This is a genomic window from Pseudogulbenkiania ferrooxidans 2002, from assembly GCF_000174355.1.
GTDB classification, from domain to species: Bacteria; Pseudomonadota; Gammaproteobacteria; order Burkholderiales; family Chromobacteriaceae; genus Pseudogulbenkiania; species Pseudogulbenkiania ferrooxidans.
The window spans coordinates 1-113,411 of the sequence record NZ_ACIS01000002.1; the positions used below are offsets into that span (position 1 = coordinate 1).

Below are 113,411 nucleotides of genomic sequence, written 5' to 3' on the forward strand. Positions count from 1 at the left end.
GAATTACCCGAACATGTAAACGGCCGTGCGGCCTGGCCTTGCCCGGAGCGCTTCGCCTTCCGGCAAGCGCCGGCCTGCGCCTGATAACAAGCACACCTTCACACAAGAGAGAGAACAGAGATGACAGACAATAATTTGACCATCGGCGTGGTTGGAGCAGGGCAAATGGGGCGCGGCATCGCCCAGGTCTGCGCCATGGCCGGCATGACGGTGCTGCTCAACGACGTTTCCGAGCAGGCCGTCGCCCGTGGCATCGACACCATCGCCGGACAGCTCGACCGGCTGGTGACCAAGGACAAGCTGAGCGCCGGCGCTCGCGACGAGGCACTGCGCCACCTGAAACCGGCCCATGAGCTGGCCGCACTCGCCGGGTGCGATTGCGTGATCGAGGCCGCCACCGAGAACGAAGCGCTCAAGCTCGACATCTTCCGCCGCCTCGACGCCATCGTGCAGCCCAACGCCGTGCTCGCCAGCAACACCTCGTCGATTTCGATCACCCGCATCGCGGCGGCGACCCAGCGACCCGACAAGGTCATCGGCATGCACTTCATGAACCCGGTGCCGGTGATGCCGCTGATCGAGGTCATCCGTGGCCTGCACACCTCGGACGCGGTGTGCCAGGCGGTCACCCTGCTGGCCAGGCAGATCGGCAAGGTGCCGGTGGAGGTGAAGGACGGCTTTGGCTTCGTCGCCAACCGCCTGCTGATTCCGATGATCAACGAGGCGATCTTCTGCCTACATGAGGGGCTGGCCAGCGCGGAAGACATCGACACCGTGATGAAGCTCGGCGCCAACCATCCCATCGGGCCCTTGGCGCTGGCCGACCTGATCGGGCTGGACACCTGCCTCGCCATCATGGCGGTGCTGCACGAGGGCTTCGACGACTCGAAATACCGCCCATGCCCCTTGCTCAAGCAGATGGTCGATGCCGGCCTGCTCGGGCGCAAGACCGGCCAGGGCTTTTTCCACTACAACACCTAAGCCAAACCCGATGGCCGTCACGGAGCTGGCGCATGGCGTCGGCTCCGCCGATCACCCTGACAACAGGAGGCATCCGCCATGTCCAGCGAACCCAACGTGCTGCTCGAGATCGTCGAGCCTTCCATCTATCGTCTGACCATCAATCGTCCCAAGGCCCTGAACGCCCTGAACCGCGCCACCATCGCCGAGCTGGGCGCGGCGCTGGCGACCGTCGCCGCCGATCACGACGCGCGCGTGCTGCTGGTGACCGGCGCCGGGGACAAGGCTTTCGTGGCCGGCGCCGACATCCGCGCCATGCAGGACATGAGCCCGATCGAGGGGCAGGGCTTCGCCCGTGAAACGATGGCGGTGTTCCGCCAGCTGGAAACCCTGGCGATCCCGGTAATCGCCGTGGTCAACGGCTACGCGCTGGGCGGTGGCTGCGAGCTGGCGATGAGCTGCGACTGGATCGTGGCAGGCGAGAACGCCGTCTTCGGCCAACCCGAGGTCAACCTGGGGCTCACGCCCGGCTTCGGCGGCACGCAGCGCCTGACGCGGCTGGTGGGGCGCGCGCGCGCCCTAGAACTCATCACCACCGGGCGCCAGATCAAGGCGGACGAGGCGCTGCGCTGGGGGCTGGTGAACCACGTATTCCCGGCGGCACAACTGATGGACGAAGCGCTCACCATGGCGCGGCAGATTGCCAGCAAGGCGCCGATCGCGGTACGGCTCAGCAAGGAGGCGGTGCAGCGCGGCCAGGATCTCGACCTCGACAACGCCTGCCAGTTCGAGGCCCAGGTGTTCGGCCTGGCGTTCTCCACCGAGGACAAGCGCGAGGGGGTGGCGGCCTTCCTCGACAAGCGCACCCCCAGCTTCAGCAACCGCTAGCACCCCGTTTTACCGGAGGGGAGGTCGCACCCGCGCCGCCTCTCCGGCGTTTCACCCCCGCAGTACTGAACCACCCACCATAACAATCACAACTTCCATGGAGGAAAACTATCATGACTGCACCTCAGCAGGGTCTTCAGATCGTCGAAACCCGTACCACCCTTGCCGACCCGACCGCCCTGGGCGTGTTCGGCCTGTCGCTGGTCACCTTTGTGGCGGCCTCGGCCAAGATGCACTGGACCGAGGGCGTCGGCTACCTCATCCCGTGGACCATGTTCCTGGGGTCGATCGCGCAGATCTGGGCATCGTCGCTCGACTTCAAGAAAAACAACTACTTCGGAGCCATCGTGCTGGGGGTGTACGGCCTGTTCTGGATGGCCGTGTCGATGCACTGGGCGATCAGCCTGGGCTGGTTCGGCGCCATCAACCCAGCCCAGTTTGACCCCAAGCAGATTGCCTTTGCCTTCTTCGGCTACGGCATCTTCTCGCTGTTCATCATGGTGGTGGCGTTCGAGACCAACAAGGTGTTCGCCACCATCGTGGTGCTGATCAACGTCCTGCTGTTTTCGCTCGGTTTTGCCGCGCTGGGCGTGGCCAAGGCCCAGTTCAGCACCGCCGCGGCCTGGTCGGAACTGTTGATCTCGCTGCTGGGCTTCTACGCCTGCGGCGCGATCTTCTTCCGGAATTTCTTCGGCCGGGAAATCCTGCCCCTGGGCGCCCCGCTGGGTCTGATCAAACGTAGCTGATGCCCATCCCCGGGCGTGCCTGCGAGCGCGCCCGTTTTGTTGCTTCACTCCCGCAAATCTGGTCGAAACGACCGTCCTCCTGCCGGGGCGGTAGAGACTTCCCCTCCCATAAAGAAGCACAGTCGATCGGCCACTCTACGCGCCGCTAGCGCCGCACGCTCACTTCGAACAGCGTGGCGGCACGCTCGGGCGGCTGCAGTTGCCCATCCACCAGAAAGATGCGGCGGTCGGCGGCCTGGGCGAAGGTGGGGTCGTGCGTGACCGCGACCACGGCGCGGTTCTGGTTGCGCGCCAGGTCGTGCAGGATGTCGCGCACGTTGGCGCTGGCATGGGTGTCGAGCGAGCCGCTCGGCTCGTCCGCCAGGATCAGCTGCGGGTCGTTCGCCAGTGCGCGCGCCACGGCCACGCGCTGGCGCTGCCCGCCGGACATCTGGCTCGGTCGCTTGTGCATCTGTTCGGCCAGATCGAAGGTGCGCAATAGCTCGCTCGCCTTGTCGCGCGCCTCGTCCTCTTCCAGTCGCGCCAGTTTGCGCATCGGCAGCATCACGTTGTCGAGCGCCGAGAACTCTTCCAGCAGGAAGTGGAACTGGAACACGAAGCCGATGCGTTCCAGCCGGATATGGGCGAGGTGGTCTTCGCTCAGGCCGGTGGTCAGGGTATCGTCCAGCCACACCCGGCCGGCGCTGGGCATGTCGAGCAGGCCCAAGAGATAGAGCAGCGACGACTTGCCGGAGCCGGATGGCCCCATGATGGCGACGAACTCGCCGCGCGCGATCTCCAGATCGATGTTCTCCACCAGCGTGGTGGGCACGTCGCCCGGCAGCACGCGCGTGAGCGCCTCCGTACGAAGCACCGTGCTCATGCGGCACCTCGCAGGATGTCCACCGGGCGCACACGTCCGCCCTTGCGCGCCGGCAGGTAGGCGGCGATCAGCGCCGAACCCATGGCGAACCCCGCCGCCAGCGCCATCTGGTCCCAGCCCCAGTAGATCGGCAGAAAGGCTTGCGTGGTGATGAACGGGCTTTTCACTTCCACCCGCGCGAGGCCGGCCATCAGCGCCAACCCCAGGCCGGTGCCGAGCACGCTGCCGACGAGGCCGAGCACGGCGCCTTCGATCAGGAAGATCAGGCGGATATCGCGTGCGTGAAAGCCGATCGATTTGAGGATGGCGATGTCGCGGGTTTTTTCCAGCACTACGGTAGAAATCACGTTGTAGATGCCGAAGGCGGCCACGATCAGGGTGGCGGCCACCACGCTATACATGATGATGTTGCGTATCTTTACCAGATTCATGATGTCTTCGCTCGCTTCCTGCCACGACTGACTCTTGTAGCCGAGCGCCCGTTCTATCTGGCCCGCAACAACCGGTGCGCGCGCCGGGTCGTCCAGTTTGAGGATGAAGCGGTTGGCCACGTTGGGCCGGCCCAGCAGGGTCTGTGCGCGCTTGAGGATGATGAAGGTCTGCCCTTCGTCGTAGGAGGCGGTGCCGGTGCGGAATAGCGCCACGATCTTCATCACGCGCACGAGGCCGGTGGGGGAGGTGACCGAGATTTTGTCGCCGAGCTTGGCGCGGAATTTGTCGGCAAGACCGGTGCCGATGATGATGCCGTCCGGGTCGGAGTGCAGCGAGGCGAGCGAGCCGGACACAAAATACTGGTCAATGGTGCTGACGTTCTTCATCAGATCCGGCTCGACGCCATTGATGGCTGCGCCCAAGTCCTTGCCGGCAAAGGTGAAAATGGCCTGCCCGAGCAGCACCGGCGCCACGCGCAGGCCCGGCAGGCGGCTGACGAAGTCCAGCTTCTGCTTGTACTGGCGGATGCCGCGCACCTCGGTTTCCGGCTTGACGCCATGGATCTCCACCGCGCCGTGCGCAGCTGCCAACTCGGCCGCCTGCGGCTTGGCCAGGCGGAATTCGTCGTACACGGTGATGTGGGCCGAGTTGTCCACCAGGCGGCGCATGAAGTCCTGCTCCGAACCGCGCATCAGGGCCGACACGGCGAGAAAGAACGCCACGCCGAGGCCGATGCCGGCAAGCGAAACCAGCGTCTGGCGCCGGCGCGACAACAGGTGGCTGAGGGCGATCGAGACCGCCAAATTCATCGGGACGTTCCTGCCGGCGAAGCATCGGGCTGGATGCGCACCTTCTGCGCATCCTTCAGTTCGGCCGGCGGTTCGGCGATGAAGGTGTCGCCATCGTTCAAGCCGGCCAGCACCTCGCTGCGGTCCGCCCCCTTGGCGCCGAGCGTGAGGGTTTGCTTGGACGCCCGGCCGTTGCGCACCAGCCAGATCGCGTTGCCGTTGAGCGCCGTGCTCGGCACCAGCAGCGCGTGTTCCCGCCGGGCCAGAATGATATTGACCTCAGTGGTCATGCCGATCAGCAGCGGGGTGCCCGGCGGCAGGGCGATGCGCACGCGGTAGTTGCGCGCCAGCGGGTCACCCTTGGCGGTAATCTCCGCGACTTTGCCCTCGAACACGCGTCCGGGGAAGCCGTCGGCGGTGATCTGGGCCGGCTGGCCCACTTTGACGCCGGCGATGTCCTCTTCATCGACCACGGTGGTGATGCGCGGTGGCGCGCCAGACTGGGCCAGATAGAACACCGGCTGATTGACCGGGATGAAGTCGCCCACCTCGCCGTCGCGGCGGATGATGCGCCCGGCGCCGGGCGCGCGCAGCGTCATGAACTTGATCTGCTCTTCGATGTGGCGCGTGGTGGCTCGGGCGGAATCGAGCGTGGAGCGGACCTGATCGAGCTGGTCGATAGTGGCGAAGCCGGAGCCGAACAACGCCTGCAGACGCTGCCAGTGTTGTTCGGCGTAACGCAGCCGCGCCTGTTCGTCGCCCAGGCTGGCGCGCAGGTCGCTATCGTCGAGCCGGGCCAGGATTTGCCCCGGTGTCACCTGGGCACCTTCATCCGCGCGCAGCTCGACCAGCCGCCCGCCGACCTGCGGAGCGATGGTGACCGTCACGCTGGCCTCGACGTTGCCGGTGGCGTACACCGCCTGGATGGCCGGCCCGCGCGTGGGGTGGCCCACCTTGACCACGGGCGGCGCAAGCCAGTGCCAGAGCAGGACGGACAGCCCGGCGGCGAACAGCAGGAAGAAGGCCCCTTTGCCTGCCCGATAGAGGGCGGTTTTTCGGTGGGAACGGCTATCGTTCGATGCCATATCGTGTCATTGGTCGCTTCATAAACAGGCGCTACGGCCAGCGGAATACGATTCCACCTGCGTGAGGTGGCGCTGCGCGAGCCCTTCATCTGCCTTGCTATCGATGGTTCGGCCAACCCCGCCAGGCCGTCCAGCGTGTTGCAAGGAACTATGTTGACGATAGATCGCGCCGCCGGCGAGTGCCATGCGTGGTGTCAAGATTTATACAGAATGGATGGGGTGGGGCAGGAACAGACGGTGATCTACCCGTGCCGGCAAATCACATGCGACAACACGGTGGCGAGCCATGTCCACCGGCGAGAACGGTACGCCAGGCACGGTGCAGCGTGAGGACGGGTTCAATCGAAGCGGTCGTCGCGCACCTGCACCATGCCCTGTTCGACGCGCACCGGGAAGGTGGCCACCGGTTCGTAGGCGGGCGGGCCGAGCGCCGCGCCGGTGCGCAGCGAGAACGGCGCGCCGTGGCGTGGGCAGACGATGCAGTCACCCAGCACCTCGCCACCGGACAGGGTCTCGGCTTCGTGGCTGCACAGGTCCTCGATAGCGTAATAGCGGCCTTCGACGTTGAACACGGCAATCGGCACGCCGTCGGCATCCACGGTACGGAAGGTTCCGGGCGGGAAGCCATCGGCCGGGGCCACGTCGAGCCAGTCGCTCATCACAGCAAGCCCAGTTCCAGGCGTGCCGCCTCGCTCATCATGTCCTGCGACCAGGGCGGCTCCCACACCAGTTCGACCTCGGCCTCGTGCACGCCGTCGACGCGTTCCACCGCCTCGGCCACCAGGGCGGGAAAGGTCTGCGCCACCGGGCAGCCCGGCGCGGTCAGCGTCAGGTCGATCCGGACCTTGCCCTCGGCGTCATCCACGTCGAGCGCGTAGACGAGGCCCAGGTCGTAGATGTTGACCGGAATTTCCGGGTCGTACACGGTGCGCAGCGCCTCGATCACGCGCTGCTGCAATTCGGAAACCGGGGGCGGGGTGGCGTCGTCGTTGCGGTGATGCCAGTGGAACAGGTCCATCGTCTTCACTCCGTCGATACCGGCTGGTCGCTCTGGTGCAGCGCCGCCAGCAGGGTATGCCAGGCCAGGGTGGCGCACTTCACCCGGGTCGGAAACTCGCGCACCCCGGCCAGCACGGCAAGCTTGCCGAGCGGCGCCTCGGCGGAAGTGGCGTCCTCGGCCGTCACCAGCGCGTGGAAGACGGCGAACAGCGCTTCGGCCTCGGCCTCGGTCTTGCCCTTGAGCGCATCGGTCATCAGCGAGGCCGAGGCGGTGGAAATGGCGCAGCCGGCGCCTTCGAAACAGGCGTCCTCGATCACGCCGTCCACCACCTTGAGCGACAGCGAAAGATGGTCGCCGCACAGCGGGTTGAAACCCTCGGCGTGGCGGTTCGCCCCCGCCAGCGGGCCGAAATTATGCGGTCGGCGATAGTGGTCGACGATGAGTTCCTGGTAGAGATCGCGCAAGTCGGACATCAGCCAAACACCTCCCGGGCCTTGCGGATGGCGTGCATCAGCACATCCACCTCCTCGGCCGTGTTGTAGAGGGCGAACGAGGCGCGCACCGTGGCGGGCAGGCCGAAATGCGCCATCACCGGCATCGCGCAATGGTGTCCGGCGCGCACCGCCACCCCTTCCAGGTCCAGGATCGTCCCGACGTCGTGCGGATGCACGCCCTCCAGGGTGAACGCCAGGATGCTCGCCTTGTCGCGCGCCGTGCCGATCAGGCGCAGGCCGGGTATCTGCATGGCCTGGGCGGTGGCGGCGGCGAGCAGGGCCTGCTCGTGGGCGGCGACGACGGGCAAGCCCAGCGTGTTCAGGTAGTCGATGGCCGCCCCCAGGCCGATGGCGCCGGCGATATTCGGGGTGCCGGCCTCGAACTTGTAGGGCAGGTCGTTGTAGGTGGTGCCGGCGAAACTGACCTGGCGGATCATGTCGCCGCCGCCCTGGTAGGGCGGCATCGACTCCAGTAGCGCCCCCTTGCCGTAGAGCACGCCGATGCCGGTGGGGCCGTACAGCTTGTGGCCGGAAAAGGCGTAGAAATCGCAGTCGAGCGCCTGCACGTCGACCGGCCGGTGAGCGACGGCCTGGGCGCCGTCGACCAGCACCACCGCCCCGGCGGCGTGGGCCAGCTCGATCAGCTGGCGCACCGGGTTGACGGTGCCCAGCGCATTAGACAGCTGCGTCACCGCAACGAGGCGGGTGGCCGGGCTCAGCAGGCGGGCGAATTCGTCGAGCTTCAGCTCGCCCGTGTCGTCGATGGGGGCGACGCGCAGCACCGCGCCGCTGCGCTCACACAACAGCTGCCACGGTACGATGTTGGAGTGGTGCTCCATCTCGGTGATCAGTATCTCATCGCCAGGCTGCAAACGTTGGCCGAAGCTCGCCGCCACCAGGTTGATTGCCTCGGTGGTGCCGCGCACGAACACGATTTCCTCGTGCCGGGCCGCGTTGATGAAGCGCCGCACCGTATCGCGTGCCGCCTCGAAGGCGTCGGTAGCACGCTGGCTCAGGGTATGCACGCCACGGTGGACGTTGGCGTTGATCTCGCCGTAGTACCGCGTTTCGGTCTCGATCACGCTGCGTGGCTTCTGGCTGGTGGCGGCGTTATCCAGGTAGACCAGCGGCTTGCCGTGCACGGTCTGGTACAGGATGGGAAAATCCTGCCGCAGCCGCACCACGTCCAGCCTCGGCGGCGAGTCACGGCGGACGGTCCCTTGATTCACCGGGGCATTCATACCAGCTCCTTCACCCGCTCGGGCAAACGCCCCAGCAGCAGTTTTTCCAGCCGCGCCCGCAATGGCGCCATGTCGACCCGGCCGATCATCTCCGCCGCAAAGGCAAAGGTGAGCAGGGTGCGCGAGTCGACCTCGCCCACCCCGCGCGAGCGCAGGTAGAACACCTGCTCGGGGTCGAGCTGGCCGACGGTGGCGCCATGGCTGCACTTCACATCGTCGGCGTAGATTTCCAGCTGCGGCTTGGTGTCGATTTCGGCGTTGTCCGACAGCAGCAGGTTGCGGTTGGCCTGATAGGCGTCGCTGTGCTGGGCGTCGGCCTGCACGATGACCCGGCCGTTGAACACCGCCCGCGACGCGCCGGCCAGCACGCCCTTGTAAAACTCGCGGCTGGTGCCGTAGGGCCGGGCATGGTCGATGCGGGTGTGGTGGTCGCTGTGCTGCCGGCCGTCGGTCATGTAGAGCCCGTCGAGCGTGCAGGCGGCGTGCTCGGCGTTGAGCCCGACGCGGATGTCGACGCGCGCCAGGCCGCCGCCCAGCGCGAACGAGCGCGAAACGAAACGGCTGCCTTGCTGTTGGTCGACATCCAGCGCGGCCACGTGGAAGGCCTTGAGGGACTCCTGCTGCAGCTTGAGGTGTTCGACCTCGGCATCTTGCCCGACCACGAGGTCGGTGGCGGTGTTGCTCAGGTAGGCGCCGTCGCCCAGCGCCACATGGTGTTCGATCAGGCAGGCGCGGCTGCCGGCCTCGGCACGCACCACGTTGCGCGTGTGCAGCGCCAGCCCCGCTTCGGTGGTGACGAACAGCAGGTGGACCGGCGTCTCGAGCGCCACCCCGGCGGCCAGATCCAGATAGACACCGTCGCTGAAGAAGGCCTGGTTGAGCGCGGCGAAACCGGAGGGGTAGCCAGCGGGCAACACGCCCAGCACGCCCTCCAGCCGCTGCGGATCGCGCTCCAGCACCTCGGCGAGGCTCGCCAGCGTGACCCCGCCCGGCAACGGGTCGATATTCGACCAGCGCGGCTGGTAACGGCCATTCACGAACACCAGGCGCTGCGTTCCCGCCAGCCCCCAGGCGTCGATCAGTCCAGGAGCGACGCCGTTCGCCGTCGGAGGGGGCGGCATGAAGCGGCTTTTCTCGATGGCGGCGACACTGGTGTACTTCCAGTCCTCCTGGCGCAACGTCGGGAATCCGGCCTCGGCGAAGAATGCCAGGCCCGCCTCGCGCCCGCGCCGCAGCCACGGCAGCTCGCTACCCGGCAAGGTCGTGGCGACGCGGGCGAAGGCGTCGCGGTAGAAGTCGGCGGCAGGATTCATGCGCCGCCTCCCGCCTGTCCCGCCGCTGCCTCGACCCAGCCGTAGCCACGGTTTTCCAGCTCCAGCGCCAGCTCACGCCCGCCGGACAAGGCGATGCGGCCCTGTGCCAGCACGTGCACCTGGTCCGGCACGATGTAGTTGAGCAAGCGCTGGTAGTGCGTCACCAGCACCATGGCGCGTTCCGGGCTGCGCATGGCGTTGACTCCGCCGGCGACGATCTTGAGCGCGTCGATGTCCAGGCCCGAGTCGGTTTCGTCGAGCAGCGCGAGGCGAGGCTCGAGCACCGCCATCTGCAAAATCTCGTTGCGCTTCTTCTCGCCGCCGGAAAAGCCTTCGTTCACCGAGCGGTACAGCAGGCCGGTGTCCATGCCCATCAGCCTGAGCTTGTCTTTCACCAGCGCGAGAAAGTCCACCGCGTCCAGCTCCGGCTCGCCACGGTGCAGACGCAGCGCGTTCACCGCCGCCTTCAGGAGGTAGATGTTGGCGACGCCGGGAATTTCCACCGGATACTGGAACGCCAGGAAAATCCCCTCGCGGGCCCGCAGCTCGGGGGACAGCTCCAGCAGGTTGCGCCCCAGGTAGCGCACTTCGCCGGCCGTCACCGTATAGCCCTCGCGCCCGGCCAGCACATGGGCCAGCGTGCTCTTGCCCGAGCCGTTGGGGCCCATGATGGCGTGCACCTCGCCGGCGCGCACCGTCAGGTCGAGGCCGCGCAGGATCGGCTTGTCGTTGATCGAGACGTGCAGGTTGCGGATTTCGAGCATGGTCTGTTCCTCGCTAGAATCTGCTTTACGATCTGTCGCGAGCGGCCCTCAGCGGGGTGAAGAGCAGCGCAGGAACCGGAATGGACATGGAGTCCATGAGGATTCCTGATCGCTGAGCGAATCCTTGCGTGCCAATCTTCGATTGGCTCAGCGATAAGATTCGCACGCAGTGCACATGAGCCCCGATCAGGGATCGCGCAGCAAGATCGTCAACAGATTTTCAGCCGATGCTGCCCTCCAGGCTAACTCCCAGCAGCTTCTGGGCCTCCACCGCGAACTCCATCGGCAGTTCCTTGAATACTTCCTTGCAAAAGCCGCTGACGATCATCGACACCGCGTCTTCCGGCGCGATGCCGCGGCTCTGGCAGTAGAACAACTGGTCCTCGCCGATGCGCGAGGTCGAGGCCTCGTGCTCGACGCGGGCGGTCGGGTTTTTCACCTCGATGTAGGGGAAGGTGTGGGCGGCGCAGCGGTCGCCCAGCAGCAGCGAGTCGCATTGCGTGTAGTTGCGCGCGCCGACCGCGCTCTTCGCCACTTTCACCAGGCCGCGATAGGCGTTGCTGCCGTGCCCGGCCGAGATGCCCTTGGAGAGGATGGTGCTGCGCGTGTTCTTGCCCAGGTGGATCATCTTGGTGCCGGTATCGGCCTGCTGGTAGTGGTTGGTCAGCGCCACCGAGTAGAACTCGCCGACGGCGTTGTCGCCCTGCAGGATCACGCTGGGGTACTTCCAGGTGATGGCCGAACCGGTCTCCACCTGGGTCCAGGAAATCTTCGAATTGTCCCCACGGCAATCGCCGCGCTTGGTGACGAAGTTGTAGATGCCGCCGTGTCCCTCCTTGTCGCCGGGGTACCAGTTCTGCACAGTGGCGTACTTGATCTGGGCGTCTTCCAGCGCGATCAGCTCGACCACGGCGGCGTGCAGCTGGTTCTCGTCGCGCATCGGCGCGGTGCAGCCCTCCAGGTAGCTGACGTAGGCGCCCTTGTCGGCGATGATCAGCGTGCGTTCGAACTGGCCGGTGTTGCGGGCGTTGATGCGGAAGTAGGTCGACAGCTCCATCGGGCAGCGCACGCCGGGCGGGATGTAGCAGAACGAGCCGTCGCTGAACACCGCCGAGTTGAGCGAGGCGAAGAAATTGTCGGTGTAGGGCACCACCGAGCCCAGGTACTGCTGCACCAGCTCCGGGTGTTCGCGCACCGCCTCGGAGAACGAGCAGAAAATGATGCCGAGCCCGGCCAGCTTGTCCTTGAACGTGGTCGCCACCGACACGCTGTCGAACACCGCGTCCACTGCCACGCCGGCGAGCAGGGCCCGTTCCTCGAGCGGCACACCCAGCTTTTCGTAGGTACGGCGCAGTTCCGGGTCGATCTCGTCCAGGCTCTTCGGCCCGTCCTGGCGCGACTTCGGCGCGGAGTAATAGGCGATGTCCTGATAGTCGATGGGAGGGTGATGCACGGTGGACCAGTGCGGCTCGGCCATGGTGAGCCAGTGCCGGTACGCGCGCAGGCGCCATTCCAGCAGGAAGTCCGGCTCTCCCTTCTTGGCCGAGATCAGCCGGATCACCTCTTCCGACAAGCCGCGCGGCACGGTGTCGGTCTCGACGCTGGTGAAAAAGCCGTGCCGGTATTCCTGGCTGATCAGCTCGTCGAGCTTGACTGTGGAACTGGCCATCTGCCTCTCCTGTCGGTTTCGCTCAGCCATGACCGTCAGAACGGTGCCGCCGGTCATGCTGCGCCCGCCGCCGCTCCGGCATTCCCGCCGGCACCGGTTGCGTCATGTCCTCCAGCGTCAGGCCATCGAGGGTCTGGCGCAGCGCCCGATCGATGCGCTGCCAATGGCGACGCAAGGCGCACGCGTTCTCCTGCGGGCACAGGCCGGCCGCCACACTGCATTCCGTGACGCCGAACGGGCCCTCCAGCGCGTCGATGACCTGGGCGATGGAAATCTCCCGCGGCGGCCGCGCCAGCAGGTATCCGCCGTGAGCGCCCCGCAACGAGTGCAGCAAGGCCTTGCGCGCCAGGGTCTTGAGGATTTTGCTCGCGGTGGGCAGGGCGACCCCCACCGCGCCGGCGAGCTCGGCGGCGCTGTAGACATGGCCCGGTTCACGCGCCATGTGGGCCATGATCACGGTGCCGTAATCGGTCAGCCTGCTCAGCCGCAACATCTCCAAGTCCCTGTTCTTTATATAGAATCAATTTAGTCCTATATGTTCCGCAGGGCCAGGTCGACGAGCCTCTGGCAGAGAAAAAAGAGGCGTCGGGCACCCGGCCCGGCTCACCCCGCCAGGGAAGGAGGCAACGGCATGAAATTCATTTTCGAAGTCCGCATGCGGCCCGGTTACACGGTGGAGGAATACGCCGAGGCCTGGATTCGCGCCAGCGAGATCATCCAGCGCACGCCCGGTGCCCGTGGCACCTACCTGCATCGCAAGATCGGCACCCCCGACACCTTGCTCGCCATCGCCACTTGGGAGTCGAAGGCGCACCGAGACGCCAAGGACGACCGGCGCGACGAAACGGTCCGCGCCATTCTCGAAAAGCATGCGGCCAATTGCGACATCACCGTGATCGGCGAATTCGACGAACCGGAATGGTCGGTGCTACCGCGAGGCGCGGGGTGATGAGTGGTACGCCGCACCTGGGGGGGGAAGGGACGGAGCCGCGCCGTGCCGCTAGCCCCGCGGCCGCGCCTTGTCTTGGCATGGCCCGGCGTCATCCAAGTCAAGGCGGCGAGGGGACTTATCGGCCGCCCAGCGGGGCGCGGTTGGCCGCGTATTCGGGAGAGCGGGAGAGCCGCCCCAGTTGCTCGGACAGGAAGTCGATCAGTGTGCGTACCTTTTGCGGCAGGAAGCGGCGCGCCGGATAGAGCGCATACAGCGCCGTGCTCGGCTTCTCCCAGTCCGGCAGCAATTCCACCAGCCGCCCCGAGGCCAGGTCTTCGCTGACCAGCACGCTGGGCTGCAGCGCGATGCCGAGCCCGGCACGGGCCGCGTCGATCAGCACCGCGCCGTCGTTGGTGCTGAGCGAACCGGACACGCGCACGGTTACGGGCGACTGGGGCGGGCCGAAGCTCCAGGTGTTTGACTCCAGCGGGCGGCTGTAGCGCAGACAGTTGTGATGGACGAGGTCGGCCGGTGTCTGCGGCGTGCCGTGCTTTTCCAGGTAGCTCGGTGCCGCCAGCAACGTGCTGTAGATCGGACCCAGCAGCAGCCGGGCGATGAGGTTTTCCTCGCTGGCGTGCAACGAGGTGCGCAGCGCGAGGTCGTAGCCCTCTTCGACCAGGTCGATGTGGCGGTTGGTGAGCATCAAATCGACGCTGATCTCCGGATAGCGGCGGTGAAACTCGGTCAGCAGCGTGCCCAGCCGACGTTGGCCGAAGGCGACGCTGGCGGTGATGCGCAGCGTACCCGCCGGGGTCTGGCTCTGGCGGCTGGCCACCGCCGCGGCTTCATCCACCTGCGCCAGGATAGACGCCACGCGCTGGAGGTAATCGGCGCCGACTTCCGTCAGGGACAGGCGCCGGGTCGAACGATGCAACAGCCGCACGCCCAGCTGCTGTTCGAGTGCCGCCACGTATTTGGTGACCATGGCGCGGGACAGGTCCATGCGCTCGGCGGCGCCGGCAAAACTGCCGGCTTCGGTCACGGTCTGGAAGACGCGCATGGCAGTCAAGGTGTCCATAATTTCTTTTTAGTTAATTACCCATTTCATTTTCTCCGGTTTATTCCCAACGAAGCAACTGTTGAAATACCTCCATGACGCCCCGCACGACAACGCGGCGCCGCTTTTCCGGTAACCGAGGTCGTTTCGGCCCCGCGGACACCGCCCAACATGGAGATTTGCAGCATGAAAAAAATCAGCTTCGCCGCCGCCTTGCCCTGTACCGCCTTGATCGCCCTCGCATTTGCCGGTTCGGCTTACGCCGGCAACGACAACTATTACGTCGACAACCTGGGCGGCGCCACCGTCAAGACCGCCGCCACGGCACCGCAAGCGTCCTTCGGCACCCGCACCGCGGTGATCGATGCCGACACCCATCTGCGCCTGACGGTGGCACAAGACGGCAGCGTGCAGCCTGGCTCGGTCGGCGTGCCGCGCGACGACAGCATGGCCTTTCACGTCGCCAACACCAGCGCCCAACCGGTGAACGTGGTGATCGAAGGCGAAGGAGCGGCCCCGGTCACCATCGGTCAGGTCGGCGCGCACAAGGAAGCCAACTTCGCCTGGCGCTTCGACAACTTCAAAGCCGTGCCGCGCGACATCAAGGTTGGCCAGTCCGCGGTGAAACTGTACGTGCTCAACCCGCGCAGCACCAACTGATCGCCACGCCACCCTGTCCGCCCGAGCCCCGGAACCCCGGGGCTTTTTAGACTTCCGGCCCGGCCGCTTTGCTATAACCAAAGCCAAGACCCAGGCATGGCCGGGAGCCCTCGCAGATTTGAAACCCCATGCGTGCAGAGGGGTATGCGTCATTTTTTCTCCCACAAACCCATCGCCTGCGTCGGATGGGGCGGCTAACAACGACACAACATGATGACTCTCCCCAGCTGGCGCGATTGGCTGTTTTCGGCCAAGACCTTTCTCGCCGCGATACTGGCCCTGTACATCGGCATGGCCCTTGGGCTGCCACGCCCTTACTGGGCGATGTCCACGGTGTACATCGTGTCGCATCCGCTGATTGGCGCCACCCGCTCGAAAGGGCTTTACCGGGTCATCGGCACCCTGATCGGCGGTGCCGCTGCCATTCTCTTCGTGCCCCGCTTCGTCAACGAGCCGATCATGCTGAGCCTGGTCATTTCGCTCTGGACCGGCACACTGCTGTGCCTGTCGCTACGCGACCGCACACCGCGCAACTACCTCTTCATGCTCTCGGCCTACACCCTGCCGATGATCGCGCTGCCCGCCGTGTCCCAGCCCGAGGCGGTGTTCGACATTGCTCTGGCCCGCAGCGAGGAAATCGTGCTCGGCATCGTGTGTGCCAGCGTGGTCGCCTCCATCGTCTTTCCCAGCAAGGTGGCGCCGGTGCTCGAAGCCCGCATCGGCGCCTGGTTCAAGGACGCCGGCGCCTGGGCGGCGGAAGCCCTGTCGCCGGCCTTCGCCAGCAGCCACCCGGCGACCCGCCACCGCCTGGCCGCCGACATCCTGTCCCTGGACCAGTACATCACCCACCTGGCCTACGATGCCGCCAACGCGGACATGGTGCACACCACGCGCGAACTGCAAAGCCGCATGAGCATGCTGCTGCCCATCCTGTCCTCGCTCACGGCGACGCTCGACGCAGCACGCAAGCTGGAGCAGGGCGTTCCCGCCCCGTTGACCGGTCTGATGAAAGCCATCGCCCGCTGGATACTCTCGTCGCCCGGGGCCAGGGGCCGCGACGAGGCGGCACGTTTTCAGCGCCAGCTTGCCGATGCGCGCCGTAGCGGCCCGGACGCGGAATGGAACGATCTCTTGATCGCGCACGCCGTCACGCGCCTGCAATCGCTGATCCGGCTGTGGCAGGACTGCCTCGACCTGCGCGACATGATCGCCCGGGGCGAGGCCGATACCGCGTGGAAACCGGCGTACCGGCGCTGGGAACTCGGCGGCAAGGCGCGCCATTACGACCATGGCATGATCCTGTTCGCGGCGGCATCCGCCTCGCTGGCGATCTTCCTCTCCTGCCTGCTGTGGATCGGCATGGGCTGGAACGACGGCGCCAGCGCGGTGATCCTGGGCGCCGTCTCGAGCTGCTTCTTCGCCGCACAGGACGAGCCGGCGCCGCTGATCCGCACCTTCTTCACCTGGGCCGCGGTCAGTATCCCGCTCACCGCCGTGCTGCTGTTCCTGATCATCCCGGCCGCGCACGAGTTCGAAACCCTGGCGCTGATGCTGGCCATCCCGTTCCTCGCCATCGGCACCCTGGCATCGCACCCGCGCTTCACCATGGCCGCCATGCTGCTGACGGTCAACACCGCTTCGTTCCTCGGCCTGCAAGGTGCCTACGATGCGGACTTCACCGCCTTCTTCAACAGCAGCGTGGCCGGGGTGTGCGGGGTGCTGTTCGCCTTGTGCTGGACCCTGCTCACGCGGCCGTTTGGCGCCGAGCTGGCGATGCGCCGCCTGCTGCGCGCCAGCTGGAAAGACCTGGCCGAGACCGCTGCAGGCAGCCACCGCGGCGATTACGCCAACCTCACGTCGCACATGCTGGACCGCCTGGGCCTGCTGGTGCCGCGCCTGGCCGCCAGCGACGATGACCACGGCGATGCCGGCTTCGGCGAGTTGCGGGTAGGGTTCAGCACCCTGGACCTGCAGCGCGATGAACACCGCCTGCCAGAGACAGCGCACGTGGCGATCGACCGCGTGCTCCAGTCCGTCGCCGGGCACTACCGGGAATGCGTCGGCCACCATGGCCAGCGTCAGCCTCCCGCTTCGCTGCGCGAGGAAATCGACCGGGCCTTGAGCCTCACCAAGGCGGAGCTGGGCAGGGCGGCGCGGGAAGCCCAGAACGCCCTGGTGGAATTGCGCATCACGCTGTTTCCCGATGCCGCCCGCTTTGTCGCGCTGACCGGAGTCCCCGCCACGGGCCCCTCCGCAGGAGAAACCCCATGATTGGCGAAATCGATCTCTACGGCGTGTTCATCCCCAGCCTGCTGGTGCTGATGCTCGGCGCCCTGGCCGTCACCGGCTGCCTGCGCTTTGTCCTGATGCGGCTGGGCGTCTACAAGCTCGTCTGGCACCGTTCGCTGTTCAATTTTGCCCTTTACGTGATCGTGCTCGGCGGCACGGTTGCCTTGACTCGCGGATTGCACCCATGAAAAAAAACATTCGAAACGCAGGGTCGGTGATCCTGACCCTGACTGTCGTCGTCATCGCCGCCGTGGTCGGCTGGCACCTGTGGGATTACTACAGCAACGCGCCGTGGACCCGGGATGGCCATATCCGCGCCGACGTGGTCCAGATCGCCCCGGACGTCTCCGGGCTGATCACCACCGTATCGGTGCGCGACAACCAGCTGGTGAAGCGCGGCCAAGTGCTGTTCGTGATCGACCGCGCCCGCTACGAGCTGGCACTGAAGCAGGCCATGGCCGCGGTGGCGGCGCAGCGTGCCACGCTGGCGCAGGCCCGTCGCGAGACCGTTCGCAGCCGCGCCCTGGCCGACCTGGTGGCCAAGGAAAACCTGGAGGAAAGCGAGGCCAAGGTGCAGCAGGGCGAAGCCACCCTGGCCGCCGCCGAAGCCGCGCTCGACGTCGCCCGCATCAATCTGGAACGCACCGAGGTGAAGAGCCCGGTGGACGGCTACCTAAACGACCGCACGCCGCGCCTGGGCGATTACGTCACCACCGGCCGCCCGGTGCTCTCCATCGTCGATGCCCATTCCTTTCACGTCGACGGCTACTTCGAGGAAACCAAGCTCAACAACGTGCACATCGGCCAGCCGGTCGACATTCAGATCATGGGCGATGCGCACACCCTGCGCGGCCACGTGCAAAGCATCGCCGCCGGCATCGAGGACCGCGACCGCAGCAATGGCGCCACCTTGCTGCCCAACGTGAACCCCACCTTCAACTGGGTGCGCCTGGCGCAACGGGTGCCGGTGCGCATCGCGCTGGACGAGGTGCCCGGCGACTTCCGCCTGATCGCCGGGCGCACCGCCACGGTGTCGGTGCAGACGGTCACGGCGCTGGCCACACCCGCCGCGAAACAGGGGGAGGCCCACTCGTGAAACGCCTCTCCGTTCTCGTGTCGCTCGCCCTGCTGGGCGGGCTGACGGCCTGCACCACGGTCGGCCCGGATTATCGCGTGCCGGACAACGCCCTGGTACGCTCGCCCTCGGCCAACGGTGCCTTCATCGGCGGCAACGGCGCCGGGGTATCGCTCGACCCGGTCCCCGCCGGCTGGTGGCGGCTCTACCGCGACCCGGCGCTGGACAAGCTGGTAAGCGAAGCGCTCGAAGCCAATACCAGCATCCGCATCGCTTCGGCCAACCTGCGCCGGGCCATGGCGGTGGTGACCGAGGTCGACGCCGAGCGCGGCCCGCACGCTGGCGTGACGCTGGCCGCCAAGCGCGCACGGGAGGCCGGCGAAGCCTTCCTGGTCGAGGAAAAGCTGCCGGTGTTGAACGAGGGCGACGCAGGCATCCAGATCGCCTACCAGATCGACCTGTTCGGCAAGCTGGCGCGCGCCGAAGAGTCCGCCCACGCCAGCGCCGAGGCCAGCGAAGCGGCGCTCGACCTGGTGCGCGTCTCGGTGGCGGCGGAAACCGTGCGTTCCTATGTGCAGATGTGCTCGGCGGGGCACGAACTGGCGGTCGCGCAGCATGTGCTGGACCTGCAGAACCGCAGCGTCGACGTCGCCCGCCGCCTCGCCGACGCCGGGCGCGGCCGCATCACCGACGTGCTGCGCGCTCGCTCCCAGGCCGATACGCTGCGCGCCACGCTGCCGCGCTTCCAGGCCGAAAAAGACGCCGCCCGCTACCGGCTGGCGGTGATGGTCGGCAAAACCCCGCAACAGCTGCAGGACGCCCGGATCGACTGCCAGACCGAGCCGCGCATCGAGCAACGCATCCCGGTCGGCGACGGCGCCGCGCTGCTCAAGCGCCGCCCCGACGTGCGCGAGGCCGAGCGCCAGCTTGCCGCCGCCACCGCCCGCATCGGGGTGGCCACCGCCGCGCTCTACCCCAGCATCATCATCGGCGCCTCGGCAGGGTATAGCGGCATCCTCGAACACCTCGGGGAGGGGCGCACCGAACGCTTCGGCCTCGGCCCGCTGATTAGCTGGACGATACCCGACAGCGGCGCGCGCGCCCGGGTCAAGATCGCCAAGACCGACGCCGAAGCCGCGCTGGCGCGCTTCGATGGCGTCGTGCTCAACGCCCTGCGCGAGACCGAAACCGCGCTGAGCTTCTATTCGCGCAACCTGCAGCGCCAGGCCGACCTGCAGACGGCACGCGACGAAGCCCGCGAAGCCGCCGAGCAGAACCGCCGCCTCTACCAGGCCGGGCGCGTGCCCTACCTGTCGAGCCTCGACGCCGAGCGCACCCTCGCCAACACCGAAGCCTCGCTGGCCAGCGCGGAGAGCCAGCTTGCCGTCGACCAGGTCAACCTGTTCCTGGCACTGGGCGGCGGCTGGGAGAGCGAGGCGACGAAGTAAAGGCAAGGCTCCCCGGAAAGCCGGCGCGCCAGGGCAGGGGGCAGGCTTCGGCCAACCCTGCGCTGCGCCGAACCCCGCCTGCTAATGTGTGGATTTTTGGTCGATAATGTGACAAGTTACTGACTTCCAGCTTGGGCCGAGCGCTGTCTGACAGCGGCGGCGCCAAGTCTCTGCCGGGAGGTCTATGAGCCACTTATTTCCTTTGACACCAGCCACTCCGGATCCCTTGCAGGCCGCCCACCTGCTCAGGGAGAAGCTGCGTGTGGAGGGACAACTTCCCCAAGGCCTGTTGCGCCAGGAAATCGAAGCCTCCTGGCGCCGCAGCTTCAGCCACGGACTGGATTGCATCGACAGCAAACTGGTCAGCCTGCAGGTCGTCAACGATCTGGACATGCTGCTGGCAGCCAACCGCATGCTGCTCGACGCCGCCACCCCGGAAATGGAATTTCTGGCCGAACGTTACGGTAACGAAGGCCTGGTGATTCTGGGTGATGCCAACGCCAACATGCTCGCGGTGGAAGGACGCACCGATTACCTCCGTACCCTCGGCATCCAGGACATCACCCCCGGGGCCTGCTGGAGCGAATCGCTGCGCGGCACCAATGCCCTCGGCACGGCGCTGATCGAGAGCCGGCCGATCTTGATCAATAGCGGCGAGCATTACCTCGAATGCCTGAGCCGTTTCTCCTGTTCCTCGGTGCCGATCAAGAACCCGCACGGCGACGCCATCGGCGTGCTCGACCTGACGCGCGAGGGTACCCTGGCCCAGCCGCAGGACAGCCTCGGCATGCTGATGATCGCCGTCAGCCAGATCGAAAGCCGCCTGTTCGGTGCCTTTTTCCCGGAGCATCTGGTGCTGGTCTTCCATCCGCGCCAGCAATATCTCGGTTCGGCCTGGCACGGCGTGCTGGCGGTGAGCGTGGAAGGCGACATCCTGGCCGCCAACCAGCAAGCCTGCGACCTGCTGCGGCTGCCGCGCGACAAGATGGTCGGCCAGCGTTGCGAAGGGGCGCTGGGCGTGCGCGGCAGCACGCTGATCTCGCGCATCGTGCATGACGGCACCGCCAAAGTCCCGCTGGCGCATGGCGAGTTCTACTTCAAGGCCCTGCAACTGCCGCGCACGCCGACCATCGTGTCGACGCCGACCACGACGGCCAAACCACAGCCCAGACCCTGCACCCTGGACGAGTTGGCGGATGGCCAGAGCCGTTTCGGGCGAGCCCTGAGAATGGCACGGCAAGGCTTGAACAACGATCTCCCCGTGCTGTTGCTCGGCGAGACCGGCACCGGCAAGGAGGTCGTCGCCCGCGCCCTGCACGAAGCCAGCGCTCGCGCCGGCAAACCCTTCATCGCGGTGAATTGCGCCTCCATTCCCGAAGGACTGATCGAGTCGGAGCTGTTCGGCTACCGCGACGGCGCCTTTACCGGCGCACGCAAGGGCGGGGTGGTCGGGCGCCTGATGCAGGCCAACGGCGGCACGCTGTTCCTCGACGAAATCGGCGACATGCCGCTCCACCTGCAGGCGCGCCTGTTGCGCGTGCTGCAAGAGCGCAAGGTGGCGCCGCTGGGGCCGGCGAAGAGCAGAACATCGACGTCGCGGTAATCTGCGCCACCCACCGCGACCTCAAGGCCATGGTGCGCGACAAGATGTTTCGCGAAGACCTCTACTACCGCATCAACGGGGTGAGCGTCGGCCTGCCGTCGCTGCGCGAGCGCGAGGATATCAGCCAACTGATCGATACAGTGCTCAGCAAGCTGGGGGCAGGGCATGTCACGGTCAGCCACGAACTGGCCGAGCTCTTTGCCCATTACGCCTGGCCGGGCAATATCCGCCAGCTGGAAATGGTGTTGCGCGCGGCACTGGCGATGCGCGAAGGCAATGAGACCGAGTTGACCCCCGAACACCTGAGCGACCATTTCCTCGAGGAGTTGCACGCCAGCACGCGGCCTTCCGGCGGGCTGATCCGCGACCAGGAGCTGGAGCTGATCCGCAGCACCCTCGACAGCTATCAGGGCAACGTTTCGGCGGCGGCCCAGGCGCTGGGCATCAGCCGTGCCACCCTCTACCGCAAGCTGAAGCAGCTGCAGTGGTAACGTCCCCCGTGTTCCCTGCCACGCAGAGCACATCTTGACCCGGCAGCCGCCGCGCGGAACCCCTATGTTCAGGTTTTTCCTCAAGTTCGCCAAAACAAACAATCCGGCCCTGTTCGAGCAGTCGATGGACTGGCTGTACGGCTTTGTGCGTCCGCATCGCCTGGCCATCGGCGGACTGCTCGGGCTGTCGCTGGGGGCCTCGTTACTGGTGCTCGCCCAGCCCTGGCTCACCAAGATGCTGATCGACAGGGGGCTGCTCGGTAAAGACTACCCGCTGCTTCTCGCCATCGCGCTCGCCATGATCGTGGTCGGCATTGCCAGCACCCTACTCAGCGGCGTCAACCGCTACCTGCACACCCGTCTGTCCGGGCGCATCCTGTTTTCCCTGCGTGGCGCCCTGTACGGTCATCTGCAGCAACTCTCCCCAGCCTTCTACGGTCGGCGGCGCATCGGCGATCTGCTCTCCAGGCTCGATGGCGACGTGGCCGAAATTCAGCGCTTTGCGCTGGACTCGCTGTTTTCCGCCGTCTCCAGCGTGATCGGTCTGATCGGCGCCATCGCCTTGCTGCTGGCGCTGTCGTGGAAACTGTCGCTGCTGGTGGTGGTGCTGATCCCGCTCGAAGTGCTGTGGCTGCGCTGGATGCGCCAGAAAGTAGAGCGCGATGCGCGCCAGCTGCGCGAAAGCTCGGCCGACATGTCGTCCTTTCTGGTCGAAACGCTACCCGCGATGAAGTTCATCCAGTCCGCCGGGCAGCAAACCGCCGAACTGCATCGCCTCGATCACCTCGGCGAGGGCTATATGCAGCGCCTGCTCAAACTACAGGTGACCGAATTCTTCACCCAGGCCGTCCCCGGCACGCTGACCTCGCTGTCGCGTGCCTGCGCCTTCCTCATCGGTGGTTACTGGGTCGTCACCGGCAGCTGGCAACTGGGTTCGCTGATCGCCTTTTCCACCTACCTTGGCATGGCGGTCGGGCCGGTGCAAAGCCTGCTGGGGCTCTACGTCGCCCTGCAACGCATGACCGTGAGCCTGGGCCGGGTCATGGAGTTGCAGAACGAGCCGGTCAGCATCCATCAGCCAGAACATCCGCGAGAGCCGTCGAGCAGCGGCGGCGAACTGGTACTGGATAACGTCTGGTTCGCCCATGGCGAGCGCCAGCAGGGAGTGCTGCGTGGCGTATCGGCGCAGATACCGGCAGGGCGCAAGGTGGCCATCAGCGGCGCATCCGGGGTCGGAAAATCGACATTGATCGACCTGCTGCAACGCTTCTACGCCCCCCAGCAAGGGAGCATCTGCTTCGAAGGGGTCGATCTGCGCGAGCTGGACCTGTTTACCCTGCGTCGCCGCATCGCCGTCGTGAGCCAGGACATCGTGCTGTTTCGTGGCAGCCTGGCCGACAACATCCGCTACAGCGCACCGCACGCCAGCCGCGAACAGATCGAAACCGTGGCACGGCGGGCTCGTCTCGACAGTCTGATCCAGTCCATGCCGAACGGTCTAGACAGCCATGTCGGCGAACGTGGGCAGCAACTCTCCGGTGGCCAGAAGCAGCGCATCGCCATTGCCCGCGCCTTGCTGCAGGATCCGTTGATCCTGGTACTCGACGAAGCCACCTCGGCGGTGGACGAGGCTACCGAGCGTGAAGTCATCGCTGAGATCGACGAGCTGTTCAGCCAGCGTACCCGCATCCTGATCAGCCACCGCGCGTCGACGCTGGCGCAGGCCGACCTGCGCTTCGAGCTAATCGACGGACAACTGCTGCAACGCCAGGAGGCGTGCGTGAACGATGGGCACTGAATTGCGCATCGGCATCGTCGACAGCGGCTGCCGCCACGAGCAGGCGAGCCGGGTGCTGGCGGCGCGCGGTTTTTGGCTCGAGCAAGAAGACCTGCGGCACGGGGAAGTCCAGCCCGACCGGCTGGGGCACGGCGGCGCGGTGCTCGACATGGCGGCACGACAGGCCCCGGCGGCGCAGTTCTGCGTGGCCCAGGTCTTCCACGAGCGCTGGACCACCACCCCGCTGCAGATCGCGGCAGCCCTGCATTGGCTGATCGAGCAAGAGGTCAAGGTGATCAACCTCAGCCTGGGCATCCGGCAGGACCGACCCTTGCTGCGCGCCGCCTGCGAGCAGGCACTCGCGGCCGGCATCGTGCTCTGTGCCTCAAGCCCGGCCCAGGGCGAACCGGTCTACCCGGCGAGCTACCCGGGCGTGTTGCGCATCACCGGCGATGCCCGCTGCCGTGCCGGGCAATGGTCCTGGCTCGCCAGTCCCCAGGCCGACTTCGGCACCGTGGTCGCGAACGGCGAGGGGGGGATGGCCGGGGCCAGCATCGCCACGGCGGCGATGAGCGGGCTGATCGCGGCCTATTTCTTGCTTCATCCCGATGCCACGCGCCAACAACTGCTTGACCATTTGCAGCGCGAGGCCAGCTTCATCGGTATTGAACAACGCAGGCATCCATCATGACGTCAGCACATATCCTGGTACTTGGCGCCGGTCCGGCCGGCGCCGCCGTCGCCCTCGGGCTCAACCGGCTCGGCTATCGCGTCAGCGTGGTCAGCGAATGGCGCCGCTTCGAAGCGGTGGAGGGGATATCACAGCGGGTGCTGGACGGCCTGTACCATGCCGGCCTGCGACGGGCGGCCGACAGCGCTGCGGCGCCGTCGGCGCGCGAGGTGTACTGGAACGGCACCCGGCAAACCCTCAACACCGAATTCCTGCTCGATCGCCGGGCGTTCGACCACGCCCTGAGGCAGGACCTGCAGGCAGCGGGCATCGCAGTGATCGAGGCCAAAGTGCGTACGCTGGTTTCCGACACACAAGGCCATCAAGTTCAATTGGACGGCCCCGACGGGACCGGCATGATCGCCGCCGACTTTCTGGTAGAGGCGCGTGGCCGGCTGGCACCACTCTCCGGCAAAGGGCTGCGCGGCCCCGAAACCCTAGGTTTGCTCAACACTTGGCAAGGCGCCCCCGGGCCGCATGGTTCGGCGGTGGAAAGCATGGAGGATGGCTGGGTCTGGATGGCCAGGCTGGCGGACGGTCGCTGCTACTGGCAGCTGACACTCGACGTGGCCAGTGCCGAGCTGCCGGGAAAAGACCAGTTGGCCGGGTTCTGCGCCACCCGGCGTACCTCGGCGCTGGTCCTCGACTTTTTCGGGGCGCATGCACAGCAGAAGGCCGCCGTGCATGCCCGTACCAGCACGGCGACCCTGTGTCTGGAAACCTCCGGGGGCAACTGGCTGCGGGTCGGCGATGCCGCCATGGCGGTAGATCCGCTCTCCGGCAACGGCATCTTCCAGTCGCTGTCTTCCGCCTTGCAAGCGCCGGCGGTGATCCATACCCTGCTGACACGGCCGGATCGCGTCCAGCTGGCGCAACGCTTCCATCAACGCCGCATCGAGCATCTATTCCACCGCTTCGCCCGGATCGGCCGCGACTTCTACGCCATGGAACAGCGCTGGGCCGAGCGGCCGTTCTGGCAGGCACGCCGTACCTGGCCCGACCAGCAGCCAATCCACGTGGCGTCAGGCTTCGAACAATTGCGGGTAGAAAAGGCGCCGGTGATCAACGGTGATGAGATCGATGAAGCCGATGTGGTGGTCAGTCCTGACCAGCCGCTCGGCATCTGGCACCTGCAAGGGGTGGAACTGGCGCCGATCGTGCAGGCGCTGCAGCAGGGCCCCGGCACCGACGTATTGAATACCCTGGCGCCGGAGCAGCGCCACATGCTGCGAGGCTGGCTGTTGGCGCAGGGCTACAGGCCAGCCTGAAAAAAACTGGCGCCCTCGGGCGCCAGTATCGACTCACTTAGATATTCATCACCACCGACTTCACTTCGGTGTAGTGCTCGATGGCGGCGGCCCCCATCTCACGCCCGACTCCGGACAGCTTGTAACCGCCAAACGGCATGGCCGGGTCGAGCGCGCTGTGGCAGTTCACCCAGACCGAACCCGACTTGATGCGCGGAATCATGCGGTGCGCCGCCGACAGGTTGTTGGTCCAGATGCTGGCGCCCAGGCCATAGCGGCTGTCGTTGGCGAGGCGGACGACCTCGTCGATATCGTCGAACGGCATCGCCACCAGCACCGGGCCGAAGATTTCCTCCTGCACCAGCGGGCCTTTCTGCGCCACGTCCACCAGCACCGTCGGTTTGACGAAATAGCCCGGACCAAATTGTTCGCCACCGCAGGCGATATGGGCACCCAATTCGCGGCCGCGCTCGATGTAGCCGAACACGCGCTGCTGCTGCTTGGCCGAGATCAACGGCCCCATCTGCACGCTCGGGTCCAGACCATTGCCGAGCTTCATGGCGTTGGCGATGGAGGCAATTTCCCCGACCACATTGTCGAAATGCTTGCGGTGCACATAGAGGCGCGAACCAGCGCAGCACACCTGGCCGTGGTTGAAGAAGATTGCCGTGGCCGCGCCGGCTGCCGCCACATGCGGATCGGCGTCGTCCAGCACGATGGTCGGCGACTTGCCGCCCAGTTCCAGCGTGACGCGCGTCATCGACTCCATGGCCGCCTTGCCGATCAGTTTGCCGACCTCGGTCGAGCCAGTGAAGGTAAGCTTGTCCACCTCCGGGTGGTGCGACAGCGCCGCACCGGCGGTCACACCGGTACCGGTAACAACGTTGAATACACCCGCCGGGTAGCCCGCTTCCAGTACCAGCTCACCCAGCTTGAGTGCGGACAACGGCGTTTCGTCAGCCGGCTTGAGCACCACGCTGCAGCCGGTGGCCAGGGCGGGACCCAGCTTCCAGCAGGCCAGCAGCAAGGGGAAGTTCCACGCCACGATGGCGCCGACCACGCCAACCGCCTCGCGCCGTACAAAGCTGTGGAAATGGCTGTCCGGCATCAACGGAATCGAGACGTCGACCGTCGAGCCTTCAATCTTGGTCGCCCAGCCCGCCATATAGCGCAGAAAATCGATGCTCAGCTGGACGTCCATGACGCGGGCCACTTGCGCGCTCTTGCCATTATTCACGCATTCCAGTTCTGCCAGCATGTCGGCATCGCGCTCGAGCAAGTCGGCGAGGCGCCACAGCAGGTTTTGGCGCTCGCGCGGACGCATCCGGCTCCAGGCCGAATCGTCGAAGGCACGGCGCGCGGCGCTGACGGCCAGATCGACATCAGACTCAGCCGCCATGGGCACATCACACAGCACCTCTCCGTTGGCCGGGTTGCGTACCGGCATGGTGGCGCCGCTGGCGGCATCCAACCAGCGATCGCCAATCAGCATCTTGGGCTTGCGCGCAAGAAACGAAACGGTTTGCGGCAGTAACGATAGTGAAGCTTGCATTGTTGGCATCCTCAGTTGTGGCGTGACGGGTGAGGGCCTCAAAGCAGTTTCCATACCAGAGCGATTTAAATAAGCTGAGCAATCGTTTTTATTGGGGTTGAGCCTGTCAATCAAGTGCAATGAATAGCAAGAGCGTCTCGATTTGAGAAGGACTGAGACATAAAATGAAAACACTCCAGCAGTGATAAATAAATGCTGCACAGCAATAATTCTCAATTTGAAACAGTGCTAATCGCAAAACAAGACACTACTCCCGCCTTATCGAATGCAAAAGCCGATTTTGGCCACAGATAAATGGGGGCTGGCAGGGCATTTAATGTTTGGCACGGAATGTGCTAAATCGCATTCCAGGCATGACGTATTCGTTCATCGAATGGCGTGTGCGATTACAAAATCAAATACTACAAAGGAGTCCGACCTTGTTAACCCACCTGCTCCGACGTTATAAGCCTTGGCACATCCTGGGTGTCGCCGCACCGTTGGCGATTTGCGCCGCCCCGGCGGATGCTCGCGACGCCCAGACCATCATCGGCCAGAGCTGTGCCGCCTGCCATGCCGCCGAAGGAAAGAATTCCTGGAGCCGTATCAGTCATCAGCGCAAGACCCCAGAAGGCTGGCTGATGACCATCGCCCGCATGCAGACCATGCACGGCCTGGTCATCAGCGATGAAGACCGCCGAACCGTGGTCAAATACCTGGCCGACAAGCAGGGGCTGGCACCGAGTGAGACGGAAACCGCCCGCTACGCGCTGGAACGCAGCCTCAACACGGTCGAACATATCGGCTCCGAGCAGTACAACCAGATGTGCGCGCGCTGCCACTCCGCCGCGCGTCCGGCCCTGCAGCGTCGCCCGGCGAAGGAATGGGAACACCTGGTCCATTTCCACTTGGGCCAATGGCCGTCGCTCGAGTATCAGGCGCAGGCGCGCGACCGCGACTGGCTGCAGGTCGCACTCAAGGAAATGGTCCCGCTTTTGGCCAAGGAGTACCCGCTGGACAGCAAGGCCTGGTCCGATTGGCAACGGCACAAGCCGCAGCCGGCGGCCCTGGCGGGGCGCTGGAGCTTCAGCGGGCACATGCTGGGCAAGGATGACGTACTCGGCGTCATGACGGTCAGCCCGGCCGGCAAGGACACCTTCAAGGTTGCGATGCAAGGCCGCTATGCCGACGGCCAGTCCTTCAACGGCAGCGGCTCTGCGCTGCTTTACAACGGCTACGAGTGGCGTGCCAGCGTCAAGGTCGGCGGCGTCGCCATGCGCCAGGTGCTGATGGCCAGGGACGGCGAGATGCAGGGGCGCATGTTCGAAGAGACCCATGACGAGCGCGGCCTCGACTTCCATGCTGCCAAATCCGGCAGCGGCAAGCTGCTCGCGGTCCAGCCCGATTTCGTCAAAGCCGGCAGCGAGACGGAGCTCACTCTGGTCGGCGCCAACCTTCAGGGCAAGGCCGATTTCGGTCCCGGCATCCAGGTCGTCTCGGTGCTGTCGCAGACTCCCGAGCAGGTGCGTGTCAAGGTCAAGGCCAGCGCCGATGCCGCCGTGGGCGTGCGCAGCATCAGCCTCGGCAGGCTGAAGGGCGGTAGCCTGGCGGTCTACCAGCAGGTCAAGGAAGTCAAGGTGCTTCCGGCCTTCTCGGTGTCCCGTATCGGCGGCAATGGCGGGTCGACGCCGAAGGTGGAAGGGCGCTTCGACGCCGAAGCCTGGAGTCAGGACACTTCCGGCAAGCCCTTCCGGGTCGGCGTGATGCCGGCCAAGTGGTCGGTGGCCCCGTTCGACGAGCGCGCCGAGGAAGATCAGGACGTGAAATACGCCGGCAAGATGCAAGCCGACAGCGGCATCTTCACCCCGGGCGACGCCGGCCCCAACCCGGCCCGCAAGATGTCGACCAACAACGCCGGCAACCTCAAGGTGATCGCCACCGTGGACGACAGCGGGCGCGCCCTGAAGGGCGAAGGCCACATGATTGTCGGGGTGCAGCGTTGGAACAACCCGCCCATCCCTTGAGCCATGCCTGGCGAAGCCAGCATGGGGCTGGCTTCGGAATCGATACATTCGGATTGGATTGAGGAGGATGCCATGGGCACCCTATTGAACCTGGTCGAACGCAACGTGCATGAAGTGCAGGTCGATGCCGAGCGCTTGCTGTTCCACATCCCGAGCAGTTCGCTGTTCGCCACGGACCAGCTGACCGCCAGCATCGTCGACGCCTTGCGCGTTAGTAGTTGTACCACCGAAGAGCTGCTGCAGCGCCTGTCCGGCCGCTTTGCCAGCGAGGAGGTGGGCGAGACGTTGCGCGAATTGCTGGCACTCGAGGTGGTGAGCGACGGCTCGCCGCTGACGCCGGAGATCGCCCTGCAGCGGGTCGAGCGCACCGCCTTGAATACGGTGGTGTTGAACGTCAATACCGGCTGCAACCTGAGTTGTTCCTACTGCTACAAGGAAGATCTCGACACGCCGTCGGCGGGCCGCCGCATGGACGTGGAAACCGCCAAGGCCTCGGTGGAGATGCTGCTGCAGGAATCGCCGGACGAGCCGCGCTATACCGTGGTGTTTTTCGGCGGGGAGCCGCTGAGCAACCGCAAGCTGATCGAAACCATGGTGGATTACTGCGAAACCCGCTTCGCCGAGTTGGGCAAGCAGGTGGAATTCGTCATGACCACCAACGCCACCTTGCTCACCGAAGAGATCGTCGACTACCTGAACGCGCACCGCTTCGGGCTGTCGGTCAGCATCGACGGCCCGAAGAAGATCCACGACCGCAACCGCCTCACCGTGGGCGGAACCGGCACCTACGACGTGGTACGGCGCAAGGTGGAAATGCTGCTGTCGCGCTATATCAGCCGGCCGGTCGGCGCGCGCGTGACCCTGACCAGCGGCGTGACCGACGTCGAGGGCATCTGGGACCACCTGTTCAACGAGCTTGGCTTTGCCGAGGTCGGTTTCGCCCCGGTCACGTCGGGCACCATCAGTACCTTCAACCTGTCACCGGAGGAACTGGTACAGGTGTTCGCCAACATGAAGGCGCTCGGTCGGCGCTACCTGGAGGCCGCACTCGAGCACCGCAATATCGGTTTTTCCAACCTGCACCAGCTGATTACCGACATTCATGAAGGGCACAAGAAGGCTTTGCCGTGCGGCGCCGGGCTCAAGATGCTGGCAGTGGATCACAAGGGCGAATTGAACCTGTGCCACCGCTTCACCGGATCGACCCTGCCCACCTTCGGCAACGTGCATACCGGGGTGGATCAGCCACGCCTCAACGACTTTCTGTCGCAGCGACTGGACCGCAGCAACACCGGCTGCGAGAGCTGTCGTATCCGCAACCTGTGTTCCGGAGGTTGCTACCACGAGAGCTACGCCCGCTACGGCGACCCGACCCATCCGACCTACCACTACTGCGAACTGATGCGCGACTGGGTGGATTTCGGCATCGAAATCTACAGCCGCATCATGGCCGGCAATCCGGCCTTCATCAGCAGCTACATCACTCCGCGGAAGGCACACTGAGATGAAACATTTGAAGCCGATCAATCACAAGGCACAGCAATTGGAACAGGCCGCGGCGGAAGACCGCCTGGAAGACGTGGTAGCGATGAGCTCGATCGCCGGCTGTACTGCCACCACCGACCCGGGCTGGGAAGTAGACGTCTTTGGCGGGGTGTCCTCGCTGTGCCAGCCGATGGAGTCCGACCTGTACGGCTGCTCCGATCCCTGCTGGTGGCCGGCACAAGTGCCGGACATGATGAGCACCTATCCCGACTGGAACAAGGCGGCAAACAATTCCAGCGAAGATTGGCGCCATCTGGGCACCGTATTCCCCAAAGACAAGTAACCGGCCACGTTGAACAAGAGGGATTTGCTATGTCCGTTAAAACGATTTTCAAGCTGGCCGGCTTGGCCATGGCGTTCGGCACCTGTGCGCAGCCAACCCTGGCCGCCAGCGACTTGGCACTGCAAAAAGGCCACGAATATCTCGCCGTCACCAATTACCCGAACAACCTGCACATCATCGATGCGGAAAACGACAGCCTGTATAAAAGCTGCCGCCTGCCGGATGCCTTTGGTCCGGGAACCATCCAGATCAGTCCCGACAAAACCCGCGCCTACGTGCTGAATAATCACTACGGCGATATCTACGGGGTGGAACTCGACAGCTGCAACGTGGTGTTCCACGCCACCCTGTCGCAGCAGCCGACGGAGCGCGCCCGGGCGATCTTTTCCATCGGCCTGAGCCCGGATGGCAAGGAACTCTACAGCATCGTCAACCCGACCCGGATGAATCGCGACAACTACGTGGTGGAGACGCCACGCCTGCAGGTGTATTCGACCTCGGCTGGCCTGAACGCCAAGCCGGAGCGCAGCTTCCCGGCGCCGCGCCAGACCACCATGCTGCAGGCGGCCGATGACGGCTCGCTGTTCGTGGTGGGGGCCGACGTCTACAAGATGGACCCGCACAGTGGCAAGACCGAAGTGAACATCCCGCTGCGCAACTGGACCCGTCCGCTGTATAGCCCGCCGGATGTGCTGTACGTCTGGCCGCAGCAACGCCCTCAGCATACTTTCAATCTGCTGTACACGGCGGCGCGATTCAAGGACGAGAAAATGAATCCGGAGACGGCTGATAATGTTTACGGCTTTATCGACATCAATCTTGCCAATGGCAAATCTGAGCTGGTGGATTTCGCTCCGATTACCGAGGTGTATTTCACCGGGGCGCGCTCGCCCAAGGACTCCAACCTGATGTACGGCGTGCTCAATCGCCTGGCGAAATATGACATCAAGGAAAAGAAACTGCTGCAAAGCGCCTCACTCGATCATTCCTATTATTGTTTGACGATCAACAAGGCCGGCAACAAGCTTTATTTATCCGGGACTTTCAACGATGTCGCCATTTTCGACGCCGATTCGCTGAAGAAAATCGGCAACGTTAAACTGCCGGGCGGCGATATGGCGATCACCACGGCGCAGATATTTACCCGTTAATCTCCACAAGGCGAGAGCAGGGTGGCGTGCCATCCCTCTCACCCCGGAAAGAGATCGGGAGGTCCGCCACGGGCCCGGATAAAAAGAGGAGACCGTAATGTTCTATCCGCCACGCCATTCTTCCGCATGATTCCCGGCTGATCAGCCGCCACTTTGGGTCGAGCCGTCCGGCTCGACCAATTTCCCCGCCATCGTCGTTGCCCAAGCTGCGATCACGTTCTCGACGTGAGCGTAGGGCACGCTTTTTTGCAAGGACACGGATCATGCAGGACTACTCTGCCGCAGTCAGTCAGTTTGACTATCAGGAAACCGTTCGACAGGTATTGGCGGGTGATCTCGGTGCCATCAATGCCTGCATCGAGTGTTGTGACCGTTATGCCGGGACCGGGCGCATCGCCTTGTACTACGAAGGCAGCGACGGCAGCAGCGCCAGCTATACCTTTTCCCAGCTCAAGGAATACTCCGCCCGCTTTGCCAACTGGCTACAGGCGCAGGGCGTGCGGCCCGGAGATACCGTCGCCGGCCTGTTGCCGCGCACGGTGGAACTGCTGATCACCGTCCTCGGGACCTGGCGGCTGGGCGCCGTCTACCAGCCGCTGTTTACCGCCTTCGGCCCGAAAGCCATCGAGCATCGCCTCGGCACCTCTAGCGCCCGCGTGGTGGTGACCAATGACGCCAACCGCGCCAAGCTCGATACGCTGGAGGACGGCCTCCTGGTATTGACGGTAGGCGCGGGAGAGCAAGGCGATAACGACTTCTGGGACGCATTGCTCCACCAGTCGCCGGAGTTTGAACCGGTGCTGCGATGTGGCGACGACCCCTTTCTGCTGATGTTCACCTCCGGCACCACCGGCCTGGCCAAGCCGATCGAGGTGCCGCTCAAGGCCATCGTGGCTTTCGTGACCTACATGCGTGACGCCATCGGGCTGACGGCGGAGGACCGCTTCTGGAACTTGGCCGACCCGGGCTGGGCCTACGGGCTTTACTACGCCGTAACTGGCCCGCTGGCCATGGGCTTGCCGACCACGTTTTACGACGGCCCATTCTCGGTCGAGAGCACCTGGCGCATTATCCGCAAACGAGGCATCACCAATCTGGCGGGATCGCCGACGGCTTACCGTCTGCTGATTGCCGGCGGAGAGGCCGCGGCCCGGCCATTGCGCGGCATCTTGCGGGTGGTGAGCAGCGCCGGGGAGCCGCTCAACCCGGAGGTGATCCGCTGGTTTGACGAGACACTGGGGGTACCGATTCACGACCACTACGGCCAGACCGAACTCGGCATGGTAGTGGGCAACCACCATGCCTTGAGGCATCCGGTGCACCCGGGATCGGCAGGGTTCGCCATGCCTGGCTACCGCGTGGTGGTGCTGGACCAGGAGCAGCGCGAGCTGCCGGCAGGCCAGCCCGGCATCCTGGCGATCGATCGCGCGCAGTCGCCGCTGTGCTGGTTTGGCGGTTATCGGGACATGCCAACATCGGCCTTCGTCGGCAACTACTACCTGAGCGGTGACACCGTCGAAGCCAACCCGGACGGCAGCATCAGTTTCGTCGGCCGGGCCGACGACGTCATCACCACCTCGGGCTACCGCGTCGGGCCTTTCGACGTGGAAAGCGCCCTGATCGAGCACCCGGCCGTGATCGAAGCAGCGGTGATCGGCAAGCCCGATGCCGAGCGCACCGAGCTGATCAAGGCGTTTGTGGTGCTGGGCGACACCTGCGCGGCCACGCCCGAGCTTGCCACCGAATTGCAACTGCACGTTCGCCAACGGCTGGCCGCCCACGCCTACCCGCGGGAAATCGAGTTCGTCGCCGAACTGCCCAAAACACCCAGCGGCAAGCTGCAGCGTTTCATCCTGCGCAATCAGGAAGTGGCCAAGGGCAACGCCGACAAGTCGCCGCAAAGCACCCGCGTGAGCTGAGCCGACGGCACCGTCAGAGCACGGCGGGACGGGAGGAGCGGGGAGGCATTGCGGCTGCCCCCGTACGGCCTAGCTCTTGCCGACGACGGCCGTCAGCTCGTCGATGAACACCCGCAGCACCGCCGGCTGCGAGGCGCCGCGCCGCGTGATGGCGGTAAAGGGCCACTGGGAGCTGAAGCGGGCGGGGTCGATCTGGCGCATCGCGCCGCTCTCGACCCAGCGGGCAGCGTAGTGGACCGGCAGAAACCCGACGTAGGCGCCGGACAGGATCAGGATGGCCTGGGCCTCGACGTTGTCGACGGTGGCGGTGGCCTTGCTGACTCGGAGCAGTTGCAGGTCGCGCTGCTGCAGATAGCCTCGCGCCACGATGTGGCTCTCCCCGATGCGCCGGAACAACTCGTCCTCGCTGGGTGGCTGCTCGTAGAGCGGACTGTAACGGCCGCAGTACAGGCCATCGGGTTCATCGTAGAGCGGCGTGTAGGAGAGGCCGGGAACCCGCAGCGGGAAATGCCCGATGGCGATGTGCAGGCGCCCGTCGAGCACGCGCTCCTCCAGCTCGGCCGGGGTGCCGATGTAGACGTCGAGCTGCACGTCGTGACCGCGCGACACGAACTGCCGCAAGGTCTTGGGCAAGGGCGACTCGGCGTCGGAGATGGTGTTGTCGATGATGCCCAGGTAGAGCCGCCCGGAGATGCGCTGCTGCAGCGCATTGGTGTCCATGCAGAACGACTCCACCGCCAACAGCAGCCGCTGCGCGGCCTGGTAGGTGGCGACGCCGTGCTCCGTCAGGCGGAAGCCGCCGCGGCCACGTTCGCACAGCGTGACCCCAAGGCGGGTTTCGAGGCTGTTCATCTGTTCGCTGATGGTCGACTGGCTGCTGTTCAAGGCCGCCTGCGCGGCCGAAAAGCCGCCGCACTTGACGATTGTCATGAAGACCCTGAGCAGTTTCAGGTCGACGTCCTGGAGCTGGTTCACCGCTTTTCTCCCCCGAGAATCACATCGTAAATTCCGATTTGAAGATCTGATCTTTCTTATTTTTTCGGCCCGTTTCTTTCTCCATAGTCACTCAAAAGGCAGGGCGTACTCAAGTCCGGCCTTCACTGTCACAGACCATGTGGAGAAGTTGAAATGCAGAATAACGGGTATGAAACGGGCCGCCTGAACTTGCCGTTCGTGGGCCATTGCACCTTCGCCAAATCGGCGGTTTGTCTCGACTGGGAGCGTATCGACGCCGACGTGGCGATCCTTGGCGCGCCCAACGACATGGGCACGCAGTGGCGCTCGGGCGCCCGCTTCGGTCCTCGCGGCATCCGCGAAGCGTCGACGCTGTTTTCGTTCGGTCACGCCGGCGCCTACGACCACGAAGACGACGTGATGTACCTCACCCGCGAGGACGTGCGCATGGTGGACGTGGGCGATGCCGACATCGTCCACACCGACATGGCCAGCAGCAACGCCAACATCGAGTTCGCGGTGCGCAAGATCCTCGAATCCGGCGCGATGCCGGTGGTGCTGGGCGGCGACCACTCGATCCACGCCCCGGTGATCAAGGCCTACGAAGGCCGCGGCCCGATCCACATCATCCATTTCGATGCCCACCTTGACTTCGTCGACGAGCGCCACGGCGTGCGCTACGGCCACGGCAACCCGCTGCGCCGCGCCTCCGAGATGGATCACATCGCCGGCATGACCCAGCTGGGCATCCGCAACGTGTCGTCGTCGAATCGCGCCGACTACGACGCGGCGCGCGACGCCGGCTCCAACATCCTGTCGGTACGCGACGTGCGTCGCCTCGGCACCGAGGGCGTGCTGGCGCAGATCCCGGAAGCGGCCCACTACTACATCACCATCGACATCGACGGCTTCGACCCGTCCATCGCGCCGGGCACCGGCACCCCGAGCCACGGCGGCTTCCAGTACTACGAGGTGCTGGAAATCATCCAGGCGCTGGCCAAGCGCAGCCACGGCGGCATCGTCGGCATGGACCTGGTCGAGGTGGCGCCGGCCTACGATCCGGCCGGACTGACCTCGATCCTGGCGGCGCAACTGCTGCTGAACAGCATCGGCTTCATCTTCCACGAACGCGCCCAGGCCAAGCGCTAAGCCTCCACACACCCATTCAGACCAAGCCCGACACCACGATGCGGGCGGAGAAACACAGGAGAAACCTCATGGATAGCAGTGTTGCGCAGTACCTGGAACGATACGGCGTGTCGGAGGCGACGCGACGCTTCCTCGCCAAACCGCAGAAGATGTTCATCGACGGCCAGTGGCTCGACAGCAGCGACGGCCAGACCTTCGCCGTGACCGAGCCGTCGACCGAAGGCCTGATCACGCGCGTGCCGTCCGGCACCGGCGCCGACCTCGACCGCGCGGTGGCGGCGGCGCGCCGCCAGTTCGACGGTGGCGAATGGCGCCGCCTGAAGCCGCTCGAGCGCGAACGGCTGCTGCATCGCCTGGCTGACCTGATCGAGGCCAACGCCACCGAGCTCGCCGAGCTGGAAGCGATCGACATGGGCAAGTCGGTGTCGCAGGCGCGCGACGTCGACATCCAGGGCACCATCGACACCTTCCGCTACTTCGCCGGCTGGGCCTCCAAGCTGCATGGCCGCACCGTCGAACCGTCCTTGCCCGGCAACTACCTGGCCTACACCCGCAAGGAGCCGATCGGGGTGGTCGGCGCCATCGTGCCGTGGAACTTCCCGCTGCAGACCATGGCGTGGAAGCTCGCCGCCGCGCTCGCCGTCGGCTGCACTACCGTGGTCAAGCCGGCCGAGCTGACCTCGCTCTCCACCCTGCGTTTCGCCGAGCTGGTGCAGGAAGCCGGCATCCCCGACGGCGTGGTGAATATCGTGACCGGGCGCGGCAGCGTGGTCGGCGCGGCGATGGCGACGCACCCCGGCATCAACAAGCTGACCTTCACCGGCTCCACCCCGGTGGGTCGCAACGTTGGCCGAAGCGCGGTCGATCAGCTCAAGCGCGTCACGCTCGAGCTGGGCGGCAAGTCGCCGGTGCTGGTGCTGGACGACGCCGACCTCGCGGCCGCGGCGCGCGCCGTGGCCAACGGCGTGTTCTTCAACTCCGGGCAGGTGTGCGACGCCGGCACCCGTGCCTACGTGCACTCGAGCGTCTACGAGCGCTTCCTGGAAGAACTGGTCGCCTACACCCGCACCCTGAAAATCGCCCCCGGCCTCGACCCGGACTGCTTCATCAGCCCGCTGGTATCGGCGCAGCAGAAGGATACGGTGATGTCCTACATCGCGGCCGGGCAGCGCGAAGGCGCCCGGCTGGTGCACGGCGGCAAGGCTCTGGAAGGGCAGGGTTATTTCGTCGAGCCGACCATCTTCGCGCACTGCCACCGCGACATGAGCATCGTGCGCGAGGAAATCTTCGGCCCGGTGCTGGTCACCACGCCGTTCGACGACATCGAGGACGCCCTGACGCAGGCGAACGACTCGCCGTTCGGGCTGGCGGCCGCGATCTACTCCAACGATCTGGGCCGCGTGCACAGCCTGATCCCGCGCCTGGCCGCCGGTTCGGTGTACGTCAACGCGCACAGCACCATCGACCCGGCGATGCCATTCGGCGGCTTCAAGGAGTCCGGCTTCGGCAAGGACCTCGGCCCGGAACAGCTGGATTACCTGATGGAGACCAAGGCCGTCTGGATCACGCTGCCCTGAGCACGATTTGATTTCAACAAGAGCGGCGCAATGACGCCGCCGGGAGAAGTGGATTTTCAGCGCTGATGCTGGCCGGGTTTATCCGGTCAGCCAGACCATCGCCGACGGCTTGCCTCGTTGCAATCCGTAGCGGCGAGGATCATAAGAGAGATGAGGAGATACCATGAAATCAGATGCGCAAAAGACGCCTGCGTCTCAAGGGCAAAACGGGCTGGAAATCGAAGGGCATTCGATTGACTTCATTCCAGACCACGAACGCACCGACAAACTGTCCACCCAGGGGCCGTTCTGGTTTGTCGGCAACTTCACCTTCTTCACCATGACCATCGGCTTTGTCGGGCCGAGCGTCGGCCTGAGCTCGCTGTGGACCACCATCGCCGGCACGCTGGGCATCATGTTCGGCACCCTGTTCATGGCCTTCCACGGCTCGCAGGGTCCGCACCTGGGCCTGCCGCAGATGATCCAGTCGCGCGCCCAGTTCGGTTACCGTGGGGTGGTGCTGGTGCTGCTGGCCACGCTGTTCGTGTTTGCCGGTTTCAACATCGTCAACCTGGTGCTGATGATGCAGGGCCTGAAGACACTGTTCGCGTGGGGGCCGATGCAAGTCGCGCTGGCAGTGACGGTGCCGGCCACCATCCTCGCCATTCTCGGCCACGACTGGATGCACAAGACCTTCAAATGGTCGTTGTTCCTGTCGCTGCCGCTGTACGGCATCGTCACGCTCGCGGTGCTGATGGGCTGGATCCACGACGCGCCGCCGGTGGCCAACGCTCCCGTCGCGGCGCCGCTGGGCTTTACCTGGATCGGTTTCATCGCCCAGTTTGCCGCCGGCGCCAGCTACAACATCGCCTATGCCCCGTACGTGTCGGATTATTCGCGCTACCTGCCCAAGAACACGCATAGCGGCAAGCTGATCGCCGCCGTGTTCCTGGGGGCGTCGCTGTCCGGTGCCTGGATGATTGCCGTGGGGGGCTGGCTGGGCGAACACCTGCACGCCACTGACATCCTGGTCGCACTCAACAGCGTCGGTGCCAGCGTGGCCCCGCAGCTGGGTACGGTCGTCGTGGCCATCACCATCCTGGCCTTCCTGCCGGTGATCGCGATGAACATCTACAGCGCCAAACTGACGGCCATTACCGGGGTGGATTCCTTCAAGAAGATCAACCCGACGCCGAAGGTGCGCATCTGGGCCATTCTGGGCGTGGTGTTCCTGCAGGTGGGCGTGGCCATGGGTATCTATACCTCCGGCTCCGGCCTATCGGTGTTGAACATTTACCTGGTGGTGATGCTGTACTTCCTGGTGCCGTGGACCGCGGTCAACCTGACCGACTACTTCTTCGTGCGCAAGGGCCGCTACGCCATCCCGCACTTCTTCCTGCCGCACGACAACATCTACGGCCACTGGGGCAGCCGCGGTCTGATTGCCTACCTGATCGGCTTCATCGCGATGATCCCGTTCTTCACCATCTTCAATGGTACGGAGGAAGTCTACGTCGGCCCGCTCGCCAAGATGATCGGTAGCGTCGACATGGCCTGGCTGGTCGGCCTGATCGTCTCCGGCGTGGCGTACTACCTCTTGTGCCTGACGCTCGATCTGGAGAAAGAAGAAAAAGTCATTCGCCACATCGAAAAGACCTCTCCCCATTTCACCGCAGGCGAAGGCTGGTAAGCCGCCCGGCTCATGCGAATTTACTGTGAGAAGCATCATGGCAAACGAATTTGACTACATCATCATCGGCGCCGGCTCGGCAGGCTGCGTGCTGGCCAGCCGCCTGACCGAAGACACCAACGTCTCCGTACTGGTGCTCGAATACGGCGGCAGCGACAAGAGCGTCATCATCCAGATGCCGAGCGCGTTCTCCCTGCCGATGAACACCAAAAAGTACAACTGGCACTACGAAACCGCTGCCGAACCCCACCTCGACGGCCGCCGCCTGCATTGCCCGCGCGGCAAGGTGCTGGGGGGGTCCTCGTCGATCAACGGCCTGGTCTACATCCGCGGCCATGCCTACGACTTCGACCAATGGGAAGAGTTGGGGGCCAAGGGCTGGGGCTACCGCAATTGCCTGCCTTACTTCAAGCGCGCGGAGAGCTTCAAGTTCGGCGGCGACGACTACCGCGGCGACAGCGGCCCCTTGGCCACCAACAACGGCAACAACATGCAGAACCCGCTGTACGGCGCCTGGGTGGAGGCCGGCGCCCAGGCCGGCTACATCAAGACCGATGACTGCAACGGCTACATGCAGGAAGGCTTCGGCGCGATGCACATGACGGTCAAGAACGGCGTGCGCTGGTCCACCGCCAACGCCTACCTACGCCCGTCGATGCAGCGCCCGAACCTGACTGTCATCACCCACGCCATGACGCGGCAGATCCTGCTGGAAGGCAAGCGCGCGGTCGGCGTCACCTATGACCAGAACGGCGTCACCCATACCGTGCGCTGCCGCCGCGAAGTGCTGGTATCGTCCGGGCCGATCGGTTCGCCGCACCTGCTGCAGCGTTCCGGCATCGGTCCGGCCAAGGTGCTGAAGAGGGCGGGTATCGAGGTCAAGCACGACCTGCCCGGGGTAGGAGAGAACCTGCAGGACCACTCGGAAATCTACATCCAGTTCGCCTGCAAGGAGCCGGTCACACTCAACGGCAAGATGGGGCTACTCGGCAAGGCGCTGATCGGCCTGCGCTGGCTGCTGTTCAAGGACGGCCTGGGTGCCAGCAACCACTTCGAGGCGGGCGGCTTCATCCGCTCCGAAGCCGGTCTGCGCTGGCCCGACATCCAGTTCCACTTCCTGCCGGCGGCGATGCGCTACGACGGCGACAAGCCGTTCAAGGGGCACGGCTTCATGGTGCTGACCGGGCCCAACAAGCCCAAGAGCCGCGGCCACGTGCACGTGGTGTCGCCCGACCCCTACGTGCATCCGGAAATCCGCTTCAACTACCTGGAGAGCGAGGAGGACCGGGAGGGCTTCCGCCGCTGCGTGCGCCTGACGCGCGAGATCATCGGCCAGCCGGCCATGGACCGCTACCGCGGAGTCGAACTGGCGCCGGGGCCGGAGGTGCAGACCGACGACGAGATCGACGCCTTCGTCCGCGCCAACATGGAAAGCACCATGCACCCGTGCGGCTCCTGCCGCATGGGCGAGGACGACATGGCGGTGGTCGATTCCGAGCTGCGCGTACGCGGCATCGAAGGCCTGCGCGTGATCGACTCCTCGGTGTTCCCGACCGAGCCCAACGGCAACCTCAACGCGCCGACCATCATGTTGGCCGAACGCGCCGCCGACCTGGTGCGTGGCCGCCAGCCATTACCGCCGGCCGAGGTGCCGGTGGGCCTCGCCGAGGGATGGCAATCCCGCCAGCGCACCAAGGCACCGATGCGCAAGGTCGCGGTTTGACCTGAGCTCCCCGCAGCGGCCCGGCACGGTTTTCCTTGTCGGGCCGCCAGCCTTTCAGGGGTGGCGAGCACAGCCACCTGGCACGCCATGGCACACGAGGCGGGAACCCGACCCAAGCGGCACCAGCGTTGCGGTTATCGTTCCGGAGGGGGGCGGCCACCTGGCAACCGTTTACCGCGCCGGGAGTAAGCAGCCCACGCGGCACCACGAATGCACAGGGGATCGAGGGGGGGCAGGCTGACGGTTGGCGAGCAGGGGCGCGGATTATCGGGAAGGGGGCACCCAGGCGGTCAGCCGGTGCTGTCGACGGCAAGGCGCTGGGCGGAAGAGTAAGGGAGTCGAACCCTCCCGGGACCGCTGGCGGCCCCATCTGAATTTGAAGTCCAGCCGCCCCACCGGGAGCGAGACTCTTCCAATACCGTGACAAACAGGTACAGCAGCAATGCACTGCTACCGGACGTCATTATAAGCACCCGCAATCGGCCGATAAAGCACCATATAGCCAGGCTCATTCCTCGAACAGGGTCGCGTCGCGCAGCCAATGGCGGTTGCCTAGCCGCCGGGTGAAGCCGCTGCGGTCGAAAAACTCGAGAATCTGGATGGCGAGCTTGCGCCCCAAGCCCAGCGCGTCGCGCATGCCGGACGCTTCGACGAAGCCATGCTCCCCGACCAGCCGCCGCACCGTGGCCGCGATCTGCCGTATGCGATCCTGCGCGTAATAGCGGTCGCTGACGACCGCGACCGCCAGCCCCTGGCGCGCGGCTTTCTTCAGCAAGGCACGCACCACGCTCTCGTCCTCGTCCAGCTCCCGAGCCACGTCACGCACCCAGCCTCCCTCGTCCCGCTGCAGCAACACGGCCGCGCGCGACCACAGCGCCTCCTCCTCGGCGTTGAAGCTAACGCGGTGCTCCGGCAAATGCAGCCAGCCGCGCGTGTTGAGAACGCGGCCGCTGTCGATCAACTCGCCAATCGCCAGGTCGGCGGCAGTGGCCGGCTCTTTCGGCAGCGCGATGCGGCGCAGGGCGCTGCGCGCCACGCCGATCTCTTCAGGGTGGCTGGCGTGGCGTTCGGCCAACGTGGCCAGCAGGGTGGCCTGCATGCCGTCCCAGCGCGCGGGGGTATAGAGCCAGCCCTCGTTGCCGCCGACCCGCTTCAGGGGATTCGCCTCGAGCAGTTCGTCCACTTGGTCATCTTCCAGCTGGCGCGCCCAGGCGAAGGCCGGCAGAGAGACCGGCTGCCAACGGCTGGCGGCACCGAGCACCGCCCGGTCGTCAGCAGCAACACGGGCCAGCTCGGCGAGATAAGCGAGCCGTGCCGGCGTGCGTTTGGCACGCGCCGGTGGGGTGATTTCCAGCACGCGCGCCGAGGCGAGGGTGGTCTGCGCCGAGGCATCGCGCACGATCAGCCGGTCGTTGTCGGCCAGGTACAAGGCGCCATCGAACACCAGTTCGGCCAGGCCGTATTGGCCGGCGTCCAGCCGTTGCGGCTCGAGCAGCGCCAGGCGACCGGTGATGTGGCTGGCGGCATGGTGCAGGTGCACCGCCTGCCAGTGAGCGAGGGGGCGCGTCAGCGCCAGATCGGCCTGCAGTTGCACCGTGACGCGCGAACTCGGTTCGGGCGGTGCGTGCGCCAGCAGCCAGTCGCCGCGCGCAACGTCATCAAGGGCGAGGTCGCCGCTCAGGTTGAGCGCCAGGCGCTGATGCGCCTCACCCTGCTCGGCCGCCTGGTTCTGGGCGTGGATTCCGCGCACGCGCACCGGCTTGCCGACCCCGGTCAGCCAGAGCGTGTCGCCCACCCGAACCTGACCGGCCAACGCCGTGCCGGTCACCACCAGACCCGCCCCCCGCACCGAGAAACGGCGGTCTATGGCGAGACGGAAGCGCCTGGCGCGCGCCCCGGAGCGGGGTGCGGCCAGTTGCCCCAAGTGGCTGGCGAGCGCGTCCAGCCCGGCCCCGCTCTTGCTGGAAACCGCCAGCACCGGGCTGCCGGCAAAACGGGTCGGCGCCAGCAGGGCGGCGATGTCGCCGGCCAAGGCCTCGATGCGCTCCGGCGCCACCAGGTCGCACTTGGTCAGGACAATACTGACCGCCGGGATGTCCAGCAGATGCAGGATGGCCAGATGCTCGAGGGTTTGCGGCATGATGCCGTCGTCGGCGGCGATCACCAGCAGCGCGTGATCGATGCCGCCCACGCCGGCCAGCATATTGGAGAGGAAGTGTTCGTGACCGGGAACGTCGATGAAACCGAGCCTCCGCCCGTCCGGCAAAGTCAGGTAGGCGTAGCCGAGGTCGATGGTCATGCCACGCCGCTTTTCTTCCGGCAGCCGGTCGGCGTCGGTGCCGGTCAGGCGGGCGATCAGCGAGGTCTTGCCGTGGTCGACGTGGCCGGCGGTGCCGATGATCATGGGCGCGTCTCCGCCCCGGCAAACGGCAGCTGGCCGAGGTTGGCCAACAGACCGGCTTCATCCTCCAGGCAGCGCAGGTCGAGCCACAACCGGCCATCCTGCACCCGGCCGATCACCGGCCGCGGCAGCGCGCGCAGGGCACGGCACAGGCTGTCGAGGGTGCTGCCGCGGCCATCGCGCGGGCTCAGCGTGATCGCCCAGCTCGGCAGCCGGTCCACCGGCAAGGAACCGCTGCCGATCTGCGACAGGCAGGGCTCGCTACTCACCACGAAGACCTCGTCGAAAAGCGGGTGCAACACGGGACAGAGCCGTTCGGCCTGCTGCTGCATCGCCTGCTGCGGCCGCGTCAGCAGGCGCAGCGTCGGCAGCGCCTGGGTGAGGTTTTCCGGCTCGAGGTAGAGCCGCAGGGTAGCTTCGAGCGCGGCCAGCGTCATCTTGTCACAGCGCAGCGCCCGCTTGAGCGGGTGCTTCTGGATGCGGGCGATCCACCCCGCGTCGCCGATGATCAGCCCGGCCTGCGGACCGCCGAGCAGCTTGTCGCCGGAGAAACTGACCAGATTCACGCCGGCGGCGATCATCTGCTGCGGCATCGGCTCGGCCGGCAAGCCCAGCCGCGCCATGTCGGCCAGCGCGCCGCTGCCAAGATCGGTGGCCAAAGGCACGCCGCGCTCGACAGCGAGCCGGGCCAGCTCCGCCTCGCTGACGCTGTGGGTGAACCCTTCGATGGCGTAGTTGCTGGTATGGACCTTCATCAAGAGTGCGGTATCGGGGCCGATGGCCTCGGCGTAGTCGCGCAGGTGGGTGCGGTTGGTGGCGCCGACTTCCACCAGGCGGCATCCCGCCTGGCGCATCACGTCCGGCATGCGAAACGCGCCGCCGATTTCCACCAGCTCGCCCCGCGACACAATCACCTCGCGCCCGGCCGCCATGGTGCTCAGCATGATCAGCACCGCGGCCGCGTTGTTGTTGACGACACAGGCCGCCTCGGCGCCGGTCAGCTCGCGCAAGAGTTCGCTGACGACTTGGTCGCGATGCCCGCGGCCGGCCCCATCCAGATCGTATTCGAGCGCCACCGGCGCGCGCATCGCCTGTATGACTGCGGCCACGGCGGCCTCGCCCAGCTGCGCACGCCCCAGGTTGGTGTGCAATACGGTGCCGGTGAGGTTGAAGACCGGGCGCATCTGCATTTGCTGCCGTTCGGCCAACTCTTGGCGCACTACGTTGAGCAGCGGGGCCTCTTCGCTGGCCCAGTCGGGCAGGCGGCCATGCTCGCGGATGTGCCGGCGCGCCAGGTCGAGCCGCTGGCGCAGTGCGCGCAGCACGGCTTCACGGCCGTGGCGCTGCAGCGCGTCGGCCAGATCGGGACGCAGGAGCAGTTTGTCGATGGAGGGGAGTCGGCTGTACAGGGTCTGGCTGTCCATGATGTTCGTCGCAGCGTTTCCGGCCAGGGAGAGGGATAGTTGATGATGACATAAAAAGGGCGGCCGGGGACAAGCCCGCCGCCCCTCGAGACGCTCACTGCACGAACAGGAAGGGGTTCTGCCCGGAACTGGCAAAACCCTGCTCTTCGACGTGCCAGTCCAGCGCCAGGCTGGCCAGGTCATCGGCCACCGGCTCGACGGCAACATCCTTGTCCTGGTACAGCACCTTCAGGTAGCTGTGGCAGTCGCCGCAGCTTTCCGCCTTCACCGCCGCCTCGACGCTGTCGAGCGACCAGTAGCCGAGATCACGGCTGGACGAGCAGCAGCTGCACTGCGCCCGGACCACGTGCCATTCGCTCTCGCACAGGCTGCAATGCAGATAGCGGTGGCCGGGTTCGGCGCCAAGACGGACGACGCTCGCCACCGGCGGCGCGGCGCAGACCGGACACACGCTACGGTCGGCGCCGGGGTCGGCCTGCAGCCGGCCATCGATCGCCGCGGCAAGCTGGCTCCAGTTGAGCGACAGTGCCGCCCACAGGAAGGGCGCAACGGCCACACCGCCCGCCGCGCTGTCGCCTGACAGCAGCGCGCTCGCCCAGCCCTCGCGCTCGCGGCGACTGGCCTGGGCGAGCCGGTTCACGGCCGCCTGCAAGGCTTCCGCCAAGGGCTTGCTGGCGATGGTGGCCAGCAGCGCGTCGAGGTCGTCCTGCCACGGCAGGCGGCCCCGCCACCCGGCCGGGGCCAATGGCGGCATGCCGTGCTCGGCGCAGCGCTGCACCAGCCCGGCCAGTTCCTCGGGCGGCGTCAGCGGTCGCTCGGCCAGCCGCCGCGCCTGGGCCGCCACCAGATCGGCCGCAAAGCCCAGGTAGTCGGCCATCGGGTGGTTGGCCGACAACGCCCGCAGCCGGGCCGCCCTGGCCGTGTACAACGTGGCAGGGTGGGGCTGCAGCCAGCTTGGTGCCGGGCTGGGCTCGACACCGGCTTCGAGCCTGTCGATCGGTACGATACGAATATTCACCTAGGCTCCTTTGCGCCCGATTGGCCGGTCATTTCGCGGAACCAGCGCGGATGATGTTTCTTCGCCCAGCCGTAGGTCACTACCCCCTCGACCATGGCCCGGATCGTGCCCTTCACCCAGATCGCCGCGTAGATGTGGACGATGATGCCGGCGATAAGCAGCACCGCGGCCACCGCATGCGTCAACAGCGCCACCCGGATCAGCGGGATCGGGAACGACGGCGAGAAGTACGGCCGCCAGATCACGATGCCCGACGCCAGCAGAGCCAGCAGGCACACGCACATCAGCCAGAACAGGCCTTTTTGCCCGCCGTTGTACTTGCCAATGTCGCCCACCTCGTAACCCCGCAGCACGCTGCCCACCGATTTCATCCATTTGATGTCCTCGGCGTTGATCAGGTTATGGTGCCAGTAACGGAAAAACTGCCTCAAAAACCCCACGAACATCAGCACCCCGACGAACGGGTGGATGATGCGCGCCAGTTGCGGCGTACCGAAGATGCCGGTGAGCCAGAAGAAGGCGGGGTAGAACAAGGCCAGTCCCGACAACGCCAGCAGCACGAAGCACAGCGCCACGAGCCAGTGGTTGATCCGCTCCGCGGCGTTGTAGCGCACGATCAGCTTTTCGCGGCTCATGCTTGATCCTCCCCATCGTCGTCATCCGGCCGGTTCGGCCCGACCCCGATGTAGTGCAGGAACCCGAACAGGCCGGCGGCGGCGAAGCCGATCGTGGCCAGCGGCTTGAGCAGGCCTTTCCATAGCTTGACCACGGGGCTGATGGTGGGGTTCTTGCGCAGGCCGGAGTAGAGGCCGGGCTTGTCGGCATGGTGCAGCACGTACATCACGTGGGTACCGCCCACGCCGGCCGGGTCGTACAGGCCGGCGTTCGGGAAGCCGCGCGTCTTCAGGTCCTCGACGCGCTCGCCCGCAAAGGCGGTCATGTCTTCCTTGCTGCCGAAGCGGATCGCGCCGGTCGGGCACGTTTTCACGCAGGCGGGCTCCTGGCCCACCATGACGCGGTCGGAGCACAAGGTGCACTTGTAGACCTTGTTGTCTTTCTGGCTGAGGCGCGGCACGTCGAACGGGCAGCCGGAGATGCAATAGCCGCAGCCGATGCAGTGCTCCGACTGGAAGTCGACGATGCCGTTGGCGTACTGGATGATCGCGCCCGGCGACGGGCACGCCTTCAGGCAGCCCGGATCGGCGCAGTGCATGCAGCCGTCCTTGCGGATCAGCCATTCGAGCTTGCCGTTTTCCTCCACCTCGTTGTAGCGCATCACGGTCCAGGTCTGCGCCGACAGATCGGCCGGGTTGTCGTAGACGCCGACGTTGCTGCCGATCTCGTCGCGCAGGTCGTTCCATTCCGCGCACGCCACCTGGCAGGCCTTGCAGCCGATGCAGGTAGTGACGTCGATCAGCTTGGCGACCTCGATTTTGTGCTCCCTGGCCACCGGGGGCTGGGTAGGGGAAGCCGACCGGCGCAGGATATCTTGCGATTGCAGTGCCATGTCTGCTCCTTAAAGCTTTTCCACGTTGACAAGGAAGGACTTGAACTCCGGCGTCTGGGTATTGGCGTCCCCGACGAACGGCGTGAGGGTATTGGCGATGAAGCCTTTCTTCGCCACGCCCTCGTAGCCCCAGTGGATCGGAATCCCCACGTGGTGCACCGTCTTGCCGTCCACCGTGAGCGGCTTGATGCGCTTGGTCACCACCGCCTTGGCCTTGATGTAGCCGCGCTTGGACGACACTTTGACCATGTCGCCGTGGTTGATGCCTTTCTCCTTGGCCAGCGCCTCACCAATTTCCACGAACTGTTCCGGCTGCAAGATGGCGTTGAGCCGCACGTTCTTGGTCCAGTAGTGGAAGTGTTCGGTCAGCCGGTAGGTGGTGGCGGCGTAGGGGAAGGCATCGGCCTTGCCCATGTCGGCCAGATCGCCCTTGAACACGCGCGCGGCCGGATTCGACACCACCTTCGGGTGCAGCGGATTGGTGCCGATCGGGCTCTCGAACGGTTCGTAATGCTCGGGGAACGGGCCTTCCGCCATCTTGTCGAGCGCAAACAGCCGCCCCAGGCCTTCGGCCTGCATGATGAACGGCGCCATGGCACTACCCGGCGGCTCGTCGAGCTTATAGTCCGGTACGTCGATGCCGACCCATTTCTCGCCGTTCCACTTGATGAGCTGCCGCGCGGGGTCCCACGGCGTGCCGTCCGGCCGGGCCGAGGCGCGGTTGTACAGGATGCGGCGGTTGGCCGGCCACGCCCAGGCCCAGGCCGGGGTATTGCCAAATCCGGTATCGGTGTTGTCGCGCCGCGCCATCTGGTTGCCGGCCTGGGTCCAGCTGCCGGTGAAAATCCAGCAGCCGCTCGAGGTGGAGCCGTCCGCCTGCAGCAGGGCGAAGCCGGGCAGCAGCTCGCCCTTCCTGGCCAGGAACTTGCCCGGTTCCTTCGGGTCGGCGAGGTCGGCCAGTGCCTTGCCGTTCATTTCCTTGGCCAGCTCTTCCGGCTTGGGCGCCATCGGGTTGGCGTAAGCCCACGCCAGCTTCATGATCGGCTCGGGGTAGGCTCCGCCTTCCTTCGCGTACAGGGCTTTGAGCTTGGCGAAGATGCCGGCCAGTATCTCGACGTCGGCGATCGCCTCGCCGGGCGCATCGGCCCCTTTCCAGTGCCATTGCAGCCAGCGCCCGGAGTTGATGATGGCGCCGTCCTCTTCGGCGAAACAGGTGGTGGGCAGGCGGAACACTTCGGTCTGAATCTGCTCCGTCTTCACGTCGTTCTGCTCGCCATGGTTCTTCCAGAAGGTGGAGGTGTCGGTCACCAGAGGATCGATGATCACCAGGAACTTGAGCCGCGACAGCGAGGCCACGATCTTGTTCTTGTTGGGGAACGAGGCCACCGGGTTGAAGCCCTGGCAGATGTAGCCGTTGACCTTGCCCTGGTTCATCATCTCGAAGTACTGCAGCACGTCGTAACCCTTGTCCCACTTGGGCAGCCAGTCGTAGCCCCAGTTGTTGCCGCTGCTGGCGTTGTCGCCCCAGAACGACTTCATCAGGCTGACGAAGAACTTGGGGTAGTTCTGCCAGTAGTTCATCTGCCCGTCGGCCAGCGGCTTGCTGGTGTTCTTGGCCAGATGCGCCGCCAGGTCCGCCTCTTTTTCCGAAGGCAGCGTCAGGTAGCCGGGGAGGCTGGTCGAGAGCAGGCCGATATCGGTCAGGCCCTGGATGTTGGAGTGACCACGCAGTGCATTGACGCCGCCACCGGCCATGCCCATGTTGCCGAGCAGCAGCTGCACCATCGCCATGGTGCGGATGTTCTGCGAGCCGATCGAATGCTGGGTCCAGCCCAGGGCGTAGAGGAACGACGTGGTGCGATCCGGCGCGGCGGTGCCGGCCAGGTGCTCGCACACCATCAGGAAGGTTTCCTTGGGCGTACCGCAGATGCGCTCGACCATCTCCGGCGTGTAGCGCGCCACGTGCGCCTTCAGCAGGTTCAGCACGCAGCGCGGGTCCTGCAGCGTGGCGTCACGCCGGGCAAAACCCTTCTCATCGAGCTGATAGCTCCAGGTCGCCTTGTCGTACTTGCGCGTGGCCTCGTCGTAGCCGCTGAACAGCCCCTCAGAGAACTGGAAGTCCGGGTTCACCAGCAGCGCGGCATTGGTGTAGGCGAGGGTGTACTCCTTGTTGTACTTGCCGGTTTCCAGCAGGTAGCGGATCACGCCGGAGAGGAAGGTGATGTCCGTACCGGTGCGGATCGGCGCGTAGTGGTCGGCCACCGATGCCGTGCGGGTGAAGCGCGGATCGATGACGATCAGCTTCGCCTTGTTGCGGGTCTTGGCTTCGATCACCCAGCGGAAGCCGACCGGGTGGGCCTCGGCGGAGTTGCCGCCCATCACCACGATGATATTGGCGTTCTTGATGTCGACCCAGTGATTGGTCATGGCACCGCGACCGAATGTTGGGGCAAGACTTGCCACCGTCGGTCCGTGTCAGACACGCGCTTGGTTGTCGACTGCCAGCATCCCCAGGCTGCGCACGAATTTCTGCGAGAGCCAGCCGGTTTCGTTACTCGAGGCCGAGGCACACAGCATGCCGGTGGTCAGCCAGCGGTTGACCGTGACGCCGTCGGCATTCTTCTCGACGAAGTGGGCATCGCGGTCCTGCTTCATATGGCGCGCAATGCGCTCGAACGCTTCTTCCCACGAAATCCGTTTCCATTCCTTGGCGCCGGGCTCGCGCACTTCCGGGTGCTTGAGGCGGTTTTCGCTATGCACGAAGTCGACCAGGCCCGCCCCCTTCGGGCAGAGCGCGCCGCGGTTGACCGGGTGGTCCGGGTCGCCTTCGATATGGAAGATGGTGGATTTGGCGTTCTTGGCGCCGTCGCCTAGGCTGTACATCAGGATGCCGCAGCCAACCGAGCAGTACGGGCAGGTATTGCGGGTTTCCGTGGCACGCAGCAGCTTGTAGCTTCGGACATCCGCCAGCGCGTTCTGCGGCAACATGCCGAGCATCGCGAGGGTCGAGGTGGCCAATCCTCCCGCGCTCAGCTTGAAGAATTGCCTTCTGGTGACTTGCATCAAAGTCTCCCTTAGTGCGTGTACGACAAGGTGGAATGGATGGCTGCCGTTGTCTTGACCATGCGATGTGACCAAGCGGCCGGCGAATCATCTTTGCCATCGGGTAATACCAAAACGAAGCGTGAGACCAAGCGGATTCGGTCTGTCGTTTGACTCTTTTTAGTACAAAATGGCCGATCTTGCCCTTGCCAACCCAGGCTTCGGCCAACCTTTCATCGACATGACCGCATAGAGCCCCCGCAGGCTCCCATCGTTCACTACCGTGTGCTGCTTATGCTCTTTGTAGTATGCAGAGGCCATAAAGCCAGCCCCGCATGGCGCCAGCGAGGGGTAGCGCCGTCGCCACGGAGAGCGAGCCCATGCCCAAGACCAGCGCCGGCATCCTGCCTTACCGCCAACGCGACCAGCACTACGAGGTGTTGCTGGTGCACCCCGGCGGCCCGTTCTGGGCCCACAAGGACCTCGGTAGTTGGTCCATCGCCAAGGGAGAGTACGAGAAAGGGGAAGACCCGCTGCAGGCGGCGCTGCGCGAGTGCGCCGAGGAAACCGGCTATCGGCCGACTGGCGCGCTGCTGCCGTTGACGCCACGCCGGCAGCCCAGCGGCAAGGTGATCGACGTCTGGGCCACGGAGGGCGATTGGGATGAGACAACGCTGGTGTCCAACACCTGCCGGCTGGAATGGCCGAGAGGGTCGGGCCGCTGGCTGGAGGTGCCGGAGGTCGACCACGCGGCATGGTTCGGCTTCGACGAGGCGCTGCAACACATTTTGCCGGGGCAGCGCGGTTTCATCGAGGAACTGTTCGCCCTGCTGGCCGGGCAGGCGTCGGCTCGGCAGGACAGCGATCCGGGCTGATCAAGTGGCGGTTATTCCAGCACCTGGGCGTCAATCTCGGCAGGGGGCGCATTCCCGTTCTTGCGCATCAGCAGCAGGAAGGGCAGGGCCAGCAATGTGGCCACCATCATGATGCGAAAGTCGGTGAGATAGGCCAGGAAGCTGGCCTGGCGGGTCACTTCGTTGTTGAGCGCGGCAAGACCGGCCGGGCTGGCCGGGTCGAGCAGGGCCGGCAGACCGGCGCGGATCGCCGGGCTGGCGCTGGTGACGAGTTCGGCCAACCTGGCATGGTAGATGGCGCTATTGCGCGTGAGCAGGGTCTGCATCAGCGAAATGCCGATACTGCTGCCGATATTGCGGAACAGGCTGAAGATCGACGTGCCGTCCGAGCGATAGCGGCGCTCCAGGGTGGAGAACGTCACCGTGGTCAACGGCACAGACACGAAACCCACCCCCATGCCCTGGATGAAGCCGGGCCAGACAATCCCGCCTTCGCTCATGTCGAGGGTGTAGCCCGACATCTGCCACAGCGACAGGGCGGTCAGGCTGAAGCCCAGCGCGATCAGCGCACGTGGATCGACCTTGCTGGTCAGCCGGCCGGCCAGCAGCATTGCCAGCATGGTGCCGATGCCGCTCGGTCCGGTCACAAGGCCGGTGGTGACCACCGGATACCCCATCAAGGTCTGCAGCAAGGGCGGCAGCAAGGCGCGGGTAGCGTACAACAGCAAGCCCACCAGGAAGTAAAACCCCAGCCCGGTTACGAAGTTGCGGTCTTTCAGCAGGTTGACGTTGAAGAACGACGCCCCCTGCGCGGTTGCCGTGAGCACCACGAAAAAGGTCAGGCTGACCAAGGCGCCCACCGCTTCCAGCACGATTTCGGTGGAACTGAACCAGTCTAGCTGCTCGCCGCGGTCGAGCAGCATCTGGAACAGGCCGATGGCCAGGCTCAGCGTCAGGAAGCCGTAAAAATCGAAGCCGAGCTTACGGTCGGTCTCGGTTTCGCGGATATAGGCCTTGATGCCGTAGAACGAGAGCATCCCGACCGGCAGGTTGATGAAAAACACCCAGCGCCATGTCAGGTTGTCGGTCAGCCACCCCCCGAGCGTCGGCCCCAGGATCGGCCCGATCATCACCCCCATGCCCCACACCGCCATCGCCTGGGCATGTTTTTCCGGTGGGTTGGAATCCAGCATCACCGCCTGCGACAGCGGCACCAGCGCCGCCCCAAACAAGCCTTGCAGCAGCCGCGCCAGCACGATCTGCGCCAGTGACTCAGACATCCCGCACAACATCGACGCCACCGTGAAGCCCACCACCGCGACCAAAAACACCCGCTTGCGGCCAAAGCGCCCGGTCAGCCAGCCGGTCAGCGGGGTGGCGATGGCGGCGGCAACGATATACGAGGTCAGTACCCACGAGATCTGGTCCTGCGAGGCCGACAGGTTGCCCGCCATGTGCGGCAGGGCCACGTTGGCGATGGTGCTGTCGAGCGTCTGCATGATGGTCGCCAGCATGATGGCGAGGGTGATGAAACCACGATGCGCCCCGGGATCGGACGCGGTGGGGTGGGGGCTGGCCTGAGACATGGGTGATTCCGGACTAACGGGCGGTCGGGGACGGATCGCCATGAATAACTTTAGTGATAATAACCTACGTCATTATAAGACCAAAACAGGGCCGGGAATAGTGCCGAGACGAACCAAGGCCCCCGTGCGAGGGCCCCACACCAGGCACCCGAATCCATGCGAAGCATGGCTCCAAGCCCATCGCTCCACCCGTCCATACGGCATGCCGCGCACACTGACGCCGGAGCATTCAGCCCCGTCGGATAGCTCAGCTTTTCAGCAGCACCAGCATCTTGCGCAGCAACGCGTCCAGCTGGTTTTGTTCTTCCGGAGAAAACGACGACCACAGCTGCCGGTACTGTTCGCGCCGTTGCGGCTGCAGCTGTTCGACGAAGGCGACGCCGGCAGCGGTCAGCTGCAAGTAGGTCTGGCGCCGGTCGGCCTCGCTCGCCACGCGCTCGACCCAGCCCTTGTCGACCAATTCGTCGGCAATGCGCGTGCAATGCGTGCGCGAGGTGTTGATGAACACGCTCAGCTCCGACGGCAGCAAGCGGTGCTGCGGGCTGCTGTAGAGCACCACCAGCGACGTCCAGGTGGTGTAGTTGAGCCCGTACTCCTTGAGCCGGGCGTCGAAGAAGTCGCTCAATTCACCACTGACATGCAAGAACAGCCGGGTCAGGATCGCCTCGCGCAGGGGCGCGCCGGGAATCTGGCTGGCAATCGCGGTAATGGCCGACTCGTACGGTTTGAAGCTATCGCTCATGACGCTGGGAAGAGTAGGTAAGTCAAACCGGGGATGATACCCGCGCCCGGCGCCGCGCGCAGCCTTGGCTCGGGTGTGACGAGTGAAAATAAGGTCTGACTCACCGCGAGAGCGCAGCGAGCGCCAGGGCGGTGCCGCTACGTGCCGGATGCGGGGCGGGTACAGTCTCGCCAGCGCCCGGCTGGCGAGGTGCGGTGTGCGGAGAGATGGAACGGCAAGCGGCCACTGGTCGTCCCCTTAGAGCCTGCTCAAGGTATTTTTCGACTCTTCTGACCTGGCCATAGGCCTTGAACAGGCTTTTGCGGCAGCTCAGTTGTTGTAGACGTCAAACGTGAAGTACTTCCGCTGGATCTTCTGGTACGTGCCATCCTGGCGAATAGCGGTGATCGCCTGGTTGATACGCTGGCGCAGTTCCTGATCTTCCTTGCGCAAGCCAATCGCCGCCCCCACGCCCAGCGTTTTGGCATCGTGCAGCACCGGGCCGACAAAGGCGTAATCGCGCCCCCGCGGTGTTTTGAGCAAGCTCATGTCGGCTTGCACCGAATCCTGCAAGGCGGCATCGAGTCGACCCGAAAGCAGGTCTTGATACACCAGATCCTGGTTCTGATACGACACCACCGTCACCCCGTTCGGCTCCCAGTATTGCTTGGCGTAGGCTTCTTGCGTGGAGCCTTGTTCCACGCCGATGCGCTTGCCCTTGAGCGATTCGACACTGGTCAGGGCGGCATTCTTCCTGGCGACCAGCCGCGACGGCGTGTGGTAGACCTTGTCGGAGAAGGCGATCTGCTGCTGGCGCTTCTCGGTCACGCTCATCGACGACAGGATGGCGTCGAACTTCTTGGCCTTCAGGGCAGGAATAATGCCATCCCAGGCATTTTCCACCCATTCGCAGCGCACCTTCAGCTTGTCGCAAATGGCATTGCCGATATCGATGTCGAAACCGACCAGCTTGCCATCGGGAGATTTGGATTCGAATGGGGCATACGACGGGTCCAGACCAAAACGGATCACGGTCAATTCCTTGGCGTTGACGCTGCCAAGCGCCAGACCAAGCGTCACGGCCAATACAAGCTTGTTCATGATTGTCTCCTGAGTGTACTGCTTGTTATCGAGGTGCGAAGGGGCCAGCCTGCCGGGAGGAATGGCAGTCACGTGCTGGCCAGGGGAAAGCAAGCACAGGGTGCTCAACAAGGAATCGGGGAGGGGAGCGTCAGGAAACGCTCCACCAGGCGCGCCCAATACGCTGCGCCAATCGGCAGGTTCCTGTCGTTGAAGTCATAGCCGGGGTTATGCACCATGCAGCCATCCTCGCCTTCGCCGTTGCCGATCCGCAGGAAACAGCCAGGGCGGGCCTGCAGCATGTACGCAAAATCTTCGCTTCCCATCAGCTGCGCGGTGTGGGGGACAACGTTATCGGCGCCCACCAGTTCCTGCGCCACCTGGATGGCAAACTCGGTTTCTCGGTCGGAGTTGATCACCACCGGGTAACCCATCAGGTATTCGATTTCCGCCGTGGCACCATAGCTGGCCGCCTGTTGCTGGACGAGAGTCGTGATGCGTTCCTTGAGCAGGGCGCGCACCTCCGGACAGAACGAGCGCACGCTCAGTTCGAGCCGCGCCTGATCCGGTATCACGTTGTTGGCGGAACCGGCCTGCAACACGCCAACCGTCACCACCGCCGGCTGCGCCGGCTCGACATTGCGCGACACCACCGTCTGCAAACCCATCACGATGCTGGATGCCACCACCACCGGGTCCACCGTCAGATGCGGCCGTGCGGCATGCCCACCCTTGCCGTGGATCGTGATAAAGATATTGTCGCCCGCCGCCAGGAATGGCCCCTTGCGGAACAGGAACGTTCCGGCCGGCGCGCCAGGATGGTTGTGCACGCCAAATACCGCATCGCAGGGAAAGCGTTCGAAAAGGCCGTCCTTGATCATGCACTGCGCGCCGCTATCGATGCCCCGCTCTTCGGCCGGCTGAAAATAGAGGTGGACGGTGCCGGAGAAATGCCGTGTTTCCGCCAGGTATTTTGCGGCCCCCAGCAACATGCTGGTATGACCGTCATGGCCGCAGGCATGCATTTTCCCGTGGCGCTGACTGGCGTAAGGCAAGCCGGTTTGCTCGAGGATGGGCAGCGCATCCATGTCGGCGCGGATGCCGATGCGGCGTTGGCCGTCGCCCACCGTCAGCGAACCCACCACTCCCGTCCGGCCGACGCCCGTCGTCACCTCATAGCCCCATTGCTGCAGCTTGTGCGCGACGAGCGCCGCCGTTTCCAACTCTTCATAGGCCAATTCGGGGTGCTGGTGCAGATGGTGGCGAATCGCACGCAGTTCCTCCGCCATTCCGGCGAAATCACCGACTTCACAGTAGCGCTTGGCAATATCCATGGTGTTGCACTTTCCAGAGAGGCTGTCCCCCGGGAGGGGAAGCAGGTGGGTCAAGATGCCGCCAACCGTGGCAGCGGGTTGACGCCACATTACGGCTTGCTTAGCGCTCTGAAAAGATGTAATTTTTTTTAAAGTGATCAGATTTTTTTATCATAGGAAGCGCATGAAACTGCAACAGCTAGAGGTGTTTATTGCCGTCACCGAGGAGAAAAGCCTGCGCGCCGCAGCACGGCGCCTGGATCTGACTCAACCCGCGGTCACCCGGACCGTGCAGGAACTGGAAAGCGACCTGGGGGTGGTGTTGATGACGCGGAGTGTGCAGGGCATTGAGCTCACCTCCTTTGGCGCCGCCCTGAGGATACGCGCCCAGCAATTGCTGGAAGATGCGCGCCGCGCGCGCGAAGAGATGGACCAGCTCAAGGGGGATATGCGCGGCAAGGTCACCGTCAGTGCCACATCGACGATTGCGCTGACGCTATTGCCCCAGGCCATTGATCGTTTTCAGGAAGCGGCACCGGAAGCCGAACTCACCTTTTTGGAGGTGAAGTTTCCGCAAGCGACCCAGCACTTGCGGGATGGATCGATCGATTTTCTCGTGTCGCACGTGCTGCCCGACATGCTTGATGACGACCTGACCAGTATTCCGCTGTTTACGGTCGATTTCGTCGTGATGGCGCGGGAGCAGCACCCGCTCAGGAACGCCCGCCGCCTGGCCGAACTGGCGGAGGCGCAATGGTCCACCACGGTGACCTCAGGCGGTACTCAGCACAGCGTGATGGAGGCGCTGTTCCAACAAGAGGGACTCCCCCTGCCGCGCCGCCTGATCCAGTGCTCGTCCTTTGCCATCGCACTCGGCCTCGTCTCCGGCACCGACACGCTGGTGTTGTTTTCACGCTTGCTGGCGCAACGCATCGCAGACCTTGGTCTACGGCAAATCCCACTAGAGCAGCCGCTGCCCGCCCTGGAGATGAGCATCGTGATGCGTAAGGACATCCTGCTCACGCCAGCCGCCCAGCATTTCGTCACCTGCCTGCGCGCCTCGGCAGAAGTGCTTGGCTAAGCCGTTTGAGCAGCAAGAACAGCTCGACGCATACTCCCTGCCACGCCGTTGCATGCACCGAACAAGCAACGTGGATCACACGACGACCGATCACAAAATTGGCAATGACTGGCCTGAGTGAAAAGCAGGCTATTTCCGTGCCGCCCGAGAAAAAAACCCCGCCTCTCCGAAGAGAAGCGGGGTAAAGGGGCACACACTCCCACTTGGTCACTACGCAAACACAGCTAACAAATCCTTGTTGTCGATCCGCTTGCCCGAACTCACCAGCACCTCGCGGATCACCCCGTCGCGCTCGGCCTTCACCGCCACTTCCATCTTCATCGCTTCGAGCGTGAGCAGCGTGTCGCCCTTGGCCACCGCTTGGCCCGGCTTGACCGCCACCGTGCTCACCATGCCCGGCATCGGCGCGCCGACGTGGTGCGGGTTGTCCGGATCGGCCTGCGGATGGCTGTGTGCCGCCTGCACGCCGTCCTGCGCCACCTTGATCAGGCGCGGCTGGCCGTTGAGTTCGAAGAACAGCTTGCTGTGGCCGTCGCCGGTGTCGGCGCGGCCCAGGAGCTGGATCACCAGCGTCTTGCCGCGTTCCAGTTCGATGCTAACTTCCTCGCCCTCCCGCAGACCGTAGAAGAACGCGGTGCTCGGCACGGCGGAGACGTCGCCGTAGCGCGCCTGGTGCTCGGCGAAGTCGCGGAACACTTTCGGGTACATCAGGTGCGAGGCCAGCTCCGGCTGGCTGAGCGGGCGGCCCACCTGCTGCTCGACCCTGGCCTGCTCGGCGGCGAGGTCCACCGGCGCCATGGTCTCGCCGGGCCGGCCGGCCAGCGGCGCTTGACCCTTGAGCACCTTGCGCTGCAGTTCGGCCGGGAAGCCGTGCGCCGGGGTGCCGAGCTCGCCCTTGAACAGGGACACCACCGACTCGGGGAAGTCGATCTCGCGCGCCGGGTCGAGCACGTCTTGCGGGGCGAGGCCGTTGGACACCATGAACAGCGCCATGTCGCCCACCACCTTGGAGGTCGGCGTCACCTTGACGATGTCGCCGAAGAGCCGATTCACTTGCGCATAGGCCTCCGCTACTTCGGGCCAGCGCGCCTCGATGCCGAGCGAGCGCGCCTGCTCGCGCAGGTTGGTGACCTGACCGCCGGGCATTTCGTGACGGTACACCGCCGAGGTGCCGGCACGCATGTCGGCCTCGAACGGGGCGTAATACTGGCGCACGCCTTCCCAGTAGGTGGAGAGCTGCTGCAGGTTCTTCCGGTCCAGCCCCGGGTCACGCTCGCTGCCGGCCAGCGCCGCGACAATGGAGCCGAGGTTGGGCTGCGAGGTGAGGCCGCTCATCGCGTCCATCGCCGCATCCACCGCGTCGACGCCGGCTTCCACCGCGGCCAGCACGCTGGCGGCGGCGATGCCCGAGGTGTCGTGGGTGTGGAAGTGGAGCGGCAGGCCGGTTTCTTCCTTCAAGGCCTTCACCAAGGCGGTGACGGCGCGCGGCGTGCAGATGCCGGCCATGTCCTTGATCGCCAGGATGTGGGCGCCGGCCTGTTCCAGTTCCTTCGCCATCGCCACGTAGTACTTGAGGTCGTAGCGCCGGCTCGCGTCGTAAATATCCCCGGTGTAGCAGATCGCCGCCTCGCACAGCATTCCGGTGTCGCGCACCGCGTCGATCGCCACGCGCATGTTGTCCACGGCGTTGAGCGAGTCGAACACGCGGAACAGGTCGATGCCGCCCTCGGCCGCCTGGGCGATGAAGTGGCGCACCACGTTGTCCGGGTAGTTGGTGTAGCCGACCGCGTTGGAGGCGCGCAGCAGCATCTGGAACAGCACGTTCGGGATGGCGGCCCGCAGCTCGGCCAGACGCTGCCACGGGTCTTCCTTGAGGAAGCGCATCGACACGTCGAAGGTCGCGCCACCCCAGCATTCCAGCGAGAACAGGCCGGAGGCGAGGCGCGCGTAGTGCGGCGCCACCGCCAGCATGTCGGCGGTCCTCATGCGCGTGGCGAACAGCGACTGGTGCGCGTCGCGCATCGTGGTGTCGGTGATCAGCACCTGCTTCTGCTCGCGCATCCACTGCGCAAAGCGCTCGGCGCCGAGGTCGTGCAGACGATCGCGGGTACCCGGCGGCGGCGCGTCGCCCAGGTGGCAGTCCGGCAAGCGTGCCGGCCCCGGCATCGGGCTCGGCGCGGCGCGCCCCTTCATCTCCGCGTTACCGTTGACGGTGACGTCGCCGAGGAACTCCAGCAGCTTGGTGGCGCGGTCGCGGCGCGGGGTGAACTGGAACAGCTCGGGGGTGCTGTCGATGAAGCGCGTGGTGCACTTCCCCGAGGTGAACAGCGGGTGGGCGATGACGTTCTCGAGGAACGCCAGGTTGCTCGACACGCCGCGGATGCGGAACTCGCGCAAGGCGCGGTCCATGCGCGCGTTGGCCTCGCTGGGGGTGTGGCCCCAGGCGGTGACCTTGACCAGCAGGGAGTCGTAATAGGGTGTGATCACCGCGCCGGTGTAGGCGGTGCCACCGTCCAGACGCACGCCGAAGCCGGCGGCGCTGCGGTAGGCGGTGATGCGGCCGTAGTCCGGGGTGAAATTGTTCTCCGGGTCCTCGGTGGTGACGCGGCACTGCAGCGCGTGGCCGAGCAGGCGGATATCCGGCTGCGCCGGCACGAAGCTGTCCGCGTCGCCGATCTTGGCGCCTTCGGTAATGCGGATCTGTGCCTTGACGATGTCGACGCCGGTGATCGCCTCGGTGACGGTGTGCTCGACCTGGATGCGCGGATTGACCTCGATGAAGTAGAACGCCCCGGTGTCGGCGTCCATCAGGAACTCGACCGTGCCGGCGTGGGTGTAGCCGACCGCACGCGCCAGCTTCAAGGCCGCCTCGCACAAGTCAGCGCGCTGGGATTCGTTCAGATACGGTGCCGGTGCCCGTTCAACGACTTTTTGATTACGTCGCTGCACCGAGCAGTCGCGCTCGAACAGGTGCACGAGGTTGCCGTGCGTATCGCCGAGGATCTGCACCTCGACGTGGTGGGCGCGCCGCACCAGCTTCTCGAGGTAGACCTCGTCGTTGCCGAACGCCGACTTGGCCTCGCGCCGCGCCACCTCCATCGCCCCGGCCAGCTCGCCCTCGTTCTCCACCACACGCATGCCGCGCCCGCCGCCGCCCCAGCTCGCCTTGAGCATCAGCGGGTAGCCGACCGCCGCGGCCATGCGCTGGGCTTCGGCCAACTCGTACGGCAACGCGCCGGTGGCCGGCACCACCGGCACGCCGGCTTGCTCAGCCAGTTCCCGCGCCGACACCTTGTTGCCGAGCTGGCGCATCACCTCGGGCTGCGGCCCGATGAAGGCAATGCCGGCCGCGGCGCAGGCCTCGGCGAACTCGGGGTTCTCGGACAAGAAGCCGTAACCCGGGTGGATGGCATCGACGCCGGCTTCCTTGGCGATGCGGATGATGTCGGGGATGTCGAGGTAGGCGGCGATGGGCTTCTGGCCGGCGCCGACGCGGTAGGCTTCGTCGGCCTTGAAGCGGTGCAGGGCGAGCTTATCCTCGTCGGCGTAGATGGCGACGGTGCGGATGTTCATCTCGCTGGCGGCGCGCATGACGCGGATGGCGATCTCGCTGCGGTTGGCGATCAGGAGGCTACGGATGGGCTTCATGGTTCACACGGGTCCAAACAAGGCAGTCAATTGAAAGGGCCGGACAGCAAGGTATTGCGCACGCGCCGGCAGTTAAGGAATTCAATTCGGCGGCGCGGCGGTCGTCCCGGCCGAGCCGGCCAGACCCAGCCGGGCATGCAGGGCCTCGATGGCGTCGATCTGGTTGAGGCTGAAGAAGTGCAGGGCGGGCACACCCTCGGCGATCAGCCGCTCGCATTGCCGGGCGGTGACATCGAGCCCGAAGGCACGCACCGCAGCGGTGTCGTCGGCCAGGCTCTCCATCTTGCGGTAGATCCAGCGCGGCATCTCGATGCCGCGCGCCTCGGCCCGTTGCGCGGTGCTGCGGAAACGGGTCAGCGGCAGCACGCCGGGCACCAGCGGCAGGGTGATGCCGGCGGCGTGGCAGCTGTCGCGCAGATACAGGAAGGCATCGGTATTGAAAAAATACTGGGTGACCGCCGCGTTGGCGCCGGCCTCCTGCTTGACCCGGAGTGCGGCTAGGTCGGCGGCCGGGCTCTTGGCTTGCGGATGGACCTCGGGATAGGCCGCCACCTCGATACGGAAGTCGTCCCCGCTGTGTTCGCGGATGAAGCGCACCAGGTCGCTGGCGTAGGCGAAGTCGCCACGGCTGCCCATGCCGGACGGAGTATCGCCGCGCAGGGCGAACAGGCGCCGCACGCCGAGACGGCGGTAATGCGCGCACAGTTCCGCCACTTCGGCACGCTCCGCCCCCACGCCCGACAGGTGCGGCGCCACGGTGTGGCCGGCCTCGTGCAGCTGCCCGACCAGGTCCAGCGTCCGTTCTCGCGTGCAGCCGCCGGCCCCGTAGGTGACCGAGAAATACTCGGGGCCGAGCGCCGCCAGACGAGGCAGCGCCCGCTCCAGTTGCCGCGCGCTCTGCGGCGAGGTGGGCGGGTAGAGCTCGAGACTGAAGGGTATGGACATGCAACGCTCCTTATCAAAATACGGGGTGTCGTGACGGTGTGGGTCGCCACGGCCGGCGAGGCGACGGCACCCGGCCCAGGCCGGGCGCCGTTTGACACAATCAAGCCACGATATCGCCCCTGGCCTGCAGATCGGCATGGTAGGAAGAACGCACCATCGGCCCGGAAGCCACCTGGCCGAAGCCCAGCGCCAGCCCCAACTCGCGCAGCTCGGCGAATTCGGCCGGCGTGACGAAGCGCTGGACCGGCAGATGGTGACGCGTCGGCTGCAGGTACTGGCCCAGCGTTAGCATCTCGACGTCGTGCGCGCGCAGATCGCGCATCACCTGTTCCACTTCCTCCCGCGTCTCGCCCAGCCCCAGCATCAGCCCGGACTTGGTCGGCACGTCGGGAACCGCGTAGTGGAACTCTTGCAGCAGCTTGAGCGAGTGCAGGTAGTCGGCGCCGGGGCGCGCCTCGCGGTAGAGCCGGGGCACCGTCTCCAGGTTGTGGTTGAACACGTCGGGCGGCGTCGCCTCCAGGGCGTCCAGCGCGATGCCCAGGCGGCCGCGGAAGTCCGGCACCAGGGTCTCGATCTTGAGCGCGGGGTTGAGCCGGCGCGCCTCGCGGATGCAGGCGGCGAAGTGCGCGACGCCGCCGTCGCGCAGGTCGTCGCGGTCGACCGAGGTGATCACTACGTACTTGAGCCGCATCGCCGCGATGGTTTCGGCCAACCTTTGCGGTTCGGCGGCGTCGAGCGGGTTGGGGCGGCCGTGGCCCACGTCGCAGAACGGGCAGCGGCGGGTACAGATGTCCCCCATGATCATGAAGGTGGCGGTGCCGTGGCTGAAACATTCGCCGAGGTTGGGGCAGCTCGCTTCCTCGCACACGGTGTGCAGCTTCTGCTCGCGTAGCACCTTCTTCAGTTCGACCACCTCGCGCGAGCCGGGAAAGGCGGCACGAATCCACTCTGGCTTGCGCTGCATCTGGCCCGGTTCGGTCGCCACAACCTTGACCGGAATGCGCGCCATCTTTTCCGCGGCGGAGAGTTTGGTCCCCGCCGCCAGCGGGGCCTTGTTCGGAACGAGGGCGTTCACGGCTCAGCTCCGGTAGTAACGTTGCGGCACGAACGGCGTCTTCGCCACTTCCACCGCCACCGGCTTGCCACGCACCATGGCGAACAGGGGCGTGCCCAGCGCGGCGTGCGCGCTAGCCACGTAACCCATCGCCAGCGGGGCGCCCAGGGTCGGGCCGAAGCCGCCGCTGGTGACCTTGCCGATGGTGTGGCCGTCGGCGTCGACGAGCTCTGCGCCTTCGCGCACCGGCACCTTGTCCTTCACCAGCAGGCCGACGCGCTTGCGCTGGACGCCCTCGGCGATGTGCCGCGCCACCACGGCGGCGCCGGGATACCCGCCGGCGCGTTCGCCGCCGGGACGGCGCGCCTTCGAGATCGCCCACAGCAGGCTACCCTCGATCGGCGTGGTGCTCGTGTCGATGTCGTGGCCGTACAGGCACAGGCCCGCCTCCAACCGCAGCGAGTCGCGCGCGCCCAGGCCGATCGCCTGCACTTCCGGCTCGGCGAGCAGCAGGCGCGCCAGTGCTTCGGCGTGGTCGGCCGGCACCGAGATCTCGTAGCCGTCTTCGCCGGTGTAACCCGAACGGCTGACGTAGCATTCCACGCCGGCCAGTTCGACCCGGGTGCAGTGCATGAAGGTAAGCTCCGCCACCGCCGGCGCGTGGCGCGCCAGCACGGTGGCCGCGGCCGGGCCCTGCAGCGCCAGCAGGGCGCGGTCGGTCAATTCCACCACCTCGCAGCGGTGGCCGATCTTGCTCTTCAGGTGGGCGATGTCCTGCGCCTTGCAGGCGGCGTTGACCACGACGTAGAGCACACCGCCGCCGAAGTTGGCCACCATCAGGTCGTCGAGAATCCCGCCGTCGTCGTTCGTGAACAGGGCGTAGCGCTGCAGGCCGACCGGCAGGTCGATCACGTCGATCGGCACCAGCGTTTCCAGCGCGGCGGCGGCCTCGGCGCCGATCAGCTTGACCTGGCCCATGTGCGAGACGTCGAACAGCCCGGCGGCGGCACGGGTGTGCTGATGTTCCTTCAGGATGCCGAGCGGATACTGCACCGGCATCTCGTAGCCGGCGAACGGCACCATCTTGGCGCCCAGCTCGACGTGCAACGCGTAGAGCGGGGTGCGGGAAAGCGTTTCAGTGTGGCTCATGCTGAGCTCCTTGATTCTCAAACACGCGGCGACCTCGCCACCGCATGCGGATTTCTTCGTTGGGGCACCGGATGCCGCCTGCCTCGCCGGACGGCATGCTCAGCCAGCGGCGCACGGCGCCGACGTTGGCCGAAGCAGGGTCTCCGGACCCTCCGTTCCGTTACCGGCGGTACACCGGAAAGGCGGCGCACAACTGCGTCACCTGGGCGCGCACCGAGGCGATCACCTCCTCGTCGCCGAGGTGGTCGAGCACGTCGCAGATCAGCGTCGCGGTGCGCGCCGACTCGCGCTCGGTGAAGCCGCGCGTGGTGATCGCCGGCAAGCCGATGCGGATGCCGCTGGTGACGAACGGGCTTTGCGGGTCGTTCGGCACCGTGTTCTTGTTCACCGTGATGTGCGCCCGGCCCAGCGCCGCGTCGGCGTCCTTGCCGGTGATGCCCTTGTTGATCAGCGACAGCAGGAACAGGTGATCATCGGTGCCACCGGACACCACTTCGTAGCCGCGCTTCTGGAATACCGTGACCATGGCGCGGGCGTTGGCGATGACCCGTCGCTGATAGTCTGCGAATTCCGGCAGCAGCGCCTCTCTAAAAGCGACAGCTTTTGCCGCAATTACGTGCATCAGTGGACCGCCCTGGATGCCGGGGAACACCAGCGAGCTAAACTTCTTCTCCAGCTCCGGGTTGCTCTTGGCCAGGATCAGGCCGCCGCGCGGGCCGCGCAGGGTCTTGTGGGTGGTGGTGGTGACGACGTCGGCGAACGGCAGCGGGTTCGGGTACAGCCCGGCGGCGACCAGGCCCGCGACGTGCGCCATGTCGACGAACAGGTACGCTCCCACCGAGTCGGCGATCTCGCGGAAGCGAGCGAAGTCGAGCACCCGGGCGTAAGCGGAGAAGCCGGCCACGATCATCTTCGGACGGTGTTCTTCGGCCAACCTTTGCACTTCGTCGTAGTCGATCAGCCCGGTGTCCGGGTCCAGGCCGTACTGCACGGCGTTGTAGAGCTTGCCGGAGAAGTTGACCTTAGCGCCGTGGGTGAGGTGGCCGCCGTGCGCCAGGCTCATGCCGAGCACGGTGTCGTGCGGCTGCAGCAGCGCCATGTAGACGGCGGCATTGGCCTGGCTGCCGGAGTGCGGCTGCACGTTGGCGTAGTCGGCGCCGAACAGTTCCTTGGCGCGGTCGATGGCGAGCTGCTCGACCACGTCGACGTGTTCGCAGCCGCCGTAGTAGCGCTTGCCCGGGTAGCCTTCGGCGTACTTGTTGGTGAGCACCGAGCCCTGCGCCTGCATCACGCGCGGGCTGGTGTAGTTTTCAGAGGCGATGAGTTCGATATGGTCTTCCTGGCGCTGGCGTTCCGCCTCCAGCGAGGCCCACAGTTCGTCGTCGAAGCCTTCGATGTGCATGTCTTGGGTATACATCTGCATTCTCCTCTGGCGCGGTTGCCGCCGGAGCGGCAACCGTCGGCCGGGCAGGGTCAGTTCGGGTAGTCCGACAGCGGGGGGCAGGAGCACACCAGGTTGCGGTCACCATGGACGTTGTCGACACGGCTCACCGGCGGCCAATACTTGCCGGGCGCCGAGCGCGTCACGCCGTGCGGATACACCGCCTGCTCGCGCGAATAGGCGTGCTCCCATTCGCCCACCAGCTCGGCTGCCGTGTGCGGCGCGTGCTTGAGCGGGTTGTCGTTCGCATCCAGCGTGCCGGCCTCCACCGCGGCGATCTCACCACGAATCGCGATCATCGCGTCGATGAAGCGATCCAGCTCGGCCTTCGACTCCGACTCGGTCGGCTCGATCATCAGCGTGCCCGCCACCGGGAAGCTCATGGTGGGAGCGTGGAAGCCGAAATCGATCAGACGCTTGGCCACGTCGTCCACGCTGATACCGCTGGCGTCCTTCAGGGGGCGCAGATCGACGATGCACTCGTGCGCCACGCGTCCGTTCGGCCCGGTGTAGAGGATCGGGTAATGCGGCGCGAGGCGGCTGGCGATGTAGTTGGCGTTGAGGATCGCCAGCTCGGTGGCGCGCTGCAGCCCTGCCGCCCCCATCAGCGTGATGTAGGTCCAGGTGATCGGCAGGATGCTGGCGCTGCCGAACGGCGCCGCCGACACCGCGCCGCCGCCGGCGAGCCCGCCCTGGCGATGGCCGGGCAGGAACGGCGCCAGATGCGCCTTGACGCCGATCGGGCCGACACCCGGACCGCCGCCACCGTGCGGAATGCAGAAGGTCTTGTGCAGGTTGAGATGCGACACGTCGCCGCCGAAGCTGCCCGGCTGGGCGAGGCCCACCAGCGCGTTCATGTTGGCGCCGTCGATGTAGACCTGGCCGCCGTGCGCGTGCACCACGTCGCAGATCTCGCGCACACGCTCTTCGAACACGCCGTGGGTGGACGGGTAGGTAATCATGATCGCGGCGAGATCATGACTATGCTGCGCCGCCTTCGCCTTCAGATCATCGACGTCGACATTGCCGGCGTCGTCGCACTTGACCACCACCACCTGCATGCCGACCATCTGCGCCGAGGCCGGGTTGGTGCCGTGCGCCGAGGAGGGGATCAGGCACACGGTGCGCTGCCCCTCGCCACGGCTGGCGTGATAGGCGCGAATCGCCAACAAGCCCGCGTATTCGCCCTGCGAGCCGGCGTTCGGCTGCAGCGACACAGCGTCGTAGCCGGTCACCGCGCACAGCATCGCCTCCAGCTCCTGCGTCAGCGCACGATAGCCCTCGGCCTGCTCGGCCGGCGCGAACGGGTGCAGCCTGGCAAACTCGGGCCAGGTGATCGGCAGCATCTCGCTGGTGGCGTTGAGCTTCATGGTGCAACTGCCCAGCGGGATCATGGTGCGATCCAGCGCCAGGTCCTTGTCGGCCAGCGCGCGCAGGTAGCGCAGCATCTGCGTTTCCGAGTGGTGGCTATTGAACACCGGGTGGGTGAGGAAGGCGCTGCCGCGCTGGAGTTGCCCCGGCAGCACATCCGGCGTGGCCGCCTCCAGGGTGGCAAAATCCGGCACCGGCTTGCCCTGGGCAAAGATCGCCCACAGCGTCGTCACGTCCTCGGCCGTGGTGGTCTCGTCCAGCGCGATACCGAGGCGCTGCGCGTCGATGACACGCAGGTTGATCGAGTAGGAGCGGGCGCCGGCATGCAGCGCCGCGGTCTGCGCGCCGCTGTCGACGGTCAGCGTGTCGAAGCAGTACTCGGTCGGCACGCTGTAGCCGAGCTGGCGCAGGCCGGCGGCCAGGGTCACGGTCAGGCGGTGTATACGGTGCGCGATCGTGCTCAGCCCCTGCGGGCCATGGTAGGCCGCGTACAGTCCGGCGATGTTGGCCAGCAGCACCTGCGCGGTGCAGATGTTGCTGGTCGCCTTCTCGCGGCGGATATGCTGTTCGCGCGTCTGCATCGCCAGGCGCAGGGCAGGGCGGCCGTGCGCGTCGACCGACACCCCGACCAAGCGGCCGGGCATGCTGCGCTTGAAGGCGTCGCGGGTCGCCAGGTAGCCGGCGTGCGGACCACCAAAACCGAGCGGCACGCCAAAGCGCTGCGTGGTGCCGATCGCCACATCAGCGCCGAATTCACCCGGCGGGGTCAGCAGCGTCAGCGCCAGCAAGTCGGCGGCCACCACCGCCAGCGCGCCCTTGGCATGCGCCGCGTCGATCACGCCCTGGTAGTCGTGGATGTCGCCGAACGTGCCCGGGTACTGCAGCAGCACGCCAAAGCAGTCGACACCGGCCAGGTCGCGGCGCGGGTCGCCCACCACCACCTCGATGCCGATCGGCTCGGCGCGGGTGCGGATGATGTCGATCGTCTGCGGATGGCAGTCGGCCGCCACGAAAAACACCTGGCTCTTCGATTTGGCCAGGCGCTGGCAGAAGGTCATCGCCTCGGCCGCCGCCGTGCCTTCGTCCAGCATCGAGGCGTTGGCGATCTCCATGCCGGTGAGGTCGGCGATCATGGTCTGGAAATTGAGCAGCGCCTCCAGGCGGCCCTGCGAAATCTCCGGCTGGTACGGGGTGTAGGCGGTGTACCAGGCCGGGTTCTCCAGCACGTTGCGCTGGATCACCGGCGGGGTATGGGTGTCGTGGTAGCCCATGCCGATGAACGACTTGAACACCTTGTTGCGGCTGGCGATATCGGCCAGCTTTTGCAACGCCTCGGCCTCGGTGCAGCCCGCACCGAGGGCCAGCGGCTCGTGACGGCGGATCGCCGCCGGCACCACTTGCCGGATGAACTCGTCCAGCGAGCCGACCTTCAGTTCGGCCAACATCTCGGCCTGTTCGCCGGCATCCGGGCCGATGTGGCGGCGCACGAACAGCTCGCGCTGCGTGAGGGAATCAAACGTAGCCATGACCCATCCCCCTATGCGCCGATGTAGGCGTGGTAGCCGGCGGCATCCATCAGCCCGGCCAGTTGCTCCGGGTTGTCGATACGCATGCGGAAGAACCAGCCCGCGCTCTCCGCCGCCTCGTTCACCAGGCTCGGCTCGTCGGCCAGCGCGACGTTGACGGACACGACGGTGCCATCCACCGGAATCTTGATCTCGCCGGCGGCCTTGACCGATTCGATGGTGGCCGCTTCCTCGCCCTGGGCGAAACGGTCGCCCTCCCGGGGCAGCGCCACGTAAACCAGGTCGCCCAGCAAGTTCTGGGCGTAGTCGGTGACGCCAACGGTGGCGCAGCCATCCGCCTCCAGGCGCAGCCATTCGTGGGATTCGGTGTATTTGATGTCGCTCATTGCTCTCTCCTGACAGGGTTGCGTGAAGTAAAACGGGCCAACGCAAGCCTGGAGTACAACGGCGAAAGCAGGGGACGATCAGGGAGATCGGCATCCGGACTTTAGCGGGGCATTCCAGGCGGCGTGAGCCTGATGCCCCCTCTGTCCATTTGCCTGAGAGATTACGGACCCGGACGGGAACGCTTTTCCTTCGGCGAGGCCTCGTGGGCCTACTCTCCAGAGAGCTAGTCGATGCGGCAGTCCTTTTGCCTGAGAGTTTCTGGGGCGATTCCCCTTCGGCGCCGCCACATGGCGGTCTCTCCTGTCACATCCCGATAGCTTGATGCCCAATCTAGAGGAGGGGTTCTGCGACTGTCAACAGCAAAACACCCGCGCCGCTGGGGCCCAACACGCGGCACCCGTCGCGCACCGCCGCCGATAGCTGGCGCAAACCCAGACCAGACGGGCCTCTCGGCATCAAAGGCCCGGCCCGATACTTCGGTATTTGGCGAAGTACATATCTGAACATTGCTATTCAACACTCGCCCCGCAACAGCGGACAGGGAGACACGCGACCGTTCTCGAGGGGGGCGCAACTCCCTCGGGGGAGACTCACCGTCTGCTCAGATCAAGACCAGCGTGAAGGCGAGCCGGGCATGAGGTTTCAGCGGCCCATGCATCACGTCAGGTGTGGACAATCCCGAACACCGGGACGGCCTCGTCGCCGTTCGAAAAATTGACACACTCGGGGAACGGAAAACCGGTGGTGCAGTCTACTCATTCGTCTGTCGAGAGAGCACCCTCGACTCAACTGGAAGGAACTCGATGGCCAAACCACCACGTACCAACCCGGTAGCCAAATTCGCACAACGTCTGCAACGCTGTGCCACCTTTACAGACCGAAAGAAGCGAGCCAGGCAAGGCTATGCCAAGCATAAGAAACAGGCGGGAAGTTTTACTCTCCCGCCTTTTTTATTGACCTGGCATCTGGCGTCAGCCACGAGTCCAAAGTCCGATTCCACACGATTCCTGCCCGGCTTGTAATGCCTTGCCTTGCCAACATGGTCAAGGGGCGCTCCATCAAGCCAAGACTTCAGATGCCAGCTATCAGGCCAGGCTGTAGAGCGCCTGAAAACCAACGCGACAAATCACTGCTCTTCACGTGATGTCGCCGATACCGCCTTCTTCAAACTTTCGTACAAATCTGGAAATTGTGTCTTGAGAAGACCAATGACCTCCATGTCCTCACGGTTGATGATGGCAAGGTCAACTTGCTCGATATGCACCAGGCGGAACAGTTCCCGCACCGGGCGCGGCATGTTTCGGCCCGACTCGTAGCGCGACCCTCCAGATTGAGTGACGCCGATCAGGCTCCAGAATTGCACCTGGTTCAGCCCTCGCTTCAGACGAACTTCGCGAGGATGAGGTAGGGCTTTGTGCGATGTCATCAGTGGGCTCCTGTTTGTGGGTGCCGCAATGATAAATGGGGAGTGGGTAGCCTCACCTCAGGCAAATTGCAAATATTTGTTAACAAATATGCCATTTATTTAATAACACTCTCCGCAAACACCGTTCCTCGATCGTCCACGCGATACCAAACAAACCGGCCGCACCGACCCCGAGCAAGCTCGCTGGGTGTAACAACGCGGTCTCTACGACAGACCATCCTGGCAACAGGATGAATCAACAAGCGACAAGGCGACGTGTACGGCATGGCGGCGGCAAATAGGCACAGTCGCCAGGGAAAATACCGGGAGAACCGCTATCAGACGGCTCCGCCCGATACGGAGAGGGCACGGCTCCTGCCGGGCTTGGCGTGAGGGGCCGAACCCTTGGATGCTCCCCCTGAGGACGGGCCGTTCAATGAGCGGACTCAGTCGCTGGCACGGGTGGGATGAAATTCTCAACCCACTCCTGGAAGGCTTCGGCCGGCATCGGCTTGGCGATGAAGTAACCCTGAGCGTAGTCGCATCCCAGTCGGGACAGTTGCTCCCAGTGCTCCTGGGTTTCAATGCCTTCGGCCACGGTTTTGCGGCCCAGATCACGTACGAGATCGATGGTGGAGCGCACGATCATCGCCGAGTCTTTGCTGCGGGACATGTTCGCCACGAATGACTGGTCGATCTTGATATAGTCCACCGGCAACTTCTGCAGATAGTTCAATGAAGAATAGCCAGTGCCAAAATCGTCGATATAGAGCGGAATGCCCCCAGCGTGCAGGCTATGTAGAATACCAAGCGCCAATTCGGGATCTTCCATGACGGAACTCTCGGTGATTTCCACCTCCAGCCAGCCAGGGCCAATCCCACGGGCTGCCTGCCACAGGCGGATCTTGTCCAACAGACTCTCATCATGCAGACTGCGTGCCGACAGGTTGACGGCAATGGGAACGGCGCAGCCTCGGGCATGCCAGCTTTGCAACAAATCAAGCGTGGCACCAATGACCCACTCCGTCAGTGGGCGAATCAGGCCGGTATGCTCAGCCAAACCAATGAACATGGCGGGAGCCAGCAGGCCAAGCCGCGAATGGTTCCATCGCACCAGCGCTTCAGCGCCACTCACCCGGCCCGTGGCAAACTCGACCTTGGGCTGCAGGTATACGCGCAGTTCTCCTCCTTCGATAGCCCGCCGCAACTCGCCCATCATGACCAGACGGTCAGCCTGAGCATGGGCCTCTCCAGGATCGAACACCACGTGGCTCAGACCACGCTTCTTGGCCTGATTGACGGCCTTGTCCATGCGGCGCAGCAGATCGTGTGTCGTTGTGCCATGTTCTGGAAACAGGGCAATGCCGGTCTTCGCGCTGACGTCCAAAGCGATGTCCGCCACAGGAAAAGCGCGCGCCAACTCAAGTTCCACGGCTTCGACGGCGGTCAATGCCGCCTGGGCGTCACTGCCGGGCAGGAGCACCGCGAATTCGTCTCCACGTATCCGTGCCACGAGTGCTGTGGCAGGCACGCACCCCTGTAGACGAAAACCGAAATCACACAGGATCTGGTCGCCGTAGACAAAGCCCAATGCATCATTGATCTCGCTGAGCCGCTCAATATTGAGTTGTAGCGTGGCAAGCGGTTGCGCCTCTTGCATGCTGGTTCTGAGGGCGGCTGAAAGCGCCTCCTCGAACTGCAGCGCATTGGGCAGCCCGGTCAGCGGATCGTGCCGCATCAAGTGGTGCATGGCCGCCTGGGTGCGCTTTTGCTCGACATGGTTCCTCAAAGTGGCAATGCCAAACGCCAGATCTTCGCTCGACTCGGTGAGCAGCGCGATTTCGTCAGCACCAAAGGAGTCTGCCTCGGCATCGTAGATGGTCAAGGCGCCGATCACCCTGTTTCCCACGCGCAGAGGGCAGGCCAGTCCTGCCGTCGTGCCGTTTAATAGATCGCCCGGCCACCGGCTATGTGGATCGCTCCCCATATCGCGCACCAATTGCACCTTACCTGTGCGCATCGCCATAGGAGACACGCTCTGGCCACGTTCATCGCCAGCTCCGCCGAGACGCAATTGCGCCAGTGCCTCGAGGCCACCGGGGTAACCCGCTTCGGCCATCGGCCGCAACCGCGTGTGGTCCGCCTTGTCGCCATACCAGACCACCGCCATGTCATAGCGACCATCGACGACAATGGCGTGGCACATGGCATCGAGCAAGGCCCGCTCCTCATCGGCCCGCAGCATGGCGCGATTGCCCGCGCTGAGCGTCCGGAGGGCTCGCGTGACATGCTCAAGCTCGTGCACCCGTTGCTCCAACTCGACATTCAGCGTCCGGATTCTTTCTTCGGCCAACTTGCGCTCCGTGATGTCCGTTCCTAGCACGTAATAGCCGACAATCTGGCCGCCTGCATCGTACTTGGGCAGGTAGCGAATGGTCTGCCACACCCCGGGAAAAGGCTGCCAGTCGTAGCCCTGTGCCTCACCCTGGAGAACCTTGCCGATGAGGGGCTCGGCGATGGCATAGCGCGCTTCCCCGAGAATCGCTTTAACTTCGCATCCGGTGATATCAGTCATACCGGGAGCAAAGCGCTCCCGGTATTGGTCGTTGACATAGACATACCGCTGCTGTGCATCCACATAGGCGACCAGGGCAGGTACCGAGCTGATGACATTGCGCAAATGGTCCTGGCTGTCATGCCACTGAGCGGTACGTTCCCGCACATGCGACTCCAGCAGGGCATTTTGCTCACGGATGATCTGCTCGGCATGGCGCTCGGCCGAGACGTCCCGGAACACCAGAACAACGCCATGCAATGCCCCCTCCGCATTCCGGATGGGTGCCGCACTGTCGGCAATCGGACACTCGCTGCCATCTCGTGCGATCAGCGAGGTGTGCTTGGCCAGCGCCTGGGTTTTTCCCGTTGCCAGTACCGCGGCAACCGGATCCGCGGCTGGCTCACGGGTCTCTTCGTTGATGATGCGAAACACATCCTCCACCGGTCTGCCCACGGCGAGCGAGGCCGGCCAACCGGTTAGCTGCTCGGCCACCAGGTTCATCCGGCTAATGCGACCATCGATATCCGTGGCCAGGACGGCATCGCCGATCGAATCCAGCGTCGTCCTCAGGCTCTCCTCGCTGTCAGCCAGGGCACGCTGGCTCGTTGCCGTCGCATGCCATTGCCGACGTATCAACACATAGGTGGAAGCAAGCAGGAAAACGAGCAACGCCCCAACCAACGAGCTGGCCACCACCAGCGTTTGGCGCGCATGCGCATAAGCGGACTCTCGCTGCCTCAGCAATTGCCGCTCTTCCCGATCCATGTCGTCAAGCAGGCGGTAGGTGAGCACCCGGGTTTGCCGTAACGGCGCTTTGGCGACGAAGGCGTCGGCGGCCGCCTTTCCTTGCGTCTTGAGCAGGAGCTCAACCTGCCTCGCAATGGCCAGCCGTTGATTGAGCACTTTCCGCAAGGCTACCCAGCGCTGCCTCTGACGCGGGTTGTCGGTGGTCAACCCCCGAATTTGCCCGAGCGCGTTTTCTCGGGCTGCGATCGCGTCGTCACGTTCGGCAAGATTCGCGACATCGCCATAGAGACGGAACGACTGCGTGGTTAATTCGATCTGCAGCGAATAACCCCGAGTGAGGGCAAGCTGCTTGAGCAACTCATGGGTGTGGGTGACCCATTGAACCGAGCGGGTGGCATCATCGGCGACCTTCCAAATAGTCAGAGACAGTGCGATCACGACCAATACGGCAGTGGAGAGTGCCGCGAGCAGCTTGGATTCAAAGCTGGACCGCAGAGATAGCGTCACGGAGCACCTCCTTTCTATGTGGAGTTTCCAACGCTGCTTGCGCCAGATGCCAATCCAATTCCAATTGGCGCGCCATTACAGTCCAGTATGGTCGCCCACACGACGTGCACCCAAACGATTTGTCATGAATGATTCACTCGCCATGAGGGGATTCAATAAAAACGTGGCACCACAATACTTTATTTCTGACCTGCCCAGACAGAAAACGGCGATGAGTTCAGCTCATGCTATCAGCAAGCAAAAACCGCCGGCCTTGCCTTAACGCGTCGGCATACGGAACGTGTTGTTCATTAGAACAACTTGGGTGAAAAGAAGGCAATAGAGAAGGAGGGTTATGCACCTGGCACAGGCTCGGCCAGATCCGGCCCGTCATGGCGCGGATTACCGACGCGGGTCGATACCGGCCACATGCGCAAGCGCTCGCTGGGGCAGGGCGTGAGGAGGGTGCGCAGAAAGGGGGCGGGCGCTTCGGGGTTCAGCCAGTCGCGGTAATGCTCGGGCGGCAGGATGCAGGCGAGGCGGTCATGGATGGGCTAGACCAGGTCATTGGCCGGCCCGACGATGATGGTGCAGCTCTCGAGCGTTTCGCCGGTTGCTGGGTCGGCCCAGCGCTCCCACAGCCCGGCAAACCCCAGCCCGTCGCCCTCGGTGTCGGTAATGAACCAGTGCTGCTTCTGTTTGCCGCCGACGTCCTGCCATTCGTACAGGCCGCTGGCCGGGATGATGCAGCGCCGATGCTTGAAAGCGGCTCGGAACGCCGGCTTCTCCGCCACGGTCTCGGCCCGGGCGTTGATGGTGCTGTACCCGATCTTGCGATCCTTGGCCCAGAAGGGAATCAGCCCCCAGTGCGCCTCGGCCACCTCAAAGCCGCCATCCGCCGCCAGCCGGACAATCGGGATGTTCTGTGTGGGGGCGATGTTGTAACGGGGAGGGAAGTCAAAGTCCAGCCCGAGCTGTTGCCCGAGACGGCGAAACGGGGTGTAGATAGCGAAGCGGCCGCACATGATTCAGCCTAGTACGAGACTGGAATTCGGTCGAATATTAGATGGCGCCATCTAATATCCATCTAAAACCCACCAAAGCAAACGGGCCTTGCATCGCTGCAAGGCCCGTGGATAGATATTGGTGCCGGAGAGAGGAGTCGAACCCCCGACCTTCTGATTACAAGACCCTACTTTGTTTCTAACTATTTGATTTTATTGTTCCTGCTGCGTTTGCCGAAACGCTGAAAGTGCTTACAAGTGCAGTTGGGTGCGGATGAGTAGCGGTACAATGCGACACAATTGTGGCACAGAGTTTATGGACGATGATCTGCTCCCCTTAGGCCTTACCAATCAAAAGTAGAGAGAAGTCCGTCACTGAAGGAGAATGACGGACATGAAGAAGAGCAGATTCACCGAAGAACAGATCATTGGCTTTCTCAAGCAGGCCGAACTGGGCATGGCTATCAAGGAGGTCTGCCGGCAGGGCGGCTTCTCCGAGGCCACCTTCTACAAGTGGCGAAGCCGATACGGCGGCAAGAATGTCGCCGAACTCCAGCGCGCCCGAGATCTGGAGGCCGAGAACGCCCGTCTCAAGAAGTTGCTGGCCGAGGCCCATCTCGACATCGAAGCCCTCAAGGTCGCTTCCGGGGTAAAGCGTTAGCCCCGCAGGCCAAGCGGCAGGCCATTAGCGTGATGTTGAGCAGTGGATTGGCGCTATCAGAGCGCCGCGCCTGCCGGCTTGTGGGGCTCTCCCGAGATGCCTGGCGGCATCCGCCGCAGGCGGATGCGCTGACGTGTCAGCTGATGGCACGCATCGTCGAGATCGCGCAGACACGCCGCCGTTTTGGCTACCGGCGGGTGCATGATCTGCTGCGTCACAAATTCCCAGCCATCAATCACAAGCGGGTTTACCGCTTGTACCGCGAGCAGGGCCTGGCCGTCAGGCGACGCAACCGTCGGCGCAAGCTCACTGGCGTGCGTACGCCACTGCAGGCGGCCACGCAGTTGAATGAGGTGTGGAGCATGGATTTTGTCAGTGACCAGTTGGCCTGTGGCCGACGCTTGAAATGCCTGACGGTAGCCGATGACTTCAGCCACGAGGCGGTGCAGGTTGCGGTAGATTTCTCGATGTCTGGCCAATACGTCACGCGCATGCTGGATCAGGTGGCGCAATTCCGCGGCTATCCGTTGGCAGTCAGGACGGATAATGGGCCAGAGTTCGCCAGTCGTGTGTTTATGGGGTGGGCGCGAACGCATGGCATCCGGCACATTCTGATTCAGCCGGGTCGGCCGATGCAAAATGGGGAAGTGTCAGGAATTCTGTGTGCTGAGGTCGGTTAAACAAATCTCAGCCTAGGGCGTCGGTGAAGCGCTCACCAAACAGAATGGCAAGCTGGTTGGCCACCTGTTTCCAGGTGATCGGCGGCATCTTCCAGTCGTTCTCGATATTGCGCAAGGCCAGGTAGAGCAGCTTGCTGGCAGCTTCGTCGCTCGGGAAATGGCCCCGGTTTTTGACAATCTTACGCAGTTGCATGTGCATGCTCTCGATCGCGTTGGTGGTGTAAATAATCTTGCGCACTTCCGGCGGGTAGGCGAAGAAGGGAATGACCTGTTCCCATTGCCGGCGCCACATGGCCGGTACAGTCGGGAATTTCCGGCCCCAATCGCCTTCTGCAAACGCATCCAGGGCCGCTACTGCTGCATCGGCTGTGGCGGCCTGGTAGATCGGCTTGAGCGCGGCAGCCAGGCCTTTGGGGTCCTTCCAGCTCGCCAGATTGAGCGAGTTGCGGATCAGATGGACGATGCAGGTCTGGATTTGCGCTTGTGGGAAGACGGCCTCGATCGCTTCCGGAAATCCGCGCAGGCCGTCGACCACCGCGATCAGGATGTCGTCCAAGCTACGGTTCTTCAGTTCGTTGAAGACTTTGAGCCAGAACTTGGCGCCCTCAGTTTGTTCGATCCAGAGCCCGAGCACTTCCTTGCGGCCATCGGCGCGAATGCCGAGCGCCAGGTAGACGGCCTTATTCTTGACGGTGCCTTCGTCACGGATATTCAGGCGCAGCGCGTCGAAATAGACGATGGCGTACATCGCTTCGAGCGGCCGCTGCTGCCATTGCTCGACTTCGGCCAGCACTTCGTCGGTGATGGTAGAGATTAGGTCGGGCGACACTTGCAGCCCATACAGCTCCTGCAGATGGCCCTGGATCTCACGCACCGTCATTCCGCGCGCGTACATGCTGATCACGTGGTCGTCGAAGCCGGGCAGGCGGCGCTGATACTTGGCGACCAATTGCGGCTCGAAGGTGGCTTGGCGGTCACGCGGAATATCCAGTTCCAACTCACCACTGGGGGTGATGACGGTCTTCGAGCTGGAACCATTCCGATGGTTGCCGACCTTGCCTTGCTTGGCCTCGGTGGCCAGATGGTGGTTCAGCTCGGCGGCAAGCATCCGCTCGGCCAGCTGCTTCTTGAGTAGGCCGGCCAAGCCCGATTCACCGAGGATCGACTCGGCGTCTTTGCCTTCAGTCTGTGCTAGCAGCTGGTCGATCAGCTCGTCAGGAATGAGCTTGGGAGCTTTGGGTTTCTTGGTCTTCTTGGCGGTCATTGCAAGGGTCATGGAGGGTCCCTTTCAGAATCATCTCATGACCTCATGCACACAGAAAATCTGACAGGCTCCAAAATGGTTACGTTGAAAGCTTCAACGCCAGATTTCGCGATGAGTGCCTGAATGAACATGTCTTCGATACGTTGGCAGAAGCACGGCAGATCATTGCGGCTTGGCGGGACGACTACAACCAGGTGCGCCCCCACGGCTCGATTGGCCGGATACCGCCAGCAGTGTTTGCGGCACGCTACCGCCAGCAGCAGGCCACCGAACTATCAAGCAGTACCACTACCATGCAAACCTAGGACTTCTCTCCTTGTCGCTGGTATGGCTGGTGGGGGCAGATCAGTCGTGCCAGATCAGGTTGCAGTCTGCAGGTAAACTGGCATCGATCGCTCACTTATCCCAATGCAGGGAACGATAGTCAAAATCGGCCGGCCGTTCGGGTTTGATAATCTGAAAGTACGGTGAGATGTCGAAGTCGCGCGGGGTATAAAGGCTGTAGTTTCGAATATGCAGAATGTCTTCGTAGTACGAAGCCCGTCCCGGATGGTCGACTGGTACGTGGCGCACTTCCGGCAGGATAGGGTAGCGAATACTTTCAAACAATTGCGCAATTAAGGTTGAGCAAATTGCTTTCGTAGGGTCTCCGGCACCTAGCGCGATCATCCTGCGCCGCCACCGGGTCGGGACAGGAGGAGCGGGCAACAAGTAGCGTGCTAAATCGAAAACGTTCTTGAGGTCGTAGCTTTGTCCCACTCGCGCCAACGCGCTTGCGATCATGCGCTCAAGATCGCCCCCATGAGCTTCTCCGGCCGGCAGACACGCGTGTGTAAATGGGCGTAGGCAGAAAGCGGCACTAGCCGGACACCTATCTGTACATCCACCTCGATCAGCATCGGTGTATCGGTACCGGTAACCTGGCTTGCGCAGGTACCGACATAGAACGCCGCGTGCGACCAAGTGGACTGGGTCAGGTATTTGATAGCCATGCTCAATCGAGAGTGTCCCTCCACCAGCAAAACATCCCCTGGCTGAAGTATCGCCACCAATTTCTCGGGTGGAATCGTGGCGACAGGCGCGTATGACTTCAGGGGTTTGCTGAGATAGCGTGCAAGTGCACGTCCAATTGTGCGGAGTATGTAGTCAATCATCGGCAATCCTGGCCAATCCATGTCTCAGCCCTCAATATCTTTGTGCATAAAGCGCAGGAAGATGCACATCTGGCCTTATTGTGATTGTTAGTACGCTATGCGCGATGATTGAAGAACGTATCCAAATCGATCGCGCAATTAACATCAAGTCACGCCAGGCCTGTAGCAGTAAAAGGTATGCCAGCTATGTGCGTTAGCAGACAGACGGAGAAGGATACGCCTCATAACCTAAAACTATTGGAGCCATCATGTGTGCAATATCTGCACCTTGGCGATGTATGGTTGAAATCAGCATGGTCACGGCGAAGAGAGATGTGTGTCCGGCAATCCCTGTCAGTCCAACACTCACAACTTCATACATGAAGTAACAATAGTGGATCATTGCCTGGATTGAACGAAATTGCGATTTGATAAGACGAAAGCTGCACCCTACTAATCCCCATGCATCTGAATATAATGTTTCAGAAAGAGGTAATACCATGAAAACGATGCAGAGATTCGCAATCAGCGCAGTTGCCATAGCAATGCTGATCAGTCTGGGGGGATGTGCCGGCATGTCGCGGCAGGGTCAGAACACTGCCATCGGCGCCGGTGTTGGTGCCGTCGGAGGTGCCGTTCTTACGGGTGGCAGCACGGGCGGAACCATCGGCGGTGCGGCAGTTGGCGGTATCATTGGCCACGAAATCACCCAATGATGATCGACGTGCAATGCGTCAGACCTACTAGGCCTGTGAGCGGTGGGGGCTCAGCGCTGTGATCTCACAACGAAAGTGACTGTCACTGTTGCCGAAAGAAATCAGCTAGCCCAAACTAGTGTGCTTCCCTTACGTCCCCCATGTGATTGGCTTGTTTCCCTTGAGGGAAGTTTGCATAAACTCAAGAAAAGGTTGGGCATGCTGGGCGAATGATACCGGCTGTACTACTTGGGCTTCTTTGTCATCGGCATTACTATCGGTATCTTTTTGAGGCGGCGCTGTATTGGCGCTGTTGTTACCCAGCCTGATGGTACGCTGCAACTTTTCAATAGCAGCCGGCATCTGCTCAACCGTCAATATCCCTTTTGCTTGTGAAATATCCTTGCCCAGAAGGGTCAAAATGTTTTCTGCATCGCTTTGGAACATCATGATATTTCCGGCAGCTGTAGAATGGAAAGTAATCAGCATGATATTCTTTCTTCATGATGGAAAGCCAAATTGGGTGGAACTCACCCTTACATCTGGACTGGAAAATCCTTCGGCCTCCTGGGGTGGCTGCAGATATCAAGCATCTCCGGTGAGGGGCGCGCGATCACCTTCTATTTATTTGAAACGAGCCGCCACTTTCTCTATTGCTTTACTCATTTCGTCCCAGACTTTTTCCACCCCGTCCTTCATATCCTCCCAAGTGTTTTCGCCGCGCTCACCCATCTCCTCGAGCATATTGTATGCCGCTGCCCGCTTGCTTTTCAGGCTTTCCAGCTCATTCTCGTAGTTGATCCGAGCATCTGCTGTTGCCTTTTTGGCTTTCGCACTCAACACAGCAAGCTTCGCATCCCATTCCTTGAGTTGCGCCTCCAGCTTTTTCCGATAAGCCTCTTTTGTCGCCATGACGACTCCTTTGCGATTTCTTCCACTACGGTTTATATAACAGCTCCTCAGAGTGACCCGTTGCCATGAAAAAATGGACCATTATTGAAACTCTCAAGGATGCACCACCTGCTTGAATATGCGAAAGATGGTCTCTGGTCAACACGGTGGTCAGAGCAAGGAGCTGTTTTTACAGTTTACATATTTAACTTGGATATTTTGGTGCCCTCCAGCGTGAGATTCGCCATCAATCCGTTGTTGGTCAGGGCGAAGCCAATGACCGGTTGTTGCACCGTATTGAGGTCGATATCGCCGTTGGCCCCCATTTTCAGCAGCGCGACAGAGGCATCAGCCCCCACTGTCCACCCCGACCCGGAGAGAAACTTGTTGAGTGCATCTTGGGTCATGAATAGGAAAATGATGGCTTTGGATTGTGCGCCAATCTGCCAGCCGAACGAGGCGCTCGCCGTCTGGTAGTAGCCTGCTGTCTTGCCGCCGACTCGCAGAGCCCCCTTGCCATACTCCCCGCCCACCATCAGGCCCGCCGCAATCACCGAAGGGAAAATCAGCACCCCATGGGCTTTTGCCACCAGGGCTCGTGAGCTGGGAGCGTTGCTGTATAAGCGCGTTAGCGTCGAATCGTAACCGGCATCGATCTCACGCATTTCACCAGCGGCATTCGTTGATCCGGTGGATTTTGCGCCGCCCATCATATGGCCGTCGGTGGTCGTGCAGCCGCTAGCCAGCAGTGATAGCGCGGCTACTAACCCAATACCTAACTTTCTTGCTTGCATATTGTCCTCCTGTTTGTAACAGGGTAAGAGCAGCGAGGGTATTCCAAACGCTGGGGGATTGAAGCGCACCACGCCCTGGCAGAGCGGGAATGGCTCGATTTGTTATAGCAACCTGGCACTGCTATTGATATCGACGCTGAAAGCGTAGGGTATCCAGGCTAAGTGCATCTGTTATCGATTTGCTCGGTGTCTACGACTGGGTGTCTGTTGAAAGGCAATCAGAGCAATGCACTATATCCTGCCCAATAACCACAGGATGAGCAGGATCACCAATATCAACCCAAGACCACCGCTGGGACCGTAACCCCATCCTCGGCTGTGGGGCCAAGTGGGAATAGCGCCGATCAGCAGTAGAACCACGATGATCAGCAGAATGGTTCCTAATGTCATTCCATGTCTCCTAACTGTGAGTCGTAGCAGCGCAGCGTCCGAGAAAATTCTCGCAGCGCATCAATGCCGCTTTCCTCGGCACGCCGGCACCAGTCTTCCAACTGTTTCACCAGTTGCTCCTTCGACGTGGTGGACCGGCTCCACAGGGCAGTAAGATCCTGCCGCATCGCGTAAATGGTGCTCAACACGGTGCTGGAATGCAGGGCCTGTTCAAGGGCGGTGCGTTCCTGCTCCGGCAATGTCCTTACCCCTCTTTGCAGCCAGAGGCTGACCAGTACCTTGGAGTCTTTCCATTCGGGGGGCGTACTGGTCCGCAAGCTGTGAATTTCTTCTACGGCGGTTCGGTGCAGGGATTTGGCGAACTTGGCCAGTACGTCGTAACGGTGAGTGATGACCGCCTGCAGGGTGTCCACGTCGCAGCAGGTCTTGGATGTGTTGTAGCGGACTTGGGACGCAACCTTGCATACCTTCGCCAGGTGAAGCCTCTCCAGGATGCGGATGTACATCCAGCCGATGTCGAATTCCCACCACTTGCTGGACAGCCTGGCGGAGGAGGCATAGGCGTGGTGGTTGTTGTGCAGTTCTTCGCCACCGATCAGGATGCCCCACGGTACGACATTCCTTGAGGCATCGTTCGGTGCGAAATTGCGGTAGCCCCAATTGTGGCCAATACCATTGACGACGCCCGCTGCGAAGAACGGAATCCAAATCATCTGTACTGCCCACATGCTGAGTCCGATCGGACCAAACAGGATGATATCGATCCCCAGCATGAGGCCAATACCGAGCTGGGTGTGCCTCGCGTACAGGTTGCGTTCGATCCAGTCGTCGGGGGTGCCATGGCCGTATTTCTCCAGTGTTGCAGGGATACTGGACTCCAGGCGATAGAGTTCGGCGCCCTCGAATAGCACTTTCCGGATGCCATAAATCTGCGGGCTGTGGGGGTCTTCCGAGGTTTCGCAGTGGGCGTGGTGCTTGCGGTGGATGGCGGCCCATTCCTTGGTGACCATCCCAGTCGTCAGCCACAGCCAGAAACGGAAGAAGTGGCTGGCAATGGGGTGCAACGTGAGCGTGCGGTGTGCTTGGTGCCGGTGGAGAAAGATCGTTACCGACGCAATGGTGACGTGGGTCATGCCCAGCGTCACCAGCGCACAACCCCACCACGGTAGATCGAGCAAGCTAAGTCGCATCACAAGCTCCTTTGCAAGACTACATGGCGATCATCGACCAATTTCCCTGTTCAATATGACTCAAGCAATCGCAATCGTCTGTACGCTATCGCACCCTGAGCCCGGTTCCTGTTCGTCATAGACAAGGGTTTGCCCGCGCCCCCAAGGATTGTGGCGGTAGAGTGAGCTTCCTGGTCCCGGCGGAGTCAAGGGAGTACCGGCGTGGCCGATCGTGGACAAGCTTGGCCCTATGTGCGTCATCGTACTGACTGCGCTTGATCATTCGCCTAGTCTTGCGTTGGCATCCAGAGTTTCCATGAAACTAGTCCAGATGGTTGCCACATGGTTCCCTCTAATCCTGTCGTTGCGCGAGATGCTCAAGTGGTGCGAGGCCAACTGCGATGAAGGATGCTCGATTGGCCATTTCACCGTCGAGTTCCAAACGGAAGGAGTTTGATATGAACTGGGATATCGTTGAAGGTAACTGGAAACAATTCAAGGGCATGGTGAAAGCAGAGTGGGGCAATCTCCCCGACGATTACCTCGACATGATTGCCGGCAAGCGAGTCGTGTTGGTGGACAAGCTCCAGGATGCCTATGGAATTACAAAAAACGAAGCCGAGCAGCTGATCAAGCGCTTTGAAAAACACAACAATGATTACCATCCGAAACGCTACTCCTAATCGGGCACACGCTGTGTACAGCGTTGTGCGGCGAACAGCATCAGGGTCGCCGAGTCAGGTTCTTTTTTGAAAGGGTTTCATGTCATGACGCGCTATAGACCCTTGATCCCGCCATCGCTGCCGATTGGGGGTGGTGCGATAGCCTCCAATTTTGTCTCACTTGTGGTTGATCACCGGCGCAGTCAAGAAAAAGGGCGGCCGAGGGCGGAACTGGATAACTGGGAGGGAGAAGGAGGGCGCGTAGCAGCATCCCACGCTGTAGTGCCTTGATTGCAGATGCCTGCCTTTTGTTGCGTTCACTATGCATCATAACAACCTAAAATGTGATTATTAAGCGCGTTGGCAATTAGTGCGTAACCCGAGAGGCCCCTGGATGCATCACTCCCTCGACAGAGCTCATTTCATTCAGTACCTCACTGGGTTCATCATGGCTTGGCAAGATTAAGGTAACGGCGCTTGCCATGAGTGTGAAGGTGGCGGTTTCACACCAAGACCGCCAAGAAAGACGGTGAATTCATTAGGGCCCAAGGATGTTCACCCATGCCATCGGGTACGCATCTTCAGCTGCCGAGACGTGATACGGATAATCCTCCGGCTTGCCGTGGTTGTCTTATCGGCAGGATTCCCTGCATACCGGGGGGCACAAACCTGAGGGCATCGGGTGCGTGTCACCGAGTTCGTTGCTGCCTTCAGCGGGTTGCTCTCACCGTTGTGCGTCTCCTGAGCCATCCGTGCCAACGACCTCTCCTTATAACGGTACCAATGATGACCATCACCATGATGGCCGTTTATCCTGTTGGAGAACCGAAAATGCGCTATCTCCTTCTTGCGTTGTCTTTGCTGCTTTACCCGGCAACCTCAACCTACTCCCAGATCAGTATCGGTATTGGCATCGCCCTTCCGGGCATCAGCATTGGCATCAACCTACCCGCGTATCCATCTCTCGTCAGGGTGCCAGGCTATCCTGTCTACTACGCTCCTCAAGCGGATGTGAACATCTTCTTTTACGACGGCTTGTACTGGGTGTATGAGGAAGATCGCTGGTATGCGAGCAGTTGGTACAACGGACCGTGGGATGAGGTGGAACCCGAGTATGTGCCGCTGTTTGTGCTACGGGTTCCGGTGCGCTACTACCGACGGCCTCCGGTGTATTTCCGCTATTGGCGGGCCGACCGGCCACCCCGTTGGGGTGAACACTGGGGGCCCGATTGGGAAAGGCGTCATGGCGGATGGGACCGATGGGACAACCGCTCCGCTCCGCCTCCCGCACCGTTGCCGATCTACCAGCAGCAGTATTCGGGGGATCGCTACCCTCGCTCAGTAGAGCAGCAGCATACGATTCGTTCCCAGAATTACCGCTATCAGCCGCGTGAGCCCATAACGCAGCAGCATTTCCAGCAGCGGAATCAGCAACAGCAAGAGCAGCAACGGCAGAATCAGCAACGGCAACAGCAAGAGCAGCAACGACAACAACAACAGCAGAATCAGCAACGGCAACTGCAAGACCAGCAACGGCAACTGCAACAGCAACAGCAGAATCAGGAACGGCAACAGCAAGAGCAGCAACGACAACAACAACAGCAGAATCAGCAACGGCAGCAGCAAGACCAGCAACGGCAGCGGCCACAGCAGGACAACCCGGACAGGTCGCGCGCCGGACAGCGTCAACAGGCGCCTGACGTGCAGCAGTCACCAACTCAACAACGGTCAAAAGAGCAACTCAAGAAACGCCCCCCTGATATGCAACTTCCCGAAACGGAGCCGCAAGACAGGGGAAGGGGAAACAAGAGCGAATAGTAAAGTGATGATTGCAGGGGTTTAGAACAGGGTGGGGCGATTCAATCTATTGAGAAGGTTCCGGCCGCCCTATTTGAGGTCCAGCTGTAGAGGTGACAGACATGCTTATGACGATTGCGGTCATCCTGGTCGTCTTGTGGTTACTGGGTTTGGTTTCCTCGTACACTCTTGGCGGGTTCATTCATATCCTGCTGGTTGTTGCGATTGTGGTGATACTGTTCCAGCTGATCGCAGGCCGCCGTTAGACAGGCGCTCGACATGGTTCTCGCCTTGGATTGGCAATCTGGTAGGTGGCGGGTTTGCAAGCAAAGAAGCGCAGATTGGGCGCAGGTATGAACTGGACGTATAGACGGGTTTGCTCTGTGAAGAGCGCGCCAATGCCTGTTTGGCTTGTTAAATTCCGCTATTAATTGGCTTGGCAATTGGTAAGGAGTGAACTTGGACCTCTACCGCAGGTACTTCGTGATCGTTGTAGCGGCCCTCGTTGCCCTCGCCCTGTACTGGATGCTCGTGCCCTTTTGGGGGGCGCTTGCTTGGGGTATCTGTCTCGCTTTCTTGTTGGCACCAGTGCATGGGTGGCTGATGCGCGTGCTGAAGGGGCGCGCCGGTCTGTCAGCGGGGATTATCACGGTGCTGGTGCCGGTTGTGCTTGCGGGTCCGGTGTTTAGCCTTGGCGTGGCATTCGCGAATCAGTTCGCGGATCTGGTCACGCATCTGCAAAAACAGCCGCTGCGTATCGATGCCAATCTGCTCACGCAATTGGAACGGTACCCCCTCGTCGGCAGTCTTGCCGAGTGGCTACGTCAGAAGCTCACTGCCACGAACGAGCAACTGCAGGGCTGGCTGGTCAGCAGCGCACAGATGCTGCTGCAGTCGCTGGCGTCGACGGGGGGTAGCTTCGTGCTCAGCGCTTTGGGCACGATCGTCCACTTCTTCATGATGCTATTCCTGCTGTTCTTCCTGCTGCGCGACGGCCGTCAGCTGCTTAACCGTGCCGTGCGCCTGGTGCCGATGCAACCTCAGCGTAGGAGCAAGTTGCTCAAGCTGGTTGGTAACACGACACGCGCAGTGGTCTACGGCACCGGTCTGACCGCTATCGCTCAAGGGGCATTGGTAGGTATCGGCTTCGCTATCGCGGGGTTGCCCTCCGCCGTGGTGTTTGGCGTGCTGGCGGCTATTCTGGCGCTGTTGCCGATCGGCGGCACGGCTCTCGTGTGGGTGCCAGCGGTTGGTACTTTGGTCGCCACTTCGCAATGGGGTTGGGCGATCTTCATGTTGATCTGGGGAGCCGGCGTGACGGTCTCCGACAACCTGCTGCGACCGTTGCTGATTTCGAGCCAGGAGCCAGTGTCGATACTGGTCGTATTCGTCGGCGTCATCGGTGGTCTTTCGGCCTTTGGCATGATCGGTGTGATCATCGGACCGGTGTTGCTGACGGTCATTGCCGCGTTACTGCGTTTCGTCGAGGAGCTGCTGTCCAGCCAGGCCTGATACCGATGGTTCCACGGGGTAAGGCCCGAAGAAGTACCTTTGTGGAGGAAGTTGTAGGGTCAATGAACAAGCTTGGCTGCGCGTTTCTAAGTGGTTTGGGATGTCTTGTCAGGCGTGATAACCCGGAATAGGTTGGGCTGAAGTACGAAAGCAGGAATATTCGGCAGGGATACAGTCGGTACTCAATAATGCAAGCCTATTGTCATGTCCAGGTTTCGGCCGTCGTACGTGAAGCGGGCGGCAGAGAACGAAGGCGTACCAAGTAAAGCTTTTGCGTCGTTTGAAAAACCGTAGCCTTCCGTTGGAATGCCGAGCAAGTTAGTGTCAATTTTTCCGTTCATATTTTCATCATGAACCACGGCCAGCGCGTATGTTCCCGGTGCAATGTCTTGAAAGTCGCAACTCGCTTGTTTACCTCGAATCTTTATTGACATGAGATTGGTGGCAGAGCGCAGATAGTCTGCCGGGAAGCCCACGGACGACTCGAAAAGTGCGCAAGCTATGGTTCCCGTGCTGTTTTTAATGTTCAGAATTTTCACATGAATTCCTGGGCAGGGTGCTGTAGCAAAGGCGGCTCCATAAGGGTTTGTAAACACCAGTACGGCACACAATGCTAGCCATCTCACTCCCGTGAGAACGCGGATTTCGGGGGGCTTGTCTGGCAGAACCATCGCAGGCTGCCAAGTCGATGACTGATTCATGTCCCCGTTTTCCCCTTTATTTGAGCGGGCGCAGCGGGGACATAGGGTAGCAGGCGATCTGTTTCTTTCTTGACTACGGCGTAACACTCGCAACACAGCTGTTCCAGTTTGGGTCGATCCAGCACGGTGATATGCCCGCGGCTGTATTCGATCACGCCAAGCTTCTGCAACTTGCCCGCGGCATCGGTGACCCCTTCGCGGCGTACGCCAAGCATGTTGGCGATCAGCTCTTGGGTCATTGTCAATTGGTTGCTCGGTAGGCGATCGAGTGAAAGTAGCAACCAACGGCACAGCTGTTGGTCAATCGAGTGGTGGCGGTTGCAGACCGCTGTTTGGGCCATTTGTGTAATCAGGGCCTGGGTGTAGCGCAGCATCAGTTGCAGCAACTCGGTGTGGCGGTTTACCTCGTCCTTGAAGCGTGGCCCCGCTAGCCGGAAGGCGTGACCGGCGCTTTGCACGATCGCCCGACTCGGCGTGCTTTCCCCTCCCATGAAGACAGCAATGCCAACGAGCCCCTCGTTGCCGACTACCGAGATTTCCGCCGATGCACCACTTTCCATCACGTAGAGCAGCGAGACGATAGCGTCGGTCGGGAAAAAGACATGGCGCAAGGCGTCTCCAGACTCATATAAGACCTTGCCGAGCGGCAGTTCTTCCAATTCGAGGTAAGGGATCAGTCGGTTTAGCACTTCGGCTGGCAAGGCGGCCAGGAGATGGTTTTGTTGCGGTGTGGGTGTCTCGGACATGGCAGGCACCTAACGATAAATGGCTCCATACGACGCAGTATAGTTCATGGGCATGGGCGGTTTGGCAGCTGGACTGGTCAAGAAAGTAGATCGACTGGGCGGCCCCGGCGTTGAGTATCCCAACTGGCGAATAGTTACTCCGATGCGTTTGCCAAGTTGGATGTAAAGCTGAACCGCGCGGATGCGGTCTTCGTACGAGTACATGAACCACCTCCCAGTAGTCCAAGTTTTTGTCCGCACCTCCAAATGGTCAATTTTCAACGCGCGCCAACACAAAATTTCTGCCGCCCCCCTAGTCGATTCGGAGCGGTTCACTACCAGTTTGAGCTTGCTTGGTTCGGGCTATCGGCATGTTGGCTCAGGTAGTCCCGCAGATGCTCGACAAAATAGGCGACCTTGGCCGATAGATTCAGCCTTTCCGGATAGACGGCGTAGATATCGGCCGACGGGGTGTCGTAATCAGCTAGAACTTGTACTAGCCGGCCGCTTCTCAGGTACTTGGCTACATCCCATTCGGCTCGCATCAGAATGCCGTGCCCCTCTAGAGCCCAGTTGAGGGCGACCTCCCCATCGTTAGTGCTTAACTTGCCATTCACTTTGATGGTCTCAGTCAGTTTTCCCCGGCTCAAACGCCAGTTGCCATAGGCATATTCGTTTTGCCGCAGCACGATACATTGATGTTTTGTCAGATCATGAGGGTTCGATGGTATTCCGATTGCACGCAGATAGTTTGGCGAGGCAACCAACAAACGGCGATTGCCGGCAATCTTTTTTGCAATCAGGCGAGAGTCCGGTATGTCTCCGAAGCGGATGGACACGTCAATTGCGTCGTCCGGCAGACTGACTGGCCGGTCTGTAAGTAGCAACTGCACCTCCACATCTGGATAGTTCTTCGCAAATGCCGAAATGGCTGGGCCGATATAAGAGCGCCCGAAACCCAGCGGCGCATTGACCCGTAGGTGGCCTTTCGGGGCGGCTCGGCTACTGGATACCAACTGCTCCATTTCATCGATTTCGCTAAGGATGCGCATCGCATTCTGGAAGTAGACCTCGCCTTCGCTAGTTAGGCTAATTCTGCGTGTTGTCCGGTTCAAGAGGCGTACGCCCAGTCGCTCCTCCAATTGAGCTAAGCGACGGGATACCGCAGGCGGGGTCAGATTCAATTCGCGTGCGGTCGCGGTCAGACTGCCCTGCTTGACCAGCAGACAGAAGAAGGCTAGTTCTGAGTTCATGGTGATTGTTAAATTTTTTGCAATGATATTTTAACTTTACATCGATTCATCTCTTTTGGAAAAGCTCTACTCTCCACTTCAAGTTGCACCAGGCGGGGCGCCGCTCGATTCGAGACATCGGATCGAGGACTGTCAATCAAGCCGCACAAGACGGTAGAGAGTTCGTTGTCATTGGCAACGGTGAGTTAACAAAGAAAGAGGAGACGTTCCATGGAGATGGATATTGAAAAGCGCACTTTGCGGCGCATCAGCTGGCGCATTGTGCCCTTCATCATGTTGTTGTATTTCATCGCCTACATTGACCGGGTAAATATTGGCTTTGCCGCGCTGACCATGAAGGAAGATTTAGGCTTCACCGCCTCGATCCTCGGCTTCGGTGCCGGCATCTTCTTCTGGGGCTACTTCCTGTTTGAGGTGCCCTCCAACATCGTCCTGCACAAGGTCGGGGCGCGGTTGTGGATCGCCCGCGTCATGGTCACGTGGGGCATCATTTCCGGGGCGATGGCCTTCGTCGAGGGGCCGACCAGTTTTTACGTGATCCGTTTCCTGCTGGGTGCTGCAGAAGCGGGCTTCTTCCCCGGCATCATCCTGTACCTCAGCTACTGGTTCCCGGCGCGCCACCGTGCCGGCGTGACGGCCTTGTTCATGGCCGCGGCACCGATCTCGACTGCACTGGGCTCGCCGATTTCCGCGGCGTTGTTGGAGATGCACGGCGTCATGGGTCTGGCTGGCTGGCAGTGGCTCTTCATCATCGAAGCGGTACCGGCATTCATCCTCGGCGTGGCCGTGTTCTTCTTCATGACCGACAAGCCCGAGCAGGCGAAATGGCTGAAGGAGGATGAGCGTACGTGGCTGATCCAAACCATGGCCGAAGAAAATTCCCGCAAGGCCGCCGACGCGAAGCACGGCATCCTCAGCGGCCTGGCCAATCCCCGCGTGCTGGCACTGGCGATGATCTATTTCGGTACCTCGGCCGGTCTGTACACCCTCGGTATCTGGGCGCCGCAGATCATCAAGCAGCTGGGCGTGTCGTCGATGACCGTGGGCTTCCTGAACGCGATTCCGCCGATTATCTCTGTCATCGCCATGGTCTGGTGGTCCCGCCATTCGGATCGTACCGGTGAGCGCACCTGGCACGTCATCCTGGCGTGTCTGGCTGCGGCGGTGGGGCTGGTGGTTGCCGCAGGCTCCAACAGCATCATCGGCCTGATTGCCGCCCTGACCCTGGTCAACATCGGAATCAGCTGTGCCAAGCCGCCACTTTGGAGTATGCCGACCGCCTTCCTGTCCGGCGCCGCTGCCGCGACCGGCATCGCCACCATCAACTCGATCGGCAACCTCGGCGGCTTTGTTGGCCCGGCAATGATTGGCTGGACCAAGGATCAGACTGGCAGCTTCGCCGGCGGCTTGTACTTCGTCTCCGGTTTGCTGGTGCTCTCCGCCGTTCTGACCCTGGTGCTGGCGCGCTCGGCGAAGCCGGTGACGGTGACGGCCAACGCCACAGCCCGATGACCAAGTAGTACCCATCCCACCACCAAATGTATTTGTAAAGGAGTACCCAATGGACAAGGAAGCTGCAGTCCAGTCCCTGACGGACGTGATGGCCAAGTTCACGGCCTACATTGGCAAGCGCCTGCCCAAGGACGTCAAGGCAAAGCTGGCCGACCTGCGTACGATGGAAACCAACCCGCTGGCCAAGTCGATCTACGACTCCATGGCCGGCAACCAGGAAGCAGCAGACAGGCTGAATCGCCCCAGCTGCCAGGACACCGGCGTCATCCAGTACTTCGTCGAGGCCGGCGCCAACTTCCCGCTGCTCGGCGAACTGGAGGAAATCCTTCAGGAAGCGACTGCTGAAGCCACCCGCATCGGTCCGCTGCGCCACAACGCCGTCGAAACTTTCGACGAAAAGAACACCGGCACTAACACCGGTACCAACATTCCCTGGCTGGACTGGCGAATCGTCCCGGAGCTCGATAGCTGTACCATCGACGTCTACATGGCTGGCGGCGGTTGCACCTTGCCGGGCGCGGCGGCCAGGGCTACGAGGGCGTCGCGGAATTCGTTATGGACGTCATCACCGAGCGTGGAGTCAATGCCTGTCCGCCGCTGCTGGTCGGCGTCGGCGTCTCCACTTCGGTCGAGACGGCTGCGCGCCTGTCCAAGCTGGCGATCATGCGCCCGGTCGACTCCAAGAGTTCGAATCCCCGTGCAGCATTGATGGAAGAGTTGCTTGAGCAGGGCCTGAACGAAGTCGGCATCGGTCCGCAAGGCCTGACCGGCAACAACAGTGTGATGGGCGTGAACATCGAATCGTCTGCCCGTCACCCCTCCACCATCGGTGTCGCCGTCAACACCGGCTGCTGGGCGCATCGCCGCGGCAAGATCCGAATTAACGCCGACCTATCCTATGAAATCCTTTCCCACGAAGGAGTGGTGCTGTGAAAAAGATTCTGACGACCCCCATTAAGGACGAAGATCTGGAAAGCCTCAACGTCGGCGACGTTGTCTATCTCACCGGGCGCCTGGTGACCTGCCGCGACGTGGCGCACCGCCGCCTGATCGAACAGGGTCGCGAACTGCCGGTCGATCTCGAAGGCGGCGCGATCTTCCACGCCGGCCCGATCGTGCGCAAGAAGGAGGACGGCACTTTCGAGATGGTTTCCATCGGCCCGACCACCAGCATGCGCATGGAGAAATTCGAGCGCGAGTTCATCAAGCAGACCGGCGTCAAGCTGATCGTCGGTAAGGGCGGCATGGGGCCAGAAACGGCTGCGGGCTGCCAGGAGAACAAGGCGGTCCATGCCATTTTCCCGGGCGGCTGTGCCGTGCTGGCGGCCACGCAAGTGGAAGAGATCGAAGGCGCCGAGTGGCAGGATCTGGGCATGCCGGAGACCCTCTGGATCAACCGGGTCAGGGAATTCGGGCCGCTGATCATCTCGATCGACACCAAGGGCAACAACCTGATCCAGCAGAACAAGGCCGAGTTCCAAGCGAAGAAAAAGCCGATCCTCGAGCGGATCAGCAAGCAACTTAGCTTTATTAAGTAACCAGCTTTTCCGGCGCCATCGGCGGCGCGACGGGTCATCCACCCGCGCGCCGCATCCTCTGAATCACTTCATGTTGCTGGGCACGTACCGTGTACATCTACATTCCCTACGTCAATTTCGATCCGGGTGTCAAACAATCGGCAGACCTGATTTCGAAATCTGTTCGAAGGTGGCGACTGAGAAACGATCAAATTGGGTACTAACCCTGCAGGTAATCGGGCCACAGGCAAGCCCCAGAATTCTTTTCACAAAAATCTTGAGTGAGACAGGATGCGCTTTAAGTTCAATTTGACTGTGGGCCAGCGTCTGGGAGTTGGTTTTGCCTTGGTGCTGAGTCTCTTGATAACTATTACCGCGCTGGGTGTATGGCGCTTACATGAGGTTGCACTGGCCACCCAAGGAATGGTGCAGGTCCCGATAGCCAAAGAGCGCCTAGTAAGCGATTGGTACACTAATATCGTCGCCGGGGTCCGTCGTAGCACGGCAGTTGCTATCAGCAAGGATGAAAGCCTTGCTCAGTTCTTCGCCGAAGATCAGAAGTACTCAACCCAACAAAATAATATTCTGCAAAAGCAGATAGAAGCTTTGTTGTATTTGAAAGAAGAACAAGCTTTATTTGCAGAAATTAGGCAGAAACGACAACGTTTTCTTCAAGCTCGAGACAGCATGACCAATGCCAAGAAGGCGGGTCGGGGTGAGCTGGCTGAACAGTTATTTCACAGTCAATTCCTTCCGGCTTCAAAGAGCTATCTCGAGAAAATGCAGGCGTTTCTCAGGCTACAGCGGCGTGAGGTCGACTCCCATGCTCGCTATGTCGATGGAGTCTACCGTGAGAGTCGCATCTGGATGCTGATTCTTGGGGTAGGTGCAGTGTTGCTGGGCATCATTGCTGCTTGGGCCATCGCTAGGAGCATCACACGCCCCTTGAGGCAGGCCATTGAAGTGGCTTACCAAGTGGCTGCTGGTGATCTGACGGTCAAGTTCAAGACATGCGCCTCCGATGAAACAGGTAATTTGCTGAGGGCCTTGGGCGAGATGTCTGACGGACTCGCCAAGGCAGTCAAGAGGGTGCGGGTTCAAGCGGAGGAGGCTGCCAATATGACAGCCCAGATAGCTAGCGCATCGAAACAAATTGCACAACGTTCGCAAACACAAAGCACTACGGCAGCATCTACGGCGGTAGCTGTGGAACAGATATCTACCGGGATTGCCTCGATCAGCCAACGTGCCAATCAATTGCTGGAACTGACGCAGGCCGGCCATGCTCAGGTGCAGGAGGGCAATCGGGCGATGAGTCTGATGGAGGGGGAAATCCGCAATACTGAGCAATCCGTTGAGGATATCGCCATTTCGGTTCACAAGTTTGTCGCCAGTGTCCGGTCCATCACAGATATGACCGGACAGGTCAAATCAATAGCCGAACAGACCAACTTGTTGGCACTTAATGCGGCCATCGAAGCCGCGCGTGCGGGCGAGGCTGGCCGTGGCTTTGCGGTGGTTGCCGATGAAGTAAGAAAGCTAGCTGAGGAGTCGGCTAGCTCCGCCTGCCGTATTGATGAAATTACCGCCACCCTTAATCGCCAATCGACCACTGTCGAGACATTCCTCAAAAGTGGTCAGCATGCTCTTCATGCCAGTCGGCAGTATTTGGATTCGGTGATCTGCGTTCTGTCTGCTTCTGGCGAATCGGTTGAGCAAACCAGTCAAGAAGTGATGGTGATGGCCACATCGGTGCAGGGTCAGGCAGAAGCGAGTCAGGATATCGCGCTGAATGTCGAGCAGATTGCCCAGATGGCGGATGACAATCATCGGGCGATTCAATCGAGTGAGGAATTGGCCTGTCAGATGAAACTGCTGTCTGATCGGCTTCATGAATCAGTTGAGCTATTCAAAGTGTAATTTCAATAATGAATTTTTGGAAAGCCACACCAAGATCCTTCATTATTATGAGGAAGTCATTGGCTGTTGTGGAAATACATCTCGACTCACTCCAGCCGATAAATTTCTTTACAAACGGATAGGGTTTATTTTACCAGGACTATGGGTGAAATATAGAGATTGCCTAGCCTGATAAATAAGCCATTCCATACCGAATAATGCTGCCGTTTTAGAGCACCTTGCCTCTATGTCTTTAGGAGTTTAAAACGTGAAATTGATCAGTTTTATTGAAAGAAAAGACAATCGGAAAAGTTATGGTTTATTCACTGATCGTGGGGTCGTGGATATCGGCCAATATTTGGCAAAAGATTATGCCGACCTGAAAGCGATACTTGCATTCGGGATGACCTCCATTTTGAAGGAGTTTGAAAGTTATCCTGCCGACTATCAATCAAATGAAGTAACCTATCTTCCCGTTATTGAGCTGCCAAACAAAATTTTCGGTGTCGGTATGAATTACCAAGAAAAACGACTGGAATTCAATGAAAGCAATTCCGCGCCTACTTTATTCATCCGGTTTCCCGATTCGCAAACGGGGCATGAGGACATTATACTCAAGCCTGCTCAGTCCAATGAGCTGGATTACGAAGGCGAGCTGGCGATTGTAATCGGTAAGGCAGGGAAAAATATTGCCCGTCAAGAGGCTATGAGCCATGTTGCAGGCTATAGTTGCTATATGGATGGCAGTGTACGCGACTGGCAGCACAGCTGGTTTACCGCAGGGAAAAACTGGCCACGCACTGGTGCCTTCGGCCCCTGGCTCGTCACCGCCGATGAAATTACTGATCCCCATAATCTCACCATTGAAACCTATCTAAACGGATGCAAGGTGCAGAGCGACCGGACTAGTAGCATGATTCACCAAATCCCCAACCTCATTGAGTACATCAGTACCTTCAGTGCCCTATCTCCAGGAGATGTCATCCTAACCGGCTCTCCTGGTGGTGTTGGCAAAAAACGGATCCCACCGTTGTTTCTCAAGGAAGGAGACACCATTGAGGTCTGTATCGAGCGAATCGGGACATTGCGCAATACAGTTCAATTGGCGTCAGTCTAATTTTTTATCGGGACGCAGAGTTTCATGCTCCTCAGTGTGAATTAATATAGGAAATTCATTTTTGAATCCATAGCTTGCCAGCCTTGGTTTAAGGCTGGCTTTTTTTCATAAAACATGCACGACAATACAACTGAACCGCCCCGACTTTCGTGGAGGCCGGTTAGGAAGGTGAACATTCCGCCATCCCCCGCTTCGGCAAACGTTGTCTTGCTGGAGAGTCATCATGTCCACCCATCCATCCGCTGCTGAGCTGGCGATCGTCCATCCAGATGCTGCCGGTATCGACATCGGCGCCCAATTTCACGTTGTCGCGGTATCGCCTGAGCGTGACGACCAACCGGTACGCTCCTTCCGCAGTTTTACGCAGGACCTGCATGCTCTGGCTGCCTGGCTCAAGGCGTTGGGTATCACTTCAGTGGCAATGGAGTCGACCGGGGTGCACTGGATCCCGCCTCACTGAAAGTTAGTCAGACACGGGCATGCCCGAAATTCTGTGAATACCGGCCGTTACTCTCCACCATGCTGAGAGACCGCTTCGGCCGTGTTGTATGCGTAACCTCCCTGGCAGGTTTCCGAGTGAAGCAGTCTTCTGAATGGTTGCACGGCCTATCTCTAATTTGTCATCTAACTAAAGCTGACTATCCACGAAGAGCGGGCAGACCAGACCAAATCGCCCGGAGTCCACATTCAACCCCATTTAGGGTTGAGAAAACCGAGCCTTGTGCTGTGTGTTCATATATCGTGAACCCCAGCTTTGCCAATAGCAAACGAGGTCCGTGAAGCATCGCGCCATAATAGCCGCATAAGGAGCTTGAATGGACGGTATCGAATCGTTGGCGCGGCTTGAATGGCGCCACGCGTATGCAAAAAATAAGGGGATGATTCTGGCGGCGCTGGCGGCCATCGGGTTTTCCGCTAAGGCCATCTTCGTCAAGATGGGTTATCGCTACGGCGCCAGTGCCGAAGCCTTACTGGTGCTGCGCATGGCATTTGCCTTACCGTTTTTCCTGCTGTTGGCTCTGCAAAGTACACAGGCAGACGTGGACCAGTTGACCTGGCGCGACTGGCGGCAACTGGTAGTGCTAGGGTTACTCGGCTATTACTTGTCCAGCTGGTTGGACTTCGTCGGACTGCGCTTCGTCTCGGCGGCGCTTGAGCGGCTGACATTGTATCTCTACCCGACGCTGGTACTGTTCATCTCGGTACTGTGGCTGGGTAAGCGCTACCCAGCCAAGGTTTGGTGGGGAGTCGTGCTCGCTTATCTCGGCGTCGTACTGGCCTTCGTGCAAGACTTGCGCGATGCTGAACTTATACACCAAGCCCTGTTTGGCCTGTCTTGGGTTCTCGCCAGCGCGGTGAGCTTTGCATTATATTTGGTTGGCTCTGGCGAGGCGATTGCCCGTTTCGGAGCCACCCGTTTCACGGCGCTGGCCACGCTGGTAGCCTGTATCGCCGTCTTCATCCATTTTGCCGTGACGATGCCCTTGGCCGCGTTGCAGCTACCCGCCCCGGTGTACCTGATCGGGCTCGCCATGGGGGTGTTCAGCACTGCCTTGCCTTTGTTGTGTATGAATATGGCAATTCGCCAGTTGGGCGCGGGCAAGGCCGCCTCTGTCGGTACCTTGGGTCCCGTCCTGACCATGGCTCTGGGCTGGCTGGTACTCGGCGAGAACCTGAGCGTGTTGCAGATAGTTGGAGCGGGGCTAGTGATCAGTGGAGTGGGGTTGGTCAGCAGTAGCAAATGAGACTTGTCCGCCAAAACCGAAGCTGAATGACCAAACACAAAGCCCTCGTTTTCGAGGGCTCTTTCTTTTGTTCATTAACCCCTGCTAGCACGCGCCTGGAACGAGGCAATCCTTTCCCACATCACAACAGGATTCGAGTACATAGGGAAATGGCCACAGGAGGGAATTTCCGCCAGTTGTACGCCATGACTCTGGATATGGCCCAGATAGGAGAGCGATGTATTCTGATCGCCGTACATGAACATTTTGGGGCAGGGGAGCTCAAGGAATTTGCCCATCAGATCGCCGTTGTCGGATAGTTCCACCATGGATTGGAAGATGCCACTTACGGCACCGGCGCGCACCTTGTGCTGCAGGCTGGCCGCATACAGTGCGCTGGCATAGGCAGGGGCATGACGTGTACGTTCGATGAAGTCATTAAAGAAGCGCTCGGCATTTGCTTGCGGATAATCGACGATCTGTCGGCTGAGGAAGCAGTCCTCGGGGGCAATATTGCCTTCGATATCGACAAAGCTGAGTACTCTGTTTTGTTGGTGATGTGCGAGCATCAAGGCTGTCAGCCCCCCCATGGAGTGGCCAACCAGATGAAAGCGGCCGATGTCTAGACGATCAAGTACTTCCAGCGCCGTCTCTAGCAGAAAAGGGATAGAAATTTTCGATAGGTCTGCACAGTAGGTCTCTCCACAGCCTGGTGCATCGTAGGCGACAAAAGGGTGCCCCGCAAAAGCGGCGTGGCGCACGATGTCGGCGTAGTCTTCCTTGGTGGATCCGAAACCGTGTAGGAATACGATGGGCTCCCGTCCACCGCTTCGATGAATGGCGGCGACGTTGACATCGACTCCTCCCACGTTGAGCGCGAGCTGCTCTTTGATGAACTCTTTTTGTGTAGACACGTGCGTTACTCCTCAAACTGCATTTAAGAACGACCAGAGGCTGGCGTTTGCCTCAACTCTCCGGTGATACGGTCTTGCTGTAAATTCCTAATACTGGAAAGGTTTCATACTGAAAACCTATCGAGCTTTCCGACCTCCAGACATCACTCGGTATTGCGGGCATTGTGGTACTGCACTGAGAAGGCCCCAACCGCAGCATCGTCTCAATATGCGGTAGCATTTGGTCGTTGTGTGTAAGGGCCCAAACGGCGATCGCGTCGGTCAGGAGGCGTGAGGCGGCATCATAGACAGCGCGCTGGAGCGATCATGCCACTGGTTGGCGAGCTGGGTTCGGCGCTGTAGAGCTTGCGCGGCATGCGCCCGGCGAGGTAGGCCTCGCGTCCGGCCCGCACGGCGTGCTTCATCGCGCTCGCCATCAGCACCGGCTGACGGGCGTGGGCGATGGCCGAGTTCATCAGCACCGCGTCGCAGCCCAGCTCCATTGCGATGGCGGCGTCCGAGGCCGTACCGACCCCGGCGTCAACCAGCACCGGCACTCGGGCGTTGTCGATGATCAGGCGCAGGTTCCACGGGTTGAGGATACCCATGCCGGAGCCGATGATCGAGGCCAGGGGCATCACCGCGACGCAGCCGATCTCCTCCAGCCGCTTGGCCTGGATCGGGTCGTCCGAGCAGTAGACCATGACGTCGAAGCCTTCCTTCACCAGCGTTTCCGCCGCCTTGAGCGTTTCCGGCATGTTGGGATAGAGATTGCTGGGGTCGCCCAGCACTTCGAGCTTGACCAGCGCGTGGCCGTCGAGCAGCTCGCGCGCCAGGCGCAGTGTGCGCACCGCGTCCTCGGCGGTGTAGCAGCCGGCGGTGTTGGGCAGCAGGGTGTACTGCGACGGCGGCAGCACGTCGAGCAGGCTTTGTTCGCCCGGGTGCTGGCCGATGTTGGTGCGACGGATCGCCACGGTGACGATCTCTGCGCCGGCGGCGTCCACCGCCTCGCGGGTTTCGGCGAAGTCCTTGTATTTGCCGGTGCCGACCAGGAGGCGCGAGGAATAGGCTTTGCCGGCGATGATGAGCGGGTCGTTCATGTCAGGTTTCCTTCGATAAGAGGGGTGGTAGACGATTCGTACTCAGCCGCCACCTACGGCAATGATGATTTCCAGGAGGTCTCCCGCAGCGAGGGGCGTATCGTCGTAGCGGCTGCGTGGCAGGATTTCGCCGTTGCGCTCTATGGCGACACGCCGTCCTTGCAGCTCGAGACGTTCGAGCAGCTGGCGCAGCGTGAGCGGGGTAGTGAATTCGGTGGGATTGCCGTTGACCAGGATGGTCGGCATGGAGCTTGTCTCCTTCATATGGCGGAATTCAGGCGGAAAAAGGGCAGACCAAAAAAACGCCATGCTCTACGAATAGAGCACGGCGGCTAACCAAGGACGGGTACGTGGTTAAAAATGGCGTCTTATAAAAGACACCCAAGGAAGCACGTCTGAGGACGTGAGAGGAGCTACAAGAAAACGGATGTCGATCACAGCTGCTCGGCGGCTTTGTCGGTCGGTTTGGCGATCAGCGATTTCAGTCCAGACGACATGGGGAAGCGCATATTGATGCCTTTGGGCGGAATCGGGCTCTGGAACCACTTGGCATAGATCTTGTTGATTTCGCCGGACTTGAACAGGCCCTTGATGGTCTCGTCCACCACCTTTTTGAACTCGGGGTCTCCCTTGCGCATCATGCAGCCATAGTTCTCGAATGACTGCGGTTTGCCGGTTACGACCCACTCGTCGGGGTTCTTAGACTTGGCGATCTCGCCCGCCAGCAGAACGTCGTCCACCATGTAGGCGGCCGAACGGCCGGATTCCAGCATCAGGAAAGATTCACCGATATCCTTGGCGGAAATGACGTTCATGCTCATCTGCTTTTCCGCATTCATCGCTCTGAGAAGGCGTTCGGATGTGGAGCCCGCGGTCACCACTACATTCTTGCCTTTCAGATCGGGAAACTCCTTGATGCCCGATGTTTTTCGGGTGAGCAGGCGGGTGCTGGCCGAGAAGTAGCCAACCGAGAAATCGATCTGTTGCTGGCGCTCTGGGTTGTTCGTGGTCGAGCCACACTCGAGGTCCACCGTGCCGTTCTGTACCAGAGGGATACGGGTTTGCGAGGTGACGAGGTTGGTCTTCACCTCGAGGTTCGGCATGTTCAGCTCTTTCTTGACCCGCTCGACCACGGCATTGGCGATTTCCCAGGAATAGCCAATCGGCTTCTGGTCGCTGCCGAGATAAGAAAAGGGAATGGAGGAATCTCGGTAGCCAAGAACGATGGTGCCCGATTCCTTGATTTTTTTTAGCGTGCCGCTTTCCCCCGCCGCGAAAGCAGGATGGGCGACGATAACGGCCAGAGCCGCTGCGGACATCAAGCTGGTAGACAAACGCATGGGAAATTCTCCTTTGTTGACAACGTTATGTAGGGGCCTTGAGACGCTTGGGCTTCTGTGTCCCGAATGGTCGGTCCCGAAGACGGCTTGCAAATGCGATTTACCTGGCTGAAATAGGCGGCCTGAGAGCTGCTTCGAGGTGTTTTTTCACGGTGGCTTGCAATTCGACGAGCTTGCTGTTGAAAAAATGGTTGGCGTCTGGAATGGCGACGACCGTGAGCGCTTGGGGTCGGGCCCAATCCATGACCTGTGCCAGAGGCACGACTTCGTCATTTTCGCCATGGATCACAATGGCGTCTTGTGGGGCGGCCGGTGTGTCATAGGCCCGCTCGCCGCCGATGACCCCGAATGGGGTGCCGATCAGGACCAGGGCGGATAACGGGTGGCGACTTTTGTCCAGCCGCTCCGCCACTTTCGCCTGCACATAGGCGCCGAATGAAAATCCCACGAGGATCAGGCTGGCCGGGGAGCTGGCTTCGGCAAAGGCATGCACCACGGCCAAGGTGTCGTCGACTTCTCCGACGCCCATATCGTGCGTGCCTGCCGTTTGGCCGACGCCACGGAAGTTGGGACGTAAGGCGACATACCCCATGGCTTGCAGTAGGCGTGCGAGCTGGTGAGGGATCTTGTGTTGGGCCGTGCCGCCAAGCAGAGGGTGGGGGTGAGTGATGACGGCAACACCTTTGGGTGAGCCCTCGGGCTTGTCGCACAACACCTCGATCAGGCCGGCGCTTCCCTGAAGCAGGACCTTGTCTGGCAACGATGTTACGGTATTCATGTCCAACGACACCTTATATCCCATCTGAAGTTATTAAATCCGCTCAACTGCCGTCACGGAGGTAGCCCTCGCGAGACGTTTCACGCATGCGGTACGCAACGAGGGTGGCAATGGCTGCCAGGATCGTGACGTACCAGGCGAAGGTGGATTCCATCTCCATGGACTTGAGCAGCAGTGCGACGTATTCGGCCGAGCCGCCGAAAATCGCATTGGCGATGGCGTAGGAGAGCCCGACGCCCAGTGCCCGTATTTCGGTCGGGAACATCTCGGCTTTGATCACTCCGCTGATCGAGGTGTAAAAGCTGATGACCAACAGCCCTGCCGTGATCAGGCCGAACGCGCCATACGGATTGGTGATGTCCTTGAGTGAGTGCAGCAACGGGACCGTGCATAGAGTGGCCAAGACGCCGAAGATGATCATCGACGTGCGCCGGCCGATGCGATCGGACAGGGCGCCGAACACGGGTTGGGCCAGCATGAACACGATGAGCGAGGCGGTCATGACATTGCTGGCGGTCTTGGCCTGCATGCCGGCAGTATTCACCAGGTACTTCTGCATGTACGTGGTGAAGGTGTAGTAGAACAACGACCCGCCGGCCGTGAAGCCAAAGACAGTGAGAAGCGCACGCTTGTGCTTCAGCAGCTCGCGAATCGTCCCGGCCTCCGGGCGATGGCGCGTGTTGGCGTCGGCGGTTTCGTGCAAGGATTTGCGCAGATAAAGTGCTACCACGGCCGCGGCGGCGCCAATCGCAAAGGGAATGCGCCAGCCCCAGGCCTTGAGCTCGATGTTGGTCAGGAAATGCTGCAGAACCAGCAGGACGAACAGGGCAACGACTTGACCGCCAATCACTGTGACGTACTGGAACGAGGAGTAAAAGCCCCGTTTTCCTTCGGTGGCTACCTCGCTCATATAGGTGGCACTGGTGCCGTACTCGCCGCCAACCGACAGGCCTTGCAACAGCCGGGCCAGCAGCAGCAGGGCGGGGGCCGCCATGCCGATTTCGGCATAAGTTGGTACCACGGCAATCATGAGTGAACCAAAGCACATCATCAAAACCGAAATCATCATCGATGATCGTCTGCCGTATTTGTCGGCGATGTAGCCGAACACCCAGCCGCCGACAGGTCGCATCAGAAAACCGGCGGCAAAGACGCCCGCAGTGTTCAGCAGTTGGGTCGTGGGGTTGTCGCTCGGAAAGAAGGCCGGTGCAAAATATAGAGCGCAGAACGAGTAAACGAAGAAGTCATACCACTCCACCAGGTTGCCGGAAGAGGCGCTGAGAATGGCGTAGATTCGACGCCGCTCCACGGCGGGGCGGGGGATGACTTCTTCGGTAAGGCTTTGAACTGCCATTGATGTCTCTCCTTTATTTCTCAGTGATGCACCGGTCTTCATTGCCGTTATGTGCGTTTACGGATGCTGCGGTTACTCCAGGTTGTTGCGGTAATGGGGCCGGATGTGGGTTATCGGATCACGAACGGATTGCCGGTTTCGGCACCGGTATTGATCCAGACGCTCTTCCTCTGTAGGTATTCATTGACCGCATCGATGCCGTTTTCCCGTCCGATGCCGGAGTCCTTGTAACCGCCGAATGGCGACATATAGCTGACCGCGCGGTAAGTGTTGATCCATACCGTGCCCGCTTGGATGCGCTCAGACATGCGGAAGGCTCTGCCCATGTCCTGCGTCCACACCCCGGCACCCAAGCCGAAGCGGACATCGTTGGCGATCGCCACAGCTTCCTGTTCGTCCTTGAAACGGATGATGGAGAGCACCGGGCCGAACACTTCTTCCTGCGCGATGCGCATGTCGTTTTGCACATTGGTGAAGACGGTCGGCTCGACGAACCAGCCCTTACCGCATTCAGGCCGTTGGGCCGCGCCTCCACCCAGCACCAGCGTGGCGCCTTCCTGCTTGGCGATATCGATGTAGCTCAGCACCTTCTCGAACTGGGGTGGTGTGGTGATGGGGCCGACCTGAGTCGCCGGATCCATCGGGTCACCCATGCGCGCGGTCTTGGCCAGAGCGAGCAGGCGCTCGACGATTTCGTCGTGGATCGAGTCCTGCACCAGCAGACGGGAGCCCGCGATACAGGTCTGGCCGGTGGCAGCAAAGATGCCAGAGATGGCGCCGTTGACGGCATCATCCAGATTGGCGTCAGCGAAAATGATGTTCGGCGACTTGCCGCCTAGTTCCAGGCTGACGTGCTTAAAATCACGCGCCGCCTGTTCGCTGATACGGCGGCCGGTCGAATCGGCCCCGGTGAAGGTGACCTTGCGCACCAACGGATGGGCCACCAGCTCGCTGCCGACCTCGTTGCCGAAACCGGTCACCACGTTGACCACGCCGGGTGGAATGCCTGCTTCGGACACGAGTTTGGCTAGGGCGACCGTCGAGGCGGAGGTGAATTCAGACGGCTTGATCACCACCGTGCAGCCGGCGGCCAAGGCCGGCGCCAACTTCCAGGCCAGCAACATCAGCGGTGAGTTCCACGGCGTGATGATGGCCACGACGCCGAGCGGCTCATCGCGCGTGAAATTGAAGTAGCCTTTCTTGTCGATGGGGATGACGCTGCCCTGCAGCTTGTCCGCCAGGCCGCCGTAATAGCGGAACCACTGGGGGACGTAGTTGAGCTGGGCGCGCATCTCGGAGAAGAGCTTGCCGTTGTCACGCACTTCGATGCGTGCCAGTTCTTCGGCATGCTCGGCGATCAGGTCGCCAAGACGATGCAGCAGCAAGCCGCGTGCGCTGGCCGACAGCTCTGGCCAGGGGCCTTGGGTAAAGGCGCGTTGCGCGGCCTGGACCGCCTGTTCGACATCGGCGGCGTTGCCGCGGGCGATCTCGGCCCAAGGCTCACCGGTGTAGGGGTTCTCGGTGGTAAACCATTCACCGCCGCTGGGCTCACGCAAGTCACCGTCGATGAATAACGCGTAGCGTTCCATAGGTGCCTCAAAGTTGGTTGGCTAAAAATGAATTGGAAAGCGTGCCTCGATGGCGCACGCGGGGCGTGCGCCATGGGGTAGGGGACGATCAGAACGGTTTGAAGCCGAGGGCTTCGCGGAAGCGGTTCTTCACGTACACCCCATCGCGCGGCGGCAGCGCGCGCGGCGGTTCCGCGGCCGTGATCGCCACTTGGGCAAAGACGGTGCCGGCGCGGGCATTGGCGCGCTCGGCGATCTTGGCGGTATCGGCAACATCGCCGACATGGAAGGCATCCTCGATGCTGCAGCCCTTGGCCACGGCGACGAGGTCCGTACCCAGGCTGCTGTGGCTCTGTTGCATGCCGGTTTCGCCGAAGTGGCCGTTGTCCAGTACCACGATGGTCAGGTTGGCCGGCTGTTTGGCGCCGACGGTGGCGAGGCTGCCGATGCCCATCAGTTGCTCGCCGTCGCCGGTGATGACGACGACCGATTTGTCGGGCTGGGCCAGCGCCAGGCCGAGCGCTAGCGAGGTGGAGCCACCCATGGCACCCCATAGGTAGAAGTTCTCGGGACGATCGCCGGCGGCGAAAACGTCGTAGGAGGCCGAACCGAGACCGGTGACGATCAGGGCGTCCGGCAGTTGCGCGATCAGCTTTGCAACGAATTCACGGCGATCGATGGTGTGTTCACGCAGGCTCATCAGTTTCTCTCCCATTTCTTACGGCCGATCAGGCTTTGCGACAGCAGCACGGCCACTTGCTCGCCGGCTTGGAACACCGCATCGTAGGCGGCGCTCACGATTTCACCCACGTTCTCCGGGTCATCTGCACGCATCACAGTGATGCCCATCAGTTCCAGCGCGCCCTGGGTGTTCTTGCCCATCGGGCCTTGCCACGGGTTGAATTCGGCGTATTCGCCACGCATGGTGACGAGGGTGAGAAACGGGAAACGACAGCTTTCCAGCAGCGAGAACATGTTCACGCAGTTGCCCACGCCGCTGCTCTGCATCAGCAGCACCGCGCGCTGGCCGCCGAGCCACGCGCCACTGACCAGGGCAACCCCTTCTTCCTCGGTGGTGAGCACCACGTCCTGAATCTCCGGGTCGGCAATGGCACTACGGATGACATGGGAGTGGCCGGCGTCTGGAACATAGACGATCTGATGTACGCCACCTTCCTTCAGCACCTTGAAAATTTCCTGTTGCCACTGCGGTGGCTGTACTGCGGTCGAGCTCATACGTTTCTCCACGTGCGATATGTCTAGGTATCCTAATCTGTGATATCTTGGTTTTTGAAATAACAAATTTTGATGGGTTCATCAGCGTTCTAGATACCTGAAGGAGGCGTATGGACATCAAGCAACTGCGTGCCTTGATCGCTGTGGCGGAAACGGGAAGCGTGACGCGGGCGGCGGAAATGCTCCACGTGGTGCAGCCGGCCGTGTCGCGCCAACTGCGGCTCTTGGAAGAGGATATCGGCGCCGCCCTGTTCGAACGCGGGCGCTACGGCATGGAGTTGACCGAGCAGGGGGAGATTCTGGCCGAGTACACGCGCCGGGCCTTGCGTGAGCTCGACCGTGCCCGTGCGGAAATCCAGCCGACCTCCGCCACGATCCAGGGTATTGTCACGATTGGTCTGCTACCCAGCACTGCCGACTTGCTGGCGAGCCCGTTGCTGACGACCGTGTCGTCGCTCTATCCGGGGGTGCGGCTGCGCATTTCTATCGGCTTCGCCGGGCACCTGCAGAACTGGTTGGAAAGCGGGGAGGTCGATGCGGCGCTGCTGTACGATCCCAAGCCGTCGCCCATGTTGAACGTGTCGCCGCTGCTGGAGGAGAATTTATGGGTGGTCGGGCCGGCCTCGTCCAATTTCGCGGCCGAGCGGCCGGTGAGCTTGGCCGAATTGGCGGGGGTGCCGCTGATCCTGCCGAGTGCGCCTCATGCGTTGCGCACGCTGGTCGAGCACGCGTTCGCCCTTGCCAAGCAGGAGGTGAAAGTGGTGGTGGAAACCAATGCGATGAGCGTTCAGCGCAACTTGGTGCTGGCTGGTCATGGGCTGACCATTCTACCCAGCATCGCAGTGGCCGACGACATTGCCCGGGGCTTGCTGAAGGCCGCGCCGCTAACTTCCCCCGAACTGCAGCGGAAAATCGTGCTGGCCCTGCCCAACACGCGACGGGTGACGCTGGCCGTCAGTTGCGTCGTCAAGGCGCTAACTTCCGAAATAAAAAACGCCATCGATCGAGGCGACTGGACGGCGGCGCACTGGGTAGCCGAGGAGTCCCACGCAAGTCGTTAATGTCCCTGGTTCGCCACCACCGGACGTGTGCCCGGCTCGCTCATGCTCCAGCCCGCTCCGACGCCAGTATCTCGATGACGGTATCCACCAGAGGATTGTTCCGCGCTGTGCTCCAGGCCACGGCCGTGGTCACGACATTAACGTTTTCCAGCAAGGGCCGCACCACGACGTTGGCCGGGGCGAGCTGTTCCAGCGCCCGTGGCACCAGCGCGATGCCCTGACCGCAACCGACGAAGGCGATCTGGGACGACACCGAGCGCACCTCGTGCAGGATGCGAGGCGAAAAGCCGTGGCCTCGGCAGGACGACACAAGGCTATCGAAATGCACTGGGCTGACTTGCCGCGAGAACATCACGAAACTCTCTTCGGCCAACTCCGCCAGTCTGATGCCCGGCCGCTCGGCGAGCGGATGGTTGCGTGGGAGCGCCACCGCCAGCTTGTCCTCCATGAGCGGCATCGTCCGGATCGTCGTCCCCAGATCCCCTTCCAATCGGGCAAATGCCAGATCAATATCCCCGGCTTCCAACGCGGGAAGGGCTTCCACACTATCGATTTCCTTCACCGACACCGTGAGCATCGGGTAGTCGGCTTTCAGCTTCTCGATCAAGGCGGGCAGCACATCCAGCATGGCCGAGGTGATGGCGCCGATGGTCAGCACGCCGGTCTGTCCGCCTGCCGCCTCCCGGACCGCTAGCTCCAGCCGCTCCAGTTGCTCGGCGAATTTGCGCACCGCAGGCAGGATGGCGGCCCCAACCGGGGTGAGCTGCGCGCCACGGCGTGAGCGCTCGAACAGCTTCACCTTCAGGGCCTGTTCCAGTACCTGGATCTGTTCGGTCAGCGGGGGTTGCGACATCCCCAGGCGTTTGGCGGCGCGGCCGAAATGCTGCTCCTCGGCGACCGCGAGAAACAGCCAGAGATGTCGTATGAGTCGGAAGTTGATCATGGCTTATTGATAGTTTAGACGTATCGAAACATTCCATTCTTCGGAATTTACGTATCGAACTGTAAGCCTGAAAGTACAGGGACCGCAACACTTGTCACGGAGACATGATGAGCCAGTCCACGATACTCGATCGACTAGCCGCAATCGACACCAACACGGTGTCCGACGCGCTCGATTTCCTGCGCCTGCCCGGTGCCACCTTCGGCCTGCGCCCACTGTGGGACTGTCCCAAGATCGTCGGCCGCGCCAGCACGGTACAACTGGGACCGAAGACCGACGCCGCGCCGACGGTGCACCTGATTTCCCCAGTCATTGCCGAGATCGACAGCAACGACCGTGTCTTGGTCATCGCCGGAGGCGTGGACGGCATCTCCTGCTGGGGCGATATCCTCGCCAATGCGGCGCAAATGAAAGGGATTCGCGGTTCGGTCATTGACGGTATGAGCCGCGACATCGACGGCAGCGCGTCCATCGACTACCCGGTGTACGGACGCGGCGTGACCATGATCAGCGCGCGTAACCGCGTGATCCAGCTGTCTTCCGGCCAGGCGATCCAGGTCGCCGGGGTGACCGTGCACGAAAACGACTACGTCATCGCCGACAACTGCGGCACGGTGTTCGTCCCCGCTGCCCACATCGAGGAAGTGCTCGACCTGGCCGAGCGTATCGCCCGCCGCCAGGACGGCATGGTGCAGGCCGTCCGCAGCGGCCGCTCGGTGGAAGAAGTGATGCACGACAAGGAATTCGAAGCGATCAAGGTAGGAGCCGCACAATGAATCACGAAGATCAAGAACTGGTAGCTCTGTTTCAAGGGCTGGATACCCCGGGCGTATCCGATGCGATGGACAAGCTGGGCCTGCCGGGCCAGTGCCTCGGCGTCATGCCGCTCGACAACTACAAGCAAGTCGTCGTCGGCCCGGCGTTCACGGTCAAGTATGTGTCCGCGAGCACTCCGGCCGGCACCGTGGGCGACTTCATCGATGATGTGGCCGCCGGTGACGTGGTGGTGATCGACAACGACGGGCGCACCGACTGCACCGTGTGGGGCGACATCATGACCCAGTACGCCGGTAGCCGAAAGATCGCCGCCACCGTGATCGACGGCGTCTGCCGCGATGTCAGCAAGGCGCTGGGCGATGGCTATCCGCTGTTCACCATGGGCCGGTTCATGCGCACCGGCAAGGACCGGGTCCAGGTCGAGGCCGTCAACGGCACGGTCTCGATCGGGACGGCGCGTGTGTCTGCACGCGACATCGTGGTGGCCGACGCCAACGGCGTGGTCGTGGTCCCGCGTGATCGTGCCCGCGAGGTGGCGGAACTGGCGCGCAAGATCGAAACCGTCGAAGCGGAAATCCGCAACCAGATCGCGCAGGGCAAGACGCTTAGTGAAGCGCGCGAAGCCTTGGGTTACCACACTCTGCAAAGGAAAGCATGATGAGCCAGCACTCTGCCCAGCCGGCGCTACCGGCCGATTTCGCGGAGCGCTGCCAGGCGCTCGGCAGCTCCACCCTCTATGAAGCCTCCGGCCTGCCGTGCGCGGTGGACCCGCAAATTAGCAGCATCTGGAGCGGCGCCTTCATCGCGGCGCCGGCCTACCCCCTGGTGTGCTCGCCGGGCGATAACCTGTCCATCCACATTGCCCTCGAACGCGCGCCGCGCGGCAGCGTGCTGGTGGTTGACGCCAGCAGCTTCATCGCCGGCTATTGGGGCGAGGTACTGACCGTTGCCGCCGAAGCGGCCGGCGTGGTCGGCCTGGTGATAAATGGCGGGGTACGCGACATCGCCGCCATCACCAAGCGGGGTTTCCCGGTGTTTGCGCGCGGCGTTTCAGTGCGCGGCACTGTCAAAGCCAGTGCCCCGTCGATCGGCTCCCCGATCCTGTTCGCCGGTGCGCCGGTAGCGCCTGGCGACCTGGTCGTGGCCGACGATGACGGTGTAGTCATCATCCCCGCCGGCGAAGCCGAACGTACGATCGTCGCCGGTGAGGCGCGTGCCGCCAAGGAAGCGGAAATGATGAAACAACTAGCCAACGGCGCCACCACCCTGGAGCTGATGGGGCTGGGCGTCTGGAGGGAGAAGGCATGAACGAGCAGCGTCTGAACATCCACCTGGCCAGTGCCAAGTCTTCTGCCACTTATCGAGTGATGGACCGTGTCGCGGCACGTCGCGCGGCGGGAGCCAAGATCATCTCGCTGTGCGCGGGCGAGCCGGACTTCGATACCCCGACGCATATCCGCGCCGCCGCGATCAGCGCCATCAACAACGGCCACACCCGCTACACCCAGGTCGCCGGCATCCGCGCCCTGCGCGAAGCCATTGCCGACAAGTTCCGGCGCGAGAACGGCCTCGATTTCGACTGGCAGGACACTATCGTCTGCTCAGGCGGCAAGCAGGTCATCTTCAATGCCCTGGCGGCCACGCTGAACCAGGGCGACGAGGTCATCGTGCCGGCGCCGTACTGGGTGAGCTATCCCGAGATCGTCCAGCTTTGCGGTGCCCAGTCGGTCATCGTGCCGTGCGGCAGCGAGACAAGTTTCAAGCTGACCCCGCAAGCCCTGGTGGCGGCCATCACCCCGCGTACGCGCTGGCTGATCCTCAACTCGCCGTCCAATCCGACCGGTGCGGTCTACAGCCACGAAGAACTGGCGGCGCTCGCCGAGGTGTTGCTGGCCAACCCGCATGTGCTGGTGCTGTCGGATGATATCTACGAGCACCTGATTTTCGACGACGCGCGCTTTTATACCATCGCGCAGGTCGAGCCGCGCCTGGAGGAACGGACGCTGACGATGAACGGTGTGTCCAAGGCGTACGCGATGACCGGCTGGCGTATCGGTTTCGCCACCGGCCCGCGCTGGCTGCTCGAGGCGATGGAAAAACTGCAAGGCCAGCAGACCTCGGGTGCGTGTTCCATTTCCCAGCACGCGGCGCTGGCTGCACTGACCGGCCCACAGGATTTCATCCATGAAACCCGCGCCGTGTTCGAAGGGCGTCGCAACATGATGGTGCAGATGCTCAACGACACCCCCGGCCTCAGCTGCACGGTGCCGGGAGGGGCCTTCTATGCCTTTGCCTCGTGCGAGGGGATGCTCGGGCGGACCACCCCGGCCGGCACCTTGCTGGCAACGGACGAAGACGTGGCCAATGCACTGCTCGACGAAGCCAACGTGGCAGTAGTGCCCGGCAGCGCCTTCGGGCTGGCACCGTACCTCCGCATCGCGTACGCGCTGGATAACGATTCGCTAAAGCAGGCCTGCGAGGCGATCGGGCGTTTCAGTCACTCGCTGCGCTGAGTTCTTTCGTGAGTCCGTAAAGGCGCTGCGATGATGGTCATGTAGCGCCTGACGAATCCCAGTCCTCCACACCTTCCGCCGCATGAAAACCTCAAACATTCAGGCTGCTGAAGGTGTGCTATGGGCTGGGACTTCATGGCCAAGTAAAAACGTGTTCCCTGCCAAAATTAACCACCCATTTAAGTTTTAACGCCTCCGGCCCGGGGTATTTCCACGAATATGCCGATATCCGTCTCGCCCGAGGAGAGCGCCGCAACCACGTCCTCCCCCAGTTTTTCTTCCAGGCTGATACGCACCAGTGGCTGGGCCTGCAGGAAAGCGGCCAGATCGTGAGGCAGGAACTGGATGATGGCCGAGGTGTTGGCCCACACGCGCACACCGACCGCGAAATCGCCCATCTCGTTGGCCATGAGATTGACCGTGTCCAGCACGGCACGCGCATGGCGGAGCAGTTCATGGCTGGCAGGGGTCAGTGCCAGCCCGCGCGGCATCCGGACGAATAGCGCGCAATCCACGGTGCGTGCCAGATCGGCAATTCGCGCCTAGGATAGGGGAGTTAACCGTCGAATAAACAAGGAGTGTGTAATGTCGTTGATTGACCATATCGATCATATCGTCTTGACCTGCGTCGACCTTGCCGCGACCAAACATTTCTATACCGAGGTGCTGCAGATGCGTCTGGAAGCCTTCGGCAACGGCCGGATCGCCTTTCGTTTCGGCAACCAGAAAATCAATATCCACCAGCGCGGTTCCGAGTTCGAGCCGAAGGCGCATCTGCCGGTATCGGGCGCGCTCGATCTGTGCTTCATCGCCAGCGTGCCGCTCGACAGGGTGATTGCTCACCTTCAGTGCTGCAACTGGCCGATCGTCGAAGGTCCGGTGGAACGAACCGGAGCCACGCAGAAGATTCGCTCGGTCTACCTGCGCGATCCCGATCTCAACTTGATCGAGATTTCTGAATTACTGAACTAAGGTCTTACCCCAGGAGCCCTTGCGTGCGTATCGAGCGCAGGGCGCCATCGCGTTCTTTTCTCGTCTAGCTTGTCATCGCCTTATGCCCAATCATTTTTTTCTGGACGGATTGTTGAATCTCACGCTGGGGGTCGGCCTCGGCCTTGGTGGAGGCATGCTCGGCATCGGTGGTGGCTTGATCGCGATTCCGGTGCTGGGACTCCTCTACGGGATGAATCAGCATCTCGCACAGGGAACAACGCTGGTCATGATTACGCCCAACGTCCTGATCGGATTTCTACGTTACCGTCAGCGCAACGATATCGATACGCGGGCGGTATTGACGATGGGCCTGACCGCCACCGTGTCGTCGTATATCGCCGCACGGTTTGCTGCCTCGCTGAACGCGCATAGCCTGCAACACGCGTTTGCCCTGTTCCTGGTCCTCTTGGCAAGCTATTTTGCATGGTTGTCGCGTAGCGATCGACATGATCGCCGGCCTGCTGTGATGTTGCCTGCCGGATTTCATCCCCTGTTGGGCGTGGTCAGTGGCGCCATGTCCGGCATCTTTACCGTGGGCGGAGGGCTGGTTGTCGTTCCGGCACTGGTGACGTTGTTTGGATTCACGCAGACTCAGGCTCAGGGCATGGCACTAGCGCTGGTGGTGCCGGGCGCTCTGGCTGCGTTGTTGTCGTATACGCAAGCTGGCAACGTCGACTGGGGTGTTGGCATCCCCCTTGCAATCGGTGGCGTGCTCAGTGTGTCATGGGGCGTTGCTCTCGCACATAAGCTTTCGGCAGCACGGCTGCGATTGGCTTTTTGCGCGGTATTGGTCGGCTCCGCCGTGATGATGCTTGCCTTGAAATGAAGCGGCCGCCGTCGATCACGGACGCCGTTTCACAGACTCTTGCCTGGCCATGCGGCGTCGGAATGCTGAGCCGGCGGCGTCCATGGCGGCTTGATTAGCGGAGGAGAGTAGACGCTCCACTCTGATTGGCCGCTTCCGCCATCCCTTTCAGGGTGACTCGAGGAGTATGTCTCTCAAGGCTACCGATAATGGGGCCCGCACGGATGAGCGCAGCCACAGAAGCCCTACATTGCGGGTAGGGCACGGCTCAGGCAATGGCCAATACCGCGTTCCTGCATCCTGAGCTACCACTTGCGGACATTTCGGAAGTATCGAAACCCCAAGACCTTCGGCAACAAACTTGGCGATCACCTCGGTCCCGTCCAGCTCGAACTGGGCTTTGGGGTTGATGCCGTGTTGCTGCAGGAATATGTCGACAAGCTTCCCGACCATAAATGAACGATCGAAACGGATGAATGGCTCGCGAGCAATGACGTCCAGAGGGTCGTCGACCCTCATCGAGGCCGGGGTTACCAATACAAGCGGCTCTTCTCGCAACAAGGCCCAGTCGCAAGACTTGGGAAACGGGAACAAGGGATCCCCAATGACTGCTGCGTCGACGTCACTGTCGGCAACGCGCTGCACGAGGGGGACGGAATCGCCTGGCTGAATGAAAATCTCTATGTCGGTGTAGCGCCGATTCCACTCTCGAAGCGCCGGGGGCAGCAAGCCCATGAGTGCCGAATACGTGGCACCCAAGCGGAGTGGCCCCGCAGGCAGCGCATCGCTCGCCGCCACCGTGCACATGTCCTTGGCTTCACGGACAACAAGGCGGGCACGATCCAACATGCGATAACCAGCCTCAGTGGGCTTTGCGGTGTGACCCACCCGGCCCAATAGACGGCAGCCGACCTCTTTTTCAAGTGCCTTGATCTGCTGAGCGATAGTCGTGGGTGCTACATCCAGAATACGCGCGGCGGCAGCGACAGACCCCGCATCCACTACGGCCAGGTAGGTTTCCAAGAACTTGATCTCCATGAACGTATATTACGTAGATCAAACCCTGGTTTCAACGCTTTTCACTGCTCAACACTTTATCTACTCTGGACGTACTTAAACGGAGGTGAAGTGG

Annotated in this window: 100 protein-coding genes, 1 tRNA gene, 5 pseudogenes and 1 riboswitch; of the genes and pseudogenes, 48 read left to right on the forward strand and 58 right to left on the reverse strand. The window is 62.5% G+C overall.

Features of this window, described 5'->3' with window-relative positions; all coding sequences use genetic code 11:
- Nucleotides 1-120: 120 nt before the first annotated feature.
- The 3 genes from FURADRAFT_RS02765 (at nt 121) to FURADRAFT_RS02775 (ending at nt 2,594) form a co-directional block, all read left to right on the forward strand.
- The gene (locus tag FURADRAFT_RS02765; protein ID WP_040652304.1) at nt 121-981 is read left to right on the forward strand and encodes a 3-hydroxybutyryl-CoA dehydrogenase; all 861 of its coding nucleotides are present in this window, start codon (nt 121-123) and stop codon (nt 979-981) included.
- 78 nt (nt 982-1,059) lie between these two features.
- On the forward strand, nt 1,060-1,848 hold the full coding sequence (locus tag FURADRAFT_RS02770) for an enoyl-CoA hydratase-related protein (RefSeq protein ID WP_008952579.1): 789 nt from the start codon (nt 1,060-1,062) through the stop codon (nt 1,846-1,848).
- Nucleotides 1,849-1,961: 113 nt separating this feature from the next.
- The gene (locus FURADRAFT_RS02775; RefSeq protein ID WP_008952580.1) at nt 1,962-2,594 is read left to right on the forward strand and encodes an acetate uptake transporter; all 633 of its coding nucleotides are present in this window, start codon (nt 1,962-1,964) and stop codon (nt 2,592-2,594) included.
- 145 nt (nt 2,595-2,739) lie between these two features.
- Here the strand turns inward: FURADRAFT_RS02775 and FURADRAFT_RS02780 are convergent, their stop codons facing one another.
- The 11 genes from FURADRAFT_RS02780 to FURADRAFT_RS02830 all read right to left on the reverse strand — a co-directional run bounded on the left by FURADRAFT_RS02780 (nt 2,740) and on the right by FURADRAFT_RS02830 (nt 12,735).
- On the reverse strand, nt 2,740-3,456 hold the full coding sequence (locus FURADRAFT_RS02780) for an ABC transporter ATP-binding protein (RefSeq protein ID WP_008952581.1): 717 nt from the start codon (nt 3,454-3,456) through the stop codon (nt 2,740-2,742).
- Nucleotides 3,453-4,697, reverse strand: a complete 1,245-nt coding sequence (locus FURADRAFT_RS02785; protein WP_008952582.1) for an ABC transporter permease — start codon at nt 4,695-4,697, stop codon at nt 3,453-3,455. The genes FURADRAFT_RS02780 and FURADRAFT_RS02785 overlap by 4 nt, the downstream gene beginning before the upstream one ends.
- Nucleotides 4,694-5,761, reverse strand: a complete 1,068-nt coding sequence (locus FURADRAFT_RS02790; protein WP_008952583.1) for an efflux RND transporter periplasmic adaptor subunit — start codon at nt 5,759-5,761, stop codon at nt 4,694-4,696. The genes FURADRAFT_RS02785 and FURADRAFT_RS02790 overlap by 4 nt, the downstream gene beginning before the upstream one ends.
- A gap of 338 nt (nt 5,762-6,099) precedes the next feature.
- A complete protein-coding gene (locus FURADRAFT_RS02795) occupies nt 6,100-6,420 on the reverse strand; it encodes a non-heme iron oxygenase ferredoxin subunit (protein ID WP_008952584.1) in 321 nt (106 codons plus the stop codon).
- Entirely contained in the window at nt 6,420-6,779 is a 360-nt protein-coding gene (locus FURADRAFT_RS02800; protein ID WP_008952585.1) for an SUF system Fe-S cluster assembly protein, read from the reverse strand. Before FURADRAFT_RS02800 ends, FURADRAFT_RS02795 begins: the two co-directional genes overlap by 1 nt.
- A gap of 5 nt (nt 6,780-6,784) precedes the next feature.
- Nucleotides 6,785-7,234 (reverse strand): Fe-S cluster assembly sulfur transfer protein SufU, encoded by a 450-nt coding sequence (sufU, locus tag FURADRAFT_RS02805; protein WP_008952586.1) that lies wholly within the window; start codon nt 7,232-7,234, stop codon nt 6,785-6,787.
- Nucleotides 7,234-8,496, reverse strand: coding sequence for a cysteine desulfurase (locus FURADRAFT_RS02810; protein ID WP_008952587.1), 1,263 nt, complete (start codon nt 8,494-8,496; stop codon nt 7,234-7,236). Before FURADRAFT_RS02810 ends, sufU begins: the two co-directional genes overlap by 1 nt.
- Nucleotides 8,493-9,809, reverse strand: coding sequence for a Fe-S cluster assembly protein SufD (gene sufD, locus FURADRAFT_RS02815; protein WP_008952588.1), 1,317 nt, complete (start codon nt 9,807-9,809; stop codon nt 8,493-8,495). The genes FURADRAFT_RS02810 and sufD overlap by 4 nt, the downstream gene beginning before the upstream one ends.
- Nucleotides 9,806-10,573: a Fe-S cluster assembly ATPase SufC gene (gene sufC / locus FURADRAFT_RS02820; RefSeq protein WP_008952589.1), complete on the reverse strand. Its 768-nt coding sequence runs from the start codon at nt 10,571-10,573 to the stop codon at nt 9,806-9,808. The genes sufD and sufC overlap by 4 nt, the downstream gene beginning before the upstream one ends.
- A 220-nt stretch (nt 10,574-10,793) precedes the next feature.
- Entirely contained in the window at nt 10,794-12,242 is a 1,449-nt protein-coding gene (gene sufB / locus FURADRAFT_RS02825; RefSeq protein ID WP_008952590.1) for a Fe-S cluster assembly protein SufB, read from the reverse strand.
- A 22-nt stretch (nt 12,243-12,264) separates the two neighbouring features.
- Entirely contained in the window at nt 12,265-12,735 is a 471-nt protein-coding gene (locus tag FURADRAFT_RS02830; RefSeq protein WP_008952591.1) for an SUF system Fe-S cluster assembly regulator, read from the reverse strand.
- Nucleotides 12,736-12,873: 138 nt separating this feature from the next.
- On the opposite strand from FURADRAFT_RS02830, the gene FURADRAFT_RS02835 reads away from it, so the two are divergent.
- Nucleotides 12,874-13,191 carry an antibiotic biosynthesis monooxygenase family protein gene (locus FURADRAFT_RS02835; protein ID WP_008952592.1) on the forward strand — a complete coding sequence of 106 codons (318 nt, stop codon included), beginning with the start codon at nt 12,874-12,876 and terminating at the stop codon, nt 13,189-13,191.
- Nucleotides 13,192-13,309: 118 nt separating this feature from the next.
- Here FURADRAFT_RS02835 and FURADRAFT_RS02840 read toward each other — a convergent pair whose 3' ends face one another.
- Entirely contained in the window at nt 13,310-14,251 is a 942-nt protein-coding gene (locus FURADRAFT_RS02840) for a LysR family transcriptional regulator (protein ID WP_008952593.1), read from the reverse strand.
- 165 nt (nt 14,252-14,416) lie between these two features.
- Between FURADRAFT_RS02840 and FURADRAFT_RS02845 the strand changes: the two genes are divergently transcribed.
- From FURADRAFT_RS02845 to qhpG, 10 genes and pseudogenes are all read left to right on the forward strand, one after another.
- Complete coding sequence (locus FURADRAFT_RS02845) at nt 14,417-14,890, forward strand: VCBS domain-containing protein (protein ID WP_008952594.1); 474 nt, start codon at nt 14,417-14,419, stop codon at nt 14,888-14,890.
- A 210-nt stretch (nt 14,891-15,100) separates the two neighbouring features.
- Nucleotides 15,101-17,161 carry an FUSC family protein gene (locus tag FURADRAFT_RS02850; RefSeq protein ID WP_008952595.1) on the forward strand — a complete coding sequence of 687 codons (2,061 nt, stop codon included), beginning with the start codon at nt 15,101-15,103 and terminating at the stop codon, nt 17,159-17,161.
- Nucleotides 17,158-17,367 carry a DUF1656 domain-containing protein gene (locus FURADRAFT_RS02855; protein ID WP_008952596.1) on the forward strand — a complete coding sequence of 70 codons (210 nt, stop codon included), beginning with the start codon at nt 17,158-17,160 and terminating at the stop codon, nt 17,365-17,367. The genes FURADRAFT_RS02850 and FURADRAFT_RS02855 overlap by 4 nt, the downstream gene beginning before the upstream one ends.
- Nucleotides 17,364-18,275, forward strand: coding sequence for an efflux RND transporter periplasmic adaptor subunit (locus tag FURADRAFT_RS02860; protein ID WP_008952597.1), 912 nt, complete (start codon nt 17,364-17,366; stop codon nt 18,273-18,275). The genes FURADRAFT_RS02855 and FURADRAFT_RS02860 overlap by 4 nt, the downstream gene beginning before the upstream one ends.
- Nucleotides 18,272-19,702: an efflux transporter outer membrane subunit gene (locus tag FURADRAFT_RS02865; RefSeq protein WP_008952598.1), complete on the forward strand. Its 1,431-nt coding sequence runs from the start codon at nt 18,272-18,274 to the stop codon at nt 19,700-19,702. The genes FURADRAFT_RS02860 and FURADRAFT_RS02865 overlap by 4 nt, the downstream gene beginning before the upstream one ends.
- 1,228 nt (nt 19,703-20,930) lie before the next feature.
- Nucleotides 20,931-21,334 (forward strand): annotated as a pseudogene (locus FURADRAFT_RS21290) (sigma-54 factor interaction domain-containing protein); the annotation flags it as partial.
- Nucleotides 21,335-21,349: 15 nt separating this feature from the next.
- Nucleotides 21,350-21,796, forward strand: coding sequence for an AAA-type ATPase lid domain-containing protein (locus FURADRAFT_RS20940; protein WP_236261541.1), 447 nt, complete (start codon nt 21,350-21,352; stop codon nt 21,794-21,796).
- A 64-nt stretch (nt 21,797-21,860) separates the two neighbouring features.
- Nucleotides 21,861-23,594, forward strand: a complete 1,734-nt coding sequence (locus FURADRAFT_RS02875) for an ABC transporter ATP-binding protein (RefSeq protein ID WP_008952601.1) — start codon at nt 21,861-21,863, stop codon at nt 23,592-23,594.
- A complete protein-coding gene (gene qhpE, locus FURADRAFT_RS02880) occupies nt 23,584-24,264 on the forward strand; it encodes a subtilisin-like serine protease QhpE (RefSeq protein ID WP_008952602.1) in 681 nt (226 codons plus the stop codon). The genes FURADRAFT_RS02875 and qhpE overlap by 11 nt, the downstream gene beginning before the upstream one ends.
- On the forward strand, nt 24,261-25,571 hold the full coding sequence (gene qhpG, locus FURADRAFT_RS02885; RefSeq protein ID WP_008952603.1) for a flavin-dependent monooxygenase QhpG: 1,311 nt from the start codon (nt 24,261-24,263) through the stop codon (nt 25,569-25,571). The genes qhpE and qhpG overlap by 4 nt, the downstream gene beginning before the upstream one ends.
- 37 nt (nt 25,572-25,608) lie before the next feature.
- Here the strand turns inward: qhpG and FURADRAFT_RS02890 are convergent, their stop codons facing one another.
- Nucleotides 25,609-27,102 (reverse strand): aldehyde dehydrogenase family protein, encoded by a 1,494-nt coding sequence (locus FURADRAFT_RS02890; protein ID WP_008952604.1) that lies wholly within the window; start codon nt 27,100-27,102, stop codon nt 25,609-25,611.
- Nucleotides 27,103-27,521: 419 nt separating this feature from the next.
- Between FURADRAFT_RS02890 and peaA the strand changes: the two genes are divergently transcribed.
- The 5 genes from peaA to FURADRAFT_RS02915 all read left to right on the forward strand — a co-directional run bounded on the left by peaA (nt 27,522) and on the right by FURADRAFT_RS02915 (nt 34,003).
- Nucleotides 27,522-29,105 (forward strand): quinohemoprotein amine dehydrogenase subunit alpha, encoded by a 1,584-nt coding sequence (gene peaA, locus FURADRAFT_RS02895; RefSeq protein ID WP_008952605.1) that lies wholly within the window; start codon nt 27,522-27,524, stop codon nt 29,103-29,105.
- 72 nt (nt 29,106-29,177) lie between these two features.
- Nucleotides 29,178-30,608, forward strand: a complete 1,431-nt coding sequence (peaB, locus tag FURADRAFT_RS02900) for a quinohemoprotein amine dehydrogenase maturation protein (protein WP_008952606.1) — start codon at nt 29,178-29,180, stop codon at nt 30,606-30,608.
- 1 nt (nt 30,609) lies between these two features.
- Nucleotides 30,610-30,933, forward strand: a complete 324-nt coding sequence (qhpC, locus tag FURADRAFT_RS02905; protein ID WP_008952607.1) for a quinohemoprotein amine dehydrogenase subunit gamma — start codon at nt 30,610-30,612, stop codon at nt 30,931-30,933.
- Nucleotides 30,894-32,084: a quinohemoprotein amine dehydrogenase subunit beta gene (peaD, locus tag FURADRAFT_RS02910; RefSeq protein ID WP_236261520.1), complete on the forward strand. Its 1,191-nt coding sequence runs from the start codon at nt 30,894-30,896 to the stop codon at nt 32,082-32,084. The genes qhpC and peaD overlap by 40 nt, the downstream gene beginning before the upstream one ends.
- Before the next feature lie 263 nt (nt 32,085-32,347).
- Nucleotides 32,348-34,003, forward strand: coding sequence for an acyl-CoA synthetase (locus FURADRAFT_RS02915; RefSeq protein ID WP_008952609.1), 1,656 nt, complete (start codon nt 32,348-32,350; stop codon nt 34,001-34,003).
- Nucleotides 34,004-34,072: 69 nt separating this feature from the next.
- Here FURADRAFT_RS02915 and FURADRAFT_RS02920 read toward each other — a convergent pair whose 3' ends face one another.
- Nucleotides 34,073-34,978 (reverse strand): LysR family transcriptional regulator, encoded by a 906-nt coding sequence (locus tag FURADRAFT_RS02920; RefSeq protein WP_008952610.1) that lies wholly within the window; start codon nt 34,976-34,978, stop codon nt 34,073-34,075.
- 153 nt (nt 34,979-35,131) lie between these two features.
- Between FURADRAFT_RS02920 and speB the strand changes: the two genes are divergently transcribed.
- The 4 genes from speB (at nt 35,132) to betA (ending at nt 41,075) form a co-directional block, all read left to right on the forward strand.
- Complete coding sequence (speB, locus tag FURADRAFT_RS02925) at nt 35,132-36,106, forward strand: agmatinase (RefSeq protein WP_008952611.1); 975 nt, start codon at nt 35,132-35,134, stop codon at nt 36,104-36,106.
- Nucleotides 36,107-36,174: 68 nt separating this feature from the next.
- Nucleotides 36,175-37,683: an aldehyde dehydrogenase family protein gene (locus tag FURADRAFT_RS02930; RefSeq protein WP_008952612.1), complete on the forward strand. Its 1,509-nt coding sequence runs from the start codon at nt 36,175-36,177 to the stop codon at nt 37,681-37,683.
- 163 nt (nt 37,684-37,846) lie between these two features.
- The gene (locus FURADRAFT_RS02935) at nt 37,847-39,352 is read left to right on the forward strand and encodes a purine-cytosine permease family protein (RefSeq protein ID WP_008952613.1); all 1,506 of its coding nucleotides are present in this window, start codon (nt 37,847-37,849) and stop codon (nt 39,350-39,352) included.
- Nucleotides 39,353-39,389: 37 nt separating this feature from the next.
- A complete protein-coding gene (gene betA / locus FURADRAFT_RS02940; RefSeq protein ID WP_008952614.1) occupies nt 39,390-41,075 on the forward strand; it encodes a choline dehydrogenase in 1,686 nt (561 codons plus the stop codon).
- A gap of 322 nt (nt 41,076-41,397) precedes the next feature.
- On the opposite strand, the gene FURADRAFT_RS20385 is transcribed toward betA, so the two are convergent.
- From FURADRAFT_RS20385 to fdnG, 7 genes are all read right to left on the reverse strand, one after another.
- A tRNA-Sec gene (locus FURADRAFT_RS20385) sits at nt 41,398-41,489 on the reverse strand.
- 94 nt (nt 41,490-41,583) lie between these two features.
- Nucleotides 41,584-43,479: a selenocysteine-specific translation elongation factor gene (gene selB, locus FURADRAFT_RS02945; protein ID WP_008952615.1), complete on the reverse strand. Its 1,896-nt coding sequence runs from the start codon at nt 43,477-43,479 to the stop codon at nt 41,584-41,586.
- Nucleotides 43,476-44,900, reverse strand: a complete 1,425-nt coding sequence (selA, locus tag FURADRAFT_RS02950; RefSeq protein ID WP_008952616.1) for an L-seryl-tRNA(Sec) selenium transferase — start codon at nt 44,898-44,900, stop codon at nt 43,476-43,478. Before selA ends, selB begins: the two co-directional genes overlap by 4 nt.
- Nucleotides 44,901-44,994: 94 nt before the next feature.
- Nucleotides 44,995-45,918 carry a formate dehydrogenase accessory protein FdhE gene (fdhE, locus tag FURADRAFT_RS02955; RefSeq protein WP_008952617.1) on the reverse strand — a complete coding sequence of 308 codons (924 nt, stop codon included), beginning with the start codon at nt 45,916-45,918 and terminating at the stop codon, nt 44,995-44,997.
- A complete protein-coding gene (locus FURADRAFT_RS02960) occupies nt 45,915-46,553 on the reverse strand; it encodes a formate dehydrogenase subunit gamma (RefSeq protein ID WP_008952618.1) in 639 nt (212 codons plus the stop codon). The genes fdhE and FURADRAFT_RS02960 overlap by 4 nt, the downstream gene beginning before the upstream one ends.
- The gene (fdxH, locus tag FURADRAFT_RS02965; RefSeq protein WP_008952619.1) at nt 46,550-47,425 is read right to left on the reverse strand and encodes a formate dehydrogenase subunit beta; all 876 of its coding nucleotides are present in this window, start codon (nt 47,423-47,425) and stop codon (nt 46,550-46,552) included. Before fdxH ends, FURADRAFT_RS02960 begins: the two co-directional genes overlap by 4 nt.
- Nucleotides 47,426-47,434: 9 nt before the next feature.
- The gene (gene fdnG, locus FURADRAFT_RS02970) at nt 47,435-50,488 is read right to left on the reverse strand and encodes a formate dehydrogenase-N subunit alpha (protein ID WP_086007371.1); all 3,054 of its coding nucleotides are present in this window, start codon (nt 50,486-50,488) and stop codon (nt 47,435-47,437) included.
- Between the two features lie 359 nt (nt 50,489-50,847).
- Between fdnG and FURADRAFT_RS02980 the strand changes: the two genes are divergently transcribed.
- Entirely contained in the window at nt 50,848-51,342 is a 495-nt protein-coding gene (locus tag FURADRAFT_RS02980) for an NUDIX domain-containing protein (protein ID WP_008952622.1), read from the forward strand.
- Between the two features lie 11 nt (nt 51,343-51,353).
- Here FURADRAFT_RS02980 and FURADRAFT_RS02985 read toward each other — a convergent pair whose 3' ends face one another.
- From FURADRAFT_RS02985 to FURADRAFT_RS03000, 4 genes are all read right to left on the reverse strand, one after another.
- A complete protein-coding gene (locus tag FURADRAFT_RS02985; protein ID WP_008952623.1) occupies nt 51,354-52,907 on the reverse strand; it encodes a DHA2 family efflux MFS transporter permease subunit in 1,554 nt (517 codons plus the stop codon).
- Nucleotides 52,908-53,154: 247 nt separating this feature from the next.
- Nucleotides 53,155-53,649, reverse strand: coding sequence for a MarR family transcriptional regulator (locus FURADRAFT_RS02990; RefSeq protein WP_008952624.1), 495 nt, complete (start codon nt 53,647-53,649; stop codon nt 53,155-53,157).
- A 309-nt stretch (nt 53,650-53,958) separates the two neighbouring features.
- Nucleotides 53,959-54,729 carry an ABC transporter substrate-binding protein gene (locus tag FURADRAFT_RS02995; RefSeq protein ID WP_008952625.1) on the reverse strand — a complete coding sequence of 257 codons (771 nt, stop codon included), beginning with the start codon at nt 54,727-54,729 and terminating at the stop codon, nt 53,959-53,961.
- A gap of 104 nt (nt 54,730-54,833) precedes the next feature.
- On the reverse strand, nt 54,834-56,042 hold the full coding sequence (locus tag FURADRAFT_RS03000; RefSeq protein ID WP_008952626.1) for a M20 aminoacylase family protein: 1,209 nt from the start codon (nt 56,040-56,042) through the stop codon (nt 54,834-54,836).
- 163 nt (nt 56,043-56,205) lie between these two features.
- Here FURADRAFT_RS03000 and FURADRAFT_RS03005 point away from each other — a divergent pair, with 163 nt between their 5' ends.
- Nucleotides 56,206-57,102: a LysR family transcriptional regulator gene (locus tag FURADRAFT_RS03005; RefSeq protein WP_008952627.1), complete on the forward strand. Its 897-nt coding sequence runs from the start codon at nt 56,206-56,208 to the stop codon at nt 57,100-57,102.
- Between the two features lie 210 nt (nt 57,103-57,312).
- Here FURADRAFT_RS03005 and FURADRAFT_RS03010 read toward each other — a convergent pair whose 3' ends face one another.
- The 7 genes from FURADRAFT_RS03010 to gcvH form a co-directional block, all read right to left on the reverse strand.
- Nucleotides 57,313-60,750: a pyruvate carboxylase gene (locus tag FURADRAFT_RS03010; RefSeq protein WP_008952628.1), complete on the reverse strand. Its 3,438-nt coding sequence runs from the start codon at nt 60,748-60,750 to the stop codon at nt 57,313-57,315.
- An 81-nt stretch (nt 60,751-60,831) separates the two neighbouring features.
- On the reverse strand, nt 60,832-61,695 hold the full coding sequence (locus tag FURADRAFT_RS03015) for a methylenetetrahydrofolate reductase (protein WP_008952629.1): 864 nt from the start codon (nt 61,693-61,695) through the stop codon (nt 60,832-60,834).
- A gap of 100 nt (nt 61,696-61,795) precedes the next feature.
- Nucleotides 61,796-62,770 carry a lipoyl synthase gene (gene lipA, locus FURADRAFT_RS03020; protein ID WP_008952630.1) on the reverse strand — a complete coding sequence of 325 codons (975 nt, stop codon included), beginning with the start codon at nt 62,768-62,770 and terminating at the stop codon, nt 61,796-61,798.
- 3 nt (nt 62,771-62,773) lie between these two features.
- Nucleotides 62,774-63,898, reverse strand: a complete 1,125-nt coding sequence (gcvT, locus tag FURADRAFT_RS03025) for a glycine cleavage system aminomethyltransferase GcvT (RefSeq protein WP_008952631.1) — start codon at nt 63,896-63,898, stop codon at nt 62,774-62,776.
- A 160-nt stretch (nt 63,899-64,058) separates the two neighbouring features.
- On the reverse strand, nt 64,059-65,315 hold the full coding sequence (gene glyA, locus FURADRAFT_RS03030) for a serine hydroxymethyltransferase (RefSeq protein ID WP_008952632.1): 1,257 nt from the start codon (nt 65,313-65,315) through the stop codon (nt 64,059-64,061).
- A 56-nt stretch (nt 65,316-65,371) separates the two neighbouring features.
- Nucleotides 65,372-68,236 (reverse strand): aminomethyl-transferring glycine dehydrogenase, encoded by a 2,865-nt coding sequence (gene gcvP / locus FURADRAFT_RS03035; protein WP_008952633.1) that lies wholly within the window; start codon nt 68,234-68,236, stop codon nt 65,372-65,374.
- An 11-nt stretch (nt 68,237-68,247) separates the two neighbouring features.
- Nucleotides 68,248-68,622 carry a glycine cleavage system protein GcvH gene (gene gcvH / locus FURADRAFT_RS03040; protein ID WP_008952634.1) on the reverse strand — a complete coding sequence of 125 codons (375 nt, stop codon included), beginning with the start codon at nt 68,620-68,622 and terminating at the stop codon, nt 68,248-68,250.
- Nucleotides 68,623-68,849: 227 nt separating this feature from the next.
- Nucleotides 68,850-68,936: riboswitch (glycine riboswitch) on the reverse strand.
- A 490-nt stretch (nt 68,937-69,426) separates the two neighbouring features.
- Here gcvH and FURADRAFT_RS21410 point away from each other — a divergent pair.
- Nucleotides 69,427-69,645, forward strand: coding sequence for a DUF7230 family protein (locus FURADRAFT_RS21410; RefSeq protein WP_040652313.1), 219 nt, complete (start codon nt 69,427-69,429; stop codon nt 69,643-69,645).
- A gap of 104 nt (nt 69,646-69,749) precedes the next feature.
- On the opposite strand, the gene FURADRAFT_RS03050 is transcribed toward FURADRAFT_RS21410, so the two are convergent.
- On the reverse strand, nt 69,750-70,049 hold the full coding sequence (locus FURADRAFT_RS03050; RefSeq protein ID WP_008952635.1) for a helix-turn-helix domain-containing protein: 300 nt from the start codon (nt 70,047-70,049) through the stop codon (nt 69,750-69,752).
- A gap of 412 nt (nt 70,050-70,461) precedes the next feature.
- Nucleotides 70,462-73,839 carry an EAL domain-containing protein gene (locus FURADRAFT_RS03055; protein WP_008952636.1) on the reverse strand — a complete coding sequence of 1,126 codons (3,378 nt, stop codon included), beginning with the start codon at nt 73,837-73,839 and terminating at the stop codon, nt 70,462-70,464.
- Nucleotides 73,840-73,963: 124 nt separating this feature from the next.
- Between FURADRAFT_RS03055 and FURADRAFT_RS20675 the strand changes: the two genes are divergently transcribed.
- Nucleotides 73,964-74,101, forward strand: a complete 138-nt coding sequence (locus FURADRAFT_RS20675; RefSeq protein ID WP_160165304.1) for a hypothetical protein — start codon at nt 73,964-73,966, stop codon at nt 74,099-74,101.
- Between the two features lie 70 nt (nt 74,102-74,171).
- On the opposite strand, the pseudogene FURADRAFT_RS03060 reads toward FURADRAFT_RS20675, so the two are convergent.
- Nucleotides 74,172-74,843 (reverse strand): annotated as a pseudogene (locus FURADRAFT_RS03060) (SOS response-associated peptidase).
- 373 nt (nt 74,844-75,216) lie between these two features.
- On the opposite strand from FURADRAFT_RS03060, the pseudogene FURADRAFT_RS20945 reads away from it, so the two are divergent.
- A pseudogene (locus FURADRAFT_RS20945) lies at nt 75,217-76,133 on the forward strand (IS3 family transposase); the annotation flags it as partial.
- Between the two features lie 37 nt (nt 76,134-76,170).
- Here the strand turns inward: FURADRAFT_RS20945 and FURADRAFT_RS03075 are convergent.
- Nucleotides 76,171-77,427, reverse strand: a complete 1,257-nt coding sequence (locus FURADRAFT_RS03075; protein ID WP_150104998.1) for an IS256 family transposase — start codon at nt 77,425-77,427, stop codon at nt 76,171-76,173.
- 65 nt (nt 77,428-77,492) lie between these two features.
- On the opposite strand from FURADRAFT_RS03075, the pseudogene FURADRAFT_RS20000 reads away from it, so the two are divergent.
- Nucleotides 77,493-77,732: pseudogene (locus FURADRAFT_RS20000) on the forward strand (integrase core domain-containing protein); the annotation flags it as partial.
- Between the two features lie 91 nt (nt 77,733-77,823).
- Here FURADRAFT_RS20000 and FURADRAFT_RS20780 read toward each other — a convergent pair.
- Together FURADRAFT_RS20780 and FURADRAFT_RS20785 are read right to left on the reverse strand one after the other, a co-directional pair.
- Nucleotides 77,824-78,210 (reverse strand): hypothetical protein, encoded by a 387-nt coding sequence (locus tag FURADRAFT_RS20780; protein WP_201441915.1) that lies wholly within the window; start codon nt 78,208-78,210, stop codon nt 77,824-77,826.
- Nucleotides 78,207-78,581 (reverse strand): YiiX/YebB-like N1pC/P60 family cysteine hydrolase, encoded by a 375-nt coding sequence (locus FURADRAFT_RS20785; RefSeq protein ID WP_008952642.1) that lies wholly within the window; start codon nt 78,579-78,581, stop codon nt 78,207-78,209. Before FURADRAFT_RS20785 ends, FURADRAFT_RS20780 begins: the two co-directional genes overlap by 4 nt.
- A gap of 479 nt (nt 78,582-79,060) precedes the next feature.
- Between FURADRAFT_RS20785 and FURADRAFT_RS03085 the strand changes: the two genes are divergently transcribed.
- Nucleotides 79,061-79,276: a glycine zipper 2TM domain-containing protein gene (locus tag FURADRAFT_RS03085; RefSeq protein WP_040652316.1), complete on the forward strand. Its 216-nt coding sequence runs from the start codon at nt 79,061-79,063 to the stop codon at nt 79,274-79,276.
- A gap of 129 nt (nt 79,277-79,405) precedes the next feature.
- Here FURADRAFT_RS03085 and FURADRAFT_RS03090 read toward each other — a convergent pair whose 3' ends face one another.
- The 5 genes from FURADRAFT_RS03090 to FURADRAFT_RS03105 all read right to left on the reverse strand — a co-directional run bounded on the left by FURADRAFT_RS03090 (nt 79,406) and on the right by FURADRAFT_RS03105 (nt 82,520).
- Nucleotides 79,406-79,744 (reverse strand): DUF1840 domain-containing protein, encoded by a 339-nt coding sequence (locus FURADRAFT_RS03090; RefSeq protein WP_040652319.1) that lies wholly within the window; start codon nt 79,742-79,744, stop codon nt 79,406-79,408.
- A gap of 135 nt (nt 79,745-79,879) precedes the next feature.
- Complete coding sequence (locus tag FURADRAFT_RS03095; RefSeq protein WP_008952643.1) at nt 79,880-80,167, reverse strand: sll1863 family stress response protein; 288 nt, start codon at nt 80,165-80,167, stop codon at nt 79,880-79,882.
- Between the two features lie 176 nt (nt 80,168-80,343).
- Complete coding sequence (locus tag FURADRAFT_RS03100; RefSeq protein WP_008952644.1) at nt 80,344-80,940, reverse strand: BPSL1445 family SYLF domain-containing lipoprotein; 597 nt, start codon at nt 80,938-80,940, stop codon at nt 80,344-80,346.
- Between the two features lie 231 nt (nt 80,941-81,171).
- Nucleotides 81,172-81,330 (reverse strand): DUF3309 family protein, encoded by a 159-nt coding sequence (locus FURADRAFT_RS20005; protein WP_008952645.1) that lies wholly within the window; start codon nt 81,328-81,330, stop codon nt 81,172-81,174.
- Nucleotides 81,327-82,520 (reverse strand): DesA family fatty acid desaturase, encoded by a 1,194-nt coding sequence (locus FURADRAFT_RS03105; RefSeq protein WP_008952646.1) that lies wholly within the window; start codon nt 82,518-82,520, stop codon nt 81,327-81,329. The genes FURADRAFT_RS20005 and FURADRAFT_RS03105 overlap by 4 nt, the downstream gene beginning before the upstream one ends.
- Nucleotides 82,521-82,957: 437 nt before the next feature.
- On the opposite strand from FURADRAFT_RS03105, the gene FURADRAFT_RS03110 reads away from it, so the two are divergent.
- The 4 genes from FURADRAFT_RS03110 (at nt 82,958) to FURADRAFT_RS03120 (ending at nt 86,470) form a co-directional block, all read left to right on the forward strand.
- Nucleotides 82,958-83,182, forward strand: a complete 225-nt coding sequence (locus tag FURADRAFT_RS03110; protein WP_008952648.1) for a CsbD family protein — start codon at nt 82,958-82,960, stop codon at nt 83,180-83,182.
- Between the two features lie 762 nt (nt 83,183-83,944).
- The gene (locus FURADRAFT_RS20010) at nt 83,945-84,979 is read left to right on the forward strand and encodes a hypothetical protein (RefSeq protein ID WP_201441916.1); all 1,035 of its coding nucleotides are present in this window, start codon (nt 83,945-83,947) and stop codon (nt 84,977-84,979) included.
- 101 nt (nt 84,980-85,080) lie between these two features.
- Nucleotides 85,081-85,224: a lmo0937 family membrane protein gene (locus FURADRAFT_RS20395; RefSeq protein ID WP_008952650.1), complete on the forward strand. Its 144-nt coding sequence runs from the start codon at nt 85,081-85,083 to the stop codon at nt 85,222-85,224.
- A 187-nt stretch (nt 85,225-85,411) separates the two neighbouring features.
- Complete coding sequence (locus FURADRAFT_RS03120) at nt 85,412-86,470, forward strand: AI-2E family transporter (RefSeq protein WP_408003234.1); 1,059 nt, start codon at nt 85,412-85,414, stop codon at nt 86,468-86,470.
- 182 nt (nt 86,471-86,652) lie between these two features.
- Here the strand turns inward: FURADRAFT_RS03120 and FURADRAFT_RS20015 are convergent, their stop codons facing one another.
- From FURADRAFT_RS20015 to FURADRAFT_RS03130, 3 genes are all read right to left on the reverse strand, one after another.
- A complete protein-coding gene (locus tag FURADRAFT_RS20015) occupies nt 86,653-87,009 on the reverse strand; it encodes a DUF2141 domain-containing protein (RefSeq protein ID WP_201441917.1) in 357 nt (118 codons plus the stop codon).
- Nucleotides 87,010-87,167: 158 nt separating this feature from the next.
- Complete coding sequence (locus FURADRAFT_RS03125; RefSeq protein WP_008952652.1) at nt 87,168-87,917, reverse strand: Crp/Fnr family transcriptional regulator; 750 nt, start codon at nt 87,915-87,917, stop codon at nt 87,168-87,170.
- A 314-nt stretch (nt 87,918-88,231) separates the two neighbouring features.
- On the reverse strand, nt 88,232-89,149 hold the full coding sequence (locus tag FURADRAFT_RS03130) for a LysR family transcriptional regulator (RefSeq protein ID WP_008952653.1): 918 nt from the start codon (nt 89,147-89,149) through the stop codon (nt 88,232-88,234).
- Between the two features lie 210 nt (nt 89,150-89,359).
- On the opposite strand from FURADRAFT_RS03130, the gene FURADRAFT_RS03135 reads away from it, so the two are divergent.
- From FURADRAFT_RS03135 to FURADRAFT_RS03165, 7 genes and pseudogenes are all read left to right on the forward strand, one after another.
- Nucleotides 89,360-90,661: an MFS transporter gene (locus FURADRAFT_RS03135; RefSeq protein ID WP_008952654.1), complete on the forward strand. Its 1,302-nt coding sequence runs from the start codon at nt 89,360-89,362 to the stop codon at nt 90,659-90,661.
- 88 nt (nt 90,662-90,749) lie between these two features.
- Nucleotides 90,750-91,594: pseudogene (gene ttdA / locus FURADRAFT_RS03140) on the forward strand (L(+)-tartrate dehydratase subunit alpha).
- On the forward strand, nt 91,591-92,199 hold the full coding sequence (ttdB, locus tag FURADRAFT_RS03145) for a L(+)-tartrate dehydratase subunit beta (RefSeq protein WP_008952657.1): 609 nt from the start codon (nt 91,591-91,593) through the stop codon (nt 92,197-92,199). The pseudogene ttdA and the gene ttdB overlap by 4 nt, the downstream one beginning before the upstream one ends.
- Before the next feature lie 270 nt (nt 92,200-92,469).
- Nucleotides 92,470-94,098 (forward strand): methyl-accepting chemotaxis protein, encoded by a 1,629-nt coding sequence (locus FURADRAFT_RS03150; RefSeq protein WP_008952658.1) that lies wholly within the window; start codon nt 92,470-92,472, stop codon nt 94,096-94,098.
- Nucleotides 94,099-94,345: 247 nt separating this feature from the next.
- Nucleotides 94,346-95,194: a fumarylacetoacetate hydrolase family protein gene (locus tag FURADRAFT_RS03155; RefSeq protein WP_008952659.1), complete on the forward strand. Its 849-nt coding sequence runs from the start codon at nt 94,346-94,348 to the stop codon at nt 95,192-95,194.
- 223 nt (nt 95,195-95,417) lie between these two features.
- Nucleotides 95,418-95,654 carry a hypothetical protein gene (locus FURADRAFT_RS03160; RefSeq protein WP_008952660.1) on the forward strand — a complete coding sequence of 79 codons (237 nt, stop codon included), beginning with the start codon at nt 95,418-95,420 and terminating at the stop codon, nt 95,652-95,654.
- A gap of 355 nt (nt 95,655-96,009) precedes the next feature.
- Nucleotides 96,010-96,939, forward strand: coding sequence for a DMT family transporter (locus FURADRAFT_RS03165; RefSeq protein ID WP_008952661.1), 930 nt, complete (start codon nt 96,010-96,012; stop codon nt 96,937-96,939).
- A gap of 74 nt (nt 96,940-97,013) precedes the next feature.
- On the opposite strand, the gene FURADRAFT_RS03170 is transcribed toward FURADRAFT_RS03165, so the two are convergent.
- From FURADRAFT_RS03170 to FURADRAFT_RS03210, 9 genes are all read right to left on the reverse strand, one after another.
- Nucleotides 97,014-97,832, reverse strand: a complete 819-nt coding sequence (locus FURADRAFT_RS03170; RefSeq protein WP_008952662.1) for an alpha/beta fold hydrolase — start codon at nt 97,830-97,832, stop codon at nt 97,014-97,016.
- Nucleotides 97,833-98,113: 281 nt separating this feature from the next.
- Complete coding sequence (locus tag FURADRAFT_RS03175) at nt 98,114-98,911, reverse strand: thiazole synthase (RefSeq protein ID WP_008952663.1); 798 nt, start codon at nt 98,909-98,911, stop codon at nt 98,114-98,116.
- A 42-nt stretch (nt 98,912-98,953) separates the two neighbouring features.
- Nucleotides 98,954-99,157, reverse strand: coding sequence for a sulfur carrier protein ThiS (gene thiS, locus FURADRAFT_RS03180; RefSeq protein WP_008952664.1), 204 nt, complete (start codon nt 99,155-99,157; stop codon nt 98,954-98,956).
- A gap of 188 nt (nt 99,158-99,345) precedes the next feature.
- On the reverse strand, nt 99,346-100,251 hold the full coding sequence (locus FURADRAFT_RS03185) for a glutamate/aspartate ABC transporter substrate-binding protein (RefSeq protein ID WP_008952665.1): 906 nt from the start codon (nt 100,249-100,251) through the stop codon (nt 99,346-99,348).
- Nucleotides 100,252-100,351: 100 nt separating this feature from the next.
- Nucleotides 100,352-101,029 carry an alpha/beta hydrolase gene (locus tag FURADRAFT_RS03190; RefSeq protein WP_040652392.1) on the reverse strand — a complete coding sequence of 226 codons (678 nt, stop codon included), beginning with the start codon at nt 101,027-101,029 and terminating at the stop codon, nt 100,352-100,354.
- A gap of 43 nt (nt 101,030-101,072) precedes the next feature.
- Nucleotides 101,073-102,383 carry an MFS family transporter gene (locus FURADRAFT_RS03195; RefSeq protein WP_008952667.1) on the reverse strand — a complete coding sequence of 437 codons (1,311 nt, stop codon included), beginning with the start codon at nt 102,381-102,383 and terminating at the stop codon, nt 101,073-101,075.
- Nucleotides 102,384-102,493: 110 nt separating this feature from the next.
- Entirely contained in the window at nt 102,494-103,972 is a 1,479-nt protein-coding gene (locus FURADRAFT_RS03200) for an aldehyde dehydrogenase (RefSeq protein ID WP_008952668.1), read from the reverse strand.
- Nucleotides 103,973-104,060: 88 nt separating this feature from the next.
- Nucleotides 104,061-104,651, reverse strand: coding sequence for a thiamine pyrophosphate-dependent enzyme (locus FURADRAFT_RS03205; protein ID WP_008952669.1), 591 nt, complete (start codon nt 104,649-104,651; stop codon nt 104,061-104,063).
- A complete protein-coding gene (locus tag FURADRAFT_RS03210) occupies nt 104,651-105,187 on the reverse strand; it encodes a thiamine pyrophosphate-binding protein (RefSeq protein WP_008952670.1) in 537 nt (178 codons plus the stop codon). The genes FURADRAFT_RS03205 and FURADRAFT_RS03210 overlap by 1 nt, the downstream gene beginning before the upstream one ends.
- Before the next feature lie 110 nt (nt 105,188-105,297).
- Between FURADRAFT_RS03210 and FURADRAFT_RS03215 the strand changes: the two genes are divergently transcribed.
- A complete protein-coding gene (locus FURADRAFT_RS03215; RefSeq protein WP_008952671.1) occupies nt 105,298-106,248 on the forward strand; it encodes a LysR family transcriptional regulator in 951 nt (316 codons plus the stop codon).
- A gap of 40 nt (nt 106,249-106,288) precedes the next feature.
- Here FURADRAFT_RS03215 and FURADRAFT_RS03220 read toward each other — a convergent pair whose 3' ends face one another.
- Complete coding sequence (locus FURADRAFT_RS03220; RefSeq protein WP_008952672.1) at nt 106,289-107,191, reverse strand: LysR family transcriptional regulator; 903 nt, start codon at nt 107,189-107,191, stop codon at nt 106,289-106,291.
- 104 nt (nt 107,192-107,295) lie between these two features.
- Between FURADRAFT_RS03220 and FURADRAFT_RS03225 the strand changes: the two genes are divergently transcribed.
- From FURADRAFT_RS03225 to FURADRAFT_RS03240, 4 genes are read left to right on the forward strand one after another with little or no spacing between them, the layout of a single operon-like run.
- Nucleotides 107,296-107,967: an RraA family protein gene (locus FURADRAFT_RS03225; protein ID WP_201441918.1), complete on the forward strand. Its 672-nt coding sequence runs from the start codon at nt 107,296-107,298 to the stop codon at nt 107,965-107,967.
- Nucleotides 107,964-108,626 (forward strand): RraA family protein, encoded by a 663-nt coding sequence (locus tag FURADRAFT_RS03230; RefSeq protein WP_008952674.1) that lies wholly within the window; start codon nt 107,964-107,966, stop codon nt 108,624-108,626. The genes FURADRAFT_RS03225 and FURADRAFT_RS03230 overlap by 4 nt, the downstream gene beginning before the upstream one ends.
- Nucleotides 108,626-109,276: an RraA family protein gene (locus FURADRAFT_RS03235; RefSeq protein ID WP_008952675.1), complete on the forward strand. Its 651-nt coding sequence runs from the start codon at nt 108,626-108,628 to the stop codon at nt 109,274-109,276. The genes FURADRAFT_RS03230 and FURADRAFT_RS03235 overlap by 1 nt, the downstream gene beginning before the upstream one ends.
- On the forward strand, nt 109,273-110,481 hold the full coding sequence (locus tag FURADRAFT_RS03240) for a pyridoxal phosphate-dependent aminotransferase (RefSeq protein WP_008952676.1): 1,209 nt from the start codon (nt 109,273-109,275) through the stop codon (nt 110,479-110,481). The genes FURADRAFT_RS03235 and FURADRAFT_RS03240 overlap by 4 nt, the downstream gene beginning before the upstream one ends.
- Before the next feature lie 179 nt (nt 110,482-110,660).
- Here FURADRAFT_RS03240 and FURADRAFT_RS03245 read toward each other — a convergent pair whose 3' ends face one another.
- Nucleotides 110,661-110,996, reverse strand: a complete 336-nt coding sequence (locus FURADRAFT_RS03245; protein ID WP_201441919.1) for a LysR substrate-binding domain-containing protein — start codon at nt 110,994-110,996, stop codon at nt 110,661-110,663.
- A 70-nt stretch (nt 110,997-111,066) separates the two neighbouring features.
- On the opposite strand from FURADRAFT_RS03245, the gene FURADRAFT_RS03250 reads away from it, so the two are divergent.
- Both FURADRAFT_RS03250 and FURADRAFT_RS03255 read left to right on the forward strand, forming a co-directional pair.
- Nucleotides 111,067-111,453, forward strand: a complete 387-nt coding sequence (locus tag FURADRAFT_RS03250) for a VOC family protein (RefSeq protein WP_008952678.1) — start codon at nt 111,067-111,069, stop codon at nt 111,451-111,453.
- Nucleotides 111,454-111,565: 112 nt separating this feature from the next.
- On the forward strand, nt 111,566-112,300 hold the full coding sequence (locus FURADRAFT_RS03255) for a sulfite exporter TauE/SafE family protein (protein WP_236261521.1): 735 nt from the start codon (nt 111,566-111,568) through the stop codon (nt 112,298-112,300).
- A gap of 147 nt (nt 112,301-112,447) precedes the next feature.
- On the opposite strand, the gene FURADRAFT_RS03260 is transcribed toward FURADRAFT_RS03255, so the two are convergent.
- Entirely contained in the window at nt 112,448-113,302 is an 855-nt protein-coding gene (locus FURADRAFT_RS03260) for a LysR family transcriptional regulator (protein ID WP_201441920.1), read from the reverse strand.
- Nucleotides 113,303-113,411 lie beyond the last annotated feature (109 nt).

Bases quoted from the DNA above. Each gene is read 5' to 3' on its own strand.
- FURADRAFT_RS02765 (WP_040652304.1), top strand. From the start codon at position 121: ATGACAGACAATAATTTGACCATCGGCGTGGTTGGAGCAGGGCAAATG.
- FURADRAFT_RS02770 (WP_008952579.1), top strand. From the start codon at position 1,060: ATGTCCAGCGAACCCAACGTGCTGCTCGAGATCGTCGAGCCTTCCATC.
- FURADRAFT_RS02775 (WP_008952580.1), top strand. From the start codon at position 1,962: ATGACTGCACCTCAGCAGGGTCTTCAGATCGTCGAAACCCGTACCACC.
- FURADRAFT_RS02780 (WP_008952581.1), bottom strand. From the start codon at position 3,456: ATGAGCACGGTGCTTCGTACGGAGGCGCTCACGCGCGTGCTGCCGGGC.
- FURADRAFT_RS02785 (WP_008952582.1), bottom strand. From the start codon at position 4,697: ATGAATTTGGCGGTCTCGATCGCCCTCAGCCACCTGTTGTCGCGCCGG.
- FURADRAFT_RS02790 (WP_008952583.1), bottom strand. From the start codon at position 5,761: ATGGCATCGAACGATAGCCGTTCCCACCGAAAAACCGCCCTCTATCGG.
- FURADRAFT_RS02795 (WP_008952584.1), bottom strand. From the start codon at position 6,420: ATGAGCGACTGGCTCGACGTGGCCCCGGCCGATGGCTTCCCGCCCGGA.
- FURADRAFT_RS02800 (WP_008952585.1), bottom strand. From the start codon at position 6,779: ATGGACCTGTTCCACTGGCATCACCGCAACGACGACGCCACCCCGCCC.
- sufU (WP_008952586.1), bottom strand. From the start codon at position 7,234: ATGTCCGACTTGCGCGATCTCTACCAGGAACTCATCGTCGACCACTAT.
- FURADRAFT_RS02810 (WP_008952587.1), bottom strand. From the start codon at position 8,496: ATGAATGCCCCGGTGAATCAAGGGACCGTCCGCCGTGACTCGCCGCCG.
- sufD (WP_008952588.1), bottom strand. From the start codon at position 9,809: ATGAATCCTGCCGCCGACTTCTACCGCGACGCCTTCGCCCGCGTCGCC.
- sufC (WP_008952589.1), bottom strand. From the start codon at position 10,573: ATGCTCGAAATCCGCAACCTGCACGTCTCGATCAACGACAAGCCGATC.
- sufB (WP_008952590.1), bottom strand. From the start codon at position 12,242: ATGGCCAGTTCCACAGTCAAGCTCGACGAGCTGATCAGCCAGGAATAC.
- FURADRAFT_RS02830 (WP_008952591.1), bottom strand. From the start codon at position 12,735: ATGTTGCGGCTGAGCAGGCTGACCGATTACGGCACCGTGATCATGGCC.
- FURADRAFT_RS02835 (WP_008952592.1), top strand. From the start codon at position 12,874: ATGAAATTCATTTTCGAAGTCCGCATGCGGCCCGGTTACACGGTGGAG.
- FURADRAFT_RS02840 (WP_008952593.1), bottom strand. From the start codon at position 14,251: ATGGACACCTTGACTGCCATGCGCGTCTTCCAGACCGTGACCGAAGCC.
- FURADRAFT_RS02845 (WP_008952594.1), top strand. From the start codon at position 14,417: ATGAAAAAAATCAGCTTCGCCGCCGCCTTGCCCTGTACCGCCTTGATC.
- FURADRAFT_RS02850 (WP_008952595.1), top strand. From the start codon at position 15,101: ATGATGACTCTCCCCAGCTGGCGCGATTGGCTGTTTTCGGCCAAGACC.
- FURADRAFT_RS02855 (WP_008952596.1), top strand. From the start codon at position 17,158: ATGATTGGCGAAATCGATCTCTACGGCGTGTTCATCCCCAGCCTGCTG.
- FURADRAFT_RS02860 (WP_008952597.1), top strand. From the start codon at position 17,364: ATGAAAAAAAACATTCGAAACGCAGGGTCGGTGATCCTGACCCTGACT.
- FURADRAFT_RS20940 (WP_236261541.1), top strand. From the start codon at position 21,350: ATGTTTCGCGAAGACCTCTACTACCGCATCAACGGGGTGAGCGTCGGC.
- FURADRAFT_RS02875 (WP_008952601.1), top strand. From the start codon at position 21,861: ATGTTCAGGTTTTTCCTCAAGTTCGCCAAAACAAACAATCCGGCCCTG.
- qhpE (WP_008952602.1), top strand. From the start codon at position 23,584: ATGGGCACTGAATTGCGCATCGGCATCGTCGACAGCGGCTGCCGCCAC.
- qhpG (WP_008952603.1), top strand. From the start codon at position 24,261: ATGACGTCAGCACATATCCTGGTACTTGGCGCCGGTCCGGCCGGCGCC.
- FURADRAFT_RS02890 (WP_008952604.1), bottom strand. From the start codon at position 27,102: ATGCAAGCTTCACTATCGTTACTGCCGCAAACCGTTTCGTTTCTTGCG.
- peaB (WP_008952606.1), top strand. From the start codon at position 29,178: ATGGGCACCCTATTGAACCTGGTCGAACGCAACGTGCATGAAGTGCAG.
- qhpC (WP_008952607.1), top strand. From the start codon at position 30,610: ATGAAACATTTGAAGCCGATCAATCACAAGGCACAGCAATTGGAACAG.
- FURADRAFT_RS02915 (WP_008952609.1), top strand. From the start codon at position 32,348: ATGCAGGACTACTCTGCCGCAGTCAGTCAGTTTGACTATCAGGAAACC.
- speB (WP_008952611.1), top strand. From the start codon at position 35,132: ATGCAGAATAACGGGTATGAAACGGGCCGCCTGAACTTGCCGTTCGTG.
- FURADRAFT_RS02930 (WP_008952612.1), top strand. From the start codon at position 36,175: ATGGATAGCAGTGTTGCGCAGTACCTGGAACGATACGGCGTGTCGGAG.
- FURADRAFT_RS02935 (WP_008952613.1), top strand. From the start codon at position 37,847: ATGAAATCAGATGCGCAAAAGACGCCTGCGTCTCAAGGGCAAAACGGG.
- betA (WP_008952614.1), top strand. From the start codon at position 39,390: ATGGCAAACGAATTTGACTACATCATCATCGGCGCCGGCTCGGCAGGC.
- selB (WP_008952615.1), bottom strand. From the start codon at position 43,479: ATGATCATCGGCACCGCCGGCCACGTCGACCACGGCAAGACCTCGCTG.
- selA (WP_008952616.1), bottom strand. From the start codon at position 44,900: ATGGACAGCCAGACCCTGTACAGCCGACTCCCCTCCATCGACAAACTG.
- FURADRAFT_RS02960 (WP_008952618.1), bottom strand. From the start codon at position 46,553: ATGAGCCGCGAAAAGCTGATCGTGCGCTACAACGCCGCGGAGCGGATC.
- fdxH (WP_008952619.1), bottom strand. From the start codon at position 47,425: ATGGCACTGCAATCGCAAGATATCCTGCGCCGGTCGGCTTCCCCTACC.
- FURADRAFT_RS02980 (WP_008952622.1), top strand. From the start codon at position 50,848: ATGCCCAAGACCAGCGCCGGCATCCTGCCTTACCGCCAACGCGACCAG.
- FURADRAFT_RS02985 (WP_008952623.1), bottom strand. From the start codon at position 52,907: ATGTCTCAGGCCAGCCCCCACCCCACCGCGTCCGATCCCGGGGCGCAT.
- FURADRAFT_RS02990 (WP_008952624.1), bottom strand. From the start codon at position 53,649: ATGAGCGATAGCTTCAAACCGTACGAGTCGGCCATTACCGCGATTGCC.
- FURADRAFT_RS02995 (WP_008952625.1), bottom strand. From the start codon at position 54,729: ATGAACAAGCTTGTATTGGCCGTGACGCTTGGTCTGGCGCTTGGCAGC.
- FURADRAFT_RS03000 (WP_008952626.1), bottom strand. From the start codon at position 56,042: ATGGATATTGCCAAGCGCTACTGTGAAGTCGGTGATTTCGCCGGAATG.
- FURADRAFT_RS03005 (WP_008952627.1), top strand. From the start codon at position 56,206: ATGAAACTGCAACAGCTAGAGGTGTTTATTGCCGTCACCGAGGAGAAA.
- FURADRAFT_RS03010 (WP_008952628.1), bottom strand. From the start codon at position 60,750: ATGAAGCCCATCCGTAGCCTCCTGATCGCCAACCGCAGCGAGATCGCC.
- FURADRAFT_RS03015 (WP_008952629.1), bottom strand. From the start codon at position 61,695: ATGTCCATACCCTTCAGTCTCGAGCTCTACCCGCCCACCTCGCCGCAG.
- gcvT (WP_008952631.1), bottom strand. From the start codon at position 63,898: ATGAGCCACACTGAAACGCTTTCCCGCACCCCGCTCTACGCGTTGCAC.
- glyA (WP_008952632.1), bottom strand. From the start codon at position 65,315: ATGTATACCCAAGACATGCACATCGAAGGCTTCGACGACGAACTGTGG.
- gcvP (WP_008952633.1), bottom strand. From the start codon at position 68,236: ATGGCTACGTTTGATTCCCTCACGCAGCGCGAGCTGTTCGTGCGCCGC.
- gcvH (WP_008952634.1), bottom strand. From the start codon at position 68,622: ATGAGCGACATCAAATACACCGAATCCCACGAATGGCTGCGCCTGGAG.
- FURADRAFT_RS21410 (WP_040652313.1), top strand. From the start codon at position 69,427: ATGGCCAAACCACCACGTACCAACCCGGTAGCCAAATTCGCACAACGT.
- FURADRAFT_RS03050 (WP_008952635.1), bottom strand. From the start codon at position 70,049: ATGACATCGCACAAAGCCCTACCTCATCCTCGCGAAGTTCGTCTGAAG.
- FURADRAFT_RS20675 (WP_160165304.1), top strand. From the start codon at position 73,964: ATGAATGATTCACTCGCCATGAGGGGATTCAATAAAAACGTGGCACCA.
- FURADRAFT_RS03075 (WP_150104998.1), bottom strand. From the start codon at position 77,427: ATGACCGCCAAGAAGACCAAGAAACCCAAAGCTCCCAAGCTCATTCCT.
- FURADRAFT_RS20780 (WP_201441915.1), bottom strand. From the start codon at position 78,210: ATGATCGCAAGCGCGTTGGCGCGAGTGGGACAAAGCTACGACCTCAAG.
- FURADRAFT_RS20785 (WP_008952642.1), bottom strand. From the start codon at position 78,581: ATGATTGACTACATACTCCGCACAATTGGACGTGCACTTGCACGCTAT.
- FURADRAFT_RS03085 (WP_040652316.1), top strand. From the start codon at position 79,061: ATGAAAACGATGCAGAGATTCGCAATCAGCGCAGTTGCCATAGCAATG.
- FURADRAFT_RS03090 (WP_040652319.1), bottom strand. From the start codon at position 79,744: ATGCTGATTACTTTCCATTCTACAGCTGCCGGAAATATCATGATGTTC.
- FURADRAFT_RS03095 (WP_008952643.1), bottom strand. From the start codon at position 80,167: ATGGCGACAAAAGAGGCTTATCGGAAAAAGCTGGAGGCGCAACTCAAG.
- FURADRAFT_RS03100 (WP_008952644.1), bottom strand. From the start codon at position 80,940: ATGCAAGCAAGAAAGTTAGGTATTGGGTTAGTAGCCGCGCTATCACTG.
- FURADRAFT_RS20005 (WP_008952645.1), bottom strand. From the start codon at position 81,330: ATGACATTAGGAACCATTCTGCTGATCATCGTGGTTCTACTGCTGATC.
- FURADRAFT_RS03105 (WP_008952646.1), bottom strand. From the start codon at position 82,520: ATGCGACTTAGCTTGCTCGATCTACCGTGGTGGGGTTGTGCGCTGGTG.
- FURADRAFT_RS03110 (WP_008952648.1), top strand. From the start codon at position 82,958: ATGAACTGGGATATCGTTGAAGGTAACTGGAAACAATTCAAGGGCATG.
- FURADRAFT_RS20010 (WP_201441916.1), top strand. From the start codon at position 83,945: ATGATGACCATCACCATGATGGCCGTTTATCCTGTTGGAGAACCGAAA.
- FURADRAFT_RS20395 (WP_008952650.1), top strand. From the start codon at position 85,081: ATGCTTATGACGATTGCGGTCATCCTGGTCGTCTTGTGGTTACTGGGT.
- FURADRAFT_RS03125 (WP_008952652.1), bottom strand. From the start codon at position 87,917: ATGTCCGAGACACCCACACCGCAACAAAACCATCTCCTGGCCGCCTTG.
- FURADRAFT_RS03130 (WP_008952653.1), bottom strand. From the start codon at position 89,149: ATGAACTCAGAACTAGCCTTCTTCTGTCTGCTGGTCAAGCAGGGCAGT.
- FURADRAFT_RS03135 (WP_008952654.1), top strand. From the start codon at position 89,360: ATGGAGATGGATATTGAAAAGCGCACTTTGCGGCGCATCAGCTGGCGC.
- FURADRAFT_RS03150 (WP_008952658.1), top strand. From the start codon at position 92,470: ATGCGCTTTAAGTTCAATTTGACTGTGGGCCAGCGTCTGGGAGTTGGT.
- FURADRAFT_RS03160 (WP_008952660.1), top strand. From the start codon at position 95,418: ATGTCCACCCATCCATCCGCTGCTGAGCTGGCGATCGTCCATCCAGAT.
- FURADRAFT_RS03165 (WP_008952661.1), top strand. From the start codon at position 96,010: ATGGACGGTATCGAATCGTTGGCGCGGCTTGAATGGCGCCACGCGTAT.
- FURADRAFT_RS03175 (WP_008952663.1), bottom strand. From the start codon at position 98,911: ATGAACGACCCGCTCATCATCGCCGGCAAAGCCTATTCCTCGCGCCTC.
- thiS (WP_008952664.1), bottom strand. From the start codon at position 99,157: ATGCCGACCATCCTGGTCAACGGCAATCCCACCGAATTCACTACCCCG.
- FURADRAFT_RS03185 (WP_008952665.1), bottom strand. From the start codon at position 100,251: ATGCGTTTGTCTACCAGCTTGATGTCCGCAGCGGCTCTGGCCGTTATC.
- FURADRAFT_RS03190 (WP_040652392.1), bottom strand. From the start codon at position 101,029: ATGAATACCGTAACATCGTTGCCAGACAAGGTCCTGCTTCAGGGAAGC.
- FURADRAFT_RS03195 (WP_008952667.1), bottom strand. From the start codon at position 102,383: ATGGCAGTTCAAAGCCTTACCGAAGAAGTCATCCCCCGCCCCGCCGTG.
- FURADRAFT_RS03200 (WP_008952668.1), bottom strand. From the start codon at position 103,972: ATGGAACGCTACGCGTTATTCATCGACGGTGACTTGCGTGAGCCCAGC.
- FURADRAFT_RS03205 (WP_008952669.1), bottom strand. From the start codon at position 104,651: ATGAGCCTGCGTGAACACACCATCGATCGCCGTGAATTCGTTGCAAAG.
- FURADRAFT_RS03210 (WP_008952670.1), bottom strand. From the start codon at position 105,187: ATGAGCTCGACCGCAGTACAGCCACCGCAGTGGCAACAGGAAATTTTC.
- FURADRAFT_RS03215 (WP_008952671.1), top strand. From the start codon at position 105,298: ATGGACATCAAGCAACTGCGTGCCTTGATCGCTGTGGCGGAAACGGGA.
- FURADRAFT_RS03220 (WP_008952672.1), bottom strand. From the start codon at position 107,191: ATGATCAACTTCCGACTCATACGACATCTCTGGCTGTTTCTCGCGGTC.
- FURADRAFT_RS03225 (WP_201441918.1), top strand. From the start codon at position 107,296: ATGATGAGCCAGTCCACGATACTCGATCGACTAGCCGCAATCGACACC.
- FURADRAFT_RS03230 (WP_008952674.1), top strand. From the start codon at position 107,964: ATGAATCACGAAGATCAAGAACTGGTAGCTCTGTTTCAAGGGCTGGAT.
- FURADRAFT_RS03235 (WP_008952675.1), top strand. From the start codon at position 108,626: ATGAGCCAGCACTCTGCCCAGCCGGCGCTACCGGCCGATTTCGCGGAG.
- FURADRAFT_RS03240 (WP_008952676.1), top strand. From the start codon at position 109,273: ATGAACGAGCAGCGTCTGAACATCCACCTGGCCAGTGCCAAGTCTTCT.
- FURADRAFT_RS03250 (WP_008952678.1), top strand. From the start codon at position 111,067: ATGTCGTTGATTGACCATATCGATCATATCGTCTTGACCTGCGTCGAC.